Annotated in this window: 95 protein-coding genes and 2 rRNA genes (1 of these 97 running past the window's edge); 44 read left to right on the top strand and 53 right to left on the bottom strand. The window is 29.2% G+C overall.

Going from position 1 to position 115,343, the window contains the following annotated elements; translation table 4 throughout:
* From AC0B4T_RS00485 to AC0B4T_RS00420, 14 genes are all read right to left on the bottom strand, one after another.
* A protein-coding gene (locus tag AC0B4T_RS00485; protein WP_465102688.1) for an alpha-amylase family glycosyl hydrolase crosses the window boundary here: on the bottom strand, nucleotides 1–175 show its beginning. 1,871 nt of this gene lie to the left of the window's left edge; the window shows 175 of its 2,046 coding nt (coding positions 1–175); its start codon is at nucleotides 173–175; the stop codon falls past the left edge of the window.
* 142 nt (nucleotides 176–317) lie between these two features.
* On the bottom strand, nucleotides 318–1,025 hold the full coding sequence (locus AC0B4T_RS00480) for a winged helix-turn-helix domain-containing protein (RefSeq protein ID WP_465102687.1): 708 nt from the start codon (nucleotides 1,023–1,025) through the stop codon (nucleotides 318–320).
* 11 nt (nucleotides 1,026–1,036) lie between these two features.
* Nucleotides 1,037–2,812, bottom strand: coding sequence for an alpha-amylase family glycosyl hydrolase (locus AC0B4T_RS00475; protein WP_465102686.1), 1,776 nt, complete (start codon nucleotides 2,810–2,812; stop codon nucleotides 1,037–1,039).
* 93 nt (nucleotides 2,813–2,905) lie between these two features.
* Nucleotides 2,906–3,562 carry a hypothetical protein gene (locus tag AC0B4T_RS00470; RefSeq protein WP_465102685.1) on the bottom strand — a complete coding sequence of 219 codons (657 nt, stop codon included), beginning with the start codon at nucleotides 3,560–3,562 and terminating at the stop codon, nucleotides 2,906–2,908.
* Nucleotides 3,562–4,788 carry an ABC transporter ATP-binding protein gene (locus AC0B4T_RS00465; RefSeq protein WP_465102684.1) on the bottom strand — a complete coding sequence of 409 codons (1,227 nt, stop codon included), beginning with the start codon at nucleotides 4,786–4,788 and terminating at the stop codon, nucleotides 3,562–3,564. Before AC0B4T_RS00465 ends, AC0B4T_RS00470 begins: the two co-directional genes overlap by 1 nt.
* Nucleotides 4,789–4,791: 3 nt before the next feature.
* A complete protein-coding gene (locus AC0B4T_RS00460) occupies nucleotides 4,792–5,754 on the bottom strand; it encodes a sugar ABC transporter permease (protein WP_465101814.1) in 963 nt (320 codons plus the stop codon).
* A 2-nt stretch (nucleotides 5,755–5,756) separates the two neighbouring features.
* Nucleotides 5,757–8,819 (bottom strand): ABC transporter permease subunit, encoded by a 3,063-nt coding sequence (locus AC0B4T_RS00455; protein WP_465102683.1) that lies wholly within the window; start codon nucleotides 8,817–8,819, stop codon nucleotides 5,757–5,759.
* Nucleotides 8,820–8,821: 2 nt separating this feature from the next.
* The gene (locus AC0B4T_RS00450; protein ID WP_465101816.1) at nucleotides 8,822–9,334 is read right to left on the bottom strand and encodes a hypothetical protein; all 513 of its coding nucleotides are present in this window, start codon (nucleotides 9,332–9,334) and stop codon (nucleotides 8,822–8,824) included.
* The gene (locus AC0B4T_RS00445) at nucleotides 9,334–11,739 is read right to left on the bottom strand and encodes a hypothetical protein (RefSeq protein WP_465102682.1); all 2,406 of its coding nucleotides are present in this window, start codon (nucleotides 11,737–11,739) and stop codon (nucleotides 9,334–9,336) included. The genes AC0B4T_RS00450 and AC0B4T_RS00445 overlap by 1 nt, the downstream gene beginning before the upstream one ends.
* A 35-nt stretch (nucleotides 11,740–11,774) precedes the next feature.
* Nucleotides 11,775–12,224, bottom strand: a complete 450-nt coding sequence (locus AC0B4T_RS00440; RefSeq protein WP_465102681.1) for a hypothetical protein — start codon at nucleotides 12,222–12,224, stop codon at nucleotides 11,775–11,777.
* Between the two features lie 95 nt (nucleotides 12,225–12,319).
* Nucleotides 12,320–14,236 (bottom strand): alpha-amylase family glycosyl hydrolase, encoded by a 1,917-nt coding sequence (locus AC0B4T_RS00435; protein ID WP_465102680.1) that lies wholly within the window; start codon nucleotides 14,234–14,236, stop codon nucleotides 12,320–12,322.
* Nucleotides 14,237–14,319: 83 nt separating this feature from the next.
* Nucleotides 14,320–15,297: a prolyl aminopeptidase gene (gene pip, locus AC0B4T_RS00430; RefSeq protein ID WP_465102679.1), complete on the bottom strand. Its 978-nt coding sequence runs from the start codon at nucleotides 15,295–15,297 to the stop codon at nucleotides 14,320–14,322.
* On the bottom strand, nucleotides 15,278–16,330 hold the full coding sequence (locus tag AC0B4T_RS00425; protein WP_465102678.1) for a M24 family metallopeptidase: 1,053 nt from the start codon (nucleotides 16,328–16,330) through the stop codon (nucleotides 15,278–15,280). Before AC0B4T_RS00425 ends, pip begins: the two co-directional genes overlap by 20 nt.
* 12 nt (nucleotides 16,331–16,342) lie before the next feature.
* Complete coding sequence (locus AC0B4T_RS00420; protein ID WP_465102677.1) at nucleotides 16,343–18,253, bottom strand: MIP family Ig-specific serine endopeptidase; 1,911 nt, start codon at nucleotides 18,251–18,253, stop codon at nucleotides 16,343–16,345.
* 117 nt (nucleotides 18,254–18,370) lie between these two features.
* Here AC0B4T_RS00420 and AC0B4T_RS00415 point away from each other — a divergent pair, with 117 nt between their 5' ends.
* Genes AC0B4T_RS00415 through AC0B4T_RS00395 form a run of 5 tightly spaced genes read left to right on the top strand, consistent with a single transcriptional unit; the run spans nucleotide 18,371 to nucleotide 22,234 of the window.
* The gene (locus AC0B4T_RS00415) at nucleotides 18,371–18,904 is read left to right on the top strand and encodes a tRNA (cytidine(34)-2'-O)-methyltransferase (protein WP_465102676.1); all 534 of its coding nucleotides are present in this window, start codon (nucleotides 18,371–18,373) and stop codon (nucleotides 18,902–18,904) included.
* A complete protein-coding gene (locus AC0B4T_RS00410; RefSeq protein ID WP_465102675.1) occupies nucleotides 18,888–19,616 on the top strand; it encodes a TrmH family RNA methyltransferase in 729 nt (242 codons plus the stop codon). The genes AC0B4T_RS00415 and AC0B4T_RS00410 overlap by 17 nt, the downstream gene beginning before the upstream one ends.
* Nucleotides 19,617–19,618: 2 nt before the next feature.
* On the top strand, nucleotides 19,619–20,476 hold the full coding sequence (ylqF, locus tag AC0B4T_RS00405) for a ribosome biogenesis GTPase YlqF (RefSeq protein WP_465102674.1): 858 nt from the start codon (nucleotides 19,619–19,621) through the stop codon (nucleotides 20,474–20,476).
* The gene (locus tag AC0B4T_RS00400; RefSeq protein WP_465102673.1) at nucleotides 20,469–20,843 is read left to right on the top strand and encodes a YigZ family protein; all 375 of its coding nucleotides are present in this window, start codon (nucleotides 20,469–20,471) and stop codon (nucleotides 20,841–20,843) included. The genes ylqF and AC0B4T_RS00400 overlap by 8 nt, the downstream gene beginning before the upstream one ends.
* Nucleotides 20,844–20,845: 2 nt before the next feature.
* Nucleotides 20,846–22,234: a M17 family metallopeptidase gene (locus tag AC0B4T_RS00395; RefSeq protein WP_465102672.1), complete on the top strand. Its 1,389-nt coding sequence runs from the start codon at nucleotides 20,846–20,848 to the stop codon at nucleotides 22,232–22,234.
* 32 nt (nucleotides 22,235–22,266) lie between these two features.
* Here the strand turns inward: AC0B4T_RS00395 and rpmG are convergent, their stop codons facing one another.
* From rpmG to AC0B4T_RS00375, 4 genes are all read right to left on the bottom strand, one after another.
* Nucleotides 22,267–22,419 (bottom strand): 50S ribosomal protein L33, encoded by a 153-nt coding sequence (gene rpmG / locus AC0B4T_RS00390; protein ID WP_465101828.1) that lies wholly within the window; start codon nucleotides 22,417–22,419, stop codon nucleotides 22,267–22,269.
* A 294-nt stretch (nucleotides 22,420–22,713) separates the two neighbouring features.
* The gene (locus AC0B4T_RS00385) at nucleotides 22,714–25,926 is read right to left on the bottom strand and encodes a hypothetical protein (RefSeq protein WP_465102671.1); all 3,213 of its coding nucleotides are present in this window, start codon (nucleotides 25,924–25,926) and stop codon (nucleotides 22,714–22,716) included.
* 10 nt (nucleotides 25,927–25,936) lie between these two features.
* Nucleotides 25,937–27,988 carry an alpha-amylase family glycosyl hydrolase gene (locus AC0B4T_RS00380; RefSeq protein WP_465102670.1) on the bottom strand — a complete coding sequence of 684 codons (2,052 nt, stop codon included), beginning with the start codon at nucleotides 27,986–27,988 and terminating at the stop codon, nucleotides 25,937–25,939.
* A 79-nt stretch (nucleotides 27,989–28,067) separates the two neighbouring features.
* The gene (locus AC0B4T_RS00375) at nucleotides 28,068–31,160 is read right to left on the bottom strand and encodes a hypothetical protein (RefSeq protein WP_465102669.1); all 3,093 of its coding nucleotides are present in this window, start codon (nucleotides 31,158–31,160) and stop codon (nucleotides 28,068–28,070) included.
* A gap of 635 nt (nucleotides 31,161–31,795) precedes the next feature.
* Between AC0B4T_RS00375 and rplJ the strand changes: the two genes are divergently transcribed.
* The 4 genes from rplJ to AC0B4T_RS00355 all read left to right on the top strand — a co-directional run bounded on the left by rplJ (nucleotide 31,796) and on the right by AC0B4T_RS00355 (nucleotide 34,008).
* Nucleotides 31,796–32,293 (top strand): 50S ribosomal protein L10, encoded by a 498-nt coding sequence (gene rplJ, locus AC0B4T_RS00370; RefSeq protein WP_465102668.1) that lies wholly within the window; start codon nucleotides 31,796–31,798, stop codon nucleotides 32,291–32,293.
* Nucleotides 32,294–32,325: 32 nt separating this feature from the next.
* Nucleotides 32,326–32,697: a 50S ribosomal protein L7/L12 gene (gene rplL, locus AC0B4T_RS00365; protein ID WP_465101833.1), complete on the top strand. Its 372-nt coding sequence runs from the start codon at nucleotides 32,326–32,328 to the stop codon at nucleotides 32,695–32,697.
* A gap of 520 nt (nucleotides 32,698–33,217) precedes the next feature.
* Entirely contained in the window at nucleotides 33,218–33,460 is a 243-nt protein-coding gene (locus AC0B4T_RS00360; RefSeq protein WP_465102667.1) for a hypothetical protein, read from the top strand.
* Between the two features lie 65 nt (nucleotides 33,461–33,525).
* Nucleotides 33,526–34,008, top strand: a complete 483-nt coding sequence (locus AC0B4T_RS00355; RefSeq protein WP_465102666.1) for a hypothetical protein — start codon at nucleotides 33,526–33,528, stop codon at nucleotides 34,006–34,008.
* A 132-nt stretch (nucleotides 34,009–34,140) separates the two neighbouring features.
* On the opposite strand, the gene AC0B4T_RS00350 is transcribed toward AC0B4T_RS00355, so the two are convergent.
* Together AC0B4T_RS00350 and uvrB are read right to left on the bottom strand one after the other, a co-directional pair.
* Nucleotides 34,141–34,641, bottom strand: coding sequence for a hypothetical protein (locus AC0B4T_RS00350; protein ID WP_465102665.1), 501 nt, complete (start codon nucleotides 34,639–34,641; stop codon nucleotides 34,141–34,143).
* Nucleotides 34,634–36,622 (bottom strand): excinuclease ABC subunit UvrB, encoded by a 1,989-nt coding sequence (gene uvrB, locus AC0B4T_RS00345; RefSeq protein WP_465102664.1) that lies wholly within the window; start codon nucleotides 36,620–36,622, stop codon nucleotides 34,634–34,636. Before uvrB ends, AC0B4T_RS00350 begins: the two co-directional genes overlap by 8 nt.
* A gap of 85 nt (nucleotides 36,623–36,707) precedes the next feature.
* On the opposite strand from uvrB, the gene mip (AC0B4T_RS00340) reads away from it, so the two are divergent.
* The 3 genes from mip (AC0B4T_RS00340) (at nucleotide 36,708) to mip (AC0B4T_RS00330) (ending at nucleotide 43,072) form a co-directional block, all read left to right on the top strand.
* Entirely contained in the window at nucleotides 36,708–38,909 is a 2,202-nt protein-coding gene (gene mip / locus AC0B4T_RS00340) for an Ig-specific serine endopeptidase MIP (protein ID WP_465102663.1), read from the top strand.
* Nucleotides 38,910–38,923: 14 nt separating this feature from the next.
* Entirely contained in the window at nucleotides 38,924–41,071 is a 2,148-nt protein-coding gene (gene mip / locus AC0B4T_RS00335; protein ID WP_465102662.1) for an Ig-specific serine endopeptidase MIP, read from the top strand.
* Nucleotides 41,072–41,137: 66 nt separating this feature from the next.
* Complete coding sequence (gene mip, locus AC0B4T_RS00330) at nucleotides 41,138–43,072, top strand: Ig-specific serine endopeptidase MIP (protein ID WP_465102661.1); 1,935 nt, start codon at nucleotides 41,138–41,140, stop codon at nucleotides 43,070–43,072.
* Between the two features lie 29 nt (nucleotides 43,073–43,101).
* Here the strand turns inward: mip (AC0B4T_RS00330) and AC0B4T_RS00325 are convergent, their stop codons facing one another.
* The 14 genes from AC0B4T_RS00325 to eno all read right to left on the bottom strand — a co-directional run bounded on the left by AC0B4T_RS00325 (nucleotide 43,102) and on the right by eno (nucleotide 63,240).
* The gene (locus tag AC0B4T_RS00325) at nucleotides 43,102–43,857 is read right to left on the bottom strand and encodes a hypothetical protein (protein ID WP_465102660.1); all 756 of its coding nucleotides are present in this window, start codon (nucleotides 43,855–43,857) and stop codon (nucleotides 43,102–43,104) included.
* 5 nt (nucleotides 43,858–43,862) lie between these two features.
* A complete protein-coding gene (locus AC0B4T_RS00320; protein ID WP_465102659.1) occupies nucleotides 43,863–45,209 on the bottom strand; it encodes a hypothetical protein in 1,347 nt (448 codons plus the stop codon).
* Nucleotides 45,200–45,787 carry a hypothetical protein gene (locus AC0B4T_RS00315; RefSeq protein WP_465102658.1) on the bottom strand — a complete coding sequence of 196 codons (588 nt, stop codon included), beginning with the start codon at nucleotides 45,785–45,787 and terminating at the stop codon, nucleotides 45,200–45,202. Before AC0B4T_RS00315 ends, AC0B4T_RS00320 begins: the two co-directional genes overlap by 10 nt.
* Nucleotides 45,788–46,294: 507 nt before the next feature.
* Nucleotides 46,295–47,143 (bottom strand): IS30 family transposase, encoded by an 849-nt coding sequence (locus tag AC0B4T_RS00310; RefSeq protein ID WP_465102657.1) that lies wholly within the window; start codon nucleotides 47,141–47,143, stop codon nucleotides 46,295–46,297.
* A gap of 179 nt (nucleotides 47,144–47,322) precedes the next feature.
* The gene (locus AC0B4T_RS00305) at nucleotides 47,323–47,478 is read right to left on the bottom strand and encodes a hypothetical protein (RefSeq protein WP_465102656.1); all 156 of its coding nucleotides are present in this window, start codon (nucleotides 47,476–47,478) and stop codon (nucleotides 47,323–47,325) included.
* A gap of 297 nt (nucleotides 47,479–47,775) precedes the next feature.
* Nucleotides 47,776–50,665, bottom strand: a 23S ribosomal RNA gene (locus tag AC0B4T_RS00300).
* Between the two features lie 289 nt (nucleotides 50,666–50,954).
* Nucleotides 50,955–52,463, bottom strand: a 16S ribosomal RNA gene (locus AC0B4T_RS00295).
* Together the 16S and 23S rRNA genes form the textbook arrangement of a ribosomal RNA operon.
* Before the next feature lie 254 nt (nucleotides 52,464–52,717).
* Entirely contained in the window at nucleotides 52,718–53,551 is an 834-nt protein-coding gene (locus tag AC0B4T_RS00290; RefSeq protein ID WP_465102655.1) for a TIGR00282 family metallophosphoesterase, read from the bottom strand.
* Nucleotides 53,552–53,603: 52 nt separating this feature from the next.
* A complete protein-coding gene (gene recA / locus AC0B4T_RS00285) occupies nucleotides 53,604–54,605 on the bottom strand; it encodes a recombinase RecA (RefSeq protein ID WP_465101973.1) in 1,002 nt (333 codons plus the stop codon).
* Between the two features lie 56 nt (nucleotides 54,606–54,661).
* Nucleotides 54,662–55,345 (bottom strand): ribonuclease HIII, encoded by a 684-nt coding sequence (locus AC0B4T_RS00280; RefSeq protein WP_465102654.1) that lies wholly within the window; start codon nucleotides 55,343–55,345, stop codon nucleotides 54,662–54,664.
* A complete protein-coding gene (locus AC0B4T_RS00275; protein WP_465101975.1) occupies nucleotides 55,345–56,247 on the bottom strand; it encodes a Cof-type HAD-IIB family hydrolase in 903 nt (300 codons plus the stop codon). The genes AC0B4T_RS00280 and AC0B4T_RS00275 overlap by 1 nt, the downstream gene beginning before the upstream one ends.
* Nucleotides 56,248–56,341: 94 nt before the next feature.
* Nucleotides 56,342–60,676 (bottom strand): PolC-type DNA polymerase III, encoded by a 4,335-nt coding sequence (locus tag AC0B4T_RS00270; protein ID WP_465102653.1) that lies wholly within the window; start codon nucleotides 60,674–60,676, stop codon nucleotides 56,342–56,344.
* A gap of 8 nt (nucleotides 60,677–60,684) precedes the next feature.
* Nucleotides 60,685–61,752 (bottom strand): phosphatidate cytidylyltransferase, encoded by a 1,068-nt coding sequence (locus AC0B4T_RS00265; RefSeq protein ID WP_465102652.1) that lies wholly within the window; start codon nucleotides 61,750–61,752, stop codon nucleotides 60,685–60,687.
* Between the two features lie 126 nt (nucleotides 61,753–61,878).
* Entirely contained in the window at nucleotides 61,879–63,240 is a 1,362-nt protein-coding gene (eno, locus tag AC0B4T_RS00260; protein ID WP_465102651.1) for a phosphopyruvate hydratase, read from the bottom strand.
* Nucleotides 63,241–63,402: 162 nt separating this feature from the next.
* Here eno and AC0B4T_RS00255 point away from each other — a divergent pair, with 162 nt between their 5' ends.
* The 10 genes from AC0B4T_RS00255 to rsmI all read left to right on the top strand — a co-directional run bounded on the left by AC0B4T_RS00255 (nucleotide 63,403) and on the right by rsmI (nucleotide 72,588).
* Nucleotides 63,403–65,220 (top strand): restriction endonuclease subunit S, encoded by a 1,818-nt coding sequence (locus tag AC0B4T_RS00255; protein ID WP_465102650.1) that lies wholly within the window; start codon nucleotides 63,403–63,405, stop codon nucleotides 65,218–65,220.
* A 23-nt stretch (nucleotides 65,221–65,243) separates the two neighbouring features.
* Complete coding sequence (locus tag AC0B4T_RS00250) at nucleotides 65,244–65,504, top strand: hypothetical protein (protein ID WP_465102649.1); 261 nt, start codon at nucleotides 65,244–65,246, stop codon at nucleotides 65,502–65,504.
* Between the two features lie 68 nt (nucleotides 65,505–65,572).
* Nucleotides 65,573–66,754 (top strand): IS3 family transposase, encoded by a 1,182-nt coding sequence (locus AC0B4T_RS00245; RefSeq protein WP_465102648.1) that lies wholly within the window; start codon nucleotides 65,573–65,575, stop codon nucleotides 66,752–66,754.
* 9 nt (nucleotides 66,755–66,763) lie between these two features.
* A complete protein-coding gene (locus AC0B4T_RS00240) occupies nucleotides 66,764–67,114 on the top strand; it encodes a hypothetical protein (RefSeq protein ID WP_465102647.1) in 351 nt (116 codons plus the stop codon).
* Nucleotides 67,115–67,559: 445 nt separating this feature from the next.
* Nucleotides 67,560–69,383, top strand: coding sequence for a DNA polymerase III subunit gamma/tau (gene dnaX / locus AC0B4T_RS00235; protein ID WP_465102646.1), 1,824 nt, complete (start codon nucleotides 67,560–67,562; stop codon nucleotides 69,381–69,383).
* Between the two features lie 12 nt (nucleotides 69,384–69,395).
* A complete protein-coding gene (locus AC0B4T_RS00230; RefSeq protein WP_465102645.1) occupies nucleotides 69,396–69,683 on the top strand; it encodes a YbaB/EbfC family nucleoid-associated protein in 288 nt (95 codons plus the stop codon).
* Nucleotides 69,684–69,685: 2 nt separating this feature from the next.
* On the top strand, nucleotides 69,686–70,282 hold the full coding sequence (locus AC0B4T_RS00225) for a hypothetical protein (RefSeq protein WP_465102644.1): 597 nt from the start codon (nucleotides 69,686–69,688) through the stop codon (nucleotides 70,280–70,282).
* An 11-nt stretch (nucleotides 70,283–70,293) separates the two neighbouring features.
* Complete coding sequence (gene tmk, locus AC0B4T_RS00220; protein WP_465102643.1) at nucleotides 70,294–70,938, top strand: dTMP kinase; 645 nt, start codon at nucleotides 70,294–70,296, stop codon at nucleotides 70,936–70,938.
* A gap of 2 nt (nucleotides 70,939–70,940) precedes the next feature.
* On the top strand, nucleotides 70,941–71,864 hold the full coding sequence (locus tag AC0B4T_RS00215; RefSeq protein WP_465102642.1) for a hypothetical protein: 924 nt from the start codon (nucleotides 70,941–70,943) through the stop codon (nucleotides 71,862–71,864).
* A complete protein-coding gene (gene rsmI / locus AC0B4T_RS00210) occupies nucleotides 71,857–72,588 on the top strand; it encodes a 16S rRNA (cytidine(1402)-2'-O)-methyltransferase (RefSeq protein WP_465102641.1) in 732 nt (243 codons plus the stop codon). Before AC0B4T_RS00215 ends, rsmI begins: the two co-directional genes overlap by 8 nt.
* A 104-nt stretch (nucleotides 72,589–72,692) precedes the next feature.
* Here rsmI and AC0B4T_RS00205 read toward each other — a convergent pair whose 3' ends face one another.
* Entirely contained in the window at nucleotides 72,693–73,850 is a 1,158-nt protein-coding gene (locus AC0B4T_RS00205) for a trigger factor-related chaperone (RefSeq protein WP_465102640.1), read from the bottom strand.
* A 67-nt stretch (nucleotides 73,851–73,917) separates the two neighbouring features.
* Nucleotides 73,918–76,302 carry a phosphoketolase family protein gene (locus AC0B4T_RS00200; protein WP_465102639.1) on the bottom strand — a complete coding sequence of 795 codons (2,385 nt, stop codon included), beginning with the start codon at nucleotides 76,300–76,302 and terminating at the stop codon, nucleotides 73,918–73,920.
* Between the two features lie 440 nt (nucleotides 76,303–76,742).
* Between AC0B4T_RS00200 and tuf the strand changes: the two genes are divergently transcribed.
* The gene (gene tuf / locus AC0B4T_RS00195; RefSeq protein ID WP_465102638.1) at nucleotides 76,743–77,930 is read left to right on the top strand and encodes an elongation factor Tu; all 1,188 of its coding nucleotides are present in this window, start codon (nucleotides 76,743–76,745) and stop codon (nucleotides 77,928–77,930) included.
* A 54-nt stretch (nucleotides 77,931–77,984) separates the two neighbouring features.
* Here the strand turns inward: tuf and mip (AC0B4T_RS00190) are convergent, their stop codons facing one another.
* The gene (gene mip, locus AC0B4T_RS00190) at nucleotides 77,985–80,483 is read right to left on the bottom strand and encodes an Ig-specific serine endopeptidase MIP (RefSeq protein ID WP_465102637.1); all 2,499 of its coding nucleotides are present in this window, start codon (nucleotides 80,481–80,483) and stop codon (nucleotides 77,985–77,987) included.
* Between the two features lie 93 nt (nucleotides 80,484–80,576).
* Between mip (AC0B4T_RS00190) and upp the strand changes: the two genes are divergently transcribed.
* The 6 genes from upp to AC0B4T_RS00160 all read left to right on the top strand — a co-directional run bounded on the left by upp (nucleotide 80,577) and on the right by AC0B4T_RS00160 (nucleotide 88,230).
* Nucleotides 80,577–81,197 carry a uracil phosphoribosyltransferase gene (gene upp / locus AC0B4T_RS00185; RefSeq protein WP_465102636.1) on the top strand — a complete coding sequence of 207 codons (621 nt, stop codon included), beginning with the start codon at nucleotides 80,577–80,579 and terminating at the stop codon, nucleotides 81,195–81,197.
* 94 nt (nucleotides 81,198–81,291) lie between these two features.
* Nucleotides 81,292–81,453 (top strand): hypothetical protein, encoded by a 162-nt coding sequence (locus tag AC0B4T_RS00180; protein ID WP_465102635.1) that lies wholly within the window; start codon nucleotides 81,292–81,294, stop codon nucleotides 81,451–81,453.
* Between the two features lie 136 nt (nucleotides 81,454–81,589).
* Nucleotides 81,590–82,207, top strand: coding sequence for a hypothetical protein (locus AC0B4T_RS00175; RefSeq protein WP_465102634.1), 618 nt, complete (start codon nucleotides 81,590–81,592; stop codon nucleotides 82,205–82,207).
* Between the two features lie 164 nt (nucleotides 82,208–82,371).
* The gene (locus AC0B4T_RS00170; protein WP_465102633.1) at nucleotides 82,372–84,933 is read left to right on the top strand and encodes a DNA topoisomerase IV subunit A; all 2,562 of its coding nucleotides are present in this window, start codon (nucleotides 82,372–82,374) and stop codon (nucleotides 84,931–84,933) included.
* 6 nt (nucleotides 84,934–84,939) lie between these two features.
* Entirely contained in the window at nucleotides 84,940–86,403 is a 1,464-nt protein-coding gene (lysS, locus tag AC0B4T_RS00165) for a lysine--tRNA ligase (protein WP_465102632.1), read from the top strand.
* Nucleotides 86,404–86,496: 93 nt separating this feature from the next.
* Nucleotides 86,497–88,230, top strand: coding sequence for a restriction endonuclease subunit S (locus AC0B4T_RS00160; RefSeq protein WP_465102631.1), 1,734 nt, complete (start codon nucleotides 86,497–86,499; stop codon nucleotides 88,228–88,230).
* Nucleotides 88,231–88,276: 46 nt separating this feature from the next.
* On the opposite strand, the gene rsmA is transcribed toward AC0B4T_RS00160, so the two are convergent.
* The 3 genes from rsmA to mnmE are packed head-to-tail and all read right to left on the bottom strand — an operon-like array spanning nucleotide 88,277 to nucleotide 91,213.
* Nucleotides 88,277–89,056: a 16S rRNA (adenine(1518)-N(6)/adenine(1519)-N(6))-dimethyltransferase RsmA gene (gene rsmA, locus AC0B4T_RS00155; RefSeq protein ID WP_465102630.1), complete on the bottom strand. Its 780-nt coding sequence runs from the start codon at nucleotides 89,054–89,056 to the stop codon at nucleotides 88,277–88,279.
* Complete coding sequence (locus AC0B4T_RS00150) at nucleotides 89,056–89,859, bottom strand: TatD family hydrolase (protein WP_465102629.1); 804 nt, start codon at nucleotides 89,857–89,859, stop codon at nucleotides 89,056–89,058. The genes rsmA and AC0B4T_RS00150 overlap by 1 nt, the downstream gene beginning before the upstream one ends.
* Nucleotide 89,860: 1 nt before the next feature.
* Nucleotides 89,861–91,213: a tRNA uridine-5-carboxymethylaminomethyl(34) synthesis GTPase MnmE gene (gene mnmE, locus AC0B4T_RS00145; protein WP_465102628.1), complete on the bottom strand. Its 1,353-nt coding sequence runs from the start codon at nucleotides 91,211–91,213 to the stop codon at nucleotides 89,861–89,863.
* A gap of 97 nt (nucleotides 91,214–91,310) precedes the next feature.
* On the opposite strand from mnmE, the gene AC0B4T_RS00140 reads away from it, so the two are divergent.
* From AC0B4T_RS00140 to AC0B4T_RS00125, 4 genes are all read left to right on the top strand, one after another.
* Nucleotides 91,311–91,997, top strand: a complete 687-nt coding sequence (locus tag AC0B4T_RS00140; RefSeq protein WP_465102627.1) for a PQ-loop domain-containing transporter — start codon at nucleotides 91,311–91,313, stop codon at nucleotides 91,995–91,997.
* A 36-nt stretch (nucleotides 91,998–92,033) separates the two neighbouring features.
* The gene (msrA, locus tag AC0B4T_RS00135; RefSeq protein ID WP_465102626.1) at nucleotides 92,034–92,549 is read left to right on the top strand and encodes a peptide-methionine (S)-S-oxide reductase MsrA; all 516 of its coding nucleotides are present in this window, start codon (nucleotides 92,034–92,036) and stop codon (nucleotides 92,547–92,549) included.
* Nucleotides 92,550–92,927: 378 nt separating this feature from the next.
* A complete protein-coding gene (locus AC0B4T_RS00130) occupies nucleotides 92,928–93,758 on the top strand; it encodes a hypothetical protein (RefSeq protein WP_465102625.1) in 831 nt (276 codons plus the stop codon).
* A gap of 2 nt (nucleotides 93,759–93,760) precedes the next feature.
* Nucleotides 93,761–94,639, top strand: coding sequence for a hypothetical protein (locus AC0B4T_RS00125; RefSeq protein ID WP_465102624.1), 879 nt, complete (start codon nucleotides 93,761–93,763; stop codon nucleotides 94,637–94,639).
* Nucleotides 94,640–95,007: 368 nt separating this feature from the next.
* Here AC0B4T_RS00125 and AC0B4T_RS00120 read toward each other — a convergent pair whose 3' ends face one another.
* The gene (locus AC0B4T_RS00120; RefSeq protein ID WP_465102623.1) at nucleotides 95,008–96,192 is read right to left on the bottom strand and encodes an IS30 family transposase; all 1,185 of its coding nucleotides are present in this window, start codon (nucleotides 96,190–96,192) and stop codon (nucleotides 95,008–95,010) included.
* Nucleotides 96,193–96,267: 75 nt separating this feature from the next.
* Between AC0B4T_RS00120 and AC0B4T_RS00115 the strand changes: the two genes are divergently transcribed.
* Both AC0B4T_RS00115 and AC0B4T_RS00110 read left to right on the top strand, forming a co-directional pair.
* On the top strand, nucleotides 96,268–96,450 hold the full coding sequence (locus AC0B4T_RS00115; protein ID WP_465102622.1) for a hypothetical protein: 183 nt from the start codon (nucleotides 96,268–96,270) through the stop codon (nucleotides 96,448–96,450).
* Between the two features lie 36 nt (nucleotides 96,451–96,486).
* Nucleotides 96,487–97,680 carry a hypothetical protein gene (locus AC0B4T_RS00110; RefSeq protein WP_465102621.1) on the top strand — a complete coding sequence of 398 codons (1,194 nt, stop codon included), beginning with the start codon at nucleotides 96,487–96,489 and terminating at the stop codon, nucleotides 97,678–97,680.
* Nucleotides 97,681–97,761: 81 nt separating this feature from the next.
* Here AC0B4T_RS00110 and frr read toward each other — a convergent pair whose 3' ends face one another.
* From frr to plsY, 3 genes are all read right to left on the bottom strand, one after another.
* Nucleotides 97,762–98,313 carry a ribosome recycling factor gene (gene frr, locus AC0B4T_RS00105; protein ID WP_465102620.1) on the bottom strand — a complete coding sequence of 184 codons (552 nt, stop codon included), beginning with the start codon at nucleotides 98,311–98,313 and terminating at the stop codon, nucleotides 97,762–97,764.
* Nucleotides 98,313–99,032: a UMP kinase gene (gene pyrH / locus AC0B4T_RS00100; protein WP_465101108.1), complete on the bottom strand. Its 720-nt coding sequence runs from the start codon at nucleotides 99,030–99,032 to the stop codon at nucleotides 98,313–98,315. The genes frr and pyrH overlap by 1 nt, the downstream gene beginning before the upstream one ends.
* 67 nt (nucleotides 99,033–99,099) lie before the next feature.
* Nucleotides 99,100–99,822, bottom strand: coding sequence for a glycerol-3-phosphate 1-O-acyltransferase PlsY (gene plsY, locus AC0B4T_RS00095; RefSeq protein WP_465102619.1), 723 nt, complete (start codon nucleotides 99,820–99,822; stop codon nucleotides 99,100–99,102).
* A 52-nt stretch (nucleotides 99,823–99,874) separates the two neighbouring features.
* Here plsY and def point away from each other — a divergent pair, with 52 nt between their 5' ends.
* The 4 genes from def to AC0B4T_RS00075 are packed head-to-tail and all read left to right on the top strand — an operon-like array spanning nucleotide 99,875 to nucleotide 103,066.
* Nucleotides 99,875–100,438: a peptide deformylase gene (gene def / locus AC0B4T_RS00090; RefSeq protein ID WP_465102618.1), complete on the top strand. Its 564-nt coding sequence runs from the start codon at nucleotides 99,875–99,877 to the stop codon at nucleotides 100,436–100,438.
* A gap of 12 nt (nucleotides 100,439–100,450) precedes the next feature.
* Entirely contained in the window at nucleotides 100,451–101,614 is a 1,164-nt protein-coding gene (locus tag AC0B4T_RS00085; RefSeq protein WP_465102617.1) for a hypothetical protein, read from the top strand.
* 13 nt (nucleotides 101,615–101,627) lie between these two features.
* Nucleotides 101,628–102,494 (top strand): MSC_0882 family membrane protein, encoded by an 867-nt coding sequence (locus AC0B4T_RS00080; protein ID WP_465102616.1) that lies wholly within the window; start codon nucleotides 101,628–101,630, stop codon nucleotides 102,492–102,494.
* Nucleotides 102,494–103,066: a DJ-1/PfpI family protein gene (locus AC0B4T_RS00075; protein WP_465102615.1), complete on the top strand. Its 573-nt coding sequence runs from the start codon at nucleotides 102,494–102,496 to the stop codon at nucleotides 103,064–103,066. Before AC0B4T_RS00080 ends, AC0B4T_RS00075 begins: the two co-directional genes overlap by 1 nt.
* A 108-nt stretch (nucleotides 103,067–103,174) precedes the next feature.
* Here AC0B4T_RS00075 and AC0B4T_RS00070 read toward each other — a convergent pair whose 3' ends face one another.
* From AC0B4T_RS00070 to tapR, 3 genes are all read right to left on the bottom strand, one after another.
* Entirely contained in the window at nucleotides 103,175–104,323 is a 1,149-nt protein-coding gene (locus AC0B4T_RS00070) for an IS3 family transposase (protein WP_465102614.1), read from the bottom strand.
* Between the two features lie 82 nt (nucleotides 104,324–104,405).
* Nucleotides 104,406–105,659 carry a tyrosine--tRNA ligase gene (gene tyrS / locus AC0B4T_RS00065; RefSeq protein ID WP_465102613.1) on the bottom strand — a complete coding sequence of 418 codons (1,254 nt, stop codon included), beginning with the start codon at nucleotides 105,657–105,659 and terminating at the stop codon, nucleotides 104,406–104,408.
* The gene (gene tapR, locus AC0B4T_RS00060; protein ID WP_465102612.1) at nucleotides 105,649–106,233 is read right to left on the bottom strand and encodes a TyrS-associated PheT N-terminal domain-related protein TapR; all 585 of its coding nucleotides are present in this window, start codon (nucleotides 106,231–106,233) and stop codon (nucleotides 105,649–105,651) included. The genes tyrS and tapR overlap by 11 nt, the downstream gene beginning before the upstream one ends.
* Nucleotides 106,234–106,269: 36 nt before the next feature.
* Between tapR and AC0B4T_RS00055 the strand changes: the two genes are divergently transcribed.
* The 5 genes from AC0B4T_RS00055 (at nucleotide 106,270) to ligA (ending at nucleotide 111,061) form a co-directional block, all read left to right on the top strand.
* On the top strand, nucleotides 106,270–107,139 hold the full coding sequence (locus tag AC0B4T_RS00055; RefSeq protein ID WP_465102611.1) for a DegV family protein: 870 nt from the start codon (nucleotides 106,270–106,272) through the stop codon (nucleotides 107,137–107,139).
* Nucleotides 107,126–107,515: a tRNA (adenosine(37)-N6)-threonylcarbamoyltransferase complex ATPase subunit type 1 TsaE gene (tsaE, locus tag AC0B4T_RS00050; RefSeq protein WP_465102610.1), complete on the top strand. Its 390-nt coding sequence runs from the start codon at nucleotides 107,126–107,128 to the stop codon at nucleotides 107,513–107,515. Before AC0B4T_RS00055 ends, tsaE begins: the two co-directional genes overlap by 14 nt.
* Complete coding sequence (locus AC0B4T_RS00045) at nucleotides 107,515–108,078, top strand: tRNA (adenosine(37)-N6)-threonylcarbamoyltransferase complex dimerization subunit type 1 TsaB (protein WP_465102609.1); 564 nt, start codon at nucleotides 107,515–107,517, stop codon at nucleotides 108,076–108,078. The genes tsaE and AC0B4T_RS00045 overlap by 1 nt, the downstream gene beginning before the upstream one ends.
* Entirely contained in the window at nucleotides 108,078–109,013 is a 936-nt protein-coding gene (gene tsaD, locus AC0B4T_RS00040; protein WP_465102608.1) for a tRNA (adenosine(37)-N6)-threonylcarbamoyltransferase complex transferase subunit TsaD, read from the top strand. Before AC0B4T_RS00045 ends, tsaD begins: the two co-directional genes overlap by 1 nt.
* 65 nt (nucleotides 109,014–109,078) lie before the next feature.
* Entirely contained in the window at nucleotides 109,079–111,061 is a 1,983-nt protein-coding gene (gene ligA, locus AC0B4T_RS00035) for an NAD-dependent DNA ligase LigA (RefSeq protein ID WP_465102607.1), read from the top strand.
* A gap of 56 nt (nucleotides 111,062–111,117) precedes the next feature.
* On the opposite strand, the gene rplS is transcribed toward ligA, so the two are convergent.
* The 6 genes from rplS to AC0B4T_RS00005 all read right to left on the bottom strand — a co-directional run.
* Nucleotides 111,118–111,468: a 50S ribosomal protein L19 gene (gene rplS, locus AC0B4T_RS00030; protein WP_465102583.1), complete on the bottom strand. Its 351-nt coding sequence runs from the start codon at nucleotides 111,466–111,468 to the stop codon at nucleotides 111,118–111,120.
* Nucleotides 111,458–112,141: a tRNA (guanosine(37)-N1)-methyltransferase TrmD gene (gene trmD, locus AC0B4T_RS00025; RefSeq protein ID WP_465102606.1), complete on the bottom strand. Its 684-nt coding sequence runs from the start codon at nucleotides 112,139–112,141 to the stop codon at nucleotides 111,458–111,460. Before trmD ends, rplS begins: the two co-directional genes overlap by 11 nt.
* 9 nt (nucleotides 112,142–112,150) lie before the next feature.
* The gene (rpsP, locus tag AC0B4T_RS00020; protein WP_465102585.1) at nucleotides 112,151–112,378 is read right to left on the bottom strand and encodes a 30S ribosomal protein S16; all 228 of its coding nucleotides are present in this window, start codon (nucleotides 112,376–112,378) and stop codon (nucleotides 112,151–112,153) included.
* A 119-nt stretch (nucleotides 112,379–112,497) separates the two neighbouring features.
* On the bottom strand, nucleotides 112,498–112,704 hold the full coding sequence (locus AC0B4T_RS00015) for an RNA-binding S4 domain-containing protein (protein ID WP_465102605.1): 207 nt from the start codon (nucleotides 112,702–112,704) through the stop codon (nucleotides 112,498–112,500).
* A complete protein-coding gene (locus AC0B4T_RS00010; protein ID WP_465102604.1) occupies nucleotides 112,704–113,828 on the bottom strand; it encodes a DNA polymerase III subunit beta in 1,125 nt (374 codons plus the stop codon). Before AC0B4T_RS00010 ends, AC0B4T_RS00015 begins: the two co-directional genes overlap by 1 nt.
* A 126-nt stretch (nucleotides 113,829–113,954) precedes the next feature.
* Nucleotides 113,955–115,343 (bottom strand): DnaA ATPase domain-containing protein (locus AC0B4T_RS00005; protein ID WP_465102603.1); only part of this gene is annotated, 1,389 nt, incomplete at its 5' end.

The following is a 115,343-nucleotide window of genomic DNA, read 5'->3' as shown; positions in this document are numbered from 1 at the left end:
GATTTTCTAAATCATTTTTTTTGTAAAGCAAAAGAAAGACTTCCTTTGCTAATGGTTGCCATAATTTTATTTGAATTTTATTCTCTAAAATTGTGGCTCCTAAATCATTTTCCTTATAAGCAAATTTTTGATCAAATTCTTTAAAAAATTGCGAATCTTTTTTGAGTAATTTCATATGCAATAATTATAATGATTATTATTAAATTTTTTAAAAACTACTAATACAACTTGATCAGTCAATCTATAGTATATAAAATTAGAGAATAAATCATAAAAAGGAGTAAAAAAGCACCCTATCAAGGGTGTTTTTGTCTCTTTTATAATAAAGATATTTCTTGGTGATAAAATTTAAGGTGTTCTGGGTCAATATAATATTTACCAGCAATACAAATTGCTTCATCATCATAACCAAACATTGTTAAAACCATCATATTTTGGTGCCCTAAACGATTAACATCTTTTTCATATTCAAGGTGGTAAACTACGTTTTCAACTTTCTTTTTGTTATTAATAGTGTCAATTAATGGTACAGTCAAATCAATTGGTTCGTTTTTACCAAGTCATTTTGCAGATAATCAAACTTCAGCTTCACCAATCACTTTATTTTTCTTATAAATTTTCTTTTGGAAAAATCTGGTTCCATCTGTAAAGATAATGTTTTTATCTGCAAATCATTCAGGTTCTACAAAGTCAAACACTTCATGCCCCATTTGACGGTCAGCTTTAATTAAATAACTAACTGGTTTAATTAAGTTATGGAAGTTTTCAGAAACAAAGTGTCCTCTTTTTTTAATTGAGTAAACTGCACCGATAGTACGTAGTTTTTGGTAAGCTGTGACAATAACACTACGAGAACATTTGAAACGTTCCATTAAAGCGTGTTCTGAAGGCATAATTTTATTAACTGGTACTTTCTTGGTTTTAATTAAGTCAATTAAATATAAAATAATCTCACTTGTTTTAGTAACATCTGGATCATCTAATTGAAAAGTATCTTTATATGTAAATTTATATTTTGGTCTCATAATTTTTCTAATTATTTTTGAGTTAATTCAAAAATAATTAATCCTCCTTTTTCTATTTCAATATTTCAACTATTATTTTTAGCTTTATATAAATATAAAGGTTTAAAATGATAGTTACGAGAAATCTTGCCTACTGCTAAGAATTTATTTTGGTAATTACAAAATCCAAACAATAACAGCTTTGTAGCATTTTGGTCTTGAGCACGGACCATAAATGATGAATAATCCTCGCTATCAATTACTTGATATGGATCGATAATTGTACTTGGTTCTCTGTGGCTCAGAAATGGATAATCACTTCTAAGCTTCAGCATAAATTTAATAAAGTTAAATAGGGAATTTGGATCTTCAATTGCCTCTTCAACACAAGGCCTAGATAAAGCAGAAGTTAATAAAACATAATCTTTACGTGATTCTTTAACTTTATTATCAAAAATATAACAATTTTCAGCATGCGTTAACCATTTCATTGGTTCACGCAAAGTTGGATCTCCATAAATCCTTGTTCCATAATAACCAAGTTCATTACCATAATAAATAATTGGTGTAGCTGGTAAGGCTAAAAGCTGCATTAGTGCAATTCTTTGTGCTTCATATTCATCAAGACTTAAAGGTTTATGATGCTCTGTTTTTTTTAACTTAGTAACATTCTGACGGTAATAATCTAGCCATCTAAAAACATCATGATTATCTAAAAAAGGTACTCATTTGGTTTTAGGCGAAGCAAGTGCATACTTGCTTGCCACATTTACTAATTCTTGGTAACTAATTCTAACATCAGGATTATGTCTAAAAAACTTAAAGCCATCATAAACTGTATCTAAAGCTTGTTTACCTTGGTACATGGTATACTCTAACCCTTTTAAAGGATCGCTAAAGACTCATTCACCCATCATAAAAACTTCCTCGCGACCTGGTTCTAAATTAGTTATAGAATTACTTGCTTCGCGCAGCAAACTAAAAATCTTGGCTTCATTAAAGTTATCTTTAGTTTCTTGTTCACTAGAATAAAATTCAGCAATTGCATCATAGCGAAAGCCATCAACTCCAACAGACGTTCAAAATTTTTGAATTTCAATCAGTTGTTTAATTACTAATTCATTATCTAAATTCAAATCAGGCATACCATAAGTAAAACGGCCTAAATAATCACGATTAGTTGCCTGAATCTTTTGATCCAGGCGATGATATTTAGCTCTAATGTGTTTTGTATCTGTCTTTACATCTGAATCTTTATAACTTGGTTCAAAGCGATAAAATTGTTCATATAAAGGATCTTTATATAAGGCTTTTTGAAACCAAGGATGTTCATAGGATGTATGGTTAAACACTAAATCTAAGTAAACTTTAATTCCGTTGTCATGGGCACATGATAAAAACTCAATAAAAGCATCCATGCCACCAAGTTGGGGAGCAACATTGCAATAATCAATTACAGAATACCCATGGTACGAAGAAGCAGGGTGAATTGGACTTAATCATAATTGATCAATTCCTAAATTTACTAAATAAGGAATTTTATTTTTAAGTCCAATAAAATCACCTAGAGCATCATTATTACCATCAGCAAAATTATAAACTAATAATTGGTAAATAACATTTGTATTACGTAACTTTTTGAATAACTGAGCTTTAGGGGCTTTTTTTCATAAATCAGTGTAATCTAAATGATATTTAGGCATTTGGAAGCTTGGATCATCTCAAGTTGCAGCCTTAGTTCTAATTTGCTTTTTTAAATAACCTTTAAATATTCTTTCTAACTTTCATTTCTCGTATAACTTGCTCATAGTAATATTATACTATTTTTATCTACTTATACAAGTTGATATATTAAATATATTTTAATGAAAAACTCCTTGTTTTTTACAAGGAGTTTTAGGTTAATTATTATCTAGAATAGTTTGTATTTTGATTTTTAATTCATCAGTTGGAATTAATTGTTTTGCTAAGATTTGGTCTTTGGTTAAAAAACCAAATGATTTACGTGCAATTACAATCAAGAAAATGTTAATAAAACTAAAACCAAGTGCTAGCCAAGTTAGTAAGTAACTTAATTGACCTCCACTTTTTTTAAAGGGAGTGTTTCTGATTTCGCCAGCATCATCTTCAGCTTGAATGATGTTTTCTTGATATACTTCCGTTGGTTGCAATGAAAGAATAAAAAAGAGTAATACAAAGACAATTGGGACAAGGTAATTCACAATTTTTAAATAAAGATCACCATTATATGTATTTTTAAACAAGGTATAAATTACTAGCGAAACAAGTACTATTGCACTAAAAGTAAGCACTAGAAAAATACTATTTAGTGATAAAAATAATGTTTTAAGTTGGAATGCTGGAGCATTATTTTCAACTTGATCAATTTTTCATGTTTTGCTTAACTCACCAGCTTGAATCCATTGATACTCATATTCGATTCAAGCAAAAAATTTTTTAATCATTACCAGTTGAAAAATAAACATCAAGCTTAATAAAACTAGTAAACTAATTAAAAGAACTTTACGCTTTAAATAATTTGTTTCAAATTTTTGCATTAGTTAATTCTGTTTTCGGTTTCTTTATCAAAGATATGAATTCTTGAAGTAATGAATTCAATTGTGATATATGAGAATAATTCAAATTCTTCATTATTAGAAGCATTAACGATAAATTCTAAATCATCGCTCACCTTAACTAAAACTAATTGATCTTTACCAATTAATTCCACATTTGAAATTTTACCTGAAATAAAGTTATTTCCAGTTTTTTCACCATGGCGAATTCTTAAATCTTCACTTCTAAAACCAACCACTAATTCTTGATTAGCTTTTAATTTATCTTTAGTTTCTTGGTCTACTTCAATAGCAACTTTTTTGGCTTTATCTCAAATAAGTCCATCTTGATAAGTTGCATCAAAAGTATTCATAGTTGGCGAACCAATAAATTTAGCTACGAAAATATTTGCAGGTTTAAAGTAAAGTTCTTTGCTTTTTCCATTTTGTTGAATTTTTCCATCGTTAAAGACAACAATTTGGTCCCCCATGGTCATTGCTTCAAGTTGGTCATGAGTAACATAAATACTTGTAGTATTAAGCATACGGTGAATATTAACAATTTCACGCCTCATGTTTTCACGTAATTTTGCATCTAAGTTTGATAAAGGCTCATCCATTAAGAATACAAGCGGTTTACGTGCAATAGCACGGCCAATTGCAACACGTTGCCTTTGTCCCCCTGAAAGATCACGTGGTTTTCGATATAAGTAATTATCAATTTTAAGAATTTTCGCAACATCTTTGACACGTTTATCAATAATATCTTTTCTTTCTTTAGCAATTCTTAATCCAAATGAAATATTATTATAAACATTCATGTGTGGATAAAGTGCATATGACTGAAATACCATTGCAATATTTCTTTCATTTGGTAATAAGTTATTATATCTCTTGTTATTAAATAACAAGTCTCCTTTAGTTATGGAATTAAGTCCTGCTATCATTCTTAACAATGTTGTTTTTCCACAACCTGAAGGGCCAAGAAAAATACAGAATGTTCCAGGTTTAATTTCAAGGTTAATATTTTCTAGTGTATAGTTTTCATTTCCTTCATATTTTTTAGAGATGTTCACTAAGTTTATGTGTGCGCCGCTATTTGAATTATAAAATTCCCCAACTTCAGAAATCATTTGATCAATATCAATTGTTTCAAATCCTGAAGTTTCTAAATCTAATTCATCATTTGTTAGCATTTCTTGTTCAGTATGTTTATCATATTTCATCATATATTATCCTTTAACAGCTCCATCACTAAGTCCCCCCACAATATACCTTTGCAAGTACATAAATAAGGCAAATGCTGGTAGCGAAGCTAAAATTGAACCAGCAGAATAAGCACCATAGTTAATATGTTTTTGTTCAGCATTAATGAAGGTATCAAGCCCTATGGCTAAGGTTTTTTTGTCATTCTCAATTAAGACGAACCTTGGCAAGATAACATCGGTAAAAGGAGTTAAAAATGATCATAAGGCAACCATAATCAGTGCCGGTTTAATAACTGGAAGTAAAATTTTGAAAAATAATCCCCAGTTATTACATCCATCAATTTTTCCTGAGTCATCTAATTCTGATGAAACAGTATCTAAATAACTTTTAAGCATAAAGGTATTTCCAGCAATGGCACCACCTGAATAAATCAAGATTAACATCATAATAGCTGAAAATCCAAGTAAGGTTTCTCCTAATTTTACTAAGATATATAGCGAAATTAGTGACGAAGTTGCCGGAATCATTTGTAGCATCATAACGATTGTTAATGAATGCCTTGACCCTGTAAACTTAAAACGCGAATAGGCATATCCATTTAGTGCAACAGCCACTGTTGATACTAAAGAAGTAAGCCCGGCTATAACTAATGTATTTCCATATCAAGTTAAGAATAAGCTACGCTCATTAGTAAATAAGTAAGCAAAGTTGTCTCAACCAAATGAAAAAGGCGAAAGTCCAACGACACGAATGTTAGCAACGTTAAAGGCTGCTGTTATTAGTGAGACAATTGGGAATAAAATGATTATTGCTCAAAATAGCAAAATTATGTAATTAAAGAACAGTCAGATAATCTCAAGTGCTGTAGGTGGCTTTGAGTCTGATTCATTAAATTTTAGACGCTTTGGAGATAGTTTTTGTTCTGAAATTGTAAGCGAATCAAACTTATGTTTATAAAATATTTGTCTTTTAAATCTACTTAACATTCTTAATCTCTCCTTGACATTGATTTAATAAATCCTCTTGCACTAATTGCAATACTGAATGAACCAGCTAATGTAGTTAAGGCTGCAGCAAAGGCTTGGTTACCTTCGAATTGTCCTGAACTTGTGGTTAGTTTATAAACTCATGAAATAATAATATCTGTTGATGCTTCTCCAAATGAAGTTGAATTAGCATAAGCAGGTCCACCACCTGTGAAAATAGAAATGGTGGTAAAGTTATTAAAGGCTCCAACAAATTGTCCTATTAACATTGGGGCAATTGAAATCAGCAATGAAGGCAACGTCAAGTATCAAAATAGTTGGCGACCTTTGGCTCCATCAATTGATCCCGCTTCATAAATATCTCTTGGTATTGATTGTAAATTACCAGTAACAAGCATGAAGATTCAAGCATAACCAATCCATGTTTGTACTAAGATAACTAAAACACGAGCTGTTCCAATTTCAGTAAGCCAGTTTTTCGAACTACTTAAAAGACCCATTGACACGAGAATTACGTTCATTACCCCATCATCACCACCTCTGAAGAGGCTCCGGATAAATGTTAAGGTAACAAAGGCCGGAATCGCTCAAGGTAAAATATAAATTAGTCTAAAGATCTTTTTGAACCGGATTCTTTGGTTATTAGTTAATACAGCTATTAAAATACCAAGCGAAATCGGAATAAGAGTTGAAGAAACCGTTCAAATTGCCGTTCATAAAATAACTCTACTTAATGATAAGAATAATCTTTGTTCTCTGAAAACTCATCATTTTCCTCATTGCTTAAGCCCAACTCAATCCACAGTACGAGCTGGTGCTTCATGTTTAAATCCATAGTTTGTAAAGGATACTAAAATCGAAGTAATAACTGGAGTTGCCACGATAAAGACCATTAAGATTCATCCAAGTAAGGAAATCATTCAAGGGAATCCGCTGGTATTTAATCATCGCTTAGTTTGGGCTCATTTACTTGGACGAGAACCATATTCCAGTAATTTAGCTACCCGATAAGCTCCTAAGGCTGAAACGGTGTGGTAAATCAGTGCAAAGACTAAAACTATCACAGAGATCACACCACCAAATAAATAGACCCTGGCATCTGGGAATAATCCCTTAGTAAAACTGTGGCCAGCTGCTCCTAGGTCGCTAAATCCAGGTATCCCACCCATTGCTTTTCAATATGCTCCAAAAGCAAATGGGATAATTAAAGCAATAGTTATAAATGAAACAGCTGCCATAATACTTCCTTTAAGGCGTTGCTTAAAGAAAACTAGTTCAGCAAAACCTGGGAAAACAAAGTTCATAAATAAACTAATTCAACGTAAGTTTTTCATAGTTTCAACTGGAATGGATTTTTGAGCTTCAGTTACCTTACTTTCATAGAGTTTTTTATTAATTTTATTTTCAGCTCATTCACGTCAAAATAAAGTTTTTAAAACTTGTTTATTTGATTGAACTTTTGACTTTAATTTTTCTTCGTTAATTGATTCTTTTTTGAAAATATTAAGTTCAATATTTTTGTTTTTAAACGCTGCTTTAGTTATTTCTTTATTTTTAATACGGTTTTTAGCTTCTAATTTTTGGAGTTTAAATTGTTCAATAATTTTTGCCTTAGCAGTTTTAAAATCATTTTGCTCCTGATCATAAACACCTTGTTCTTTAAGCTGTGCTAAATTAGTTTTAGCTTCAATCTTTTCACCTAAGAATTTAAGGCGAGTTAAACGATAATCGATAAATGATTCTTTTAAAGCTTTTGCTTCTTCAAGGTTATAAAATCCTTCATAACTAGAAGTTTTTAGAATTTGCCCGACTTGCTCTTTATATTGTGATTTAACTAATAATTTAAATTCGCGGCATGATTTAAAGAAATTAAGTTTCGTTAAATATTCTTTTAATGCGATTTTAGCTAAAACATTGTTAGTTTGAAATGAGTTGAAGTAACCTTGTAATTCAGTTACTTTTTGGTTTAATTCTTGGTCTGAAAGATTGTTTAACGTAAAATCAAATTGTGCTAAGTCAAGTTCATTTTTGTATAAAAATTTATATAAATCTTTATAAACTTGGATTTTTGAACGAATTTTGGAACTTACAAGTTGTTTTTTATATTCTAGATCAATTTCTTTAATTTTTGATTTAGCTTCTTGAATTATTTGATTAGTAAGTTCCTGGTTTTTATGTTCTACAGCTAAAATTTGCTCTTTTTGGGTTTCGATTTTTTCAAGGGTTTTTTGCTTATTAACTTTAACTTTTTCTCGTTGTTCTTTTAAATTAGCATTATATTCATATTCTAAAGTTAAAATCTTTTGTTTAGTTTCTAATTGAATATTACTTTTTTCTTTTAAATATAACTCTTTTTGTAATTGGTGCGTTTCATTATATTGACGTAATAATTCAGTCTTTTTAGCTACTAAACTTACTCTTTGAACTTCGAGTTTATTATAAATATCTAAAAAATATTCACCAACGTTATGAGTTTTAGCTAATTTATCTATTCATGCTATTTCAAGCGGTAATAAACGATCTTTAATTTTCTCAATATCAAAAGTTAAATCTTGGTTATTTTCAATATATAACAAAATAATATTGAAAATAGTATATTTTTTAAATATTTCTTTTTCATCAAGATATGTTTTTTTCTTTAAATCTTCAATAATGGAGATTTTATAATTAAGTTCATCAGCAGACTTTGTTAAAGAATAAACAAAGTCTTGTGCATAATTTTGTATAGTTTTTTTGCTTTTAGCTAATTTTTTGATTTCAAAACGTAATAATGAAGGCATTGAATCAAAATGTTTTAATTTTTTAATTGAGTCTTTTAGGACACCAATTTTATTTTTGTATGCAACTCTATGGCTGGCAAGTTCACGTTTTAAATTATCACTTAATTTATTTCTTGCCCGCAAATATAAGTCACGGTCAACTCTTTCTTGCGCTTTAATTTTGTCATTATTACGCAAGAAAATATTTTTGACTTGTTTTTTATATGCTTTTAAATTACCAACGGAAGACGGTAGGATACTGTCGAATTCTTCGCCGTATCAATTATAAAGTTTTAATTCTTTCACAACTACTTGCTTCCTCCTCTATGTATTTTAAACCATTCATAATAATAAAATTTACGTTTAATGTGGTATTGCACCAAGAGATAAATTAAAGTGATAATTAAGCTGATATTTAAAATAGATATTAAGCTTCCTATAACAATTTGCAAGGTTGACAAAAGCTCAGTGCCATTAAAAAATGGAGAAAAAGCTAACGTCAAGAAGACAATCATTCATGAATATAAAAAAATATATCCATGTTTTAACTTATGCCTAAGCATTACTAAATATCCTAAGAAAAATAAGATTACAAAAGTGTTTGCTAAATATGACATTAAGCTGCGCATTGCAATTTGTTGTCCTAAATCACTTATTTGTTCATCAGTTAAATCTCTGGTTAAATGCTGATATTGTTCAGCACTAATCCCCATACCAAAAGGGATTAACAGTCAAACAAAGAGCACTGCTGTAAGTAGTGCTATTTGTACTAAAAGTGTATAGAAACTAATTTTATTTATGTTTGATTTATATTTAACCATTAGTTAGAAATAGTTACATATGTATCTGAGTTACTTGCATTCAATTTACCAGCTTGTTCGTCAAAAACTTTAGATAATGTTTTGGCCATTTCATTGGTAAATTTATCAAGAGTATCTATGTTTTTGTTGGCAAATTCTCTGTATAATTCAGCATTACCAAATGTACGATCATTCATAAATCCTCAAACTGTTGTAAATTGTGGATTAGAGTTATCAGCACGAGTTAATTGGGTTTTTAGAACACCAAGTCCCCCTTCGCTAATTGCTTGTGTTGATGAGATAACGTTAAGTAATTTATTAAAGGTTAATTTAGATTCATATCCTGAAACTTTTTCATCAACTTGTTTATAAGTTGCATCTTTTCCTTCAATAAATTTTTTATTGTTGAAAATATCTCCAACTGATAGTCTAACACGAGCAGGGTTTAAGTATGTATTTAAGTATAAAGTAACAAATTCTTTTACCTTAGCATCATCTAGTGATGATTTTGCAAAGTTGGAAACAAAACTTTTTGCTTTATTTAGGTATTTTGTAACTAATTTGTCTAGTTCTGCAGTATTGTTGTTTGTTTTATCTTTTGTTAAAGCTTCTGTTAATGTTTTGATAATTTTTTCTTTTTCATCATCATTATCACCATTTACATCAAAGATTTCTTTTTCAACTTTACGCATGTGGAATGAAGAATCTCCGTGTTTTAAGGTTTCAGCTTGTGGAATATTAAATGATCCATCTTTAAGTAAATCTTTTCCAACTAACCATTCTTGGTTTCCTGGGTTATCTGAATTTTGAACTCCAACTAAAGTTTTAACATCACTAATTGATAATAATGATGCAACAAGGTTTCTGAGTGGTAAAATATCACCTAAAGTAATTGCATTAAAGTCAGCGTCAGTAAGCACTTCAGGTTTTTCAATTGATGCTTTATGATCAGCTGCTTTAAGTAAGTTTGCTTCAGCAGAAGGACTAGTTTGATCTTTGTCAGCACTTCAAGTATTTCCTCATACTTTTTGGTTTGCTAATACTGAGATTTTAGCAGTTTTTGAATTTCTTTCAGTTTTAAGTGCATCATATGAAGCAAATCCAAGATCTTTAGCAAATTGTTCAACTTCAGTAAATTGAGCTGAATTTTCCGCTTTAATATCATCAATTAAGGTTTTTTGAATTCCATTAACAAATGGAACTTTTGAGTCATTTTTAAAGTATTCTTTGTAAGCTGCTACTGAATAAATTGCTTTAAATCATTCTTTAATAGCAGTTTTTCTTTCTTCACTAGCACTATTGTTTCTTGAATTAATAGCAAATGATCAAGAACCTGGGCTTTGTAAGTATTCGGTGTTATCATCTGTTTTAACTACGTTAAAGAATGATTGAGCACCAGCTGATTTTTCTGAATTTTGTGTATCTCATGAACCAATAACAGCATAGTCAATTTTTCCTTGGTTCATTAAACTAAAGATTGTAGCTTGAGCTTCACCAACTTCTTTAACTAAAGTTTGTCTTAAGTCTGATTGAGAAATACCTTTTTTACCTCAAACAGTTTGACCAAAATCTGATTCACTCTTTAAGAAAGCAGCTTCATAAATTGGGAAGAATAATGAAGAGTATACTTTTAATGCTTCTTTAAAGTAAGCATTGTATTGGTTTCCGTCAATAAATCCAGAAGTAATTTGACCACGAGTTTCATCGGTGTATAAGATTCTTGACATTAAGTTTAATTTTGGATCAAGTGAATTTTGAGTTTTAATTTTTTCTAAAGCTCCGGCTAAAACACCATTACCATATCAGAAGTCTTGGAATCTTAAAAGAAGTTTTCCTTCTTTAACTAGTTCAACTAAAGTATCTGTGTTTGCATTACTTAAGTCACGACGAGCATCTGCTTCTGGAAGTCTTGAAGCCATTAAAATTGCTTCCGTGTTATGTCTAATAGCCATTAATTTTGTAACATTAGTAATATTTTGCCCATTTTTTACACGGGTACGAATTGTTCCAAATGCTCTAAGAAGCTCTTTTTCTGCGGCAGTAGCACCAGTTGATGCTGATAATTCATCAATTAAACTAGGAATAAATTCATCAATATAACTAAGTGCATTTTGTTGAGTTAAGTCAGTAACTCTATCTCCAGGTAAATAGAAAATGTCAGCTACTTCAGGAGATGTAATACCTTGAAGACTGAAGTCTAAAGCACCTCAAACATCTTTTTCAATTGTACGAATTTTGTATTTTTTAGCTGATTCTGTTTTGTTGTAAGCTTCAATAGCTTTTTCATAAAAGGCTCTTTGAACCCCGTCGACTGCAACAACAATTTCTTCTTGTTTGGCATTACCACCACCGGTACATGAAACAGCTGCGAATGCACCTACGGATAATAAGCTTGTTGCTGATAATATAAATTTACGTATTTTCATAATAATTCCTTAAATATCTATTTTAAATCTATGGCTTATTCAAAAGCCAATTCATTTTTTTGATAAGCAATAATTAGAAAAATGATTGCAAATGGAGTTAAAAAAGTTAATGAAGAAATAACTCCAAGCACAGCGAATATTTTATTAAATTCCGTTTTTTTCAAAATGTAAAGCACATGGATTGAAAGTATCAAATTAACTATATAAGTTAGTAAAAGAATTGAAATAAAGATACGACTTTCATATGCATTTAACCTTGTGGAAACATTTCCATATATTGTTCCTTCTGTACCTTCGTTTATAGCCTTTTTTATAATAAAAAAAAATAAAATTGTGATTACAAAAGCAACAATGTTTGAAAAAATCATAAATAAGTACTCTAAAATCTTTGGTTTATACCGTCTTTCAAGTGGATATTTACCAAAAATAAAATATCTTAACTTAGTTTTGAGTGGAATTCGCTTAAATTTGTATTTTTTTTTCATTTTTCTATAAATATTATAGCAAAATATTAAATATTATTTGTTCACTTATAATATACTTAAAATATAGTGTTGATAATTTACCTTGCAATATCAAACTATTTAGGACCAATTAGAAAGGCTCCAAACTTACCTTGGCCACTCCCAATAATAGTTGCATTATTGTCTATATTTTTGATTGTAAAATTACTTCCTAATAATTTTTCTTTGATAACCAAATTATTTTTTAAAGTAATTTTTGCTTCATTATTACCAAGTGGGTTATATACAATTAATAAATAAGTTCCATCATCATTTTTTCTTAATGTTGTGTTATTGACACTAAATCCATTTTGGACATCTTCAAAATCCAAAATATCCCTTCAATTACTTACTACATATTTAGAATTCATTTCACGTAGTGAAATATATTCTTTACGTAGGTTAATTAACTGTGCAATTAAATTATATGATGAATTCGGATTTTTAATTATTGATTCAACGCTTCCTTCGCCAGGTGAAGCTTTTGGTGAGATCCGATCATCAGGGCTTTTAAGTTCGTAAAAATCAACATTCTTAGTTGTATCTTCTCACCAAAAAGCTTCACGAACATTTACATCCCGCTTTTTAGGCCCTCCTTGCATCAAAATCTCATTACCATTATATAAAGTTGGTAAACCACCACGTGATAAAAGTCCAAAGATCCCTGCAATATACCGGTTGCGTTGATCTAATGATAATTTATATGGTTCAGTAGTCGCAGGAGCACCCCCCACTCCTTGTTTAATTCTGGTAATTCATCTTTCAACATCATGATTATCTAAAAATGGAATTCATTCCCTAATTACACCATTTTTATCAGTTAAACCTTCAATTAACTTGAGTTCCTCATATGAATTTAATCTTACATCTGTTGAATTCTTCCACCTTACTCCATCAATTAATGAACTAAGTGAAACATCTCCTTGTTTGTTAAACCAATTTTTTTGAGCATTTGCATCACTTGAATCACCTCACCATTCTCCAAACATAAATGCATCATTAGAAGAACGAACAATTCCATTATTTGCAGCTTCTTTATATGCTTCATTAATTACTTTACGAAACTCACTAAATAATTCTACTTCATGCCCTTTTTTACTTCTTCCTTTATAAATATTAGGAGAATCAAAGAAATGGTAGAATGCATCATATCTAAACCCGTCAATTCCTTTAGTTGCTCAAAACTTATGCATATTCTTAATTTCTTCGATCACTTCAGGATTTGATAAATTTAAGTCTGGCATTCCTGATCAAAAGGCCGCTGCCCATTTATAATTAGATTGCGGCGGATTTGAACCAAGGGTATTAACTACTTTAAATAAATGTCTAATATCATCAGTTCCTTGTTGCTCATTACTATTTTGACTTTTATCATACATATAGTAATAATTTTTATATTTAGGATCACCTTGCAAAGCCTTTTGGAACCAAGGATGTTCGTACGAAGTATGGTTGATAACCACGTCAATGACGACCCTAATTCCCTTCGCATGGGCCGCTGTTAAAAATTCATCAAAAGCTTGCATCCCACCAAGTTCAGGAGCTACGTCAGTATAATCAATTACATCATACCCATGGTATGATGAAGCTGGGTGAATAGGCGAAAGGTATAAAGTATCAATACCTAGATTAACAAAGTAATCTAGGTTATTTTTTAAACCAATAAAGTCACCAATTCCATCATTATTGCCATCAGCAAATGAATATACTGTTAATTGGTACATAACATTAGATCTTTTAGCTTCTTTATTAAAAGGAGCAATTGAGGCAACATTAGTTGCTTCATCACTATAAGTAAGATTAGTTAAATTTTTTGATCTTACTTTTTGAGCAAAACTTTCATCACCTCAATTTAATAAGGTTTTAGCATCTTGTAACTTTTTAAATTCACGAGCTTGATCATATTTTAATTCTTGATTTGAACAAGCTACCAAAGTACTTGCAAAAATTGGCAAAGCACTTATATTCAATAGTAATTTAAAATATTTCTTCATATTTAAATTTTATTAAAAATTGCAATAGTTTGTTAATAATACTCAAAGCAGTTGATAAGTCAAATATAAAAAAACCAAGAAACTTAATTCTTGGTTTGTATAGCATAAATATTTTCTCAATTTTTTGTTACAGTTTTTAAAGCATTTCAAAGGTTTTTATCAAGTGAAGTATGCCCTGCTCCATCAACTAAATACAGTTTTGAATTACTTAATTCTTTGTGTAATAAATAAGCCCCAATTGGCCGACAATCCACATCTTGTCGCCCATGCACAATATCAACTGGAATATCCTTAAGCATCTTAGCATGCTTAAGGATGTAATTATCATCATTAAAGAAACATTTGTTAACAAAATAATGAGTTTCTAATAGTGCAACATCTAAATATGACTTTAGTTCTTGTTTGCTTGGATTTAACTTAGCCCTAAATTTATTAACTGAAACTAAGCATGCTTCTCAATTATAAAAAGTTTGTACTGCTAAGTTTTTAAATTCTGAATCATGGCTGGTAAATACATTATAGTATTTTTCTAAAATACTATTCCCTGGAATATCCTTAACTAGCGTGCTATAAGTTTCAAAATAATCAGGATAATAGTCACTTGCTCCATTTGCTTCATATAAAAAATCTATATCCTCTTGGCGTCCTAAAAAAACTGCTCTTAGTAATATCCGCTCAACATTGAGCGGATATTTAACTGCATATGCTAAAGCAAGTGTTGTGCCTCAGCTTCCACCAAATAAAGCTATTTTAGTTAAATTTAAATGAAGTCTTAAGGCTTCAATATCTTCAATTAAGGCTTGAGTAGTATTATTTTTAAGTTCTAAACGAGGTTTAGATTTACCACATCCTCTTTGGTCAATATAAATTAACTTAAAAACATCTAAATTAAATAATTTATTTAAGATCGGAGTTGAGCCTCCGCCTGGACCTCCATGAATTATAAAGATAGGAAATCCTTGCGGATTTCCATATACATGATAATAAATTGAATGCCCTCCACTTACTTGAAGATAATTTGCTTCAAGTAAGTTATTTTGCTTAGTTTTGTTTTGTTTCATATGGTCTAGAAAATACGTAGTAACCATCTTCAGTTACTAAAACATCATCTTCGATTCTAGCACCACCTAAGCCTTCAATATAAATACCTGGTTCAACAGTAATAATCATACCTGGTTCTAAAATAGTGTTTGAACGAGTTGAAACATTTGGAAGTTCATGTACATCAATACCTAAACCATGACCAGTTGAATGGGTAAAATATTGCCCATATCCTTTTTGGATAATATAGTCACGGCAAATTTTATCAATTTCTGAAACTTTAATACCAGGGCGCACTGCCTTACGACCTAAAGCTGCTGCTTCTTTAACAATTTCTAGGATTTTTAAAGCTTCTGGATTAACTTTACTTTGATCTCCAATTACAAAAGTTCTAGTAATATCAGCAGTATATCCTTTATATTTAGCACCAAAATCAACTTTTAATAAATTATTATCTTCAATTAATTTATCTGTAGGGTGGTGATGTGGCTCGGCACTGCTTGGACCTGAAGCAATAATTTCATCAAAACCTTCTTTATCAGCACCATGTTTTTTAAGTAAAAAGTTTAACATTGCTGCTGCTTCTTTTTCAGTAATACCTGGTTTAACTCAAGTTTTAAATTCATCTAAAGCTGCTAAAGAAATATCAACAACTTTTTGCATTAATTTAAGTTCTTCTTGAGATTTAATAATTCTTAATTCTTGCCCATTTACTCAAATTAATTCTTCTGGGTTAACAATATTAATAATTCTTTCTTGGACATTTTTAATTAAGTAATCTTTTTCTAAAGCAACTTTTTTAAAGTTTCTTGCTTTAAACCAATCTTGCATATTGGTTCCTTGAATTAAAACTATCTCAACATTTTTTGCATGCTTTTGTGCATATTCAATGTAGCGTCCATCTACAAACAATGTTGCTTTATCTTTTTCAATGGCAATAAAACCATCAGTAGTTTGCACATTAGCATACCATAATCTAGTTTGAGGAGCTTCAGAAATTAAAACTTCAGCCCCTGTTCGTTCGAACATTTTTAGTAATCTTGTATCATTCATAATTTTCTCCTCTTAGTTAGTTTGTTTTACCCCATTAGGGAATAATGCTGTTTTTGGATATTTAACTAATATTTTATCAAGTTTAGCTAAATTTTGGCGATAAGATTTTTCTTGCATTGGGTATTTAGTTTTATCGCTTCCATCAATTAAGTTATAAGCATATGATGAATCTAAATCTTCACCTTGAATTAATGGAACAAAGCCAGATCTTTGTGATAAATCAGTGCCATTAGTATTTGATGAAGTATTATAAATACCAACTGGAACCCCATATTCATTAGTTACCATTGATCCACTTGTTCCACCAGCTAAAGAGGAATTAGTTAAAGCAAATGAATAACCAATTCCAATTGCAATCCTTGCATCGTCTAAGACTCCTTCATTACTAATATTATTTGTAAAAGTAGTTCTATCAATTATAACTGAATGATCTAAATCACTCGAAGTATTAGACATAAATAATCCAGTATTAGAAACTTGTGGGTATCCTGCCACATACAAACGTTCAGGACGCAATGATTTAAGTTTATTAGCACCTGGTTTTAAATATGATGCAACATAATCAAATGGGATGTATAATGCAGCATCTTCATATTTAATTGTTTTAACATCATTATCAAAAGTGGCAATTGCTCTATCAATATGCTTTTTAAATAATGCATATTGATTTTGATTTTCTGTTAGTTTTTTATAATTTATTTCGACACCGAAAACAGCAAAATCTAACCCTGGGCGGCGATCTGGATAAGTTGTATCTTTGTATCAAGACGCATTATCAAGCATCTTTTTATTACCTTCTTCATTATAAAAATCCATTGCAGCAAATATAGTTTGCGGTGCTTTCATTATGTCTCCTAATGAAGTTGCTCCTTTAAGCTCAGCTCGTTCTTTAGGTTCATTTGTGAAAATACTTGGCCTATTAGTAGCAGTATTGGGCTTAGTGTTATTAGGAATTGGCTCAAGATTTATATCATCTCTTGGAACACCTAAAAAGCCATAAAGTGTTTCTCGTTTTGCTTCAGTGAAATACTCTGGAAAATCATTTTTTAAATCTTTATCAAAACTATTAAAGGCATATTTGTGTACGTGTAAATTTGTTGCAATAAAAAGCATTAAATTTTCTTTGTTAGCATCCCAAGCATAATCTAGCAACCAACCGGTTCCGTTATGTGGGTGTGCTAAAGGAGTAGTTGCAGTCTCAAATGTTCAACCGTAACCAATTGAAAAAGTCTTATTTTTAATTTTTTCAATTGCCTCACGTTCTGTTAATTTAGGAAAACTAAATTGCCTTTTTTCAGCAGGCGAAGTATCTTTAGATCATTCTTCCTCTTGGGCAAGAGTTTGCTGCACTTCAGTTTTAAGGTTATTTAACGCAGCATCACTTGAAAATTGCAACCTAAATGTATAAAAGTTCTTTTTATCAGGATCTTGAACTTTGTCAATTAATTTAGATACTTCTTCACGTAATTGGGGATTTCCAGAATTATTAGAAGCCCCAGGGTTTTCTGGTTCCCTTGGTTCTTGAGAAGGTGTCTTTGCATCTGAACCTTCATTTGGTTGCTTTGGCTCAGTTGTTTGGTTTCCTAAATCTGTAGAATTAACTGGATCAGTAGGTTTAGTTTGAATACTTGATCCAGGGTTTTGATCTTTTGGTTGTGGATCTTGTGGCGGGTTAGGGTTATTTAAAACTGGATTTGTAGAATTTCCTGGTTTGTCATTACCAGGATTTGGGTTGATAGGGGCTGGATCTGGCTGCACTGGCAATGGGATTACTGGTTTAGCAGATTCTTTACCATTCCCAGGTTTTTTATCATCAGGTTTTGGGTTATCTTCCTTACTAGTACATGAAATTACCACAGCAGGTAAAATTGATAAATTCATGAAAGTCAGGAATAATTTCATTCTTTTATTATTTTTCTTCATTACTTTAAGTATTATACCAAATATTAATTTTTAATTTTACTCAAGCAGTTAATTTAGTAAAATTAAAAAGTATATTTAATGAAGGTAATATAATATTATTAAATGAAAAGGAACATTATGATCAATATAGTTTTATACCAACCTGAAATTTCACCAAATACAGGAAATATTATTCGAACCTGTTATGCTTTAGGCGCTAAATTACATATCATTAAACCAATAAGTTTTGACTTACATCCTAAATACTTAAAAAGAGCGGGAGCTGGACGCATGCTTTCAGATATTCGCCACGAAGTCCATGATTCATATCAAAGTTTTTATAATAAATATCATGATAAAAATATTTTTTATATTACTCGCTATGGATTAAAAACATATAGTGATATTGAGTATCAAAGAATTCATGATCAAAATCAAGAAATTTGAATCATGTTTGGACGCGAATCAACAGGTATTGATAAAAGTATTTTGCAAAATAATTTAGATAATTGTTTAAGAATACCAATGGTTTCTGCCATGCGTTCGATTAATTTAGCAAATTCAGTTTGTATTGTCGCTTTTGAAATCATGCGCCAATTAAATTTTGAATCATTATCTTTATACGAAGTAGAAAAAGGGAAAGATTTTTTGAAACATGATTTTAACAAGTAAACAAAATCCCAAAATTAAATATTTAAAAAAATTAGAACAAAAAAAGTACCGTACTTTAGAACAAAAGTTTTTGGTTTCTGGCCGTCATTTAATTGACGAAGCTTTAAAACATAATTTAGTTTTAGAAATTTTTGAAACAGAAGATTCAAAAATTTACCCTAATTCAACAAAAGTTAGTTATGACATCATTCAGTATTTAGCAAAAACTACTAGTCCCCAACATTGCCTTGCTTTATGCGATAAAAGCAAGTTGAAAACTGCAAAAGTTAATAATGTTATTGCCTTAAATGATTTACAAGATCCAGGCAATGTTGGAACTATCATGCGCTTATCCCTTGCTTTTGGATTTGATACTATTATCATAGAAAATTTAGATCCTTTTAATGATAAAGTAATTAGAGCTAGCCAAGGATCAATCTTTAATTTAAATATTATCCAAACCAAAAATTTGGCTAACGAATTAAAAGATTATAAAAATCAAGGATTTACTCTATATGCTTCGCTCCTTGATTTAAAAGCCCAAAAACTTAATGATATTAAATTTTCGGAAGATAAAATTATTGTAATTTTAGGTAATGAAGGAACTGGAATATCGCAGGCAATAAAAAACCTCGCAGATCATAGTTTATATATACCAATTACTTTTGAAAGTTTAAATGTGGCAGTTGCTGCTGGAATAATCCTAGATAAAATTTATAATAAAAGGAGTTAAAAATGTATACTGAGCCAAAAGAAACTACCCACGAAACACTAGTTCAATGATACCCTGGCCATATGGCCAAGGGTTTTAAAGAAATTCAAAATAGTGCTGCCCTTGCCGATGTTTTTATAGTTGTCTTAGATGCAAGAGCTCCAATTAGTTCATATAATGAAGATTTCGACAAAATTGCTCCGCATAAACCACGCTTATTTATTTTTACCAAAATTGATTTAATGGATAAAAACAAAAAAAATCAAATTAATGAGAGATTTAGCGGTGAACATTTATTATGGCTAGATTTACGTAATCAAAGTTCTAAAAATAAAATATTACGTAAATTAACAGAAATAAATAAAGAAAAAATATCAAGAAATTTTGAAAAAGGAATAATTAAAACTAAAATTAAATCGTTTGTTGTTGGGGTTCCAAACTGTGGTAAAAGTACCTTAATTAATTTAGTAACTGAAAAAGCATCCTTAAAAGTGGAAAATTTCCCTGGTGTTACTAAGGAAAAAAAATGGGTAGCAAATAAAGAATTTTTATTTTTAGATACTCCTGGTATTTTATTGCCAAAATTCGATGACCAAGAACCAGCGGTCAAATTATTGGCAATAGGATCAATTAAATACGAAAATTTTTCGCCACAATTTTTAGCGACTAAATTCTATGTTTTACTAAGTAAATATTATCCTGAGAAACTCGAAAAATTAGGGCTCAAACCTTCACTAGATGAAATTGAAGTTTATGGGCTTTTAAGCGATTATGCTAAAAAATTCAACTTCTTTAAAAGTCAGGGAAAACTCGATTTAACTAAAGCTTATAACCATTTTGTACAAATGGTTAGAAATTTAAAAGGAATAACTTTTGACTAAGCAAGGTATAGAAATTATTTTTAAAAAATCTACCTTTATCTCATATGTTTATAACATAACTGATAAAGGTAATATAAAAGAAATAATTAATTTGCTCAAAAAAGAGCATAAGAAAGCAAGGCATATTTGCTATGGATATTTAATCTTAAATAATAATATCGAAAATGGAGGTTTTAGTGATGATGGCGAGCCATCTAATTCCGCTGGTAAAGTTATTTATGATTTAATTAGAATTAAAAAACTGACAAATATCCTAGTAATTGTAGTAAGGTATTTTGGAGGTACTTTATTAGGTTTTGGCGGTTTACAAAAAGCATACCGCCAAAGTGCTAAATTAGCCATCGAACAATATTTAGAAAAGGAATAATAATGATAAAAATAATCAATAAACATGATACAAATACACAATTATTAAAACCTGCTTTTGAAGGTTTTGAATTTCCAAATTTTGTCGGAAAACGTAATTTTACAATTAGTGATGAATTAAGTACAAAAGAATCATATGTATATTTTAGTAAGGAAAAGCAATCTTGATATGAATTTTCACAATGATTTAATAATTTTGCAAGTAATTTACAAAGAAGTTATGTATTAGATTTAAAAGCTTTTAGTAATCATTTTGAGACAGATAAATTAATTCGGTTATTTGTCTTTGGGGCAATCTTTGCAAAAGCAAAACTATTCAAAAAAACATATCAAAAAGAAGCAAAAACTAAAGAAGAATCTTTAAGTTTGCTAATTGAACAACCTACTTTAGAGCAAAAGCAATTAATTAATAAAGTAACTTTAATTGCAAAATCTGTAAACCAAGTAAGAAACTTACAAATTACACCGGAAAACTTCTTAAACTCTGAAATGCTTGCTTCAAGCATTTCAAGCAACTTTTCAGGAATTGATAATTTAAAAGTTGAGGTTTTAACTAAAAAAGAAATTCAAGATTTAAACATGAATTTACTTCTTTCAGTTAATCAAGGAAGTACCCATGAACCACGTGTTGTAATTATCACTTATAAAGGTAATCCAAAAGATGCTGAGCATACGAGCATTGTAGGTAAAGGAATTACTTTTGATACAGGTGGAGTTAATACAAAAGGGTATCATATGGAAGGAATGAAATATGATATGTCAGGATCAGTAGTTGCAGCTTATACAGTTAAAACTTTAGCTTTACTTAAAGCTAAAGTCAACGTCAGTGCTATTATGTGCATCACGGATAATCGTATTAATAATGATGCTTCATTACCTGAAAATGTTTATCAATCAATGAGCGGTAAATGGGTTGAGGTTGTGGATACAGATGCTGAAGGGAGACTAGTCTTAGCAGATGGAATTTACTATGCAGCAGAAAAATTAAAGCCAACAACTATTATAGATGTTGCTACCTTAACTGGTACTATCTTAACGAGTTTATCTAATGTTTATAGCGGAATTTGGTCAACCAATGATTCAAAATGAGAAATCTTTAATGAAGCAGCGCGCGAGGCACAAGAAAAGGTTTGACGTATGCCACTACATGAAGATTTTCATAAAGGTAATAAAAGTTCAAAGGTAGCAGATTTAGCCAGTTGATCAAAAATAGTAAGACAAGATTCTTCGCAAGCAGCCATGTTTTTAAAAGAATTCACTAAAGGCATTGATTTCATTCATTGCGATATTGCTGGAACTGCTGATGCTAATCAACAGCCGCAAGGCCCATTAGTAGCAACCTTAGTTGAATTTATATTAAGATTACATAATAAGAAAAAAGAAACTGAATAAAATCAGTTTCTTTTTTTTATATATGTTATATATTATTTTTTTTCTTTGTGATTAGTATGAGAATTGCATTTTGAGCAGTATTTTGATAATTCTACTTTTTCAGGATGATTTTTCTTATTTTTCTTAGAAATATAGTTTTCCATTTTGCAATCTTGACATGCTAATGTATATCCTTCTCTTGCCATAATCTACTCCTTTGCTATATATGATATTTTATAATAATAAAACTATTATATATGAAAAATGTCAATTAATAAAATATATTTTATAAAAGTCTAAATTGTATACTATAAAATAATTCACAATAACTTTTGTTATTTTAGATTAGGATGAAATTCATCCGATTTTTTCAACTTCTCTATTTTAATGCCATTAACATACATGGTTCTGAAAACTAAACCTTTATTAGCGAAGCATAAAAAAACAAAAAAACAACAATCATAATAAAATTAATGATTATTGTTTTAATTTTTGTATAGTTAATTATCAATCACTAAATTTGTATTCTTATTTTCTTCATTTAAGGTTGTAATATATTTATTAAAGGCAATTAGTAATTCCCGACCTAGTTCAGAGTTAAAAGCACCCTGGGTTTTAATATTATAACGCGCCATATTTTCATATATTGCTCTGTTACCAAAAACCTCTTTATTCATAATATTCCATACTTGTTCAAAGAGTGGATTAGAATTATCAGGACGAATTGGTTGTAATCTTGTAATACCTAACCCCCCATCAGCAATGCTAGTAGTTGAACCAAAAACATTCATTGTTTTATTGGTTTTAAATTTATCTTCAAAGGCTAAGATGGTTTCTAAAACTTCGTCGGAAACACTTACATTACTTTGGTTTTTTGATTGACGACGAATAATATTTAGAACTAAAGCCCTTATTTTCGCAGGATTTAAATAAGCATTTAAATATCCATCTATTGCTTGTTTTATGATTGTTTGATCAACTGCTATTTTGCTATAAGTTTCAACAAATAATTGAGCCCTACTATAAGCATAAGTTTTAATTTCATCAATATTGTTGCTATTACGAGCCTTTATGTCTTTAATTAGCGCTTCAGTTAAATTTTGTAAAAGAGCATTTTTCGATGCTCGATTATCACCATTAACACTGAAAATAAATTCTTCAATTTTTCGCATATGCAAAGCTTCAGTATTATAGCGAAGTAATGAGCTAAAAGGATGACTAATGCTATCTTCTTTAAGTAAATCTTGCGATACCAACCATTCTTTATCTTGGTTTTCTTCTTTACCTACTAAAAGATTAACATTTTCAAGACCTAATAATGAAGCTATGGTATTACGTAATGGTAAGATACTCTCAATTTCTAATGTTTCATAATCACGTTCTTGCAATGAATTAAGTTTTTTAACTTGATCTTTTAATTCTTGTGCACTAACAAAATTCTCTTGTGCATTTGCTTTAGTAGTATTAGTATTCTTAGATCAAGATTCTCCTCAAGTATTATAATTTGTTCAATTCTTTAATTCAGCAATTTGTGCTTCATTATAAATTGTATTTGGAAATGAAGTAAAGTCTTTAACATAGAAAAATCGCACTAATGCTGGATTAAGATATACAGCTAAATAGCCTTGCACTATTTTAGTAATTTCTTCTAAAGTTAATTCTTTTTTGCTAAATTCATTAACAAAACTTTGAGCTTTGTTAATAATTGAAGTTTTTAATTCTTCTACTTTAGAAGAATTATTTTTATAATCTTCCCAAAGTAGTTTAGTTAATTTATCAATAAAGTCAAGTTTTTGAGCTTCATTATCGCCATAGACTCCAAAGATATATTCTTCAATTTTACGCATATGTAATGATTCTTCAGAATAACGACCATTTTCCTCATAGCGCATTTGGCTCTCTTTTACACCTTCTTTAAGTAAATCTTTACCAACTAATCAATTGTCAGTATGCTCATCACTTCATTCAGGAAATTTTTTACCTTTTAAATTATCAATATTTTCAATACCTAATAAGGAAGCTACAGTGTTACGTAATGGTAAAATATTTTGCAATTTCATTTCGGTAAATTGCTGATCGGTTAAATTAGGTTCTTTTTTAATCAATTCATCTTTTAAAGATGAAACTAAAACCATATTTTGCTCTGAACTTGGGCTAGTTTTATCAAGATCTAATGATCAAGATTCGCCCCAAGTTGCTTGTTCATAAAGTATTGAAAGTTCAGAGGTTTGTTCTTGTTTTTGGAAGTAAAATTCTTTTAATTCTTCGTAAGTTTGGTATCCTTGTGATTTAGCTAAGTCAGTTAATTTATTATATTCTTCTAGGTTTTCCTTTTTAATTGCCCTTTTTAAATCTTGATAAACTTCTTTAACAAATGGAATATTAGTACCATTTTTAAATAATTCATAATAAGACGAAACATCAAAGATAGTTTTAATAAATTGCTTTAAGGCATCCTTACGTTCAGGCGAAGCATCTTTATTTTTAGAACTAATTCCAAAACTTCAAGCTCCTGGAGCCTGTATAAATTCATGATCTTCGTCAGTTTTAACAACCGAGAAAAAACTTTGAGCATTGGCTTGGCTTTGCGATAATTTAGCATCCCATGAACCAATTACCGTAAAATTAATTTTATTGTTTTTTAGCAAACTAAAAATACGATCATTGGCAACACTAGCATTATTTGATAAAGTTGCTTTTAAATCAGTTTGAGTAATCCCTTTTGCTGCTCATGGAGTTTCTTGAAATTCTTGTTCAGTTTTTATATAAGCCGCCTCATAAATTGGGAAAAATAACGAGGTAAATACTTTAATTGCATCTTTAAAATAAACATTATATTTATCAGTGTTGATAAATCCAGAAGAAACTTTGTTAGTTTCTGGATTTGTATATAAGATCTTAGTCATTAAATTAATATCACTAAGCTCAGGATTATCTTGTTTGATTTTCTCAAAAACACCTGCAAAAACTCCATTTGAATACCAAAAATCCTGGAATCTAACTAGCATCTTTCCTTCTTTGATTAGTTCAACTAAAGTATCAGTTGAACTATCCATTAAAATTTCTTTAGCTTCATTTTCAGGTAAATTAGAAGCTAAGGTTAATCCTTCGGTATTATGCACAATACCAAGTAATTTAGAAGTGTTATTATTATTTAATTTTAAATTAACACTTCCAAATTGTTGCATAATATTTTTTTCAGTTGGACTTGCTTTGATTTGGCTGGTTATTTCATTAAATAATTCAGGCATATATTCATCAAGAAAGGTAAGTTTTTTAGCTTGGGTTAAGAGTGTTATATAATCTGAAGGCATATAGACAATATCAAGAGAATCTTTATCTTGATCACTTGAATCAAAGGCTAACTGCAAAGCTCCCCAAAGATCTTTTGAAACAGTTTTAACCTTATAATTTTTACCTATTTCAGTTTTATTGTAAGCATCAATGACGTGATTATAAAAAGGTCTTAAACTACCATCAATTGCAATAACAATTTCTTTATTTTGGTTGATTTCATTGATTTGGCTAGTTTTATTTTTACCATCACTATTGCCAGGTTCAGGATCATTAGGTTTAGTTGGATCGGGGTTAGCATTAATTGGTGGCTTTGGTTTATCAGGAGCACCAGGGTTTTCATTAGTACATGAAGCAAGCATTAAAGAACTAAGGGATATAATACTTGAACTAGTTAATAAAAATTTCTTAAACTTCATAATTTATTTATTATCTTGGAGCTATTAAATAAGCTCCAAATTTTCCTTTCCCTGTTGCTATAATGCTATCTTTGTTATTTTCAGTTGTATGCCTAAAATTCTCTCCTAATAATTTTTCCTTAACATAGTAATTTGAATTAAGAGATATTCTTGATTCATTTTCCAGTGAATCAGAATAAAGAATTAAAATCAAAGTACCATCTTCATTTAATCTCAGGGTTGTATTATGTCCTTTAAAATCATTATCATTACCGGAAAACTCTAATACTTTGTCTAAATCTCACCAAATATATTTTTCATCCATTTCACGCAGTGAAATGTAATTTTGCCGAAGTTGAATTAATTTAGATATTAAGTTATAAGATGAAGATTGATCACTAGTAATACTTTCAATTGATCCTTCACCTACTGAAGCGCCAGTTTGCACTACTACAGCATCATTTTTTGCTTCTTTAAAATAAACTGTTTTCTTAGGATCATTTCAGTAATATGCTTCCCTTACTTTAGTATCATCATCACTTTTTGGTCCACCTTGCATTAAAATTTCATTTCCATTGTATAAGGTAGGTAGTCCACCACGAGATAATAATGAGAAAATTGCGGAAATGTAACGATATCTTTCTTTGTCAGTTAGTTTATGTGGCTCATCATTAACTTCAGTTTCACGTAATTGTCATTTAAATTTGTTAATCCATCTTTCAACGTCGTGATTATCTAAAAATGGAATTCATTCACGTTTTTGTCCTTTATAATCAGTTAATGATTTAATTAAGTTTAATTCATCCCCTGGATGAATTCAAACATTATTAACATCATCTTTTCACTTAGTTCCATCAATTAATGAACTAAGTGCTTTTTGCCCAGTTTTACTAAATCAATTACCTTTGGCTTTATCATCAGATGAACTTCCTCATCATTCACCAAACATAAAGGCAGTTTCTGATGATCTTGAAATATTATTTTGATTTGCTTTAAGATATTCTTGTTCAATAACCTTTCTAAATTCAGCCATTAAATCAACCTCTAAACCTTTATTAGAAGTATTTTTATAAATATTTTCTGAGTCAAAGAAATGATAAAATGCATCATATCTAAAACCATCTACACCTTTAGCAGCTCAAAACTTATGTACATTTAACATCTCTTGTAATAATTCAGGATTCTTTAAATTTAGATCTGGCATACCAGATCAAAATTCTGCGGCTCATTTATAGTCAGTATTTGGAATATTTTTACCAGGTTCATTTACATAAATAAAGTTTTGCCGTATATCGTCGGTTCCTTCTTTAGCGTGACCATCAGAATTTTTATCATACATATAGTAATAATTTTTATATTTAGGATCACCTTGCAAGGCCTTTTGGAATCAAGGGTGTTCGTACGAAGTATGGTTAATAACTACGTCAATAACCACCCTAATTCCCTTCGCATGGGCCGCTGTTAAAAATTCATCAAAAGCTTGCATCCCTCCAAGTTCAGGAGCAACGTCAGTATAATCAATTACATCATACCCGTGGTATGATGAAGCTGGGTGAATAGGCGAAAGGTATAAAGTATCAATACCTAGATTAACAAAGTAATCTAGGTTATTTTTTAAACCAATAAAGTCACCAATTCCATCATTATTTCCATCAGCAAATGAATATACTGTTAGTTGGTACATAACATTGGATCTTTTAGCTTCTTTATTAAATGGAGCAATTGAAGCAACATTAGTTGCTTCATCACTATAAGTAAGATTCGTTAAATTTTGTGATCTTACTTTTTGAGCAAAACTTTCATCACCTCAATTTAATAAGGTTTTAGAGTTTTGTAACTTTTTAAGTTCGTTAACTTTAGTTTCGTTTAATTTATTGGGGTTGCCTGGTAATGTAATAGTAGGGGGAGTAGGCTGTTGATTATTAGAACCACCGGGATTTGTAGGGGGAGGTGTTATATCTCTTATGCCTGGATCAGGATCCGGGTTTGTTATTGTTTCAGGAACCTTAGTACAAGCAACACTAATAATTAGTGGAGTTGAAATTAAGGCTAAATTAAATATCTTTTTTAGTTGTTTTTTCATTTACAATATTACCTCTTATATATAAATTAAAATAACAAATAATCTATTTTTAAAATAGATTATTTAATTATATTAATTATTATTGTGTTGTACTTCCTGAAGAATCAGTATTTGTTGTTGGTTTAATATTTGCTTCTTGTTTAATTCAATCTAAAGTTCACTTAACAACACGAGCTTTATTTAAGTATGTATTAAAGTATAGTTTAACAACTTTATCAATGTCAGTATCCATGATTTTAGTAAATTTTGGATTATTATCATCACCAGAGCTTGTTTCTTTTGCATAAGCAGCAACAAATTTCTTAGCTTTTTCTTTAATATCATGCAATGTTTTTTCTGGTTCAGTTGATGGAGTTTGTGCTTCCGCAGTTTCAGAATGTGTTGTTGCAGAATTTTGAGTTACACTAGGTAATTTATTAGCTAATTCTTTAATAAAGTTTCTAATAGTTTGTTCTTTATTATTATTTTCGCCATCGCCATTTATCCCAAAAATTTCTTTTTCAATTTTACGAACATGCAAAGCATCACCACTAGTATGTTTCATACTAGTATAAGATGGGTCGGTGGTAGAATCACTAACTCCATCTTTTAAAAGTTCTTTAGCAACTAATCAATCTTTATCATCCTGAGCACCACTACCATTAATTTCTTTTCCTTTTAAATTAGAGACATCTGCAATACCTAAAAGGGATGCAACAGTATTTCTTAAAGGTAAAATATCTTTTAAGTTTGGCTCAGTTATTTTATTAAACTGTTCCTCAATATGTTTATAAAGATTATCTAAAATACCTTGGCGATCAGTTACTTTAATATAGTTTGCCTCTGCTTTAGGATCTGTGTCAGTATTACCAGAAGTATTTGTCCCGCCTTTTGTTCAAAAACTATCTACAAATTCCTTACCTTCATAAGAAGAAGAAGAAGAATCCTTTTTATATGGGAAGATTTTCTGGAAAATATCATCTCATTTAGGTTCTTGTGTATTTTGAGAATTATTAGTTGTATAATGATCTTTTAATTCACTGAAAATTACCCTCACACGAGCCACATTTAAATAAACATTTAAATATGAATCAACATATTTTTTACGATCTTCATCACTTAAAGTGTCATCTTTACGGTAAACATTAACAAAATCTTGCACTTTTTTATTTATATCATCCCTAATCTTTTGCATTCCTTCAGTTGTTGTAGACCCATTAGAAGCGCTAGACACAATTTGAGTTTCAGAAGCATTTTTTTTATTTTTAATATCATGCTTAAGTGCAGTTTCTAATTTAGTAATTAAAGAAGTTATTTTATTTACAGTATCACCATTTGCACCAAAGAAATGATTTTCAAGTTTTCGAACGTGTAATTCATTATTTTCTTTTTCATTATTATAACCAGTTGCATTAAGTTTTAATAAATCTGCCTTGATTAAGTGTTTATGTTCTTGATTATTTCCATGTAAATCATTAATATTACTAATCCCTAAGATAGCTGCCATAAAGTTACGTAATGGTAAAATATCACCTAGTTTTAAGTCTGTATAAATATCTGATCTTAATAATGTTTCTTTATAAATATCTTGTTTTTGTTCATCAAATTTATAATAGTTTTTCTCTGATGATGCATTAGTTTTATCATTATCAGTACTTCAAGTTGAAGTTACTTTTTTAGTGTTTTCTTGCTCGTTGGTTTGAGCACCATCTTGGGTTGTTGGAGATTGGCTAGTTGTTTCACTATTTGAACCTTGTGATCCAGTTTGTCCGTTTGAAATGGTACTGTTAGATTGTGAAGCTGAGTCTTGAGTGCTAGGTCCTGTAGAACCTGGTTCTGTTGCTTTACCTGATTCTCCATCACTTGTAGATCCATTTTGAGAATTACCTGAGGAAGTTTGATCAGTTTCAGAGTTTGCTTGTCCGCTCTTATTTGAAGCATCAGTATTGCTTGTGTCACTAGTAGAGTCTACATTATCAGGTTTTTGTGTTTCTTGTTGTTTGTCTTGTTCAGTACTAGTTGTTCCAGAATTCTCACTACTATTATTTTTTTCTGTTTCTGATTCATCCGGTTTTGTTGGACTACTATCTTGATTGTTAGTTCCATCATTAGTAGGTGGTGTGGGTTCAGGAAGAGCAGGTTTTTCCGGATTAACTGTACCAGTTGAGCCATTATCAGTACCATTGTTTGTTTTTTCTTCATCCTGTTGGTTTGCACCAGTTCCTGGTTCTTCTGTTGCTGGATCTTTTGGAGCGGGGGCAGGATTTGGGTCGGTCTTAGGAGGTTCTTGGGTACCTTTATCATTGGCAGGCTCTTTGGTTGGGTCTTTTGGAGTTGGATCATTAGGACCTGGGTTAGGAGGTACATTTCCTTCTTTAGGTGGTTCTTGGTTAGCATTACTATTAGTTGGATCTTTTGGTGCTGGGGCAGGGTTTTGCGCTTGCTCGCCATTTGATGTTCTAAATTTTTGATCAATATTGAAGTCTACATTATCATTAACTTCAATTTCATCAACTTCATATTCTTTATTCTTAGTTAACCCTGTAATAACTATTTTGTATTCATCTTCTCCCAGTTTTGTTAAATTTGATACTGTAAAGGTATAATCTTTATCATCGATTTTAACATCTAATTTATCAGTAGATGTTAAACCAGTAATTTTAACTGCTAATTCAGCAGAATTTTCAGTTGTTTTAAGTACTCTGAAACTTTTTAGAGCGTAATTATTAGTATTTTGTCCATTTTTAGGGTTACCATTGCCTGGCTCTTTAGTTGGATCTTTTGGAGCGGGGGCAGTGTTTTGCGCTTGCTCTCCATTTGATGTTCTGAATTTTTGATCAATATTGAAGTCTACATCATCGTTAACTTCAATTTCATCAACTTCATATTCTTTATTCTTAGTTAAACCTGTAATAACTATTTTGTATTCATCTTCGCCTAATTTAGTTAAATTTGATACTGTAAAGGTATAATCTTTATCATCGATTTTAACATCTAATTTATCAGTAGATGTTAAACCAGTAATTTTAACTGCTAATTCAGCAGAATTTTCAGTTGTTTTAAGTACTCTAAAACTTTTTATTGAGTACTTACTAATATCTTGACCATCTTTACCTGGTGTACATGATACAGCGGTAAATGTGGTTATAGATATTAAATTAGTTGTTATTAATAAAAATTTTCGTAATTTCATAAGCTATATGTCCTCAATATTATATTTATATATTTTTGTTAATTTAAATTAAGGATTTATTTAATAAAAAATATATATACTTGTTTAAAATTAAATATCTCCTTAATTTAATTTTAATATATATATATATATATATGAGAAGAAAACCAATATGTTGGTGGTGGTATGGACTGTTCAAGATAAAAATTAATGACATTCATAAGATTTTGTGCATTTTATATAGAATTTTTAATACTTTATCAGCAAATTAAAGAATATATTAATGTATAGTATATAGTTATAACATATAAAATATACAATCTGGAAACGTTTCCATATAATTCAATAATATGAGAATTTTTATGCTTATTTTAGACATGATATTTATTAAATTTTTAAAATAACTTTGGGAAAAATATATAAAATGTTGAAAATTATTAAAATTCAAAAGAAAGCCAGGACATGATTCTTTTCCAAAAAACAAATTACAAAACAAAAAAATTTTATTTAGTAATTTTTAAAAATTATTATATAATAAAGCAGCAATGCATAAAGACAGCAACTGCTTTATTAATAATCTTAAAGCTTAATATGTTGCCTAATGTATGTCTTCATTTCTAGTATTGCAAATATAAATATTTTGAAAGGGGGCTTAAATGGCAGAATCAAAATTTAAAGAAGCTAAAAAAGAAGTTGTTCTTGAAATTTCAAATAAAATTAAAAATTCAGTTGCTGTAGCTTTTGCTGAATACCGCGGGCTTACAGTTGCTGAATTAGAGAAATTTAGAGTTGAAGCAGCTAAAGTAGGCGTTGATGTAAAAGTATACAAAAACCGTTTATTCAAAATTGCTGCTGCTAATAATGGTCTAGCAGATCTAGAACAACATTTAGTTGGTCCTAATATCTTCTTGTTTTCAAACAATGATGGTATGTCAGCTGCAAAACTATTAGTATCATTTGCTAAAAAGCACAAACTAATGGTTGTAAAAGCTGGAACATTTGAAGGTAAAGTTATTGATGCTCAAGGTGTTAAAGATGTCGCAACTCTTCCTACTTATGAAGAAGCACTTGCAATTCTTGCGCGTTCAATAATGTCTCCTTTACAACAATTAGGTTTATCACTTAAAATGTATAGTGAAACACGATCAGAATAATTATTTTAAATATATAGAAGGGAAATTTAATTATGGCTAAATTAACAAAAGAAACATTTATCGAATCATTAAAAGAAATGTCAATTAAAGAAGTAATGGAATTAGTAGAAGCAATGAAAGAAGAATTTGGTATTGACCCAATGGCTGCTATGGCAGTTGCTGCTGCTCCTGCTGAAGGTGGAGCTGAAGAAAAAACAAGTGTTAAAGTTGTTTTAAAAGCAGATAACGGTAAGAAAATTCCAGTTATTAAAGCGGTTCAAGCAGTTCTTGGTCTTTCATTAATGGATGCTAAAAAAGTTGTAGATGCTTTACCAGCAGTTATTAAAGAAAACATTAAACCAGAAGAAGCAGAATCTATCCGTGCTACTTTAGCTGAAGCTGGTGCTGAAGTTTCAGTTGAATAATAAAACGTTAATGATTAATATATAAAAGTCTCCAACTTATAAAGGAGTACAAAAAGTTGACATATAAATGTCAACTTTTTTATTATCTATAATTTTAAAGTAACCTAAAAGTAAGTTTTATAAAGGAGAAAATGGTTTATCTTGTTTGAGATAATCCAATCAAATAGTTCTTAAAACACCGGGAAATTAAGTTTAATAATTTATGTTATAATTTTGATATCCCAGTGATATTGTTTAATAATAAAAATGGGTAAAAAATTAATATCAAATTAAGAAAAGGACAATATGTCAATATTTAATAATAAAATTAAGTTTTTGTTTAGGATGATAACAGGTTTTGTTAGTATTTCCGTTGTTTTTTATCTAAATTTCAATTCAAATAATAACTTAGTAACAAGTTCTACACACAAACAATATAACACTGAAACAGTAGAGTTTACAGCCCAAAAGGCTGGCTATTATGATTTTTTAATTTATCGAAGTGATAAGAATCATATTGCAAGAGATGTAGCATTCACATATGTTAAGAGTAAAACATACTAAAAAAGTAATTAATTCTTTAGGTTTATGTGTAGTAGCAACAATTCCTTTAGTTTTAAGTTCTTGTTCAAATGAAGTTACCGAGCCCTATTATTCTGATTTCAAAACACAAAATGGATATTCAGGAATTAGAAAACATTATCCAAGAGGAGGGGACGGAGAAAATGTTTTAGAAAATAAACACGCCTTTGATCAAGAGAAAACGTCATATTTTCCTTTATAGGTATAGGTGTTTATAAGTTAATTGATGATAACTTTAAAACATTAAATAATGAATTATTTAATCGTTTGGATGAAATAAACAAAGAGTATAGAAAAAAAGATAGGTTCACACCGGATGAACTGGATAAACTTTCGCAAGAAAGTGACTTAATAACTGATAAAATAGTTGCTAATTGACTGGAAAATCACCCTAACAACTGAAAAGATAGAATTTTTACTCTTATAAACAATCTTGATGATTTTCCAGAAGACTATAAAGAGATAAAGAATAAATTTAAAAACGTTGATTTTAATAAGCAAACCATTTTAATTATAAACGGATTAGATACTTATCATTATAGTTCTGGTGGACATGCCAAAGGCTCAGGATACTGAATTGACAACATTGAAATTACTAATAAGAAAATGATTATTAAATATATATATATATATATATTCCAGTGAGATCTAATAGTTCTATTGAAACCACAAATACTAGTATATCAAGGACAACTCATTTTGTTGTTGTTGATAAACTTACATCGCTTGATGATAAAAAAATTGAAATAATTGATTTAAGTATAAGTAATAATGTATAAACTAAAAAATTCTGTTGATAATCCTTCCCCAAAACATATACAAAGAACAATACCTTAAATAAAATAAAACTATTAAAAACTCCAACTTTCGTTGGAGTTTTTACTATCAAGGAATATCACAACCATTAAATGGTTCGAATTCGAAGTTAGCTTTAGATAATTTGTCCTTAAAATCTTGGTTTTGGAATATTTTAAAATTCTCAACTAACAAAATAATATCTTTAACATTCCCATCTAATTTAGCTAATTTAAAGATATCTTTAGCGATCATTAAAATTTCATCTTGATATTTATGATTTGGATAATCACTATTATCTAAATCATAATAGTGATTTATTTTGGATAATTTATCTTTAATATCCTGATCTTTGCCAATATAATCACCTTTTAAATATTTAAATAAATAAAAGATATATTTATTTACAACAGATGAAAAGTTTGAATTTCTGACAAAATTATTTCATGTTAATTCATGGAATAATTTATCCTCTTTATCCACAACTAATAAAAAGATTTTTCGAAAAGCATCATAAATTGATACTACATCAATGCTTCATGAAGTAATTGAATCTTTATTCTCAATTAAATCTTGGTATTTATACATTTCTTTCTCCTTCAGTTTCAAGCTCAAGAATTAAATCTTTTAGTTCTTGAGCTTTTACATAATTACGGTTAGATGCTTCTTTTAGCATCTCCTTAGTCAATTGTTCAATAAGGTATTTTTTACTTGCTTTTTTACCTTTTGTTTTAGTTTGCATTATCTTATTTACTGAAGCACTAAGTTGCTTATCTTCAAGTAAAGTAGGAATCTTTTTAACAACTGACTTAGGAATTATATTGTATTTTTCATTAAAATTTAATTGAATTTTCCGCTTTTCTTGATTATCGGCGATACATTTATGCATTGCTTCAGAAATAGTATCAGCATATAAAATGGCTTGACCATTAACATTACGCGAAGCTCTACCGACAATTTGGATTAAATTTGTTTCACTACGCATAAATCCGCCTTTATCAGCATCTAAAATAAGCACTTTAGAAACTTCTGGGATATCAACTCCTTCACGTAATAAATTAATACCAATAATTACATCATAGGTACCAAGTCTTAACTTTCTAATTATTTCATTACGTTCAAAAATAGTATGTTCGGAGTGAATATATGCAGCTTTGACATTTCTTTGCTGCATATATTCAGATAACTTTTCACTTGATTCTTTGGTAGTTGTTAAAATAATTGTCCGCTCATTGTTTTGTTTTTGAACTTCTAATATTTCGAAAATATCTTCAATTTGGTTTTTAGTGGGTTTGACAATAATCTCAGGGTCTATTAATCCAGTAGGCCTAACATACATTTTAGCAACTAAACCATTTGCTTTATTCAGTTCATATTGGCTTGGCGTAGCTGAAACATAAATTTTTTTAAACTCAAATTCTTCTTCAAATTCTTTTAATGATAAAGGTCGATTTTCTAAAGCAGATGGTAAACGAAATCCATACTCTACTAAACTACGTTTACGGGATTGATCCCCACTAATCATGGCATTGATTTGCGGAACCGTAATATGAGATTCATCAATAAAGATTAATGAATCTTTAGGAAAATAATCAAGTAAGGTATATGGCCTTTGGCCAAAATCTCTACCATCTAAATACATTGAATAATTTTCAATCCCTTTACACATTCTAAATTCTTTTAAATCATTAATATCATTTTTTACTCTTTGATTAATTCTTTCTTTTTCAATTAACTTATTTTCATTAGTAAAGTAAGTTAATTGACTTGCTAATTCTTGTTCTATTTTAGGAATAATTTGATCATAAATTGAATTTTCCGCTGCATATGCATCACCAGGTGATAAATTATAAATAGTTAGTGATTTAATAATATCTTTAGTTAAATGCTCAACTAATGATATTTCTTCAATATTATCTCCCCAGAAACTAATTTGCAAAGCATTAGTTTCTGAATCAGCAGGCCTAATAATTACAATATCTCCTTTAACAGAAAATTGGCCTGGACTTAAATCACTTACATCATTACGTTCATATTTAATATTTATTAATTTACGAGCAAAGTCTTGGATTGATATTTCTTGTTCAACATATACATTTAAAAAACTTTGCGAATAAATATCCGGGTTTAATGCACCATATATTGCACTAACTGAAGCAATCACAATAACATCCTTACGAGTTAAAAGTGAATTCACAGTTTTCATCCGCATTATCTCAATTTGCTCGTTAGTTTTTGAATCTTTTTCTATATAAGTATCTGTGCTTGAGATATATGCTTCAGGTCGATAATAATCAAAATACGAAATATAATATTCAACACAATTTTCAGGAAAAAAACCTTTTAATTCACTATATAGTTGACTAGCTAACGTTTTGTTGTGTGATAAGATTAATACAGGACGATCAAAATTTTGAATAATATTGGCAATAGTGAATGTTTTTCCAGATCCCGTAACACCAAGTATAACTTGGTGTTCGTGGCCTTTATCTATTCCTTTGCTGATACAGTCAATTACCTTTGGTTGGTCTCCACCAGGCTTAAAGTCAGAATTTAATTTATAAATCATATTAATAAATTATATATTTATTTTATAAATATAAAATTATTGTTAAAGTAGTAAAATATAATTATTAATAAGGAGTAAATAAATAATGAAAAAGAAAACTATATTTAGCTTACTAACTACTTTAAGCATTATTCCAATTGCTGCAGTAAGTTGTCAAGCACAAAACAAACCTGAGCCGGTTAAACCTGGCCCAGCGCCCGCCCCAATTATTCAAAACCCAGGAAACCCAGGAAACCCAGGAAACCCAGGAAACCCAGGAAACCCAGGAAACCCAGGAAACCCAGGAAACCCAGGAAACCCAGGAAACCCAGGAAACCCAGGAAACCCAGGAAACCCAGGAAACCCAGGAAACCCAGGAAACCCAGGAAACCCAGGAAACCCAGGAAACCCAGGAAACCCAGGAAACCCAGGAAACCCAGGAAACCCAGGAAACCCAGGAAACGAACCTAAACCCACTATTTCAGAAAACCAACAAAAACTTTTAGATTATTATGTCAATGCTACCAATAGACGTAGATTTGAATTAGATAATGGTGATTTTTTAAATCAAATTGAAGCATATCATAAAAGTGCTTATAATAATTTAAACGAAAAAGAAAAAGCAGTTATTGATTACCAAAAATCAATCACTAATCCCCAAACAAAAATTACTGAGTTTGATCAAAAAGCAACCCAATTGGGCTTAGACACATGAGAAAATCAAAAACTTAAATCTTTTACTGTTCCTAGTTATGATGCTAATGGTAAATTTTTAGGTTTAAATGTACAAAAGAAACTTATCCTACCACCAAGTAAATTAGAATCCGAAAATGCGCAATTAAATAATTCTCGTGGAATTGGTTTTGGTCGAACCTTAACTAATGATATTTATAAAAATATAGGCTTACAAACCTTTTCAATTAACATTGATAATTCAACTAAGAGTTCAAATCAAGAACACCATGGAACCGCTTGAATTATGGATTATGAATTAGCAGAAAATGGTAAATACCCTACCAAATGATATTTAGCCACAAACTTACACGTAGCAACTCATTTAAGTGAAAAAACTACTAAATTAGAATTACTTAGGTTAGATGCTGATGCTCCGCTTAATAAAACATTATCAGCTAAGAACAAGGCTAATGGATGGCCAGAAGCTTCTGATGAAATTCATTATAATGAATACTTTACTCAGTTTAATCTAGATTTAACTAAAGAAAATTTAAAAAACAAAGCAAAAGTCATATATAAAGCAATTGACTTTTTAAAAGCTGACCCTAAAGATTATTTAGTCGAATCTCAAAAACAAGAATATGCTAATTATAAAGAATATGCAGATTTTGCTGTTATTGAAATTGATTTGTCTGATGTAACTAGTAATGAAGGATTGAGCATTAATGCTCCTGCAGGTAAGGAAGCAAATGAGAACTTTAGAGATGCACAGGATTACTTGCAAAAATTAACTAATAATTTTGCAAGTAAAGAAGAAAATAAAGTTAAGTTTTTAAGTACATCATATTTAAAAGATTATGAAAAAATTAATACTAAATTAGCTAACTTTACGGAACTAACAACTGATCGCTTATATGCATTAGGATATCCACAATCTTTTGGATACCGTTCTGTTACTTGACCACAAAGTGTACAACAACAAGCTGATGATGGTACTAATCCATATGGTATTTTAAACTATGTAGAAAAAACCTATAATCTAGATTTAGGTAACAAGAATTTATGAACTAATGAACTGTCATTAAACCCTAAATACTTACATGTTCATACTGATAAAGAAGGTTTTGAATTTAAAGAAAATAAATCTATTACTGGTAATAGATTAACTCAGCATATTGGTGCTACTACCTTTAGTGATAAACCTGGTCTTTCAGATGCTTTTTTAACTTGAGGATTAATTCGGCAAACTGGTGATCCATTAACTACTGTTTATAATGGTCAAACAACTAATATGATGCAAATGGGGCTGTTATATGGTTTAGCTAACTATGAAGCTCCTGGAGGAGCTTCAGGTTCATCAGTGCGAAACCAAAAAAATGAATTAGTTGCAATCTTCCACTCAATTGCAAGTTCAAACCTTTTTGGAATGGCTGCTGCCTTTAGATCTGAAGGTTTTGACTATCAAGGTTTATATGGTGATTATAACTTACCTCAATATGATTTAGTATATGGTGGAGGTAAAGATCAAAATACCTCATATCGTGAAACTATGCTAAAAGAAAGATCAAATCTTAAAACAATGTTATTCCCTCAAGGGTTTAATAATATACCTGAAGAATTTAAATTTAAATAAGAAAGATATTAATTATGAAGAAAAAATGATATTTATTACTTACAACTTCCTCTTTAGTTTTGCCTCTTGCAATGGTAAGTTGCGGTAATACCCAAGAACCTACCAAACCAGTAGAGCCTGCACCAGTAAGTCCTGCTCCAGCGCCGGTGCAGCCAAATCCAGCGCCTATTAACCCAAATCCTGGTAATGGTAATTCTACTGGTCAAGTCCCAGCTGACCCTAATCCACCCGAAAAGGTAGATAACCCAAATCAAAATAATACTCAAACAAATACACCACCAAACAAGGGCAATAATACAACTCAAAATCCTAATCAAGAGTTAAACGATGTAGATCAAACTCGTTTGGATTACTTTGTTAACTATGATAATGCACAAAGGTTTGATTTTGACAATAAGTTTGTAGTGGATCAATTAAGACAAATTAATGAAGTACACAGAAATAATCAGCAAATTCAACAAGCACAGCGCGATGTATTACAATTACAACATAATCTTGATACAAATCAATCATACAAAGATAAATATGATGATCTTGCTAAAAGGCTGGGACTTGACAATTTTGATAATTCGCGTTACAAATCCTTTACTATACCAAGCTATAATGAATCTGGACTAATTAATGGTTTAAATATTCAAAAGAAAGTAGTTATTCCTCCAAGTGATATTGAAAATTTATTAGTTGGTGCAAATAAAGCCCATGGTAAAGGACTAGGAAGAACTTTAACACATGAAAAATACAAAGACGTTGCACTAGAAACTTTTGCAATTACTATTGATAATTCAGGCAATAATTCAGCTAATCCAAATGATCCCTATGCTGGAAGACAATATTCAGGTACAGCATGAATATTAGATTATGAACTATCTGAAGATGGTAAATACCCAACTAAATGATATTTAGCAAGCAACTTGCATGTAGTTTCATACCTTGGACAAGATACTAAAACCTTTTGAATTGGCCGCGTTGATGAAGATACACCATTAAACCAAACTATTTCCACTAAAGATAGACTAGAATCTGAAAAAGATTCACAAGGCGTATTTAATCAATGATTTACTAAATTTAAAATTGATTTAACAAAACCTGAATTAAGAAATAAAATTAAGCTTGTTTATACAGGTGTGGACTTTCTTAAAAAAGACCCTAAAGATTTTTTATCCCAAAAACAGCAATCAGAATTTGCTGAATATAAAGAGTATGCAGATTTAGCAGTTTTCGAAATTGATTTTTCTAATGTAAATGATAAAAGTGCTTTGGCAATTTATAGTCCAAAACCTAATTCAAATGCATTTTTAAATACTGAAGATTTTTTAAAGCGTTTAACTAACAATTATGCTACTAAAACAGAAGATAAACAAACTACCTTCCTAAAAGATTCGTATTTAAAAAATTACGAACCTATTGATACACCTTTAGCAAACAATAATGCAAGCACTGCAAATTCAAAAGATTACTTACTTGCCCTAGGTTATCCTTCAAATTTTGGTCATGGTATCCCAATACCTCAAAACCAAGCAAACAACCCTCAAGCGGCCCAAAAATATATTGAAGAAACTTATAATATTGATTTAGGTCAAATGAATCTTTGAACTAATAATGTTGCTAAAGATCCTAGTTACTTATTAATTGATAAAGTTACTTCTTATGATTCATTAACTAAAATACCTGAAATTGTAGGTAACCGTTTAACAAACCATGTTTCAGTAACTACCTTTAAAGATAAATCTGGTGTTTTTGATTCGTTTTTAACTTGGCCTCTTGTTAATAATATTGAAGCACCTTTAACTGTTACTTACAATAATAAATCAACTAAACTAATTCAAATGGGACTTGGGTATGCACTTGCTAACTATGAAGCTCCTGGAGGAGCTTCAGGTTCATCAGTACGAAACCAAAAAAATGAATTAGTAGGAATCTTCCACTCAATTGCTAATAATACACTTTTTGGGATGGCCGCCGCTTTTAGATCTGAAGGATTTAATTACCAAGGATTATTTGGTGATTATAATTTACCTCAATATGATTTAATATACGGAGGAGGCAAAGACCAACAAAATTCATATAAAGAATCACTTGCCAAGTTATATCCAAATATCAAAACTCGCTTATTTAAAAACGGAGTAAGTGCAGAATACCCTGAATTTAAATTTAACAATTAATACTTTTAATCCAACATAATATGTTGGATTTTTAGGCATAATAAATAAACTAATAATTGGAGAATTATGAAGAAAAAAATACAATGAATTTTTAACATAGGTGCTTTAACCTTACCTTTTGCTTTGGTAAGTTGCCAAACCAAGCCACAAGACCCCGCACCAAGAACTGAACCTGGTCCTGGCAACCCTGGACCTGTTAATCCAGCACCAACCCCAACACCACAATTGACTCAGGAACAAAAAGATAATATTGATTTTTATTTAAAACAAAATAATGCGGGCCGTTTTGACCTTGAAAATAAAAACATGGTTGACCAATTAAAACTATTAAACAAACAAAAGCAAAATTCGCAATACCAAGATGGTGTTGTTTATCGTAACCAAAATAAATTAGCTACATCACCTGAAAATGCCCAAAAATTTGATACTTTAGCTAAAACATTAAACCATGATACTTTTGACAATCAAAGATATAAATCAAATACAATTCCAAGTTATAAAGAAAATGGGGAAATAGACGGATTAAATATCCAGGTTAAATGAGATTTTTTAAGTAATAAAACTGAAGAGAGCTATGCTAAATTAAATGATAATCCTGGTAAAGGTTTAGGACGAATTTTAAACAATCAAAGTTATAAAGAAATTGCTATGCAAACTTATTCACTTAACCTTTACAAAGGTATCAATAGTTCATACTTTGGAACGGCTTGAATTATTGATTATGAACTTTCAGAAAATAATCAATATCCGACTAAATGGTATATTGCAACTAATTTGCATGTTGCAAATGAATTTACCAAAGATACAACTTACTTTAATTTAACAAGATTAGATCCAGAAGCTCCTTTAAAAACTAATTTAACAATGCGTGAGCGAAATAATAATGATAATAAGCCTTTAAATGAATATTTCACAACTTTTAATATTAACTTAGAAGTTCCAAGCCTCAAAGATCGTGTTAAAATAGTCTACCGTGCTGTTGATTTCTTAAAAGCAGACCCAAAGGATTATTTGTCACAAGAACAAAAAGCCCGCTTTTCTGAATTCAAAGAGTATGCTGATTTTGTGGTTATTGAAATAGATTTTAGCAACCTGGATTCTAAGGTTGGTTTAGAAATTAAAAATCCTAAAAATAATAATTCCTTTGAAAATCCAGCTGATTTTCTAAAAAAACTTACGAATGATTTTGCGAATAAACGGGAAATTAAATTCTTAAATGAATCTTATTTATCAAACTATGAAAAAATAGATCAACCACTCGCCAATAGTGATTGATCTCAAAAAGATACCTTACTAGCTCTAGGGTTTCCAAAAGAATTTAGTGCTAATAATTTATCATGACCAAGAAATTTGACTACAGAAAAAGATATTGTAAATTATGTTGAAGAAAGATATAATTTTGATTTTAATTTTAGAAACTTGTGAACAAATCAAGTTTCTAAAAATCCTAAGTTTATTAATTTAAATCAAACAACTGGTCAACTCGATATGAATCCTAACACTAATATAATAGGAAATCGCCTAACTAATAATCCAGCTGTAACTACTTTTAAAAATAAACCAGGGGTTTATGATGCATTTTTGGCTTGACCACTCGTAGATACTGATACAAACCCATTAAAAACTGTTTATAATGATAAAACAACAAGTCTCATCCAAATGGGCTTGGGGTACGCTTTAGCAAACTATGAAGCTCCTGGTGGAGCTTCAGGATCGTCAGTTCGCAATGATAAAAATGAATTAGTTTCCATCTTCCACTCTGTGGGTCCTGATACATTACTTGGTATGTCATCTGCCTTTAGATCTGAAGGATATAATTACCAAGGATTATATGGCAAATATAACTTACCTCAATACGATTTAATATACGGAGGAGGTAAAGACCAAGCAGAAGGTAATTCATACCGCGAGGCACTTGCTAAAATTAACCCTAATATGAAAACACATGTTTTTAAGGAAGGTGTTAATAAAGAATATTCACAATTTAAATTTAATAACTAAAAACCAAACAATATTAATTGCTTGGTTTTTTAAATATCTTTAATAAAATTATGCGTTTTCTTTTTAAAATTTATCAATATTTTCTCATAAGGTAAAACAAGAGCAAAATATAAATATTTTTCCGGAGTATCAAAAATTTCCTTATCAGTTAAATCATAGTTTACTTTATTGATAAATAAAACTCTTGATTTTTTAGTAAATAAGATACTAATTCTTTTTGGTTTTAAAAATTTTTCCTCATATAGATTTTTTAATTCACTAAGGGTAAGAAAATTTTCATCTGATAGACCATTATTATACGATCTTCATTCTTCTATTTTGTCCCAGTCAATTTTAACTATAAAATAATTCTTTAAATGAAGATGTACAATATATACTAAAAAGATAAAAACAGATATAGATGACAGAAGAAAAAATGGAATTCCAGGGTATGGGGTTGTATCTATTAATAAGAAAAGCATTGGTATATAAATCGAAAATATCTTTGTTGAAATCATTATGATATGTGATAATATTGAAGCATCATTAAATAACTTAGATCTCTTTTGAAAGTATAAACTATATTTATCATAAAGGTCCTTTAGTGCTTCGAAAAACCAGTCATCAATTTTTATACTATTTTCCATAAAATATTTTTGTGTGGCACCAAAGCCCAAAAAATATAATGTAGCATTTATTAAACCAAGGTTTTTAGTTTTTTTATTAAGTACAAAAATAAAAATAGCATATAAAAACCAAAGCAAAGAAAGTATTGCAAATCCCACAATAATAGCTATATGCAGCATATAATTTAACCTAAATTATCCTTTAAGTTTTTGTTACTGTATTTGCTGCGTATATATTCATATGTATATGTTTTGTTATTTTTAGTAACCGTTCGTTTAACTTTTATAAGGTTATATCTTGCGAGTTCGGATTTACTCATACTAAGCATTTCCTTACGAGTAAAAATCTTACCATCAATTAAGCGCTTAAACAGTCTGTTTGTACCCCCAGTTCCTCCATATTTATACGATTTATCTTGTGGAGATTCAGAAATAACTACAATTTTATTTAGGCTTTTAAATTCTTCTCATTCTTGTTTATTTTTCTGTTTTAATTCATTAGTCTCTCAGATATTAAAATGAATATTCATTAATTCATCCAAGTCTTTTTTTAACTCATCATATGATACTATCACAGAATTTACATCATAAATAAAACTTATAACAGATAACATAGTTGCTGTCGATTTTGATAAAACTCTGGCAGCTTCTTGCTTTAAGGCTTTTAGTTCATCCTGAAGTAAAAAAATATCAAAAGCTGCCTTTCCCATATCTTTACTAATTGATAACAAACCATCATCTCGCAAAGAATCTAACATACCAAGTGTTTTTTTAATAGAATTAGATTTTGTAATATTAACTGATTTAATATAATTAAGAATAATTATTATGATACTTAATGAAATACTAAGGGCTCCTGCAGGCGGTCATAAAAAAGCAATCAGGCTAGCACCAACTGCTGCAAATGATAAAACTAAAATAGCAGTATCTATATCTTTAATAGTTTGCATCGAGTGCTGTAATTTTTTTAATAAAACATCTTTTTGTATTAGTTCTTGTTTTGTTTTTTGTAACATAATATGCAATATTTTCGAAGATTCTGAATCTTTATTATTAATATCATTGTTAACGTACCAATTTAGTTCAGTTTTAATAATTTCAGGAGCACTATTTTTAAGGTTTTCTTGTTCAGTCTTTTTTAATGGTGTTGTAATTACAGAATATAAATGTGCATAGGATAGTATAGGGTTTTGATCTATGCTAAAAATTCTTTCATTTATATACTTTAAATTTTGTTCTTCGTTAGTAACCACCACCTTAGACAAAACATCTGTAATAGCTTTATTACGGTATTTGTCGAATTCATCGTGTGTATTTTTTTCTAAAATTTTGTTTAATTCAGTCGGATTTTTAAGCTTTGCTTTTATATCAGAAGCCTTAACTTGTGATAAATATTCTTTTGCTTTATTAATATCATTTTGTTGAATATTTGTAGTTTTTAAATGTTGCTGACTCACATTATTTATAACACCTGGTGCATTTGCTGCTTGTACAATATCTAATGAACTAATGAAATGTTTTTTTATTTTCATAGGGGATCCTTTTCTTTTTTGCTTTTATAAAGTTTGTCTAATGGGAGTATAAGTAAAAAATTTTTATAATCATCTAATGATGTAAAAATTTTTTTGTCATAATTATTAATATTTAATTCAATTTTCATTCTCTTATTTTTAAATTCTTTGTCTTTTAGGAAAAATTTACCATTTTTATTGTTGAAATTAATAAAAAAATTTGAATATTTGGTATGAAAATAATTTTCATCAGGTAACTCGCGGTTAAATAACCACCATTCATGAAGTAATTCAGTTGATTTATAGTTTGGGATAGTTAATTTATTATTTCCAACTTTGTAAATAATAAAGAAACTTATAAATACAAAAATACAGTTTATGATTGTAAATATAATAATAGATATATAATATTCTTCATACATCAACCTAAGAAACACAAAACCGCTAAACCCAGAGAAAAAAGTATAAATTTTCAGAATTTTATTTCACTTTGTAGATTTATCTGTGTAGATACAATCTTTTAGATATTTATCATATCTTGATATAAGCAACATCATAATCTTAAAATATTCTTCATTTAATTTTAATTTATTTCTCATAAAAAAATCTTTAGTAGATCCATTTAATAAGGCAAAAATATTACAAAATGGTATTAGATAACTTTTTCGTTTTAAATGGTTTTCTCTAATATAACAAAACTGGATAATTATATGAATTCCAATCATAAGCATTGCAATAATATAAAAATATTTATAAAAAAATACACTATATCACACTGTAGTGTCCAATTTAAATTTATTAAAATCACCAAAATTAACAAATCCGCTTATTCCACGCAATATTGCCTCCTATTTATATTATATTATTATACTGTAAAACATATTTTAAACAATATTATACTATAAAGCAAAAAGTTTATGTTTTTTGGAAAAGTCACTTGCGAGATATTAACAAAATAATTGCGTTTTAATTTTAACATAATTTTTAGATAAAAAAATGTATGCTAAAATAGAAAACACGGCAGTGTTTTCTCGTTGGTTTTGCTTACTTTTGCCAAAAGTAAGGCCCCTTTGATTGCAATCAAAGGCGGGGGATTAAAAAAAATTTTAGGTTATCTTATATTTCCGGACAACTTGCCGATAGTTATTTATTTTTTCCATCATATAATCAATTTCTTGCTGAGAGTATTTATCTAAGCTTTTTCCTTTGGGAATGTAATACCTAATTAAGCGGTGCATATTTTCTATTGAACCTTTTTGTCATGAACTATATGGTTGGCATTTAAATAATCTTTCAGTTGGAATTACCTGGTACAATAAGACATTTTCACTACCATTATCAACAGTTAAAGTTTTAATGTATAAGTTGTGTTTCTTGATTAGTTTGACAAGAGTTTGTTTGATAGCTTTGGAGTTGCGTTTTGAGAGCATAGCATAAGACATTCTGGTTTGCCGTTCAATTATCGTCACAATACAATATGTATCATTGATTTTACCAATAACGGTGTCTAATTCAAAATGACCATGTTCCAAGCGATCATTAATATAAGCTGGACGTTTTGAAATTTCTGTAGCATATTTTAATGTTTTAGGTTTGGTTTGTTTTTTCTTCCTTATGCCATATTTTCCTTCAGATTTTTTAACAATGTGGTCAAAATCAAGGAAATAAGGGTATTTTTTAATTATTTTATAAATTGTACTAGGTGAAGGAGCAAATTCATCAGGGGATAATTTTTTAAAAGAATTCACAAGATAGGTAACTGATTTCTTAACTTCTTTTTGCTGCAAATTATTTTTATTTCTATTTTTATTGTATGTATTAAGCTCACTATACCAATATTTTCTGTAGGTCTTTCATTTCTCTTTAATTGCATCACTTACAAAAAAGAGTCTCGAAAATGAATAACCTAATAAATGTTCGTATAGCTTGGTAAAATTAAGGGTTTTAACCCGCATTAATCTTTTTGAATACTTAGGACAAACATAACGATTTTGTTTATCTAAACTAAGTGGTCTGCGATTTGTAATAATTTGGATTTTGCTTTTTATACTTCGAATGTCTCTATCAAAAATCTTGGCTACTTCTTGGATTGAGAAGCCTTCAGAAAGTTCTTGTAAAATATTATAAAGTTGTTCTAGATCGATTTGATCTGATCGTAATTTTCGTTGTGTCCCAAGTGCTCTTGCATTTTCAAGATAGTGTTGTAATTCTCTTCAATTTTAAAATGTTGATATTTATTTTCTTTTCGATATTTGTCAAAAACACAAATATATTTTTCTAAATTTTTCATATAATTTTAAGGTCTCTTTATTTTTTGAAAAATTATTAATACAACTATTTTATTACAAGGCAGACAAAAACAATGTCACATGCAAAAAACTTGCATGTGACATTTCCATTTAATATAGTTTTCTTAAACTCTGGAAAAAAGTTTAACATTTAATAAATTAATTTGTTTTTATTACTTGTACCAATATACAACTTCAAAAATTACCCTTTTACAAAAAACTCCCCTGAGGGGAGTTTTTACTTATTCTCTGAAAACTGAACAGTAAAGTAATTTATTAAAATGTCATGAATACATTTAACTTTTAAACCTATCAATTTATTAGTAATGGTCAGCTGAATGTATTACTACACTTACACTTCCATCCTATCAACCTCGTAGTCTACAAGGAATTTCAAGGGAATACTTATCTTTGAGGAGGCTTCCCACTTAGATGCTTTCAGCGGTTATCCCTTCCGTACTTAGCTACCCAGCTATGCTCCTGGCGGAACAACTGGAACACCAGCGGTACGTCCACTCCGGTCCTCTCGTACTAAGAGCAGCTCTCATCAATATTCCAACGCCCACATCAGATAGGGACCGAACTGTCTCACGACGTTCTGAACCCAGCTCGCGTACCGCTTTAATTGGCGAACAGCCAAACCCTTGGAACCGACTCCAGCTCCAGGATGCGATGAGCCGACATCGAGGTGCCAAACCTTGCCGTCGATGTGATCTCTTGGGCAAGATAAGCCTGTTATCCCCAGGGTAACTTTTATCCGTTGAGCGACTGCCGTTCCATGACGTACAGCCGGATCACTAAGTCCTGCTTTCGCACCTGCTCGACTTGTAGGTCTCGCAGTCAAGCACACTTCTACCTTTGCGCTCTACATACGGTTTCTGACCGTATTGAGTGTACCTTTGAACGCCTCCGTTACCTTTTAGGAGGCGACCGCCCCAGTCAAACTACCCACCACGCACTGTCTCCCCGCCGGATAACGGCGGCAGGTTAGAAACTCAACATACCAAGGGTGGTATTTCAAGGTTGACTCCTTCAAGGCTAGCGCCTTGATCTCACTGTCTCCCACCTATCCTACACATGTTAGGCCAAGTTTCAATACGAAGTTGTAGTAAAGCTCCATGGGGTCTTTTCGTCTTGATGCGGGTACCCAGCGTTTTCACTGGGACCATAATTTCACCGAGTCCAATGTTGAGACAGTTGAGAGATCATTGCGCCTTTCGTGCAGGTCAGTATTTAGCCGACAAGGAATTTCGCTACCTTAGGACCGTTATAGTTACGGCCGCCGTTCACCCGGGCTTCATTTCAACGCTTCGCATTAAGCTAACGCATCCACTTAACCTTCGGGCACTGGGCAGGCTTCACCCCCTATACATCACCTTGCGGTTTAGCAGAGAGCTGTGTTTTTGATAAACAGTTGCCCCTCACAATTTACTGTGGCCAACGGTTTAATGTTGGCACCCCTTATCGCGAACTTACGGGGTTAATTTGCAGAGTTCCTTAACATTGGTTTTCTCGCTCGCCTTAGAATACTCATCTTGGGAACGTGTGTCCGTTCTCGGTACAGGTACCCTGTTATTTAAACGTTTAGAAGCTTTTCTTGGAAGTATGAAATCACACAATTCAGGCCAAAGCCTTATGCATCGTAGCTCCCGGTTGTAGAATACGCATTTAACTATATTCACCAGTCACTACTTACCCCTAAATCCATTAATAGGTAGTGTTATCCTTCTCCGTCACTCCATCACTATAACAAGGCAGTACAGGAATATTAACCTGTTATCCATCAGATACGCTTTTCAGCCTCTCCTTAGGTCCTGACTAACCCTGGGTGGACGAACCTTCCCCAGGAAACCTTTCCCAATAGGCGTCGTAGATTCTCACTACGAATCGTTACTCATACCGGCATTCTCACTTCTTAACGCTCCACCAGTCCTCACGGTCTGACTTCGTTGCATTAAGAACGCTCCTCTAACGTACTTTCGTACCCGTGGCTTCGGTATTATGTTTTACTCCCGTTACATTATTGGCGCAAGATCTCTTGACTAGTGAGCTATTACGCACTCTTTAAAGGGTGGCTGCTTCTAAGCCAACCTCCTAGTTGTTTATGAAATCTCACAACCTTTCTGACTTAACATAATTTTGGGACCTTAGCCGACGATCTGGGTTGTTGCCCTCGCGAGCCGGGACGTTAGCACCCCGGTTCCGACTGCATGACAATACACAATGGTATTCGGAGTTTGATTATAGTCAGTACCGCTAGGCGCGGCCATTCCATATTCAGTGCTCTACCACCAAAGTTTAACATCACACGCTAGCCCTAAAGCTATTTCGAGGAGAACCAGCTATCTCCAAGTTCGATTGGAATTTCTCCGCTATTCACAAGTCATCCGGGCACTTTTCAGCGTACTACGGTTCGGCCCTCCACTTGGTATTACCCAAGCTTCAGCCTGCTCATGAATAGATCACCTGGTTTCGGGTATATGTCAACATACTAAACGCCCTATTAAGACTCGATTTCTCTACGGCTCCGCTTTTTTCCGCTTAACCTCGCATGTTAACATAACTCGCCGGTCCATACTGCAAGATGTACGCCATCAGCCATTAACGGCCTCTGACTAATTGTAAGTAAGTGGTTTCAGAATCTATTTCACTCCCCTCCCGGGGTTCTTTTCACCTTTCCCTCACGGTACTAGTTCACTATCGGTGTCTGGTTAGTATTTAGCCTTACCGGATGGTCCCGGTAGATTCAGACAGGGTTTCACGTGCCCCGCCCTACTCAGGATGCTATCAAAAGTTTTTGCTATTTCGCATACGGGAGTATCACCCTCTATGCTAAAGTTTCCCAACTTTTTCTGCTATAACAAAAATTTGTAACTTTATGTAGATAGTCCTACAACCCCACCCTAAGGTGGTTTGGGCTCTTCCACTTTCGCTCGCCGCTACTAATGGAATCATATTTTATTTTCTTTTCCTGTTGCTACTAAGATGTTTCAGTTCACAACGTGTCTCGCAATCAAGACTATTTTATTCATCTTGAAGCAGTTAGACATTACTCTAACTAGGTTTCCCCATTCGGAAATCCCCGTATCGTAGCTCATATCCAGCTCCACGAGGCTTATCGCAGGTAATCACGTCCTTCATCGACTTCCAGACCCAAGGCATCCACCACTCACTCTTACTTATTTAAAAGTTCAATATTTACCTATTGTTGTTGATGTATTCAAAGACATTTTAATAAATTATTTATAAAATAATTACTCGGTTATCCAAAACAAATTGACTAATTTATTTTTTGATGTCGTTGTTATATTAATTTATCTTTACTATTCAGTTTTCAAAGAACAAAATGAGAGAAGTTCTCTCAAAACTAGATATACATGTTGGGTTATCTCAACCATGACATTAAATAAGAAATGATAACCATATCATAAATTGGTAATTGTTACTAAAATGAATTGTAACTTAATGTACTCCGTAGAAAGGAGGTAATCCATCCCCACGTTCTCGTAGGGATACCTTGTTACGACTTCACCCCAGTCACCGGCCCTGCCTTAGGCAGTTGTCTCCGTAGTTAACAAAACCGACTTCGGGCATTACCAGCTCCCATGGTGTGACGGGCGGTGTGTACAAGACCCGAGAACGTATTCACCGTAGCGTAGCTGATCTACGATTACTAGCGATTCCGACTTCATGTAGTCGAGTTGCAGACTACAATCCGAACTGAGAATAGTTTTTTGAGATTTGCTTGATGTCACCATTTTGCGTCTCTTTGTACTATCCATTGTAGCACGTGTGTTGCCCCACTCGTAAGAGGCATGATGATTTGACGTCGTCCCCACCTTCCTCCCAATTACTCGGGCAGTCTCCCTAGAAAATTAACTAAGGATAAGGGTTGCGCTCGTTGCAGGACTTAACCGAACATCTCACGACACGAGCTGACGACAACCATGCACCATCTGTCATTCTGTTAGCCTCCACTATATCTCTATAGCTTTGCAGAAGATGTCAAGAGTGGGTAAGGTTCTACGCGTATCTTCAAATTAAACCACATGCTCCACCGCTTGTGCGGATCCCCGTCAATTCCTTTAAGTTTCACTCTTGCGAGCATACTACTCAGGCGGATGATTTAATGCGTTAGCTGCGCCAATAGATTTTCTATCAGCTAATCATCATCGTTTACAGCGTGGACTACCAGGGTATCTAATCCTGTTTGCTCCCCACGCTTTCGTCTCTCAGTGTCAATATGTGCCCAGTTAGCTGCCTTCGCCAAATTGGTGTTCTTCCTAATATCTACGCATTTCACCGCTTCACTAGGAATTCCGCTAACCTCTACACAATTCTAGCATGCCAGTATCCAACGCAATTTGGGGTTGAGCCCCAAGTTTTCACGCCAGACTTAACATACAACCTACAGACGCTTTACGCCCAATAATTCCGGATAACGCTTGCAACCTATGTATTACCGCGGCTGCTGGCACATAGTTAGCCGTTGCTTTCTGACAAGGTACCGTCAAGACACTAGCATTTCCTCTAATGCTTTTTCTTCCCTTATAACAGCAGTTTACAACCCGAAGGCCGTCATCCTGCACGCTGTGTCGCTCCATCAGACTTTCGTCCATTGTGGAAAATTCCCTACTGCTGCCTCCCGTAGGAGTCTGGGCCGTATCTCAGTCCCAGTGTGGCGGATCAGTCTCTCAACCCCGCTAAACATCATCGCCTTGGTAAGCCATTACCTTACCAACTAGCTAATGTTCCGCACCCCAATCTCTTAGTGAAGCTTTAAGGCTCCTTTTATATATAATTCATGCGAACTATATAAGTATCCGGTATTAGCGATAATTTCTCACCGTTATCCCAATCTAAGAGGTATGTTAAGTACGTGTTACTCACCCATTCGCCGCTAAGTTCTAAAAGAACTCCGCTCGACATGCATGTATTAGGCACACAGCCAGCGTTCATCCTGAGCCAGGATCAAACTCTCGAAAAAATTGACTGTCATGTTTTGTGTGTATATCTAGTTTTCAAAGAACTTCATGCTGCTTTTTCAAAAAGCGCAAGATAATTATAGTACAAAAAAATAAAAACCAAAATATTTTTTTATTTTTTTGTTGGGTTGTTTTTTTTAGTGATATTTAAAAAATATAATAATTCATTGAATTGTTATAAAAACCAAAAAATTTTTAATATAATCGAACTATATATATTGTTTTATTATTAAGATAATTAATTATGAATAATAATTTAATAAATCTTTAAATTAAATAAATTTACTTTTTTAATTTTGTTTTGTTTATTTATTAATCCTTTTTTATACAAAGTTAATAAAACAGCATTAAATTGTGTGTTATTGGAACTAACATAAAACTTATCTCTTGAATCAGGGTTAATAATCTTGTTTTTTACTTCTTCAACTCTAGCACCAATTGCACTATCAATTGGCCCTGTCATTCCTGCATCTGTTATATAAAGTGTTCCGTGTGGAAGCAAATGATCATCATTTGTTTGAACGTGTGTATGAGTTCCTAAAACTGCATCAACCTTCCCATCAACATGTAACGCAAAAATATATTTTTCACTTGTGGTTTCGCCGTGAAAATCAATTATATGAAAATCTGACGGTTGCGCTTCATATAATAATTCATCCACAGCAGTAATAAAATTACTGGCACTATTTTCAAGCCATGGATGTCTTAGTTCGTTAAAAGTCTGCCCCATCATTGAAGTAATTCTTAAAGTAAATCCTTTAACATTTACTATTTGGCTGCCAAGTCCTGGATATTTGCTAATCACATTATACGGCCTAACTATATTGCTATTATTTATAATATTATATATATCTAAATTAGCTCAAACATGATTACCCATAGTAAAAAAATCAACACCAGTTTTACAAAGGCGGTTATAGTCATTTTCGTTAAGTCCTTTGCGACCTGTGATATTCTCTCCTTGCGCTATAACATAATCCACATTATGTTGTTTTTTTATTTTGTGTAAATATTTTTCAACGGTAACAATTCCTGGCAAACCAAAAATATCCCCAATAAATAAGACCTTAAGACTTTTCTTTTTTTTCATGTTAATAATCATAATACAATTAAATAAAAATAAAAAAGAGAATTTCTCTTTTTTATTTATCTGCTTTGATTTGTTCTAAAGAAGCAAGTATTTTATCCATTATTTCTTGATTTTCTTTAATATAGTCTTTAGCATTTTTCTTACCTTGGGCCACGTTATTGCCTTCATAACTATACCAAGCACCTTTTTTGTCGAAAATTTTATTATCAACAGCAATATCTACTAATTCACCATATTTATCAATTCCCTCATTAAAGGAAAGTTCTGTTTGAGCACTTTTATATGGTGGAGCTAATTTATTTTTAATAATCTTAAATTTCACTTCATTACCTGAGATTTCTTTGTCTCCTGAAATTTGTGTTCCTTTACGTACTTCAATTCGAATGCTTGCATAAAACTTTAATGCTCTTCCGCCTGGTGTGGTTTCTGGATTTCCAAAAATTACCCCTACTTTTTCTCTAAGTTGATTAATAAAAATAATTGTTGTTTTATTTTTGTTTAAATTACCAGTAATTTTTCGCAATGCTTTAGACATTAAACGGGCTTGTGCACCAATTTGTTGATCATTCATTTCCCCGTTTAATTCAGCAAGTGGGACTAAAGCCGCAACACTATCAACGACTATAAGATCTATATTTCCAAGCCTTGCTAAAATATCAACAATTTCTAAGGCTTGTTCACCGGAATCGGGTTGGGATAAAATTAAATTATCAGTATTTACACCAAGTTTACTCGCAAACACTGCATCAATTGAATGTTCTGCATCAATGAAGGCAGCAATTCCACCACGCTTTTGCACCTCTGCAATTGCATGTAATGATAAAGTAGTTTTTCCCGAACCTTCTGGTCCATAAATTTCAATAATTCGCCCTTTAGGATAGCCACCAATTCCTAAAATTTTATCAAGGATGTAACTACCACTATGGAATGTATCAACAGTAATATCGTTGACATCACCAAGAAGCATAATTGATTCTTTTCCAAATTTCTTTTCAATTTGTGTAATTGCTGTTTTTATAATTGATTTGTTTAAGTTTGTTGTTTCTTCGGCCATTTTTCCTCCGAAGTATCGTTAAATTTATGTATTACGTAAAACCAAAAAAGAACAAATTAAATTTTAAAATTTGTTTTAGCAACTTTCCATAAGGCAAGATCCCCATGATTTTTTTTAAACTCTAATACTTTTTCTTTCACCGCTTTGCTCGCTCCAAAGGGAAAAGCAAAATTTCAACCCTTATTTTGCTTTTCCATATATTCTAAAAGGTAATAACGAGCCAAAATAGATGCACAGGCCACTGACAAATATTTTTGTTCAGCTTTTTGAGTTAAATATATTTGATTATATTTATTATATAAGTTTTTAAAATCATCAATAAAACTAAACCGCTGAGCATAACGATGAATTGATTTAGTTGTCGAGTATTGATCAACCACAATTTCTTTATTTACAATTTGATATTTTTTTTCAAAATTTAAAATTGCATTGGTATGAATAAAAAATTTAAGTTCATTAGCATTAAATTTTTTAGTAACCATTGTGTTATAACCTTGTTGTGATAAAACATAGAAAGAGTGTGGCACTTTTAATTTTAATTCCTTGCCTATTTCTTTTATTTTTCTATTTGTTAGTAACTTGGAATCTTTAACTCCAAGTTCTTTTGCTCATTGATGCATTTCCTGCGGCAAAAAAGCACAGCAAGCAACTAAAGGAGTAAAGTAATCCCCTACTCCAGTTTCATCAATACCTAAAATATTAGAAGATAAAATTTCTTCATTTAATTGAAGAAATTTCACTACTCTTCCTCAAATTGTCTAATTCTTTTTCTTTTTTCTGTTGCTTTTTGAATTTCTGCTTCTGGGTTATCTAAAAACTTGTTGATGTATCACCCAACCCCACCATCTTTATTTGTTTTATTAATTCTAACATTCGCATATCTTTTAACATCTTTTGATGCATTTCCCATAGCAACTGAGACATTGGCTATTTTAAACATCGGAACATCATTAAATCCATCTCCAAGAGCAACAATGTTTTCTGTTTTTATATCATAATACCTAGTTAAAACACTTAATGCCTTTCCTTTATTAGCCACAATATTAGTAATATCAAAGACCGGGCTTAAACCTTCTCCTTTTGATCAATATGAAAATTCAGCTAAATCACCATATCTTGCTTTAAGATAACATCTTAAAGCTTCAACATCTGTGTCTTTTCGTACATCAAATAAAATACCTGTAGGCATTAAAGGAATTTTATAAAAATCTAAACCAAACTTTAATTTTGGTGCTGATGAAAAACCAAAAACTTTCTCTAAATCTTCATCACGTTTTTCTAGCTGCACTCAGTCAGGTCCTTCAATTGCAATGTTAGTAATTTCTTTTTGGACTTTTTCATCACCTAAAATATATAAAGCTTCATTTAGGTTTAAATATTTAATATGTGGAATAAAAGATTTATCACAAGGATTATGGATGTGAGCTCCATTAAAGTTAGAAACAACAGTGTCCAGCCCTAAAGTTTCATAGATACGTTGTGTACTTCTTCATGGTCTTCCGGTTAAAATACATACAATATGACCTTCATTTTTAGCTCTTTTAATAGCAGCCATTGTTAAGTCATGTATTTCCCCAGTAGCACTTGAAAAAAGTGTTGTGCCATCTAAATCTATGGCAAATAAATATTTTTCTTTTTGCATAATTTTCTCCAAAGATAAATAACCACCCATTACAATTAAGCAATAAGGTGTTTGCTATATTATAGCATAATATATAAAAAACATTTAGTTAAACTTAAAAAAGCGACATTTGATCTCTTTCGCTTAGTCCCTCTAAAACCCCTAGGCGATCAATCTCCGCAAATAACGTTGCATTAACTCCACTACGCTTTTTAAAATCTTCCTTGGTTTGGAATTGCATTTGATCTCTAGCTTGTACTATTTTTTTAGCTACTGATTCTCCTAATCCCTTAATTGCACTAAAAGGTGCAATTAAGGAATTTTTTTCATAATCAATTACTCATTCGGATTCTAAAGATTTATTTAAATCAATATTTAAAAATCCGTATCCTCTTGCATACATTTCCCTTGCTATTTCAAGAGTAACGTATAGGTTGCGCTCATTAACTGTTTTTTCTTTTTTGCCTCTTAATTCATCAATTTTGTGAAGCACTTTATATTGTTCGCCTAAAATTTCAATATCAAATTCACTAAGTCTCGTTGTAAAGAATGTTGCATAATATTCTAATGGTTTATAAAGTTTAAACCATGCTATTCTCCAAGCCATCAAAACATAGGCAGTTGCATGTGCTCTTGGGAACATATATTTAATTAAATTCATACTTTTAATAGATCATTCAGGAATATTTTTACTTCGCAATAATTCTTCGTCCGCGCTACTTAACCCCTTACCTTTACGTACATTTTCCATAATATTAAATGAATCTAAGTTTGAAACACCGTGTTTGATTAAAAAATACATAATATCGTCACGACATGAAATAACATCTGAAAGTTTCATTTTCTCTTTTGTAATTAATTCTTCCGCATTACCACTTCAAACATCTGTACCGTGTGACAGGCCAGAAATAGCAATTAAATCAGCAAAACTTTGTGGCTTAGCTTGTATTAACATTCTACGCACAAAATCAGTGCCAAATTCTGGAATTCCATGTGCTCCAGTTTTCTCACCTCCAATATCTTCAGGTCCAATATTTAATTCCTTTGGTGATGTAAATAATGACATAACTTTTGGATCTTTTGATGGAATATCTTTTTTAACATCTAAACCGGTTAATCTTTCAAGCATTCGAATTGCAGTAGGATCAACGTGTCCAAGTAAATCCAATTTTAAAACATTATCATGAATTGCATGGAAATCAAAATGCGTTGTTTTCCAATCGCTATCTTCATCATTAGCCGGAAAGTTAATAGGGGTAAAATCTTCAACATCTAACTCTTTAGGAATAATAATAATCCCACCAGGGTGTTGACCTGTTGTTCGTTTTACATCAATTATTTTTGAAGAAACATAATCGATGTAATCAGGTGTATAATTCCAATTATAATCCTCCACTGCTGCCTTAACATATCCATAGGCAGTTTTTTCTTGAATACTTGAAATAGTTCCAGCTCTAAAAGTACTATTTTTGCCAAATAAATTTCTTACTTCAGCATGGATAATAGGTTGATAATCTCCTGAAAAGTTTAAATCAATATCAGGCACTTTATCAGCATTAAAGCCTAAAAATGTTTCAAAAGGTATTGAATGGCCATCTTTACCTAATAAAGTATTACAATTAGGGCAATTCTTATCATCTAAATCAAATCCAGATGATGTAGGCGGATTATCTACCATTTCAAAATATTTGCAATTAGCACAAATATAGTGAGGTTCAAGGGGATTAATCTCAGTTATACCTGATAAAGTAGCAACTAGCGAAGACCCAACTGAACCTCGACTTCCAACTAAATACCCATCATCATTTGATTTCTTTACTAAAATATGTGATATTCAATAAATAACATGAAATCCATATTTAATAATTGGATCTAGTTCCTTATTAATTCTTTGTAAAATTACCTCTGGTAAATCTTCGCCGTATTTTTCTTTAGCAGTTTGAAATACTAACTCTGGTAATTTTTCTTTTGAATTGTCAAATGTAGGAGTATATAACTTATCTTTAATTACTTGAATATTATCTTCAATTAATGAATCCAAGTAATTAGTATTTTTAACTACTATTTCATCAATTAAGTTTACATTTTCTAAAAAAGCAAATTTATCTTTCATTTCTTCAGTAGTTAAATAGCTTAGATCTGGTATTTCCAGTTTATATGCATCTTTATAACTAAATAAAAAGTGTGGGGTTCCTCCAATGCCTTTAGAATAAACTAATGATTTGTAAAAAGTTTTATCTTCTGTATTTTCAAATCTAACGTCACCTATTGCAATTAATGTTTTATTTTTTGCTTTTGTTTTATTAACCAAATCTTTCAGTAAGAAATTAATATCATCTTTTGAATATCCGCCAATTGAAGTTTTATGTAAAAAAGCATCAGGATGTGGCAATTCAATATAATCAAATTTTTCAATTAATTTATTTATTTCTGAATCTGATGAATATAATAAGGAATCAATTAAAGGGCTTTTTAGACCCCCAGACCCATATAGTAAATTATTTGTTCTAGGCAAGTCGTCTCAAAATAATTTAGGACCATTAAAGTGCCTTTCAGTTGAAGCAAGTGAAACAAGTTTAAATAATTCTTTTAAACCCGCTTGATTTTTCGCTATTACACTTATCTGGCTATTACTCGTATTTATTTTTTTAAAATATTCAAAGCCATTTGGTAAATAATTATTTAAGGATACAAAATCATAAATACCTTGATTTTTTAGTTTTTCAAAAGCTTTTATTAAAGAATTAGCTAATACATATGCATCATAATCGGCGCGGTGGGCCACATCAGAGTCATAATCAATACCCATGGCACTTGCAAAATCTCCAAGGCGGTGCTTTTTATTATCAGGTGACACACATCTTGAAATCATTAATGAATCAAGATACACAGTTTGAGGCGGCTCAATATTAGACTCAATGAATTTTTGAACAATAAAATTCATATCAAATTTTGCATTATGTGCAATTGCTGTTTTATTATTCAAAATTTTATAAATTTTTGCAAGAGCTTCATCAAGTTCTAAACCTTGTTTCTTTAAAATCTCATCAGTGATCTTAGTTAATTCAATAGTAAATTCACTAAGTTTTTGTTTTGCTTTAATAAAGAATTGAATCTCTTCAACAATGCTACCTTTTTCTATAATAGTTGCACCAAATTCAATTATTTCTCCTAATTTTGGGGAAAGGTTTGTTGTTTCGATATCAAAAACAACATATGTTTCATCCATAATATTTTTATTATCAAATTCAGTTAAAAATATCATATTGTTTTTAGAAATGACATCAAAAGAAACACCATAAATTGGCTTAATCCCTGCTTTTTTTGCGGCTAATGCAAACTTTGGATAAGCTTGACAGCTTGTTGAATCTAAAATTGCAACTGATTTATGTCCATATTTTTTAGCAATTTGTACAATTTGTTCAGCATCTAAAAGTCCATCCATTGCATTCATTTTGCTTTTAATATTGAATTCAATTCGCTTTTCAATATCTAAATCTTCTTTGAAATTTTCTTGATTCTTTTCAATTACTTCAATTTTATCAACTCTAACATTTTTTGATTTTTGAAATGAATTTGAATTATTGTTTTTTAAATTATAAATTCCCTGTACTTTTACATTATTTCCCACACTTATTAATTCAGGATTTTCTTCATTAGTTACAAAGTGAACTAATGAAGTAGCATCCTTTTCATTAGTAATTTTATATTTGTGGATTCTAGTTCCATTTCTTTCGTATAACTCATTTTTATAAATTGTTCCAGTAAATGTAACTGGTAAATTATCAAAATCATTATAGTCTTTAAGTTGATCTAACTCAATTAATCTGTAAGAGCGATTAAAATTGTTACTAAATTTATTTCGGGCATTTTTTTGAAATTCTTGTATATTTGTACCTTGTTTCACAAATAAATCAAATTGTGAATTAATATAATCTTGATTAGTTTGAATATTTAGTTTTAAATCAAATTTGTCAAATAAAATTTCTACTTGCACGTTGCCCAGGCCAAAACGTGGAAAATTATTATTTAAAAAACTAACAGCATTTTTATATTCCAATTCATATTCACGATTCGTATATTTTAAAACTCATTTACTTTTATCATGACTATAATAAATATCATTTTGTTTATTAATTAATGGGTGAATATTTTTAAAATTGGCAAAAGCACCAAGAAAATGATAAATATAATCACGAAAAATCTCTTGCTCTTGATAGTAGTTTTGGACTTCATATGTTAGAGACGAAAATAAATGTCTGTTTTGTTCAATATGATAAACAAATTGCAAGAACTCTCGTATATCAGGAACTCTTTTCAGTAAAATCTTACCAGCTATTAATCCATTATCATTTCTAGCATCAATAATTGAGACATCTTCTAAAGTTATTAAAAAAGGTAATTTAATACCTTTGGCCAATTTATCAAATGCTCTATCACTATAATTCATAAAACCTCCTATAAAATCGCTGCTAAAATAAATAACAGTACAAATACAAATGCGATACTATCAATTCGATCTAACATTCCACCATGTCCTTTTAAAATCTTAGAAAAATCTTTAAGATCTAAGCGACGTTTTAAGTATGAAAAATATAAATCACCAGTTAATCCAAAAGCTGGTGCAAAGATAATAAAGTTTGCAATTCCAAGAATTTTAAGATGAAAGCCAGTTGTTTTATAAATAAATATTAGTCTACTAATTAAATCATTTGAAGAAGTATTTTCATTATTTTTGAAGATAAAATAGTAAAAAATTGAAAATGCAAAAATGGTAAATATCCCTGATAGGATTCCAGCAATTGCCCCTTCAATTGTTTTATTTGGGCTAATTGCTGGAGCAAGTTTTTTAACAAAGAATTTTCTTCCAAAGAACATGCCGCCAAAAAAACCTCCTATATCATGAGCAGCTGGCACTATAATACAAAGTAAAATATAATAAAGTCCATCTGGTATAAGATGTAATAATAGGTAAGTTCTAAATAATATCCATATAACTAAATAACTTGCTATAAATAATAAAATATTCTTAAAATAGTTTTTATATAATATTTGGTTAGGTGTTCTTTTTAATACTAATATTTTTATTAGTGGATATGAGAATAATGGTAATAATAAAATCAAAACAAGTAATGGAAAAAATCTAAAATCAAGGAAAAACAAATAAGGTAAAAAATCTATTGCAATATATTCTCCAATAATCTTGCCTTCTCCTTTTGCGGCATAATAATGAACGCCTCAAATAGGCAATGCAATTGCCATAAATAAAGCTTGAAATAATGCTGCTTTTTTATCTTGTATAAAACCATTGGCAAGTTCATAACAAACTCAATAGCCCACACTTGTTATCAGTAAAATTGCAAGTATATATAGAGGAATATATATATTATCCTGTAAACTGTTCCCAGCCAAATAAAATACATAATGGTTAAAACCTAATAAAAAGATTAAGAAAATAAGCATTATAATCGCTGGAATAATGCGAGTGTTAATTAATTTTTTTTTACTTTCACTTGTTCAATTCATACTAATATTATAATAAAAAAATAAAATAACTTTGTGAATAGTTATAATTATGAATAAATATTTGGACTATTCAACACAATCCATTAAAAAAACATCTTGCTTAAAGCAAGATGTTTTAAATATTAACTATTTTTCTAAGTTATAAAATGATTTAGCACCTTGGAATTCTGCTGATGAGCATAATTCTTGTTCAATTGCTAATAAGCGGTTGTACTTAGCAATACGGTCTGTTCTTGACATTGAACCTGTTTTAATTTGACCAGCATTCATAGCTACTGCAATATCTGCAATAGTAGTGTCTTCTGTTTCTCCTGAACGGTGTGAAACAACCGCTGTCATGTTTGCTTTTTGAGCCATTTGAATTGCATCAAAGGTTTCAGTTAATGAACCAATTTGGTTTACTTTAATTAAAATTGAGTTCATTGATTTTTCTTCAATAGCACGTTTTAAGATTGCTGTATTTGTAACTGTTAAGTCATCACCAACGATTTGAACCTTGTGACCAACTTCTTTTGTGAATTTTTTAAAGCCTTCTCAATCACTTTCTGCAAAACCATCTTCGATTGAAATAATTGGGTATTTATTGATTAATCCTTTAAGGTATGTAATCATTTCGTCAGTAGTGTAAGATAGTTTAACATCTTTAAGTGATTCAAATCCTGGTTGTTTGGTTTCGATAGCTTTCTTTAATTTACCAAAAGTATAAACACCATTTTCATATAATTCACTTGATGCACAGTCCATTGCAATTGCAACAGCTTTTTCACCTGAAGTAGCTGGTAAATAACCAGATACTTTAATAGCTTCAACTAAGAAATCTAAAGCTTCTTCATGTGATTTGAAGTTTGGAGCAAACCCACCTTCATCACCAACTTGAACACCGTGTCCATTTTTTTTAAGTAATTTAGCTAAATTGTGGAATACAAAGTTAGCCATTTGTAATGATTCTCTAAGTGAGTTAGCTCCAACTGGCATAATCATGAATTCTTGAAAATCAATTGTGTTTGAAGCATGTTCTCCACCATTGATAACATTTAACATTGGAACTGGTAATTGGTGTGCATTAAACCCACCTAAGTATTTGTATAATGGTAAATCTAATTCATGAGCTGCTGCACGAGCTACGGCTAATGAAACTCCTAAAATAGCATTAGCACCTAATTTAGATTTTGTAGGTGTCCCATCTAATGAGATCATTAATTGGTCAATTTTACGTTGTTGAGTAACTTCATATCCAACAACTGCTGGTGCAATAATGTTATTAACATTGTCAACTGCTAGCATAACACCTTTACCACCAAATCAGTTGTTTTCGTATTTTGATCCTTTATCTCTTAATTCAAGAGCTTCCCTAGATCCTGTTGATGCTCCTGAAGGAACCATAGCAGATCCGTATCCACCTAATTGTGTATAAACCTCTACTTGCACAGTAGGATTTCCACGTGAATCTAACACTTCACGTGCATGAATTTTTTTAATTGCTGACATTTTTCTCCTTGCTTATATTTAGTGTATTTATATATTATTGTTTGATTTGCTCAATTATACAATAAAACTAGTTATTTTATATAAATCTAATTAAATAATATTGATAATAGGCGGTGGAATATTTTCTGTTAAAATTAATTATTATATGTTAAAGGAAACAATATGAATAAAATTGAGAAGTTAATTAAAGAATTGTGTCCAGGTGGTGTAGAATATAAAAAACTTTCTAATTTGGGCCAATTCTTTGGTGGATTAACAGGTAAATCTAAAAATGATTTTACTGATGGGAATTGTAATTTTATAACATATATGAATGTTTTTAAAAATCCTTCTGTACGGCTAGATTTACCCGATAAAGTAAAAATATTCCCAAATGAAAAACAAAGAAAATTAGAATATATGGATGTTATATTTACTGGTTCTTCAGAAAATCCTGATGAGTGTGCTATGTCGTCAGTAGTTACTGAAGAGCCAAATACAAATTATTATTTAAATAGTTTTTGTTTTATTTGAAGAATTGAAAACAAAACAATCTTTAACCCTCATTTTTTAAAACATTTGTTTAGATCAGACAATTTAAGAAGACAATTGTCAAAAACAGCTTCTGGAGTAACAAGATATAATGTTTCTAAAAAACTAATGGCAAATATAAATATTCCCCTCCCGCCCCGCGCGGTCCAAGATGAAATTGTTAAAATTCTTGATAATTTCACAGAACTTACAACAGAACTTACAACAGAACTTAAATACCGTAAGCAACAATATGACTATTACCGGGATAAATTATTAACTTTTGATGATTCAAAAGTTAATATTGAGTATAAAAGAATTGATCAATTATTTAAACTAAGTAAAGGAATCGTTATCTCTAAAGATTATATTAGAGATAACCCAGGAGAATATCCAGTATATTCATCACAAACTGAAAATAATGGGGAACTTGGTAAAATTAATAAATATCAATACGATGGAGAATATATTACTTGGACCACAGACGGAGCACATGCTGGAACTGTATTTTATCGTAATGGTAAATTTAATATTACTAATATTTGTGGATTATTAGATCTTAAAACAAATGATAATATAAAATACCTATATTATGCATTATCCATTCGTACAAAAGAACACGTAAATATCGGAATGGGTAATGCCAAACTTATGAGTAATGTTATGGCTGGTATTAAAATTCCCCTTCCACCCCTTCCAGTCCAAAACCGCATTGCAGAAGTCTTAGACAACTTTGAGCAAATTTGTCATGATCTCAAAATTGGATTGCCTTCTGAAATATCTTTAAGACAAAAACAATATAAATATTATAGAGATCTCTTATTATCATTTAATATTAATGATATTGAGAGAGAGAGAGAGAGAGAAGATAATTCAGGATTAACCAAATTATTTGAATATGTCTTTGGTTTTGAACTCGTTAGTTTTGGGTATGGGGTTAAATACCAAAAACTTAGTGATGTTGCAAAAGTATCAAAAGGAAAGCAGCTTAATAAAACTTTATTAAGTACAAGCGGATATCCAGTTATAAATGGTGGTGTAAATCCTACTGGTTATTGACATGAATATAATTTTAATAAAAATAAAATCACTATAGCTCAAGGTGGATCAGCAGGGTTTGTTCAATGACAAAACTCAAAGTTTTGAGCAGGTGCACATTTATACGTAATCCAAGAATGTAGTGATATTCTTAATTATAAATATTTATATTATGTAATTAAGAATAATCAAGATAAGTTAATGGAAGCAAAATATGGTACAACTATTCCATCCTTATCGATGGAAGTTGTCAATAATCTTATTATTCCTATCCCTCCCCTTCAACTCCAAAACAAAATTGTTGAGATTCTAGATAATTTCTCTGACTTAACAAACGATTTAACTAAGGGCTTACCAGCTGAAATAAATCTTAGACAAAAACAATATGAATATTATAGGGATAGATTATTGAATTTTAAAGAAGTAAAATAGCACCTTTTATCCCTGAATCCTAATTGTTAACTAAAGATATAGACCAAATTAATGAAAGTTATAATATATCTAGGTTTAACGAGAATTATTTTAAGGGTATTAACTTAGTCTATAACCAATTTGTCAAAATAACCAATATTTATGAATTTAAGAATATTATCATTGATAGATGAAAAGAACTTTACAACAAAACTGATGTAAATATGACTGATACAGAAATAAAAGAAATGTTTGAACAAATATATTTAAAAAATGAAGATATTAAAGCCGGACAGAAAAGTTAACATGTAAATGTTAGCTTTTCTGTTACCATTCGTTGGTACCAACGAAGAATTTTTTGAAAGGATAAATTATGTCAAGACATTTAAAGAAAGAAGAATTTGCAAAAATATATGAAGAATATCAAAAATCAGGTTTCCCAGGTGCTTTCCAAGCTATTTACCAAATATCACCAGAAACAAAAAACTTACAAAGAAATAGTGTAAAAGTTAGAATTAATAAAATAATTAAGCATTATAATTTAGGTATGGAAGACTTATTGCAGACAAAGAAAGGTGAAAGCCGTAAAAAAGGATGCGGCAAACCTAAGACGAAAAGAGAACCAAATTGAGATATTTTTGATCGTGATGATTTGTTGCAAATAGCTAAAAGATATTATGAAATTACCAACGAATTACCTAAAAGTAAGAAAGTTATTGAATCTAAAAGTTTTAGTATAAGTTATGTTAAGCTTGCAGAAGTTTTTGGCATTTCTAGACAAACAATTTCAAAAACTCAAAATATTAAAATTGCACAAAAACTCCCTAAATATAGTGATGTAATCGAAAAATCGTTCGCAGAAACAAAGTCAAGATATGGAAGGTTAAAACTAAGTGTTTACATATCTAAAAAATACAAAATAGATATAAACGAACGTTCATTAGGGAGATATATGAACCTTTTAGGCCTAAAATGTAAGCTTAGACAAAAATCAAAACGAAAAGAAATTAAAAACCTATCTACTCAGATTGATAACTTCGTAAATCGTGATTATAATGATCAAAACAATCGAAATATTTATGCAACTGATGTTTCATATATAAAAGCGCCAAAAGATGTGTTAGAATCACACGTTTATTTGTCTGCAATTTTGTCTCATAAAACTAAACAAATTATTGGTTTTAAATTATCAAAAAGTAATAATCTAGAACTAGTTTTAGACAATTTAAATTCATTAAAGCAATACAAATCCAAAAATTTTATCATTCACTCAGATCATGGCTTTCAATATACACATCATCAATATATTAAAGAAGTTAAAAATCTTGGTGGGATTATTTCGTTATCAAGAGTGGGAAATTCTCTTGATAATCGAGAAATTGAATATTGGTTTGGAATCATTAAAACTGAATTATTAAATGATTTAGATTACTCAAAAATAACATTTAATGAACTTAATGATATGATACAAGAATATGTAATTTGGTACAACAATGACCGAATTCAATCAAACTTAAACTGAAAAACTCCACAGCAATTTGCTATGGAATTATAAATAACTAAAATGTTAAATTTTGCTGTCCATGTTTATATAACAAATCTATTAAATAATAATGATTTATATATTATTGAAAATAAACATGACATTAATGAGGAATGGTGAGCCTCAAAAATTGTTCCATTTTATACTAATGATAATATATTAATCAATGTGATTCAAGATAGCCGTTCTTCAGAATTTCCTGATTCTATGACTGGAATTACTTCATGGGCTGTTTTTAAAATTGCTAAAAAGAAAAATGTTACGTTTAATACTCCAATCAAATATAATAAAGATTCATACGACCCATTTGAATACATTAAAACAATGACCAAATGATATGATAAAGAATTTATTAAAAATAAAACAAAATAAAAAAATTCTTTATCTCAACAAACAAAGTTTATTAGATAATACAATACATAATCTAATAGTAAATATCTTTATTAGATTATCATCATACTAATGCACCTGAATCAATTGCCTAAATTATGTAAGTTTTATTTACATCTGTTGCTGGTAGTCTTTTATGGTATTGTTACTATAATAATATAAACCTCTAATATACCCAAGAATTGAAATAATATTATTAAAATTAATTTGAAAAACTCATTTGCACTACAAAAGCGACATGAGTTTTTATAATTCTATAAACAACAAAATACTTATATGAATAATATAACTTTCAATAAAATTGCCTGTTTCTGCGGCATTTATAGATTTCATAATAATCCCTTTAGAAAAAATAAAAAAACCAAAAAAAATAAAAACTTTTTAAATTATAATTAATATTAGATTTTTAAGAAATGGAGGTTAATTAATGGATAGTTATAAAACATTATATCGCAAATATCGTCCTAAAACTTTTGACCAAGTTGTAGGTCAAGAACACGTTGTACAAAGTTTAAAAAATGCTCTTACGACAGGTAAAATAGCCCATGCTTATTTATTTTGTGGTCCAAAAGGAACTGGAAAAACTTCATTGGCAAAAATCTTTGCTTCTGTTTTAAATTGTTTACATAGCGGTAACCCAACCAAGGCTTGCGATTTATGCCTAATTGATAGTGATCGCAGTTTTGACATTATTGAAATGGATGCTGCTTCAAATAATGGTGTTGATGAAATAAGACTATTAAAAGATAAAATTGAACAATCACCAATTAATTCAAAATATAAAATTTATATTATTGATGAAGTACATATGCTTACTAAATTTGCATTTAATGCTTTATTAAAAACACTTGAAGAACCTCCGCACCATAGCATTTTTATCTTAGCTACAACCGATCCTCAAAAAATACCTTTAACAATTCTTTCAAGGGTCCAAAGATACAATTTTAAACGCATGAGTGATTCAAACATTATATCTCACTTAAAAGATGTTTTAGACAATGAAAAAATAAGTTATGAAGAAGATTCGTTAAAAATGATTGCTCTTTTAGCTACTGGTGGCATGCGGGATGCTTTATCAATCGCAGATCAAGCAAGTTCTTTTAATGATAACCACATTAGTCAAGTTGCGCTTGAATCTAATTTTGGACTTTCATCCATTGATAATTACATAACCTTGCTTAATGCTATTTTAAAACATGATTTAAATAATCTTATTAGTTTACTTAATGAATTTAACAATAATGGTTCAGATGCTTCTTATCTCGTTCGTGCATTAATGAATATTTCTAAAGAATGATTGTTATACTACAAAACAAAAGATGAAGGTTTTTTAGCTTGAGCCTCTAAAACTCAAATACTTAACATTACATTAGATTCAAAAAATGCAGTTATTTTATATGATCATTTTTATAAATTACTAGTAAATTTACAAAATCACGAAAATCCATATGAATTATTACAAATTGAATTTATTTCATTAATGGATAATTTAAATCCAAACACAACTATAATTCCAGAAGTCGCCTCTAAAGCTGATCTACCGCCTAAAGAAGTAATAAAACCAAAATTAGAACCTGCTATAGAACATAATACAAAATCTGACCACCAAGACTTTTTTGCACAGGTAAGTGGAGATAATTACTTTAACGATAAATTTATTTTTAGAAAACTAGACTTAGGACAAGAAACAAAAACAATCACTCCTGAATCGCAATCTATAATTAATGATGTTTTAGAAGAGCTAAATAATCAAAAAAATAATTCAACAAATTTTAAACCTTCAAATCCAATAATCTATGATGAGACAACTTATAATGATATTGTTAATGTTTTTCTGTATGCTCAATTTGAAAAACATCAACAAAAACAGGATTACACACAAAAATATACTAAATTAAAACAAGATGCAGAAATGATCTCTACAGTAGTAAATCAAGAGTTTTACGAACAAAAAAACTTACTTAAAAATGCGACTATTTGGGTTGCTAGTAAAAATGCAATTGTCTTTTTTGTTCAAGATGAATCATCTTACCTTGAGAAACTACGTTTACAAAGTAAAGATCATAATATGCAATATTACATTTCTGAAATATTACAAGACACATTTAAAAAACTATATTTCTTAAATTCTTCAGATAAAAGTATTATAATTAAAAAAATTAATGCACTAAAAGGGGCTGATGGCAAAATTAAATTACCAACTAGTTTAAAAGAGCCTCAACCAGAAATTTATATTAACCCAAGGAAATAAAAAGGAATAAATATGAACCCAGAATTATTAAAGAAATTTAAAAACTTACAAAAAGAATTAGAAGACAAACAAGCACAGTTAGCAACAAAAGAGTTTGTTATTGAAAAACAAGGAATTAAAATAACTGCATTTGGAAATAACGAAATTAAAAATATTGAATTAGATGATATGTTAATTGATCCAGATGATAAGGAATTACTTCAAGATCTTCTTGTTGTTGCACTTAATGAATTAATGGATGAAATTAAAAAACAACAAGATGATATGACTCCAGCAATGCCTGGCGGCTTTCCATTTTAATAATGTTTCATTCAGAAAAAATTACTGATACACTTCTTAAATTAACAAAACTTCCTGGAATTAGTAAAAAAACTGCCGAAAGAATTATTTACTGAATTTTAGAATCTTCTGAACAAGATGTTAATTTATTAGCAAACTCATTAAAATCATTAAAATATGATGTTGTTTATTGCAAAATGTGCACTGCACCATTATTTGATAAACAATCTTGCGAAATTTGTAATAGTAATGATAGGGAAAATAAATTACTTATTGTTGAATCATTGCAAATTATGCAAAAAATTGAAAAAGCAAAGTTTTATAAAGGCAAATATTTTGTATTTCGTAAAAAGTTGCTTTCAGAATACATTATTAAAAAAGAACAAAATTTAATTAATGAATTAGTCGAATATTCACAAAACTTTGATGAAATCATCCTTGGACTTTCTCCCAATATGGATGGTGAAATCACCAAACATGTGCTAAAGAACTTTATTGAACCTGTGAATCAAAAAATAACTGAACTAGCTGTGGGTTTACCAGTTGGTTCTTCAGTTGATTATATTGATGAATTAACCTTGAAATTATCTTTAGCAAATCGTAAAAAAACAATTGAATAAAGGAATAAGATATGTTTATTACATTTGAAGGTTTAGATGGTAGTGGTAAAACTACAGTGCTTAAAGAATTCTCTAAAAAACTTAGAGAATTCTTTCCAACTAAAGAAATAATAGAAACAAGGGAACCAGGTGGCAAAGATCTTGTAGTTGCAGAAAAACTCCGTGAAATTATATTAGATCCAAGCAGTGATCTATCTCCTGTGGTTGAGGCTATGCTTTATTCAACAAGTCGCAGAATTCACTTAGAAAAAGTTGTTTGGCCTTCTTTAGAACAAGGTAAAATAGTTGTTTGTGACCGTTACATTGATAGTTTTTATGCATATCAAGGTTTTGCACGCGATTTAGGGTATCAATTTACCAAGGATTTAACAAATCTTATAATCAATAAGTCAATTCCTGATATTACAATTTTTTTAGATATAACTCCTGAGGACGCTAAAAAACGTAGAGATAGCTCAAGACTTTTTGAAGATCGCTTAGAAAATGAAAAACTGGAATTTCATCATAAAGTTGATCAAGGATTTAAACACTTAATTAATGAAGATCCAAAGCGTTTTGTAGTGGTAAATGGGTTGAACTCTCCTGAAGAAGTTTGTGATGAAATTTTTGAAAAACTTAACAAGAATCAAAAGTTCCTTGATTTTATCAACAATTAATTATGCAAAATATTTATCAAAAAATTAATAAACTTATAACACAAAATAAACTAGCACACTTATACATATTTGATACTAAGAAAATCTTTAATACAAAAGTGCAAATTGCAAAGCTTATTTTTATATTAAATGACCAGGAATTACCTGATACAAATCTAGAAAACTTGGATCTACAGTCTTTATTCCCGAATATTTACTATTTAGATGGAAGTATTGAAAAACTAAAAAAAGATACAATAGAATCTTTTTTTAATAATTTGATACTTAATAACATTGATTCAAAATATAAATATAAAATAGCTATTATTGAAAACTTAGAAAATACTCAAAAAGAGTCATTAAATAAGATTTTAAAAGAAATTGAAGAGCCTTCTGACAATATTGTTTTTTTTCTTTTTTCCAAAAAACCAAAAGAACTATTACCAACAATTTTATCAAGGGCACAATTGCTTCAATTAGAAACTGATAATGATGAAATATATACTAATGATGGTTTTAGTGTAATTGCAAAATCTTTTTCAAATTATGATCAAAAATTAATCCATGAATATAGTTCACAAGACTATAAAGATTTATTTTTAAAATACATTAAAACACTTAAAAATATTATTAAAAATAAATCTAAATTTAGTTTGCTATATTTAGATTTAAATGAAGATTTATCCAAAGAAAACCATAATAAAAATAAATTTATTTTAAATATTTTAAAGTATGTAATTTTAGGAATTCAAGACAACTCTAACTTTAATAAAAACAAATATATTATGCAACTAAACAATTTAAAAAAAGATTTGTGAAATTCATATCCAAGGGTTGGTAATTGAATTAAAGATATAAATAACTTCTTTCAATCTTTAAAACTAAATGCTAATTTTAAAATTCAGAAACAAGTTTTATTATTAAAATTAGGAGAAGTAAATGTCTAAGATTTATATTGTGGGCACTCCCATTGGTAATTTAAATGACATAACATTAAGAGCCCTTGAGACATTAAAATTTGTTGATGTAATTGCTTGCGAAGATACAAGAGTCACACAAAAATTACTCGATAAGTTTCAAATAACTAATAAAAAATTAATTATTAATAATGCTTTTACAGAATCCAAATCTGTGACAAAAATAGTTAAATTAGTTCAAGATGGCAAAAATGTAGCAATTGTTTCTGATGCAGGAATGCCAGCAGTTTCTGACCCAGGTTTTAGTATTATTACATTTGCAAGAGATGAAAATATTCCTGTAGAATTTATTCCAGGTGTAAGTGCTCCAATCTTAGCTTTTGTCGGTTCAGGTTTTAGTAATACTTTTACTTTTTTAGGTTTTGTCAAAGATAAAACTACCCAAAGAATTAAGGATTTTCAAACTTCAATTAAAGAGTTTAATCATACCTATATTTACTTTGTTTCGCCTCATAAATTATTAAACGTATTACAAGATCTTTATGCTGTCTTTAACGATTCAATTAAAGTATCTTTAGCTAAAGAACTAACAAAAATTCACGAAAATTGATTTATTGATAACCCCTCTAATTTAATTAAATATTTATCTAGTCTAGAGACAATTAAAGGTGAATTTACTATGTGCATAATGTTACCCAAAGATAAACATAAAAAAATAAATAAGTATCAACACTTTTCAAAGCACAAAAATTAATTAAACTAAGAAAAATATTTAGATAACTTAAAACCTAGCAGAAAAGGATTTTCTGCTAGGTTTTATTATTTGTAAAATTTAAATACTATTTAATAACAAATATTTTACTTTTCTTGTTTTTTGTCTTGGAAGATAATATATTTTTCAAAAGCAGGAATAAAAGCGTTATTTTGTTCTTTTAATAATTTATGCGCTAATTTTTTCATTAACACAGCATCAGCTGCACGCCTCACATCAACTTGATTATTATTTGGATTATTTAAAAATGATTGGACTCTCTTAATCTCATAATCTAATTCTTCATTCGTGATGTTCATTGCAAACACTTTTGCAACATAATTAAACCAAAAGTAATTTAAAATTGAATTTTTAACAATTTCGTATTTGTTACCCGTAAAATCTGGAGCAAAATTAAATGCTTCAATATCACTTTGAATTAATTCTTCAGGTAATTCAATTTCTTTGTTAGCTTGACGAATGCTATCAATTACTCTTCAACCATATTCAAATAAAGCTTCACTAACAATTTGTTCCATTAATGAATCATGGATAAATTCTTTAACATCTTTTAAGGTATTGATATTCTCAATCCCTATTTTTGATGCATTTAAGTCTGTAATTGGCTCCTGAACCATTTTAAATACTTGTTTAACATTAATTTCTAAGTTGAATTCGGGGTTAGGCGCAAAAGTAAATGTTTCACCATTTTTCTTTGTTAAAATAACATATTCAAGGTTTTCTTGCGGAACATCTTTTGAAGCAATAATTTCAAAATGTTGAGTTGAATTATTTTTAACGTCTTTCACCTCCAACACAACCACATCGCTATGTTCAATTTCTGACCCATCATCTTTTGGTTTTCTAAATTTAAAGTTGGTAATATATTGCTCAGTAAATGATGCAATTTCTAGTTGATAATTTGGTCTTAAATTAAACGGAAGCATTTTGTATGCATCATTTGTAAAGTCTTTTATGTCATCTTTACCTATATAATATGATTTAAAGTCAAAGCTAAGTTTGTTAATATCAACAGTTTTGTTAATAACCATTGGTCTAAAATAAAATACATAATCATTAACTTTTTGAGATAAAGCATGAAATTCATTATTAATAGCGACTTGGATATATCCATTTGATGCAAAGTCTAAAATTGCTTGTTGGTTAACTTTTTGCTTTTGATTTTCTAAAAACTTTAATGATTCATTTTGAATCTTAATTCATTCATTACCTTCAACGGTAATATTTTTAATTGTATGTTTCATTATTCTCCTAATCTAATAATAATTATATAAAAACTATCCAAATTATATGGATAGTTTTTTATTATATTTATTTTCTGTTAAGACCTTCCCATTTTCAGTATCTAACTTCATCAATATCAATACCAACTTCTTTAATATATTTATTGTGGTAAGCAACTTTTTGTTCCATTAAGTTAACAAAGTCTTTTGCAGCTTCACCATACACAGCTTGAGCAGCAGTTTGAGAAATGTGGAATCTGTCCATTTCTGACATTAAACGAATATCAAATGATGTTGTAATGTCGCCATGTTCTCTGTAACCATGAATAAATAAGTTGTGGTTTTGACGTGAGAAGAAGATATCTCTAATTAGTCCTTCAAATCCGTGGAATGCAAATACAATAGGTTTATTTGTTGTAAATACACTATTAAATTCAGTGTCAGATAATCCACGAGGATCAATGCTTTGGTGTCTTAATTTTAATAAATCAACTACATTAACAAATCTAATTTTAAGATCTGGGAAATGTTTGTTAAGAATTGAAATAGATGCTAAAGCTTCTAAGTTTGGTTCAGTACCTGATGCCACAACAACTAAATCTGGTTCTTCACCAGGTTTTGTAGTTGAAGCCCAATCAATAATTTTATAACCTCTTTCAACCAATTCTTTAGCTTCTGCAACTGAGTAAAATTGTTCGCGAGGTTGTTTAGAAGCAACAATTAAGTTAATAACATCTCTTTCTCTAAATGCTTTATCTAGGACAGCTAATAAAGTATTAGAGTCAGCTGGTAAGTATTCACGAATTAATTCTGGACGTTTATCAGCTAAGTGTCCTAAGATACCAGGATCTTGGTGTGTATAACCATTATGATCTTGTTGGAATGCTGTTGAAGTAGCAATAATATTTAATGAAGGGTAATCTTTTCTTCAATCAATTTTACGAGCTTTAACAACTCATTTCATGTGTTGAGTAAGCATTGAGTCAACTACTCTTAAAAATGATTCATATGAAGCAAAGAATCCGTGACGTCCAGTTAATACATAACCTTCTAAGAATCCCTCTGCTTGGTGTTCAGATAATTGTGAATCAATTAATCTACCAGCAGGACTTAAAAATTCATCTAATTCTGGATCAATTTTTTCCATTCATTGTCTATTTGTTACTTTGAAAATATCAAATAGTCTGTTTGATTTAGTTTCATCAGGTCCAAAAGCACGGAAGTTAGTTGGGTTACGTTTGATCATATCTGCAAATCATGTTCCGGCTGTAACCATGTCTTGTCCTTTAATTTCTCCAGGTTTTGAAAATTTAAGAGCAAAATCTTCTCAATTTCCAAAGTTAAGAAGTGTAGGATTTACACCACCATTTGCAACTGGGTGCATTCCCATTCTCTTCAAGCCTTTAGGAGCAATTTCGGCAAATTCTTGTTTAAATGAACCATCTTTATTAAATAATTCATGTGGATGATATGACATTAATCATGTCTTTAATTCATCCATCATTTTTGGGTTTTCTGATGTAACAGGCAATGGAACTTGGTGAGCTCTAAAACTTCCTTCATAAGTTAAGCCATTAATCTTGTTTGGTTGTGTTCAACCTTTAGGTGTTCTTACAATAAGAGCAGGTCAAATTGGTTTTTTAGCTTCTTCAGCTGGTTTTAATCTAGCTTCTGCTTGAATTTTTTTAATTTTTTCAATAGCTAAGTCAAATTTCTTAGCCATTTGCTCGTGAATGCCGACTTGATCATTAACATCAGCTTCTACAAAAATAGCTTCCCAACCATACCCGGCTAACATGCTTTCAATTTCTTTGTTAGATTTTCTTGCAAAAATAGTTGGGTTTGAAATTTTACCACCATTTATGTGTAAAATTGGTAATACAGCACCATCGTTAACTGGGTTGATAAACGATGTTGCAAATCATCCTGCTGCTAATGGGCCAGTTTCAGCTTCTCCATCTCCAATAACAGTAGCCGCAATAATATCTGGGTTGTCCAAAATAGCTCCTGTAGCATGTGAAAGCGCATATCCTAATTCACCACCTTCGTGAATTGAACCTGGAGTTTCTGGTGCCGCATGTGATGCTGTTCCACCAGGGAATGAGAATCTTTTGAACATTTTAGTAAGACCATCTAAGTCCTTTGTGATTTCTGGGAATAATTCTGTATAACTTCCATCTAAGTATGAGTTAGAAATCATAACTTGTCCACCGTGTCCAGGACCTTCGATGTAAAACATTTCTAAGTCATATTTATTAATAACACGGTTTAAGTGTGCATAAATTAAGTTTTGTCCAGGAATTGTTCCTCAGTGCCCAATTGGGTACATTTTGATATCTTCTGGTTTTAGTTCTTCTAATAATAATGGGTTTTTTCTTAAGTACATTTGACCAACAGATAAATAGTTAGCTGCTCTCCATCAAGCGTGCAATTTGTCTAAATATTTTTTGTCGTCAAAATTTGATTTATTCATATTTTCTCCTTGAATTTTGTGATATAAAACAACATATAGATAACTTCAACTAAATCTATATGTATAAATATTTTACCGAATTTTAAAATATTAATAAATAAAAAAGCAATTAAAGACTAAAAATTTGCTAAGGTACAAATAATAAATTCATTTTTTTAATACTAAAAACTAGATATTTAAACCCTTAAATTTTTAGTAATTTTTAGCTGTTTTAATTCTAATTTTTTTCTGGTATAATTACATATAACTTAATAAATACATTAAGCAATACTAGTATTAAAATTAACGCTAAGAATAATATTTTAGTAAAATAATATACTAAAAATTATGGACAGGATCTAGATGTAAGACTAGACTAAGGTTGGTTTTAGCGCTAAAACATACATTAATAAAAATTATATATAACAAAATAAATACAAATTTCAGAAAGGAATAAAAAAATGGCAAAATTAGATTTTGACCGTAGTAAAGAACACGTTAACGTTGGTACTATTGGACACGTTGACCACGGTAAAACAACATTAACTGCTGCTATTGCTACAGTTTTAGCTAAAAAAGGATTATCAGAAGCTCGTGATTATGCTTCTATTGATAATGCACCAGAAGAAAGAGCACGTGGGATTACAATTAACACCTCACACATCGAATATCAAACTGAAAAACGTCACTATGCTCACGTAGACTGTCCAGGTCACGCTGACTACGTTAAAAACATGATTACCGGTGCTGCTCAGATGGATGGGGCTATCTTAGTTGTTGCTGCAACAGATGGACCTATGCCTCAAACTCGTGAACACATTCTTTTATCTAAACAAGTTGGTGTTCCTCGTATCGTTGTTTTCTTAAATAAAGTTGATATGTTAGAAGGTGAAGAAGAAATGATCGAATTAGTTGAATTAGAAATTCGTAGTCTTCTTTCAGAATATGGATTTGATGGGGATAATGCTCCAATTATCCGTGGATCAGCTTCAGAAGCTTTAGCTGGAAATGCTAAATATGAAGAAAAAATTATGGAATTAATGGATGCTGTAGATACATACATCGAAACTCCAGTTAAAGAATTTGAAAAACCATTCTTAATGGCTGTTGAAGACGTTTTCACAATTACAGGACGTGGAACTGTTGCAACAGGACGTGTAGAACGTGGAACTTTAAAATTAAACGATGAAGTTGAAATCGTTGGACTTAAAGCTACTAAAAAAACAGTTGTTACAGGAATTGAAATGTTCCGTAAAAACCTTAAAGAAGCATTGGCTGGTGATAATGCAGGATTATTGCTTCGTGGTGTAAACCGTGATGAAATTGAACGTGGTCAAGTTTTAGCAAAACCTGGTTCAATTATCCCTCACACAGAATTCGAAGCAGCTATTTATGTTCTTAAAAAAGAAGAAGGAGGGCGTCACACTCCATTCTTCAAAAACTATAAACCACAATTCTACTTCCGTACAACAGACGTTACTGGTGGAGTTGAATTCGAAGCTGGGCGTGAAATGGTTATTCCAGGTGAAAACGTTAACTTAAAAGTTAAATTAATCGCTCCTATCGCAGTTGAAGAAGGAACAAAATTCTCAATTCGTGAAGGTGGTCGTACAGTTGGTGCTGGTTCAGTAACAAAAATTATTAAATAATTTTGTTGCAAATTTATATCAAAAAACTACAAGTTTCCTTGTAGTTTTTTTCTTTTAGTTATTTTTAAATTTAAATTCTTCAGGAATTGTATTAAGTCCATTAGGAAATAGGTGTGTTTTAAGACTTGGATTTTCTTTTAATAATGCCTCACGGTATGATTTACCTACTTTTTGATCCTTCCCGCCTCCGTAAATAACATCATACTGTGGCAAATTGTATGAACCATAAAGTTCTTGGTAATTAAATCCTTCTGATCTAAAAGCTGCGGCAATTCCTGTTAATGCTGATTGATTTACACTATGGAAAATTCCAACGAGTTTATTTTCCTGGTTTCTAACTGAAGAACCTGATGCACCACCACCGGGAGCAAAACGTCTTGGCATATATCCTAGATTCATAGCAACATATTCTTTACCATCATCCGAAGAACGATAAGCACCAGCACCAGATAGTGGGGCACTTAAAAATTGATCTACAACACCTGGTTTATCAATAAAAGTACGATATCCTAGTGCATATGATAGTCCGTATCCTAATTCATAATTTAATTTAGATGCTTCATCATTAGTTGGGCCAGGCTTTTTGTAAAGATCGTATGAAGCATTAGTTCACAAGCTATAAGTATTTTTTGCATTTGCAATCAATACTTCATCTTCATATTTATCTAAAAAGAAGTCAAAAAATCCATTTGCTTGAGTTTGCGGATAACCAAGTGCAAATAAACTGTCATATTCACGTAATTTTTGCAATTCATTTTTATTTAATGATAAAGGTATGTCAATTTTTTTGTAGTTATGTAAATAATCATAATTAACAAAAGATATTTTTTTATCATTTTTATCTGCATAATTATTAGTAATACTTCTAATTTGTTCTTCGGTGAAGTTGGTTTTGCTAAAATCAACTTCGAATACTGCAAAGTCAATGAATTCTTTTTTATCAAATGTTTTATCGGCTAAAAAGTCAGATGGGTCTTTTTGTAAATAATCACGACCATCAAAAATACGTTTTAATGAAAGTTTATTATTTCCAGCAAAATCTAATGATACATATCTATCATCATGAGGTACAGTTTCCAATTTTTGATAAAGTGATGGGTTATTTTCATTTAAAACAGTTAATTGGAAATTTTCAAAATTATCTTTATCCATTCCGTCAAGTACGTGTAAATTAGTTGCAAAATAAAATTTCTTAGGATATTGACCTTGAGGGGTTAATTCATGGTCAATTATTCATGCCGTACCTGCATGAGGTGTAACACTACGGTATCAATTTTCCAAGTGTCTAAAGTTAGTTGTTTCTTTAACTCTTTTAGTAATATTTGCTTTTGTTTTTTCGCTTAAACCTGCGGTATTATTCATTTTATCTAAAATAAGATTTTGGCGACCAATAATATATTCATCATACAAGGAAGAAGCTTGTTGATAATCTGAATTTTCAGCTAATATTTGATTTCAACCTTGGGAAATTAATTCATCGACAACACCAGGGGTCCTAATATTTCTGTCTAGTTTATCTTTTAACTCTTGTTTTTTAACAGAATCTTTTATTTTTTCAAATAAATTGTGAACTAATTTATCATCGTTTTTTAAGATTTCTTTTGCTAAGTTTCTTTCTTGTTCATTAATAGAAACAGATCAATTGGTTAATTTAAATTGATATGTTTGAGTTGCCATCGTTGCATATTGTTCATTAGTAATAGTTCTGGCTAAACCAATATTTTTAAATGTTTCCTTGTTGTATCCATCTACCCATGAATAAGTTTTTGGTGCCTCAGCTTTTTGCATATTTAAACCTATAAAATTTCCAGCCTCATCATATTCAGGAATTGTCATTCCTAAACGATTAGATCTATCATAAGTTGGCACTCCTACTTCATTAGCTTTAAGATCAAACTTTTGCTTATCACTAGTTTTTATATTTGTTTCTCTTAATTGGGAATTTCTCGCAAGACCTTGGTCGTATTGTTCCATGTCCTTTTCATATCTTTGTTTTTGTGTAGAACTAACATATTTACCTCACTCAGATTGTGAGGCGCTTCGCTGTTGAATTATAAAATTATTTTCAGCTTTAAAACCGGATACTTCAAAATTAAAATATTCTTCAGTATCTCTATAACCAAAGATTAATCTAACTGTATTTTGTTCAAGCGACACTGCATTTACAAAGAAAAACTTGTCTGAATGAGCTTCTTTAAGCGAAACTTCAAGTTCATTAGAAGCAAGCTGATCACTAAATTGTTTGCTTGTTAATTGTTGTTTAAAATTACTTGAATCAATGAAAGAACCATTAACTTTAAATAATTCTTCAAAACTTTTCCCATTTACATACTCTTTTACAGATTGTAATGTAGGGAGTTGTGTTTTAAAAATATTTGGATCTACTTCGCGAAGATTAGAGCCACCACCATTATCGGGAGGATTAGGTGTATCATTATTTGGTGGTACTACTGGTTTACTTGGCTCGCTTGCACAACTTGTTAAAACAAGAAAACCAAATGCACTCAAAACAGTGCTATTGATTAATAGAAATTTTTTATTTATTTTTTTCATTTATTCTCCTTATTAATATAAATTCAAATTCATACTATTATATATATTATTATATATCATTACTGGTATAATAATATAAAAGGATACAAATTTATGTTAAAAGTTATAAACCATCCTATTATTAATATTAAAATAGATCAGCTAAGAAACATCGAAACAAATCATGCACAATTTAGATTGATTATGCATGATTTGTCACGTTTGCTTGTATATCCAGTTATGCAAGATTATATAACAACTAAAACTAAAAAAATTAGTGGAACAAATACTGCATTTGAAGCTAATTCATATGATCAACCTATCTTATTAATTCCAATATTACGGGCAGGCCTTGGTATGGTTCAGGGCTTTAGTGAACTATTACCTCATGCTAAAATCGGTCATATAGGTTTATACCGCGATACTGACGGAAGTATTAAAGAATATTTATATAAATTACCAGAAATAAACAAAAATGCAAAAGTTATTTTGCTTGATCCTATGCTTGCTACAGGGGCATCTTTAGATATTGCAATTCAAAAATTAAAAGATGATGGATTTAAAGATATTACTGTTGTTAATTTAATAGCATCTAAATTTGGAACAGATGTTATTCTCAAGAATCATAAAGATGTTAAGATATTTGTTGCTGCACTTGACAAAGAATTAAATAACAAAGGATATATAATTCCCGGACTCGGTGATGCTGGGGATCGTTTATTTGGGACAAAATAATCCTATTCAATTTTGAATAGGATTATTTTATAAAATTAAAGTATTGTTATACCAAAATATTTTTAATAAAAATAGAATAATGTATAATTTTTAAATGTACACAAAAAAATGAAATGAAACTCATAAAAATAAATTTCAATTAAAATCTAGTCAAACTTTTATAAACCATGGTTATAAATTTTCTACAAATTTCTTTCAAAATTCTATTGATGACTTAATTGCAGTAACACACATGGTTAAAAACGATGAAAATTAAAAAAATATTTTTAGCTGCACTTTCTTTTGTTTTACCTTTATCGCTTATCTCTTGCGAACACAAACAATCCTCTGGCGAAGACAAGCCGCCAATAGAAGACGAAAACACAATATACCAAAAAATTCAAAGTATTTATGTGTCAATTGAACAAGACTTTTATAAATTTGTAAAAGTAGCAACATTTGTAACAAATAATACACCCTGGAGCCCTAATAATACAACTAATGGACGTCACCAACTTAATGCAGGTATTTTTAATGACGTTCCTGAGACCAATAAACATAATGGATATATTAAAATATCTACAGCAGATGACTTTAATAATTTTATTATTAAGAAATATATAGAATGACATGACGTTAGTAATGTTGAAGGTATTGAATCTGAAATTAAAAAATACTTTGAAGACGTTTTTTTAGATGCAAAGGATGTTTATGAGACCTTAAATAAATATGATGTATTTATCTATGATACAATAATACCTCGTCAACTCGAACATAGTATTTTAATACCACATGAAGATAGTAATAAATTTGAAATTCACGACCTTGGAAATGTAGGTTTTTCCTACCCTAGTACGACTATACTAAGAATATATAATTATTGAGGAGTCTTTAAGGTTCCTAAAAGTAAAGAATTAGTATTTAAGCGAGTAGGTTTTATTAGTCCTGGAGATGATAAAAAGACATACCTTAATAAAATAGAGTCATGATATAATAATGAATACAAAAAATCAATAAAGAAAGAAGATTAATATAATTAATCTTCTTTTAAATAATTAAAATATTAGTTTTTTGTATACTAAACTAATAAAATGGTACTAATCTCTTTTTTATTAATTAATAAAAGCATTAGCATAATAAAAACACATTTTCCGTGCTATAATTAATACAAAGATTAAATAAATCGAGGAATTAAATGAAAACTAAAATCAACCAAACACTTGAAAAAATTATTGATGAAACATTAGAAAAAACATTATCAGAACGTTTTGAAAGATATGCTAAATATGTTATCCAGCAGCGAGCCTTGCCTGATGCACGTGATGGACTTAAACCAGTGCAGCGACGAATTATTTATTCAATGTTTTCACTTGGTTTAGACTTTGACAAGCCTTATAAAAAATCCGCTAGGGTTGTTGGTGATGTAATTGGTAAATATCACCCTCATGGAGATTCCTCAGTTTATGAAGCCATGGTTAATATGTCTCAATGGTGAAAAAATAATATTCCTTTGTTAGATATGCATGGTAATATTGGTTCAATTGATAACGATCCAGCTGCTCAAATGAGATATACTGAGGTAAGATTATCAAAAATAGCTAAATATATGATTGGAGATATAAAGAAAAAAACCACATTATTTGTCCCAAATTTTGATGATTCAGAAAAAGAACCCTTAGTACTCCCAACATTATTCCCAAATTTATTAGTTAATGGGGCTATGGGTATTGCAGTTGGTATGGCTACTAACATGTTGCCGCATAATTTAAATGAAATCATTGATGCAACAATTCATAAAATCAAAAATCCTACAGCATCTTTAAAATCAATTTTAAAATATATTAAAGGTCCAGATTTTCCAACTGGGGGGATTATTCATGGAACTAATGGAATCATTGAAGCTTTTGAATACGGTAATAATTCAACCAAAAATAAAATAAGACTCTTTAGTAAATATGATATTTATACTAAAGGAGAATATAAATTTGTTGAAATAACTGAAATCCCATATGGGGTTGTAAAATCAGCTTTGGTTTATTCAATTGACGAAATAATTCAAAATAAATCAATTGCTGGATTATTAGAAGTTAAAGACCAATCAGACCGATCAGGAATTAACATCTTATTAACCTTAGAAAAAGATTCTAACGATAAAAGCATTATGAGTTATTTATTTAGCAAAACTAAATTACAAAATACATATAACTATAACCAAGTAGTTATTGTTAATGGTCGACCCAAATTAGCTTCTTTATTAGATCTTTTAGATAATTACATTTTACATGTCAAAGATGTTAAAACAAAAACCATAACTTTCGATTTAGAAAAAAGTAATTTGAGATTAGAAATAATTTTAGGGCTTTTAAGAGTAAATGAAATAACTGATGCTATCATATCTGTAATTAGAAATACACAAGGGTCAAAAGCAGGGGTTATACAAGCCTTAATTGATAATTTTAAATTTACTCAAAATCAAGCAACCGCCATTGCTGAACTTAGATTATATAAATTAAGTAAAACAGACAAAGAAGCTTTAAACCAAGAAAAAGAGGAATTGCAAAAAAATATTGGTCTCTTTGAACTGTTGTTAAGTAATGAAGATAAATTTAATGAGTATATAATTAACGAACTAAAAGAAATTAAAAAACTCTTTGGTTATCCTAGAAGAACACAAATAATTGAAGAAGATTATATCTTTACATACCAAGAAACGGATTTAATCAAAGATGTGGATAGTTATGTAGCAATTACTAAACAAGGATATTTAAAAAAATTAAGTGATAAAACTGTGAGTTCTAATTCATTATCATCTTACCCCTTAAAAGAAAATGACTTCTTAAAATATTTCACTAAGTTTAATTCAATGGATACTTTATTAATTTTTACAACTCATGGTAATTATATTCAATTGCCAGTCTATAAAATTAATGAATATAAATGGCGCGAAGCTGGGCAAAAACTTAGTGAACTAGTTGATTGAAAACTAAACGAAGAGGTTGTTTCAGTTATTAAAGTTAATAATTGAAGCGAAAAGATTTTTTTAGTTATTGGTACAAAAAACGGTTTATTTAAAAAAGTAAAATTATCAGATTTTAAAGTACAAAAACTTAATAAAAGTTATACTGCAATTAACATTTCTAGTGGTGATGAAGTTGTAAACGTTACAATCAGTAATAGCTTACATGATATACTCATTTTAACAAATAATGGTTTGTGCTCTTTATATAGTGAAACTGACTTAGCAATTTACTCACCTAAAGCAAAAGGAAATAAAGGAATTTATCTTTCGCTTAATGATAAGGTAGCCCAATTTATCATGGTTAAAAACCAAGATATCTTAAACATCCTTACGAGTAATGGCCAAATTAAGCATCTACATGTTAGTAAGTTACAATATGTAACAAAACTAATCAAAGGTAAAAAAATAATTAATATTGATAATTTTAAGGTTGCAGATTTGCAAACAGGTTATAATTTTAAAATTATTGGTCAAAATTCAAGCAATCAAAGTTTTATTGAAGAATTATTTATTCCAACTACTATTAAACATGGTTTTGAAACAGATTTAAAAATACAATCATTAATAAAAATAAAATTCCTTAAACTAGAAAATGAATCAGACTTTCAAACAAAGGATTTATTTTCAAAACAAACACTAAAAGATGAACAAGAAGACTTTATAAGAAGTGAAGCAAAAATTAATGAAAGTTCATTAAGATTAGAAGAACTTTTAAAAAAATTAAACAATGAAAAGTAGGTAACAATGCAAAAATATACAGAACAAGAACTTGTCAGACGTAATAAATTAAAAACATATAAAGATCTTAATATTGAACCATTTGCCAAAGCAAATGGTTTAAAAGAACTACAATATTCAGATCACATTCTTAAAACTTATGAATCATATACTAAAGAAGAGTTACATGACTCTAATCATGAAGTTGCAGTAGCGGGTAGAATTATGACTATGCGGGGCCCTTTTATCTTAATTCAAGACTATCATTCTAAGATCCAAGTTTACTTTAACAAAAAAGAACATGAATCTTTAGCATCATTAGTTAATACTTTTGATATAGGTGATATTATCTATGTTGAAGGTAAAGTTATGAAAACAAATACCGGTGCAGTATGTATAAAAACAACCAATATCAAACTTTTAACTAAAGCCCTTAAACCTCTTCCAGATAAATTCCATGGACTAGTAGATGTTGAAGAAATCTACAGACATAGATATGTCGATTTAATTATGAACGAAGAATCAAAGAATGTGTTTTGAGCAAGAACGAAAATTATTTCAGAAATTAGACGATATTTTGATGATTTAGAATATATGGAAGTGGAAACTCCTTTTTTACATAACTACCTTTCAGGAGCTTCAGCAAAACCATTTACCACTCATCATAATGCCTTAAATCAAGATTTTGTTTTAAGGATTGCAACTGAAATTCCACTTAAAAAACTTTTAGTTGGTGGAATTGATCGAGTTTATGAAATAGGACGTATTTTCCGTAATGAGGGAATTGATACTACTCATAATCCAGAATTTACATCAATTGAATTTTACGAGGCTTATTCAAACCTTGAAGGTATGATGAATCGTACTGAAATCTTAATCAAACAAATCGCTAAAAAATTAGGTAAAACAAAGATTTTTAATAAAGGTGTTGAAATTGATTTAGATGCACCATTTAAGAGAATTGATATGGTTGATGCTGTTTCTAAAGCTACTAACGCAGACTTTAGAAACATTAGTTTAGAAAAGGCTTTAGAAGTCGCAAAAAACCATGGTGTTAAACTGCAAAAATACTTCCAATTAGGTCATATTATTAACGAACTTTTTGAATTATTAATTGAAAAAACATTAATTCAACCAACCTTTGTCTATGGACATCCTATCGAAATATCACCATTAACTGCTAAAGCAAATGATCCAAGATTTACAGAACGTGCTGAATTATTTATTAATACTAAAGAATATGCTAATATGTATACCGAACTTTCAGATCCTATTGATCAATTGGAACGTTTTGAAGCACAATTAGAAGAAAAAAACAATGGAAATGATGAAGCTAGTGATATTGATTGAGACTTTGTAGATTCATTAAATTATGGTATGCCTCCTGCTGGTGGCTGCGGTATTGGCATTGATCGTTTAACTATGCTTTTAACTGAAAAAGAATCTATACGTGATGTTCTTTTATTCCCCACATTAAAACATAAAAAATAATGTTAAAGCAAGTCTTATTCCTTGCTTTTTCTATAACCTTTTTATGTGCTATAATTAAATAATATTTAATGTTATTTAAAGGGAGGTTTAATAGTGAACAAAATTGAGAAACTGATTAAAGAATTATGCCCTAATGGAGTAAAAATAGTAAAACTTAGCGAAGTTGCAAAATGTACACAAGGAAAGCAACTATTAAAAAGCAAATTAAAAAATAATGGTTATCCGGTAATAAATGGAGGAACTTCTCCGGTTGGTTTTTGAGATTCATACAACTATAATGAAAATAAAATAACTATTGCAAGAGTAGGATCCGCTGGGTTTGTCTCTTGACAAAGTCAAAACTTCTGGGCTGGTGATTGTTTATTTGTTATAACTGATATTAACAATAATGTTAATCATAAATATCTTTACTATCTTTTAAAAAATAGTGAATTAAAACTACAAAAACAAGCTATTGGTGCTATACCTAACTTAAGAACTAATGATATTTATAATTTAGATATTCCCCTCCCACCCCGCGCGATCCAAGATGAAATTGTGAAAATTCTTGACAATTTCACAGAACTTACCACAGAACTTACCACAGAACTTAAATACCGTAAGCAACAATATGAGTATTACAGAGATAAATTATTAACTTTTGATGATTCAAAAGTTAAGGTTGAGTATAAAAGAATTGATCAATTATTTAAATTAAGTAGGGGAATCGTTATCTCTAAAGATTATATTAGAGATAACCCAGGAGAATATCCAGTATATTCATCACAAACTGAAAATAACGGTGAACTAGGCAAAATTAATACGTACCAATACGATGGAGAGTATATTACCTGGACCACAGACGGAGCACATGCTGGAACTGTATTTTATCGTAATGGGAAATTTAATATTACTAATATTTGTGGATTATTAGATCTTAAAACAAATGATAATATAAAATACCTATATTATGCATTATCCATCCGTACAAAAGAACATGTAAATATCGGAATGGGTAATCCCAAACTAATGAGTAATGTCATGGCCGGTATTCAAATTCCCCTTCCGCCTCTTCCAGTCCAAAACCGCATTGCAGAAGTCTTAGACAACTTTGAGAAAATTTGTCATGACCTCAAAATTGGATTGCCTTCTGAAATATCTTTAAGACAAAAACAATATGAACATTATAGAGATCTCTTATTAACATTTAATATTAATAATATTGAGAGAGAGAGAGAGAGAGAAGATAATTCAGGATTAACCAAATTATTTGAATATGTCTTTGGTTTTGAACTCGTTAGTTTTGGGTATGGGGTTAAATACCAAAAACTTAGTGATGTTGCAAAAGTATCAAAAGGAAAGCAGCTTAATAAAACTTTATTAAGTACAAGCGGATATCCAGTTATAAATGGTGGTGTAAATCCTACTGGTTATTGACATGAATATAATTTTAATAAAAATAAAATCACTATAGCTCAAGGTGGATCAGCAGGGTTTGTTCAATGACAAAACTCAAAGTTTTGAGCAGGTGCACATTTATACGTAATCCAAGAATGTAGTGATATTCTTAATTATAAATATTTATATTATGTAATTAAGAATAATCAAGATAAGTTAATGGAAGCAAAATATGGTACAACTATTCCATCCTTATCGATGGAAGTTGTCAATAATCTTATTATTCCTATCCCACCCCTTCAACTCCAAAACAAAATAGTTGAAATATTAGATAATTTCTCGGACTTAACAAATGATTTGACTAAAGGCTTACCAGCTGAAATAGCTTTAAGACAAAAACAATATGAATATTATAGGGATAGGTTATTAAACTTTGATAAAGTTAATTAAAACAAATATAAAAAACGTTTATGCTTGTAAACTATGCATAAACGTTTTATTTTTCTAATTCTTGATATAAATTTAATATTTTTTCCATTTCTAATTCTTGAATTCTTGTATTATCATTTAAATTAAGTTTTAAATATGCATTATTGATCTTCTCAAATGAATATTTAGATTTTAAACTAAAACTAAGTTTTTTTCTTCTATTACCAAAACATAGTTTAAAAAATTCTTTTAGTTCTAACCAAGATTCTTTTGTGATATTTGGATAAAATTCAAATAAAACAATAGCAGAATCTACTTTCGGGGCAGGTATAAAACAACCAGCAGGTACTATAAATTCTAAATTAACCTTAGCTAAATATTGAGCACTAACAGTTAATTTAGAATAATCATAAGTTTTATATTTAGCTATTAATCTTTGTGCTACTTCTTTTTGAACCATTAAAATAGCCTTTGAAAATTTATCTCGGTGTTCAAAGATTTTAAATAAAATATCTGTTGTAATATAGTATGGTATGTTGGCAATAACTATTGAATTCGGTAAATTTGATAAATCTGATTTTAAAAAGTCTTGATATCTCAAATCAAGGTTATTAAGATTAATATTTTTATTTAAGACATCAACCATATCTTTATCAATTTCAAATGCAATAACTTGTTTTGCTTTTTTGACTAATTCTTTAGTTAAAGCCCCTCTACCAGGTCCTATTTCAACTATAACTTGATCACTAATATCAATTAATGAAACTATTCTATTAATAATATTTGAATCATGTAAGAAGTTTTGCCCAAACTTTTTTTTGGCAAAAACGTGTTTCTTATCTTTCATTATAAATTAAATAACTTTCTAACATTTTTATTAATACGATCTACATATTTATCTAAACCTACTTGTTTTAGGCCTGCAATATAATAATAAATATATAAAACGGTATTAGGTTCATTCTTTTGCCCAGTATACGGATGCACTCTTAAAAACGGTGCATCTGTTTCATTTAAAATTCTTTCTAAAGGTAAAAATTCGATAACTTCCCTAGTAGTTGTTGAAGATCCAAAAGTAACCACCCCGCTAAAAGAAAAATATAAATTTGGAAATTCCAAAAATTTTTTGGCTCATTCTAAGTTTCCGGCGAATGTGTGTAACATACATTTAATTTTAGGATATTTTACTAAAATGTTATATACATCTTGGTATGCTAAATACTCATTATCTTTGTCTCTAATATGAATTACACATGGTAAATTATTATCATATGCCAATTTAACCTGATTTTCAAAACTTGCTATTTGATTTTCTCTAGTTGGTGAGTCTTCATAATAATAGTCTAAGCCTATTTCACCAATTGCAATAATATGCTCTTTATTTAACTCCAATAACTCTTTAACTTGGAGATAGTCATCTCCATCCTTGCCAGCTTCTGGGTGAATTCCAATACATGCTTTAAATAAAGGGTGTTTTTTGGCTAATTCAATGACCTCAATATTTTCTTGTGGATGTCCACCATTATTAATAAAAAATTCAATGTTATTGTATTTGGCTGCTTCCATAATTTCTTGAATGTGAAATTCTTGGTATGACCTAGTTGAAACGTGGCAATGTGCATCAATAAATTTATTTCTTTTTTTACTCATATTACTTACCTAAACAAAAATTCTTGAACATAACATCAAGTAAATCTTCACGATTTACTTGACCTTTAATATTTTGCAGTGAATCCCAGGCATCATATAAATCAACAATAATTACATCAAAAGTAGCATTATCTAAAATGGATTTTTCAGCTTGAATTAATGAATTATGTGCTTTTTGAATTAAAGATAGTTGCCTGGTATTAGATAAAATACGTTTATCCATAATATCTAAATTTTCGAAGTTTTTTACTAATGCATTTTCAAGTTCTTTTATATCATTATTTAAAGCACTAACAGAAATTAAGTCATGTTTTTGATTATTAACTAAATCTGACTTATTTTGAATTTTTAAATAAAACTTACCTTGTTTTTTGCTTTCTTCCTGAATTACTTTATCGAAAACATTCTCAGCTTGAATTGGATCAACAACATGAATTATTAAATCAGATTCTTCAATTTGCTTTAATGATCGTTCAATTCCTATTTGTTCAATTATATTATCAGTTTTTCGTAATCCAGCAGTATCTACCAATTTAAATAAAATACCATTAATTTGATATGAAGCTTCTACTAAATCCCTTGTTGTTCCTGCAATATCTGTCACAATGGCTTTTTCTTCCGAAAGCAATGCATTAAGTATACTACTCTTACCTACATTTGGTTTGCCTAAGATCGAAACTTTAACCCCTTCAAACATATAACGGCTATCATTAGACACTTTTATAATTTCTTCAAATTTAGTTTTTAAAACTTTAAGTTTTTCGAGCATAATCTGGCTATCTAGTTGTTCTATATCATCATATTCAGGGTAATCAATATTAACTTCAGACATCCCAATTAAAAGAGCGATATCGTTCGATAAACTATCTATTAAGTTAGAAGTTTGACCAGTAAAACGGTGAACACTAGCTTTAGCTTGTGTTAATGTTTTAGCCATAATTAAATCGTGTATTGCTTCAGCTTTTATTAAGTCTAATTTGCCATTTAAAAAAGCACGGCGAGTAAATTCTCCTGGTTCAGCCATTCTTGCCCCATTTGATAATAAAAGCTCTAAAACTTTATTAGTAACAACAATTCCGCCATGACAATTTATTTCTACAATTGGTTCGCCAACATAATTATTATAAATAATCTTTCCATTTTTTTCTTTGCCCAAAAATCACATAACCAAAACTTCGTCAATTAATATTTGTTCATCATAAATATTACCATAAGTAATATCATGATCTGTCCCTATTTTCCCTTTAAATATTTTTTTAATAATATTTAAAGTATCAGGGCCTGCTAAACGTATTATTGATATTGGTTGATTGATTCTAGATCCTGAACTAATTGCTGCGATTGTATCATTCATAAAATAAATTATATATATTTATTTAAAAAATTTTCATATTTAATCATATGGATAGGTCTAATTAACCATCATGTTTGAAATGTGGTATAATTATACAATGCAATTAGCAATTACTATATTAGGGTACATTGGAGCTATTTTAGTGGCTTCGCTTAGTATTCCTCAGTTATTCAAAATAATCAAAGACAAAAAAACTGGTGATGTAAATTTTTATTCTTTTTGGATTTTTCACACTGGTATTCTTTTATGGATTGTATGATCAGCCTTAAGTCCAAATTCGTTACATAATATCATAATTCCAAATACAATAACGTTAATTATTGAAACAATAACGCTGGGACTAATGTATTTATATAAAACAGAATTTAACAAAAAATTAAAAGTTAAGGCCTGAAGTGCTCTTGGTGCATATCTTATTATTGGCTTAATTTTTGTTGTTTTACATATAATTATTTATGCAGGTGGAGTATGAAAATCATTATTAATTCCTTCAACAGTTGAAGCAATTATGGGATTTGTTTTCCCTGCTTTTACAACCTTAGCATTTTTACCACAATTCATACAATCATTAAAAACACACAAATGAGGAGGATTATCATATGGAATGTTTGTTATTTATATAACAAACAATTTTGTTTGAATTATTTGATGAATTTTACAAATTATCGAAGCCTCAGCTGCAAATGCTCCAATAGGATCTTTTGTTGGAGGACTTATTTGACAAATAATTTCAATTTCACTTTTTAGCGCTCAATTTACATTGACTATAAAACACCAAAAATAGTTATTTTTTATAACTATTTTTTAATATAATAAACACATGAAAAAAGAATTATTTATAGCAGGTGGTTGCTTTTGAGGTGTAGAGGCTTTCTTTTCAAGAATCAAAGGTATTTTATGTGCACAATCATATTATATTAACGGAGGTTTTGAAGGTGTATCATACAAAGAGGTGTGTACTACATCAAAGCACGTTGAAGCAGTTTGCATAGAATATGATGATTCAATCATAAGCGAAGAAACAATTTGAGATTTTTATTTAAAGATAATTGATCCTTATTCTTTAAATAAACAAGGTGGAGATCAAGGAACACAATACCGAGTTGGTATTTATACAAATAATGAAAAATTACTCAATAAATTTAAAGAATTAAATAATCATTTTGTTAAAAAAGAAGGTAAGAAAAATTACTTAGAATTCTTGCCAGTAAGTGACCAAACCTTAGCTGAAGAATACCATCAACAATATTTGATGAAAAATCCAATGGGTTATTGCCATATTAACCTAAGTGCAATACCTGATAAATATTTAAAAGAAGAGTTTAAAAACCAATAACTAAATTAGTTATTGGTTTTGTTTATTTTTTTCATTAATAAGGTTTTTCATATCTTAGGTTAATAATTTAAAATAGCGAAAATTCTCCATAAACTCTTTATTTCTGCATTTATCTTTAGAAATATTGCATTTTCCTCTGAATATCTTATATTACAGTAAAAATACGGCACCTTTTTTGGCACCGTATTTTATGAGATCTAAACATAACTGTTTAAGAAATATATTATACACTAAAGCGCAAAATACATAAAAATCTATTATAATATTTATATGTCTTTTGACATTTGAATAACCAAGCAAGTTATTTTCAAGATAACATACTAAAGAATTAAATATTTATTTACAAATAATACAAAAATATTAAGGAGTTATTAGTAAATGCATTTTCCAATTAAGAAATGAAAAACAACAGTTTTTAATTATATTCCCGGTCTAGTAATTGCTGCACCTTTAACATTACTTGCTAGTGTGCCTACTCAGCAACAACAATTTCAAGGAGAAATTACAATCGACTACAAAAATCACCCTCAACAATATTTAAGAGATTCTTTAATTAAAATTGTGTTTGAAGGCAACGAAAATAATAAAAATTATATAAATAACATAGAAACTCAAGTTAAGCATATTGTTCAACAGCAATTAAAAAATAAGTTAACAGAAAAAGAAATACAGTCAATTGCACTTAATTTGATTAAATCTACAAAAGATAATTTTCAAAATAAAGAACTTTTAGAAGAGGCTTGATATCATTGATTTCCAAGGGCTTTTTGATGATCAGTTTATATAGCTCTAGAGGCGGCTGATTTTATTGTCAAAGGTTTTGGAGAATTATTTCAACTGTTGCCACTTGGTTTAGATTTTCTTGAACTTTATCTTAATTATTTGAGTCTTAACATTCCGGCTGCCCAGGCCAAAAAAGGTTGAATTATAGCTAAAATATTAATGGCAATGACTACTAATGATGATAGTGTGATCGTTGGGCTATCAACTAGTGTAGTGTTGGATATTTTAGAAAAGTGGTCAAATACACTTAGCAGGACCGCACTTTTAACTTCTTTTTTAAAAAGTCTTGTTATTAATGGTCCCTTTGCCTACTTAGTTCCAAAAGTAAAAGAACTAACACAAAAAGCCAGTTCCTATCTTGAAGATAAAAAAACAGAGGCATGGGGTAAATATTTGTATTATAAGAAATTAACTGATGGTGAATAATTATGTTATGGCGCAAGTATTTATTTAAAATGTTTTTAACAGGATTGTCAATATCAACAATATTCCCTATTGCTGTTTCTTGTGGTGATGTTCCAGAAATAAGACTTAAAAAAGAGTTGGCAAATGAAAATAAAGAAAAACAAAATTTTATATTAGAAACTATCGTTAAGTTTCAGGATGCTCAAAACAAACAAGACACATATCAAACTTTTACTTCTACTTACTTAGCAACAAATAATGATAAATATTATTTTTTAACAAGCCGTGGAGATTTAAAAAATTTAAATCAAAAAACAATTAATATCAGCCTAACAAATACAAATTTGGAAAATAACTATCCTTTATATTTTTTTAGTGGCGAGGTTATCTTTGACATAGTTCTTAATCACGAAAATTATATAGTCTATGCAATAGAAAAATCTAAATTATCTTCAAGTTGAGGAGATAGACTTATTCAGGCTCCAAATCATGGTGGTGAACCTATAAGAAATGAATTTTCAAATAATCATAATGTAATTGAACAAATTAATTCAGCTAGGAGTTTAGACCTTAACATAGATGAAGTTATATCATACACCCCTATACAGCCAACATCAATACTATATAAACAAATTTACTTTGGCATGTTTAAATCTATTCATTCTTCTATAACTGCTTTATCTTCGGAAATAAAAAAAACAGATCAAACCGTAACATATAATCATCCAGCACATATTAATAATCAATTCTTCGGTAGCCCTTTGTTTCATAATTCTAAAATTGTTGGTATTTTAAACAAATACCAAAATTATTTAATTAATTCTAAGGATTATTATAAAGTAACTTTTTACATTTTTAATCTTGACGATATTCAAAAAATAAGGCAAGTAGTAACTACCTAAAAATCCCGTCCGTACTTTCTACTTATTTTTATGTAATAAACATTTAAATTTTTATATAAAAAAGATGAGGCTTTTTTAAGCCTCACTTATATTAAAATTTACGTTATAAAATAATTTAAGGAACTATATTATAACATAAAATTATCTAAATATAAAGAAAAAAATTTGTTTTTTGGAAAATGTTTTTTGGAAAAGTCACACGCGAGATATTAACAAAATAATTGTCTTTTAATTTTAACATAATTTTTATATAAAAAAATGTATGCGAAAACAGAAAACACGGCAGTGTTTTCTCGTCGGTTTTGCTTACTTTTGCCAAAAGTAAGGCCCCTTTGATTGCAATCAAAGGCGGGGGATTAAAAAAGTTTTTAGGTTATCTTATATTGCCGGACAACTTGCCGATAGTTATTTATTTTTTCCATCATATAATCAATTTCTTGCTGAGAATATTTATCTAAGCTTTTTCCTTTGGGAATGTAATACCTAATTAAGCGGTGCATATTTTCTATTGAGCCTTTTTGTCATGAACTATATGGTTGGCATTTAAATAATCTTTCAGTTGGAATGACCTGGTGCAATAAGACATTCTCACTACCATTATCAACTGTTAAAGTTTTAATGTCTAAGTTATGTTTCTTGATTAGTTTTAGAAGAGTTTGTTTGATAGCTTTGGAATTGCGTTTTGAGAGCATAGCATAAGACATTCTGGTTTGCCGTTCAATTATGGTCACAATACAATATGTATCATTGATTTTACCAATAACGGTGTCTAATTCAAAATGACCATGTTCTGAGCGATTATTGATATAAGCTGGACGTTTCGAAATTTCTGTTGCATATTTTAATGTTTTAGGTTTGGTTTGTTTCTTCTTCCTTATGCCATATTTGCCTTCAGATTTTTTAACAATGTGGCTAAAATCAAGGAAATAAGGGTATTTTTTAATTATTTTATAAATTGTACTAGGTGAAGGAGCAAATTCATCAGGTGATAATTCTTTAAAAGAATTCACAAGATAGGTAACTGATTTCTTAACTTCTTTTTGCACTAAGTTCTTTTTATTTCTATTTTTATTGTATGTATTAAGCTCACTATGCCAATATTTTCTGTAGGCCTTTCATTTCTCTTTAATTGCATCACTTACAAAAAAGAGTCGTGAAAATGAATAGTCTAATAAATGTTCGTATAGTTTAGTAAAGTTAAGGGTTTTAACACGCATGACTCTTTTTGAACACTTAGGACAAGCATAGCGATTTTGTTTATCTAAACTAAGTGGTCTGCGATTTGTAATAATTTGGATTTTGCTTTTTATACTTCGAATGTCTCTATCAAAAATTTTGGCTACTTCTTGGATTGAGAAGCCTTCAGAAAGTTCTTGTAAAATATTATAAAGTTGTTCTAGATCAATTTGATCTGATCGTAATTTTCGTTGCGTCCCAAGAGCTCCTTGCATTTTCAAGATAGTATTGTAATTCTCTTCAATTTTAAAATGTTGATATTTATTTTCTTTTCGATATTTGTCAAAAACACAAATATATTTTTCTAAATTTTTCATATAATTTTAAGGTCTCCTTATAATTTTTAAAATTTTATTAATGCAATTATTTTATTACAAGGCAGACAAAAAACAATGTCACATGCAAAAAACTTGCATGTGACATTTCCAATTAATAGTTTTTTGGAAAATGTTTTTTGGAAAAGTCACTTGCGAGATATTAACAAAATAATTGGTATTTTAAATTTATATAAAAATACACAAAATAGCGGAATTAAATCTGATAAATATTTACATTTTTATAAAAACAGAAGTTAATAATATAAATAACGTAATTAATGAGGTATGTAACTAATGTATGGAAAATTAAAATTTAAAAAACTTATATTAAATGATAAAAACTATATAGTGCTTTGGTTTTTATCTTTTCTTATTTTTTTAAAAATAATGGCTTTTATACTATTATTTACACTTGACAATAAATTGAGCCAATCTTTAATCTACAACAACCCAAGGGATATAATCTTGGAAAATCCTGAGGGTTATATTTCATTTTTGTCAAATGATAATGTTAATAATTCTTCATTTACTCTGAATAAAGATTTAATTGCTTTGATATTTTTTATTTCGTTTTGTTTTTCATTTATAACCAGAATTCATTTAATTTTAGTTCTAAAAAATGATCATAAATTCATAATGTCAGGTCTTAATCTAAAAATATACAGAATATTGTTATTCTTTTGGCCTTCAAGTTTTTTAATTAAAATAATTGCAAAGTCTTATCATAAACAAAACAACTTCACAACTAGACAATTAATTATCAAGTGGAAGATTGTTAATTTGTTTAGGGATTTATTTAGCATTGGTGTTTTAATAGGAATGATAGTTACACTTTATTATTTATTTCCTAGTATTTCACAAATAATTAATAATGCATTTAAAGACTTTACAAATTATATTGTGTACATTGTGTTGGTAGTTATTTTAAGTCCACTAATTGGGTTTAGTATAATAGCATATCCTACATCTTTTATTTCTTTATATTCTGCTGAAATATATAATGAAATACTACAAAAGGAAGGCAAACAATGGAAGAAGGGTGGCTTTATATTTTTTGTTGTTTTTATTTATTTGAAGGCTTGGTCTAACGTTTTGGGTTTAGAAAAAGATATAAAAAACCAAGATCTTAAAGAAAAACAAGATATAGGATATCTATATAATACATTAAATAAAGAAACAATTATTAAGTTTATTTGGCATACTTCCGCCATACTCTCTTTTGTTTCTATACTCACTTTAGCAATCAAAAAAGTTAGTTTTATTGGTGGTTTAGACATCAATACAATTCTAGGTTTTTGGTTATTTCTTGGGTGTTTTATTTATATAGGATATTTTACACCTCGTTATATTGCAAATATCATGTTATTAAAAACATCAACTAAACATATAAAAATTATGTATATAATTGATTTGATTGTTCCCATCTTATCAGTTTATAATATTATAAATTATCATAAAAAGAAAGAGATTTATAACGGAATAAATTAAAAATAATTTTTGCTAAAAAAATAAAGCAACGTTCGGATAAATTACCCGAATGTTGCTTTACTTATCTAATAATTTTATATGTTACTTATTCATTAATTCTGATTCTTTTTCTTTTGTTAACATATTGATTTTTTCAATATATTCATCAACTAATTTTTGAATTTTATCTAAGTATTGTTTTTGTTGGTCTTCGGATAACTCTCCATCTGATTTAATATTTTTATTTATATTTTGGCGAGCATTACGAACTCCAACTTTAGCTGCTTCAGAAATTTTGCCGAGGCTTTTAATTAGTTCTTTCCTACGTTCTGTTGTTAAAGTTGGAAAATTTAAACGTACTTGGTGCCCTTCATCAATAGGCATAACCCCTAAATTAGCTTTTTCTAAGGCTTTATAAATATCTTTAGTAGTTGTTTGATCATAAGGTTTAATTAGCAGTTGTTGTGGTTCAGGAACACTTATATGAGATAATTCTTCAAGCGGTGTTAAAGTATCATAATAATTAATCTTTATGCCCTTAATTATTTGTGGATTTGCTCGCCCTGTTGAAATCTTAGACATTTCAAATCTCAAATGACTAATTGGTTTTTCTGCAGTATCTTCAAAGTCTAATATATATAAATCAAGTTCCATTATTTTGTTACCTCTGTATGTTTAATAGATGAATCAAGTACTCTTAAAATTGAGTTATCTTCTAATAAGTTAAAAATTATTAAGTCAATATTGTTATCGCGTGCCATACTAGTGGCTGTTAGGTCCATAACTTGTAATTTATTTTCTAAAATTTGGTCATAAGTTATTTTGTCATAACGTTTTGCACTTGGGTTTTTTTTAGGATCACTATCATAAACTCCATCAGTTCCATTTTTCCCCATTAAAATAACTTCGGCACCTATTTCAGCCGCATAAAGAGTTGAAGCTGTATCGGTTGTGAAAAATGGTCTACCGGTTCCCCCAACAAAAATTACAACTTCCCCATCTTTTAAATATTTAATTGTTTTTTCATTTACATAGTTTTCGGCTATCTTAGGATCTAAACTTAATGAGCTTTGCACTCTTGATTTCAAACCCACAAGTTCAAACCCACTACGAAGAGCTAAACCATTCATAATAGTTGCTAACATTCCAATATAGTCCGCTCTATTGCGCGGGATCCCGTTTTTTTCCGCAGAAGCTCCTCTTCAAAAATTGCCACCACCAATTACAATTGATACCTGGATGCCTTTATTTACTATTTCTTTTAATTGTAAAGCTATTTTCTTAACTAATTCATTATCAATAGCTAAATGTTTTTCTTTATTTGCAAAACCTTCACCAGAAAGTTTAATTAAAATCCGTTTGTATTGTTTCATAATCTTCCTAAAGATAATTAAATTTTATATTTAATCTATAATATTTTATAAAAAAATATAAATTATTTTAATTTTGCCCAAATTTTCTTTCTTGCTGTTTAAGCAGTCTTTGAATATTAGCTTTATGAGCAAGAATAACAATTCCAGCATTAAAGATATAAAAACATATAGTAATGATATTTGTATTATACTCAACGCCAGAAACTCATGATAATGGCCCTGAATTAACTCAAGGAATTGCTATAAAAACAATCATAACTAAAGATGTTAACACACTAGCTAATGAAACATATCTTTTTCAAAACATAAGGCCAAAGAAGAAAATTGCTGCAATTGGTAATAAAACAATGTTAATTGAAATTAATAAACCAACTGAGCCAGCAACACCTTTGCCACCTTTAAATTTATAAAATACCGGATATACATTACCAAGTAAAACACCAATTCCGCCTAAAAGAGGAATTAAATATAGTTTTGAATATAATAAACTTACGTCTTTAGTTTTACGTATAAATTCTTCAGTTATTGCATCATTTACTAATTGGCTAACTAAACGACATAATAAGACAACAATGAATGTTTTAAAGATATCTATTAATAAAATAATAATAGCTGATTTTTTGCCATAAACTCTAAGAGAATTTGTAGCACCAGCATTTTTTGAATAATACAATCTTAAATCTGGCTTTTTAGTGAGTTTCCCAAATAAAATTGAAGTATTTAAAGAACCCAATAAATACCCAAATAAGAAGAATGTTAAATTAAGTAACATGGTTAGAAATATTTGCATTTTTAAACTCCTTTAAAATTTTAACCTAAAATATTATATAATTTATTTTAAGATGCAAAATAAAGAAAAATATAATATAAAAATTGTAGAATTGCCTGAAAATGTTCTGCGTAAGCGATCATTAGATGTAACATTACCATTATCTAATGAAGATATTGATCTTGCTAAACAAATGATTTATCATATCGATACGTCACAAAGTGGCGAATCTGAATTTCGCCCTGGTGTTGGTGTTGCAGCCGTACAATATGGAATTTTAAAAAATGTCTTTTATGTTTATTTAACTGATTCACAAAACAATATTATATTCAAAGATGTACTTTTTAATCCAAAAATTATATTTCAAAGCAAATCTTTGGTTGCTTTAAGTGATGGCGAGGGTTGTTTGAGTGTTCCTGAAGAACACCCAAATCAAGAAGGTTATGTACACCGCAGCAAAAGAATTATTGTTGATGCTTTTAGTTATTTAGAAAATAAACATATGAGATATGAAGTTACTGATTATTTAGCAATAGTATTTCAACATGAATTAGATCATTTAAATGGTAAATTATTTATCGACAGAATAAATCAAAAAAATCCATGAAAAAAACAAACAAAGGCAAAATATTTATAAAGAAAGGAAAAAATGTCAGAAACATTAAAAAATTTATTAATAAAATTATCAGAGTTATTTAATAACCAAAACTCAACAACATATGTTTTACTTATATTTATAGCAGCATTGTTAATAAGTTTTGGATTTGGCTTTTTATATGGTTTTAAGTGAACTATATTTAAAATTTCCGCAATTGTAATAACAATTGTATCATCAATTATTATATACGGAGCTTTATCAAGTTATATTAATAATTCGCAGGATAGTGATATAAGATCATTAAAAGGAGTGATTCCATTGCTAGTTTCTTTACTATCAATCATTATCTATCTCTCTGCAAGAAGTTTATTTTTTGTAGTTAACAATATTTTACACTTCATCCCTAAATTTAAACGCAAAAGAAAAACAGCAAAACATAAATGATTAAAGAGAGTTTCTTTTGGTATAACTAATGCTATTTCAACAATTCCAGCTGGTTTATTAATGGCTAATGTTATGCTTATTTCTTCAAAAAATGAAGACAGTTCAACAAACACAGTATCAAATATTGGAGTAAAAATAATGACTGGGGGAAAAGGAGAATCATTTGCTTCATTATTCTCAAAAGTAGATGATTTTCAAAAAGTAGTTGAAGGCTTATCGGACTCAACACTTTGAAGTAAAAACTATTCAACACTAAGCAAAGAAGAAAAGGAAAGGGTTGATAAAGCACTTAGTGAAATTTCAAAAGTTATTAATAATGATCGTATCTTCGATATTGTGATTCCTGTCTTGCGGGAAAAATCAAAAGAATTAAAAATTGAAAAGAATTTAGAAGACATTGTTGATAAAGCAATTTCTAGAATGTCTGCAGAAAGACCTGATTATCTTACAGCTAATTCAGACGAGAAAAAAAGGGAAATCTTAACTGATTATTTAACTCAAAATATAGATAAATTATACAACGAAGCTAAAACACTAGATTCTAAACTTGATGATAAAATTTACATTATTAAAAATGTTGCTGCTAATTTAGAAGATAAAACTCAAAAGAATTTAGTTGAAAAACTAGATGAAATAGTAGAAAGCGAAAGTTTAAGAAAAAAAGCAGATGTTGGTAAATCATTAAATATCTTTATTAAGTTTTTAAAAGATAAAGCTAAAAGCGAAAGACCACAAAATTCATCAAGTAATAAAGATGAAGATCAAGATTAATATTTAAATACATATGTTTAAACCAAAACAACAAGATTTACCCATAAACAATGAACAAACAATTAAAAATTCTCATATAAAGAATGACTTCAATCCAACAACCTTTAAAATAATAAAAAACGAGACAAAAACAAGGATTGTATCACTATTATTTTGATTATCTGTTTTAACGGTTTGTTTAATTGGAATTGGTTATAATGCCCTAACACATTTAAACACAGAATCGCTCGGAATTGGTCTTTACATCCTTATTTCGATTCCTGGATTTATTTCGTTATTCTATATAACCAAAAATACAATTAAAATCTTGCAATGAAAAAAAATCAACAAGAAGTACAAAGACAATTTTTCAAGCAATGATATTTCTTCAAGTCCTGTTTTTGCAGAATTATACCGTTCACTAATTTTAAAAAGGCTTCGTATAACTTGGTTAATAATCTTCTTTTTCACATATTTTGGGTTGTTTAATATCTTAATTTTTTCATTAAAAGATCAAATTATTGAAATCGGTAGCCCATTTTCGCCACAAGAAAATACTAGCTTTAATATACACTTTATCCTTGATTTTAAACAAGTATTTAATCAATGATTTAAAAATACAAATTTACTGTTAATAATAAATTTATCAATTATGATTAGTGCCCTTGCTTTTTATATTTTTAGCTTGTTTTTTGACAAAAAAAGAGCTGATGATATAATAAATAACTTTAATTCAAATGAAGCAGCAGTGCAATTACAAAATGTAGTATATGAACAAAAAACCCAAGAAAATAAAATTTGAATTAAATCATACGTTATAATTTTTGTTTTAACTATTTTATTACCATTTGTTTTAGTAATTTATTTAGTTTATCGTGGTATAGTAAGGAGAAAAAAATAATGAAATTATTAGTAATCATCGAAGATAAATTTAAAGATGCGGAATTAGTTACGCCTTTAACTATCTTTAAAACATCACAAAAATTCACTCAAATTGACTTTTATAATCCAAATCTTAAGGAAGCACATGGAAAAGATAATCTTGCACATATAAATAACATTTGTAACAATATCAATATAGAAGATTATGATGTTATATTTGTTCCTGGAGGGCCTGGTGCACAAACTTTAAGAAAAAATGTTGTATCGCTAAATTTAATTCGTAAACACCACGAATTAGGAAAACCTATTATAGCCATTTGTGATGCTCCAAACGTCTTAAAAGAAGCAAATATAATTAAAAATAATCCCTTTGCTTCATATCCTTCAGATTGAAGCAAAGAATTAAGAAAACAAAATTGAATTGATTCCTTGACAAATTATAATGAAAATAATTTTATCACTGGAAATTCACCATATGCATCAGCTCGATTAGCATTCATTTCACTAATTAAATTATTTGGATACGAAGTTGCTTTAGAAACATATAAAATTTATGCGGGTAAGCCAAATGCATCAGAAATTGTTTTATAAAAAACATATGAACAAAAAAGTTAAACTGGGAAATTTTTTTCGGACGGTTTAACCTTCCCCAACCATACCATTTGGCTAAGCCAAACGGAATGCTTTGGGAAGGTTTTTTTATCTTATTCTTTTATAATTATATCAGTTTATAAATTCTTTGATTTTTTGTGATAATTCAATAAAAGTAAGTTTTTTACAGGTTTGATCAAAATTTGGGAAAATTTCACTTTTAAGAATTGAAAAGAAATACTCAATTTCACGATTGTCAAGACTATTACCAATTCTTGACATTGATATTTTACCTTTTAGTGATTTTATTTTTTTAGTATATTCGACCGACGAATAAGCAGTTCCATGGTCAGAATGTAAAATAAAATTATTTTTGAATTTTGTATTACTGATATTATTCAAAATTAGTTCAGTATCATTTCTAAGTGATAATTCATAGGTCACAAACTTAGTTTTATGATCAATAATTGCAGATAAATAAATATGATTTTGTTCAATATCTTTTGGTGCTGGTATGTAGGTCACGTCTGTTGCATATATATTATTGTTACGTGAATTATAATCTCTTTTTACTAAATCAGGTATTTTAATACTAGTATTTTTAGATTCCTTGGTTTTACGTTTTTGTCTAACAAATGTTTTCAAATTAAGCTTTTTCATATAATTTCCTAGGGTTCTAGGATTTATTTGAATATTATATTCTTGGAAAATATATTTAGCAAGTCTCCTTCGTCCATACCTTTCTTTATTTTCGACAAAACTTTGAAAAATTATTTCTTTGTGTTTAACCTTTAGTTCTTTAGTCTTGTTGTTATCTTTCAATTTCTCGTAATATGTAGATCTTGAAACACATATCATTTTAGATTTTTTAGTATGTGAAAGATTCTTGATTTTCTTTATCTTTGAGATATCTGCATCAATATTATTTTCATTAAAAATTCGATAGTAGTATTTTATAACTGCATCTTTTTCATCATCTTTAAGAGTATCAATTCATGTATAATCGAGAACTTTCTTTTTCTTTCTCCCAACACCTTTATCTTTCTTAGGTGATTTACCGCTTTGTGATTCTATGTTCATATTTAAATTATACAGTTTTCTTTTCTTTAACATATTTCTCATTGATTCTTTATTTCAGTATACTTTTCTGATATCAAAACAGAAATTATCAAATTCTGCCTTCGTTATTCCCAGGTTCAAATATTTATCGTATAAGTCAAAAATTTTGATTCATTCTTTAGTCTTTAAATGCCTCATAACTACCTCTCTTTCTTTATATTAAAAATATTCGGATTTTGTCCGAATATTTTTTCCCTGTCTAAGTTAACATAGTTTTATGTTAACTTTTTATATATTTATTTTTATTTAAAATTTCTAATAAATAAATTTTCTTTTTTCCAACGTGTAGTAATGAATACTTATTATCTCAAAAATTGCTATACATTAAAAACTCTTCAGAAATAGGAATTAAATTTACTTTAAGAGAGTTATTAGTAATAAACTCCCTTGCTTCTCTTTTTGATTTAAGAACATTAAATTTTATTAATTCTTCTACTAAATTAGTATTTTCTTTAATAGATAAACAATTTAAATCTTTTTTTAATAAAGATATTTGCTGTGTTGTTATGCTATTTAAATCTAAGTCTTTATTAAATAAAATTTCAGAAAGTGTTTTACATTTTGTTGCGTCTTCAATATTGTGAACATCTTTAATAACTTCAAATGCTAGAGTTTTTTGAGCTATTCGTAACTTTGGATTTTCTGTATGTTGTTGTAAAATATCTTCAATTTTATTTAGTGGTATGAAGGTTAACCATTTTAATAACTTTTCAATTTCTGAGTCTGGCTGGTTTAATAAAAATTGGTACATATCATATGGTTTGGTCATTTCAGGATCTAGCCATAAGCTACCACCACCTGTGGATTTACCAAATTTATTACCATTTGCATCTGTAAGCAAATTACATGTAAAAGCAAAAGCTTTATGGTCAATACCTTCCTTACGAGATATAATCTCAAGCCCTGTAGTGATATTTCCCCATTGATCAGATCCACCAAATTGACCATGAACATTTTTATCCACATAAAGTTTATAAAAATCCCACCCTTGTATTAAGGTATAGCTAAATTCAGTAAAACTTAATCCATTTTCTAACCTTGTTGCAATCGAATCTTTAGCTAGCATATAAGTGATATTAATTGATGAACCTACATCTCTTAAAAAATCAAAAACATTCATGTTTTTATATAATTCTAAATTATCAAAAACTTCTAATCTGAATTTTTGCAATTGTTTTACAATAAATGATTTATTTTGATTAATACTATCTTGGTCTAATAAAACCCTTTCTTTCGAACGAAAGGTGGGATCACCAATCATCCCAGTTGCTCCACCTACAACAGCTAAAACATTAATACCAGCTTGTTTTAAACGTAACATTGTTGCGATTTGAATATAATTTCCTAAATGAAGACTTTGTGCAGTTGGATCAAACCCCGCATACACATAAGCATCTTTTTCGATATTTTTAAATTTATCTAAATTAGTTACATCTTTTAGAATTCCTCTATTTTTTAATTCATTAATTATCATGTTTTATAATAAATTCCTTCCCAATATCTTCAATATCTCCAAAAATCAATCCTTGCTTATTAATTGATAAAGTTTGATACCCTGCTAGCATACCATTACTTTCAACATCCATTACCTTTCCAGGTAAAACGTTTGACCCTGAATATGTGGTAGAGCCTGGCAAAGCACAAACCAAAACACAGCCTTCAAGGGAGTCAAGGGTATTTGTAACAATTTGAAACTCGTTTTTAGAATCACTTACAGTCAACACAAAAAGTTTTTCCGATTTAGGGTGAACTACACGTTTAATAACTTTAACATAAACAAATTGAGGTTTGTCATTAATAATTAAATTATTTTCTAATGCTATCTTGTTAATCGCCACTAACTCGCTTAATTTAGTAGTATAAAATTTATCATTTTTAATGTTATATTTTAAATTATTTAACACATTTATGCTTTTAACATTGTTGTTTTTATCTATATTGAAAACTAAATCATCAACAATAATTCTTTTTGTATAAACCAATCTAGAATCAATAAAAATTATTGAGTTATTTTCAAAATGTTTGTTTATATTATTAATAATAATCATGTTTAAAATTATAACAAATTTTATATAATAGATTTTATGAAAGATATAGCAATAGTTGTCGATTCAGCTTGTGGCCTAGATAAACATCAAGCAGAAAAACTTGGATTCTATTTTTTGCCACTTCAGATCGAAATGAATGATGTTGTTTATAATGATGGTATTGATTTAAATACTAAAACATTTTTTGATAAATTCAACTTAAAAACTAAGGGAGTAAAAACATCTGCTACGCCAATAGGATATTCTGAAAACTTAATTAAGTCTTTAGTAAATGAATATAAACATGTGGTTGTTTTTCCAATCTCAGAGCATTTATCAAGTCAATATAGTTTTCTTAAAATTGTTTCAGAAAAATATCCAAACGTGCACATAGTTAAATCAGTAGACGTTGCACAAACAATTTTATTTAGAGTTAATAAGTTTTTAAGTTATCTTAATAAATTAGGCCTTGATAATTCTATAAAAAATGCTAGCATATGAAATGATTATGAATTAGATATTACACTTGTCCCTAAGTATAATGATTATTTAGTAAAAGGTGGTAGGCTATCAAAACCAGTGGCAACTTTGGCAAAATTACTTAAAATTGTGCCACTAATTAGATTTAGTGATGGTATATTAAAAAAACAAGGCAAAGGCCGCCTCTTTTTAAGATCATTACAAAATGCCATAGATGAAAAAATGGAAACATTCAACAATGATGACGAAGTGATTTTATTAGGAGAAAAAACAGAAGAAGCAAATTATTTACTAAATTATTTGGATGAAAAATATAATATAAAAACTAATATAATTCCGATTCCAAACGTTATCTCAATTCATACAGGTCCTGAAGCAATTGTGGTTATTAAAGGCACCAAAATCAAAACAACACTAGAAAAATACTTTAATAATGAAAATTTATAATTTAACTGATGAGACACAACTTGATAAAGTTGTTTCTTTTTGACTACCTATAATTCAACAAAAAAAATACTTATTGTTAAATGGTGACTTAGGGTCGGGTAAAACTACATTCGTAAAATATTTAGCAAAACATCTAGGTATAAAAGAAAAAATTAATTCACCTTCGTTTAATTATATGAAAATGTACAATGGCTTAATTCATATTGATTTATACAACTTTAAAGGTGATATTGAAGAATTAGAGGATTATTTTGAAAATAATATCGTTGCAATAGAATGATCAAATTTACATAATTTAAAATTTAAAGAATATGTTATGGTTAATGCAATATTGAACCATGGCGGATCTCACACATATCAAATTGAGGCTAAATAATGAATTTATATTTAGATACTGCAACAAGTGATTTTTTAATAATTTTATTTAACAATAATATAAAAATAATTGATCACCTTTATATTAAAGATGTCCCTAAAAAAGTTAATTTATTAGTTGAAAATTTTGAACTTATTTTAAAGAGAAACTCACTAAATACTTATGATATAAAGAGTTTTTATTTAAATTTAGGTCCTGGTTTTTTTACTGGAATTCGTATTTCCTTGATTTTTTTAAGAACAGTCGCATTAATTCATGGCCAAAAAATCTTTACTACATCTACCTTTAAAATTCTAAATTTTATTAATCCAAATTTAAATGAAATGTTTTTAGATGCGCAAGGTGACAAAGTATTTTATTTAAATAAAGCAAATTTTAGTAAAGAAAATTATATAGATAATATTGAAATTATACCAAAAGATAATCAACTCATTAATAAAGTTGATTATAATAAATTCATTAATGAGTTTTTTAATTCTATAACAATTTTTCAAGAAGAGTCGGATTTATTAAATATAAATCCGTATTACATAAAAAAACCACAAATAGGTAATAAAAAATAATGAGAATATTAGGTATTGAAACATCTCACGATGATACATCTTTAGCAATATTAGAAGACGGAAAAATATTAGATATGTGGACTATCTCACAAATTGATATATTTAAAGAATTTGGAGGAACTATTCCTGAATTAGCTTCTCGAGAACATATTAAAAATATTTCAATTATCCAAAAACTTATTCAAAATAAATATGATTTAAATACTGTAGACTATATTGCATATACCAAAGAACCCGGCTTAATTGGTTCTTTACAAGTTGGATATTTATTTGCAAGTGCATTATCAATAAGCTTAAACAAACCAATCATACCAATAAACCATTTAGATGGCCATTTTCTTTCAGCAACAATTGACCATAAAGTTACGTTTCCTGCTCTTTGTTTATTAGTTTCTGGTGGCCATACTCAAATATTATATGCCAATGATATTGATGATATTAATATCATTGGGGAAACCTTAGATGATGCTGTTGGGGAAGCTTTTGATAAAGTTGCGAATAAATTAAATTTAGGATTTCCTGGCGGGCCAATCATTGACAAAATACACCAATCTTATAATGGTGAATATATTAGTTTTTCAAAACCAAAAACACAAGATGAATTTGATTTTTCATTTAGTGGATTAAAAACACAAGTGCTTAATTTTATTAATCAATGTCAAATGCGAAACGAAATTATAAATAAAGAAAAAATAGCAGCAAGTTTTCAACAAACAGCAATTGAGTATTTAATACAAAAAACAGTTAAAGCACTACATAAGTACCCAATAAAAACTTTAATGTTAGGCGGGGGAGTTAGTGCTAACAAATATTTAAGGTCACAATTTAGTAAATTACATCCTAATACAATTATGCCAAATTTAAAATATGCAACAGATAATGGTGCAATGATAGCACAAACTGCTTATTTAAAAATACTTAAAAATAAAAAATAGACACATTTTCAATAAATAAATGTGTCTATTTTTTATGAAACTTATATGTATGGTAAAATAGTTTTATGAATTCAAAAAATGATATTTTAAAAAAAATTATAGAATTAACTAAAAATATTAACAAATGAAATAACGAATATTATAACTTATCAGATCCAAGAATTTCTGATGCTAAATATGATTTAGAGTTAATCAAATTACAAACTCTTGAAAAGCAATATCCCCAATATATCCAACATGACTCCCCAACACAAAAAGTGGGCGGAAACTCATTAAATAAATTTAATGAGTTTGTACATAATAAACCAATGTTATCTTTAAATAAAGCTCACTCAAAAGAAGATATTTTAAAATTTATAGAAAATACAACTAAAAACAAAAATCAAAGTATTACATATAGTTTAGAACCAAAAGTTGATGGTATTTCAATTGCTTTACATTATAAAGATGGTAACCTAGTTAAAGCAGTTACTCGAGGAACTGGTTTAGTAGGTAGTGATGTCACAAATAACGTTAAAGAAATTAGTGACATTCCTAAAAAAATTAATTTTACTGGTGATTTAGAAGTAAGGGGTGAGATTTACCTACCAAAAAGTGAATTTGAAAGATTGAACAGCCTAAGATTAAAAAATAATGAAAAATTATTTGCTAACCCCCGTAATGCTGCTTCTGGTTCAATTCAACAAATTAACAATAGTAACATCAAAGAAAGGAATCTTGCTTCAATTATTTATGATGTGGTTGATTGTGATAAATTAAATTTAAAGTTACAAACACAAGTAATAAAAAAGTTAAAAAATCTAGGTTTTAAAACTAATCCATATATTAAAGAAGCAGATAATTTTGACGAAGCTTGGGATTCTATATTAGAATTCAAAAACATAAAAGATAATTTAGAATTTGAATGCGATGGTTTTGTTTTAAAAGTTAATCAAATTGATCTTTGAGATAGTTATGGGCAAACCTCTAAATTCCCAAAACATGCAATAGCATACAAATTTGAAACAGAAGTGAAGCATTCAATTATAAAAAATATAATTCCAGCAGTTGGACGCACTGGCAAAATAAGCTATGTTGCGGATATAAAACCAATTAATTTATTAAAAACAATAGTAAAAAGAGCTACATTACATAATTTAGATTTTATTAAAAATATGAATATAAATATAGGTGATGAAGTAAGCATAATAAAATCAGGCGAAATAATACCTAAAATTATTGGTGTAAAAGCAAAAAATGTCAAAGATTACTATAAAGGTGTAAATAATTGTCCTTCTTGTAATTCACAATTAATTAATTTAAATAATTTGGTTGATCAGTTTTGTTTAAACTATTTGTGCAAAGAAAAGCAAAAAAAACAATTAATTCATTTTGTGGGCAAACATGCTTTAGATATTCAAACTCTCGGTGATAAAATAATTGATATTTTCTTTGAAAAAGGTATTTTAAATAGTTTTATTGATTTATTTAATTTATATACTTACAGAAGTGTAATTTTAACCTATGAAGGGTTTAAAGAAACTAAAATAGACAAAATAATAAATGCTATTAATGAAAGCAAACAAAAAACACCATTTTATAAAGTTTTATATGGTTTAGGAATTAAACATGTTGGTTTACGAGTGGCCCAACTTTTAAGTTCTAAAATAAATAATTTTCAAGAATTAATAGATATAAATTTAAATGAATTTAAATCAATTGACACAATTGGGCCATCAATTTTAGAAGAAATAGAAAAATATCGCACAGATCATAAAGAATTGCTACTAAGCCTTGATAAAATTTTTGCTTATAATAAAGCAGACGATAAACAAACAAACAAATTATCAAACTTATCTTTTGCTATAACAGGAAAATTATCAAACCCCAGAAGTTATTATGAAAAATTAATTATAGATAATGGAGGAAGATATTCCAATTCAATTTTTAAAGACCTTTCGTATCTTATAACAAATGATTTAGATGTAAATAGTTCTAAATTTAAAAAAACAAAAGAATTAAATATAAAAATAATTAATGAAAATGAGTTCTTAGATTTAATAAAATAAAAATATTTGCTTAAATTAGCAAATATTTTTGTTTAAACTGTTTATTTCGTGGAAAATTATCTTTTTATTTCTTTTAAACGAGCACTCTTACCTTTACGGTCTCTCATATAGTACAATCTTTTTCTGCGAACTTTGTTTGAACGAACAACTTCAATATGAGCTATTAAAGGTGAATTAGTAGGAAATGTTCTTTCAATACCAACACCATAAGAAATTTTTCTTACGGTAAAACTTTCTCTAGTTCCTGATTCTTTTTTAGAAATTACTAAACCTTCAAAAATTTGAATACGTTCTTTTTCTCCTTCGCGAATACGAACATGAACTTTAACGTTATCTCCTGTTTTAAATACAGGTAAATCAGTACGTAATTGTGACTTTTCTACTAGTTCTAAGAAATTATTTCTCATTATTAATCCTTTCGATAATATCTGGTCGATTCTTCTTTGTTTTTAATATTTGTGCTTCCTTTTTTCATAAATTAATTTCTTTGTGATTACCGCTGAATAATACTTCTGGAACTTTCATTCCTTTATAGTCTCTTGGCCTTGTGTATTGGGGATAATCTAATAATCCTTCGTTTTGAAATGAATCATTTATATGAGATTCTTCTTTAATAACACCTGGCAAAAGCCTTAAGATCGAATCAGCCATTACCATAGCAGGTAATTCACCACCAGTTAATACATAATCACCAATAGATAATTCTATATCAACTAAATCTGTAATTCTTTCGTCAAAACCCTCGTAACGTCCGCAAATAAACGTTATTTCTTCTTTTAAAGATAAGTCATTTGCAATTTGTTGATTAAAAACCTTTCCTTGTGGAGTTACTAAAACTTTGTAACCACCGCGGTTTTTTAAACTATCTAGCGCTAAATCAATTGGTTCTATTTGCAGTAAAAGGCCGTGTCCCCCGCCATAAATTTCATCATCCACTTTTCTATGTTTATTTTTAGAAAAGTTTCTAAAATCTATAGTTTCGATTTGGATTAAGTTTTTTTGTATAGCCTTATTTATAACACTTTCTTCGCTAAGTGGTTTTATGTAATTTGGGAATATTGTTAAGAAATTAATTTTCATAGCAAAATATTATTTTTGTTTTTTTAGTAAACTAGCAACTGTATCAGTTGGTTTTGCACCTAAAGAAAGTCATTTTGTAACTAATTCATTGTTTAGAACAAGTTCTTTTGTTTTTGGATTGTAATGCCCAAGTGCTTCGATAATTTTACCGTCTCTGGGAGCTCTTGCATCAGCTGCTACGATTTTGTAAACTGGTCTGAATTTACTTCCCATTCTTTTTAATCTAATTTTTACCATTAGTGATAATCCTCCTTGTCAAGTAAAACTGCTTTACAGTTTGTTTACATATTATACACATAAATGCTAAAATTTATTTAAAATTTTAATAAAAAAAAGCAAAAAAATATTTGCCTTTTTTACTCTATTTCGAGTATTTTTGTATTATTTATTCATATTATGTCACCAGCCCTTGCTTTTGTGTTTTTTGAAATAACTTTTTCTCCGTTTATTGTTACTTCATTATCTTCTAAAAAGAATTTAGCTTGGCCCCCTGTGTCTATTATTTTTGTATATTTTAGTAATTGCCCGATTTTTATAAATTCTTTTGTAATAGTGATTTTCATTAATACCTCCTAATAGGGGTGATTAATTGTATGTTTCCGCTGTTTTTATCACCGACTATATATACTCTTTTTTCGTCGTTTGTCACACATAAATATATATTTTCTTCGTTAAATGCTCCAAGAGCATCCTTTATATAATGTCAGTCAATATCTATATCAAATGATCTTCCATTATATTCAAAATTAGTTGTTGAGTGTTGTGAAATTCCCACTTCAGCAACTTCAAAGGTAGTTTTTATTTTTTCAGTGGAAACAGAAAATTCAAGTCTTTTTGTTTTTTCAGCATTATAAAATACAGTTTTGTTTATTATTTTTAATAATTCTTCTTTTTTGATTTTTATATTTTTGGTATTGGAAAATTTTATTAATTTTTCAATATCGTGGTATTTTAAATTCACAAGGTGTGTGAAAATTTTAGTATTATTATAAATGATTCCAATTTTATTTTTATTTATAAATAAAGTTATATTTGTAGGCATTTCTTTGTGGTATAACTTTTTGAAGTTTTTGGAATCAACATTTATGTTTAAATTTGATTCTTTGTTAATTTCTAATAAATGGGTCGACAACCTGAAACTATCTGAAGCAGTAATTCTTAGTTTTGTATTTTCCGATTGAATGTTTATAACTTTTGTGATAGGGTTTGATGTTATGTTGTTTCCTTTTTCTTGGTTTAAATTAGATGATATATAAACATTGTTTATTGTTGTTAATAAATCAGTTGAGTTTATTTTATAAGTAGATTCAACTAATGAAAAATCAAAGTCAGGGTATAGTTTTTCATTCAAGAATACCAAAGTATAGTGCGTATTATTTTCAAAAACCTCTAAATTATTTTCTGATTTAAAGAATGTAATATTTTTTTCGAATTTTTTTATTAAGTTTTTTAAAATACTTGCATTTATCAATAGTTTTCCGGTTGTTTCTACTTTTAAATTTTTTTCGTCTATTTTAATCATTTTTTGAGCAGCTATATTTGTGTTCCCAGCTGTAAAAATTAATTTGTCAAAATAAAGTTCAATTAAAATACCTCTAAATGGCAAAAATGTATCTAACGGTTCTACGTACCCTGATAAAAAATCTATTGTATCTTCTATTAATTTTTTTGAAATTGTGAATTTCATTTTAACCTCCAATATTAATATTATTATATTTTGTGCTTTTTGGGGTAAATACAAAAAAATATCAAAAATACATATTTATTTTGTAAAAAAAACACTTTTTTGCAAAATTAAAATTGTGAATAACTTTTATTTAGTTGTGTATATCTCGCTTTTTATTTGGTTTAACACAAGTTTAATGGAAGAATATATTTCTTCATTTTTCTTTTTTTTCAAAGCATTCAAAATTGTAGTATGATCTTTATTTAAGTAGCGTCCAATTTCAGTTGAAGACATATTCAATATATCATCCATTAAAATAATAGCAATATGCCTGGCAATAACGATCTCTTTCTTTCTAGTTTTCCCCATAATTTCTTTAACACTGATCTTATAGTATGCTGAAACTTTCTTGATAATCACATCGGGTGTTAGTTCCGCTATTTCCTTAAACCTTTCTTTAAAGATTTTTTTAATAACGCTAAATACATAATCAGTTTTTATAAGATCATCATTGTAATATTTTATCTTTGTTATAGCGCCCAACAAAGATCTTATTGAACCCCCGAATTCTTTAACAACAAATAATTTAGACTCTTTGTCAATTATTTTTGGATCAATGTTGTTTTTTTCTAATAAAAAATTTAATATATTATCAATTTCATTTTCGGCGGGCTTGCTGATTTTACTTATAAAACCTGATTCAAGTCTAGTATACAAGCGATCTTCAAACTGAAGCTTCAATTCTTTTAATTCTTTTTCTGATGAAATAATTGTAGGAACATCTTTTTGCATACGGGCTTCGATTATTTGGTAAATAAAATTCTTGGTTTGTTTTTTTTGACCTTCGCCAAAGATATGAAAATCATCAAAAAGAACAATGTCAGCATTAGTTATATAGTTAATTAATTTAGTTATATTATTCGTTTTATTATCCTGGATAGCCGTAAGTATTTTTTTATTAAAAATTAAAGGAGTTATATATATTGATTTTTTACCACTTTCTTCTATTTTTTTGCCGATAGCTTGTAATAAATGGGTTTTTCCACCACCTGAAGGTCCAGATAAAAAAAAGATATTAAAATCTACACTAAGTTTTGATATGCTTGTTCCAATATCAACAGCTTCTTTATTAAATCCGCCCTTTAAATAATTCTCGAACGTTGATTTATCTGAATAATCATTTTGAAAATAGTTTTTAGTTTGCTTTGGTTGCTCAATTATTTGGTCTAATGATTGTTCAGTTTTTTTATGGTCTTTTTCTATAACAATTTTATATTTTATAAATTTGCCAAATACTTGCTCTACTGACTTATCAAGACTTTCTTTATAAAGATTCAAATAAATTTGCTCTGAATTTTTATTGTAATTTTTAAAACTTAGTAAAACTTCTTGCGATTGTATATCTAAAATTTCTACATCATTAAAAAAAGTTTTATAAATCATATTGTCTTTTACTTCGTTTGACAAAAATTCTCTTAATTGTTTCGTCCTAATATTTTTATCAACATCTCAGTTTGTTTCATTAACTCCTATCAT

The sequence above is a fragment of the Mycoplasma sp. 10961 genome (genome assembly GCF_055523525.1).
The sequence above is the reverse complement of the archived record's forward strand: the minus strand, read 5'-3'. Positions and strand labels throughout refer to the sequence as shown.